This is a genomic window from Pseudomonas sp. S2_C03, from assembly GCF_054668405.1.
Genome location: NZ_CP162766.1, coordinates 1610627 through 1725969, shown reverse-complemented (window position 1 = coordinate 1725969; position 115343 = coordinate 1610627). Strand labels below are relative to the sequence as shown.

103 protein-coding genes, 1 tRNA gene and 2 pseudogenes (2 of these 106 running past the window's edge) are annotated in these 115343 nt (G+C 60.6%); 70 read left to right on the top strand and 36 right to left on the bottom strand.

The window, feature by feature from the left end:
* The 3 genes from AB4N64_RS07865 to AB4N64_RS07855 form a co-directional block, all read right to left on the bottom strand.
* Window positions 1-1551, bottom strand: the 5' portion of a protein-coding gene (locus AB4N64_RS07865) for a GMC family oxidoreductase (protein ID WP_460123825.1). Its footprint begins 180 nt before the window's first position; only the first 1551 of its 1731 coding nucleotides appear in the window; its start codon is at window positions 1549-1551; its stop codon lies beyond the left edge, outside the window.
* 7 nt (window positions 1552-1558) lie between these two features.
* Window positions 1559-2608 carry an ABC transporter substrate-binding protein gene (locus AB4N64_RS07860; protein ID WP_460123822.1) on the bottom strand — a complete coding sequence of 350 codons (1050 nt, stop codon included), beginning with the start codon at window positions 2606-2608 and terminating at the stop codon, window positions 1559-1561.
* Window positions 2609-2818: 210 nt separating this feature from the next.
* Window positions 2819-3730, bottom strand: a complete 912-nt coding sequence (locus AB4N64_RS07855) for a LysR substrate-binding domain-containing protein (RefSeq protein WP_460123819.1) — start codon at window positions 3728-3730, stop codon at window positions 2819-2821.
* A gap of 109 nt (window positions 3731-3839) precedes the next feature.
* On the opposite strand from AB4N64_RS07855, the gene AB4N64_RS07850 reads away from it, so the two are divergent.
* The 5 genes and pseudogenes from AB4N64_RS07850 to AB4N64_RS07830 all read left to right on the top strand — a co-directional run.
* On the top strand, window positions 3840-4919 hold the full coding sequence (locus AB4N64_RS07850; protein WP_460123816.1) for a tartrate dehydrogenase: 1080 nt from the start codon (window positions 3840-3842) through the stop codon (window positions 4917-4919).
* A gap of 108 nt (window positions 4920-5027) precedes the next feature.
* Window positions 5028-5954, top strand: a complete 927-nt coding sequence (locus tag AB4N64_RS07845; RefSeq protein WP_460123813.1) for a 2-hydroxyacid dehydrogenase — start codon at window positions 5028-5030, stop codon at window positions 5952-5954.
* A 109-nt stretch (window positions 5955-6063) separates the two neighbouring features.
* Window positions 6064-6312, top strand: coding sequence for a hypothetical protein (locus tag AB4N64_RS07840; protein WP_460123810.1), 249 nt, complete (start codon window positions 6064-6066; stop codon window positions 6310-6312).
* 183 nt (window positions 6313-6495) lie between these two features.
* On the top strand, window positions 6496-7305 hold the full coding sequence (locus tag AB4N64_RS07835) for a DUF1206 domain-containing protein (RefSeq protein ID WP_460123807.1): 810 nt from the start codon (window positions 6496-6498) through the stop codon (window positions 7303-7305).
* Window positions 7306-7342: 37 nt separating this feature from the next.
* A pseudogene (locus tag AB4N64_RS07830) lies at window positions 7343-7678 on the top strand (NAD-dependent dehydratase); the annotation flags it as partial.
* 91 nt (window positions 7679-7769) lie between these two features.
* Here the strand turns inward: AB4N64_RS07830 and AB4N64_RS07825 are convergent.
* A complete protein-coding gene (locus AB4N64_RS07825) occupies window positions 7770-8558 on the bottom strand; it encodes an IclR family transcriptional regulator (RefSeq protein WP_460123804.1) in 789 nt (262 codons plus the stop codon).
* A gap of 316 nt (window positions 8559-8874) precedes the next feature.
* On the opposite strand from AB4N64_RS07825, the gene AB4N64_RS07820 reads away from it, so the two are divergent.
* From AB4N64_RS07820 to AB4N64_RS07785, 8 genes are all read left to right on the top strand, one after another.
* Complete coding sequence (locus AB4N64_RS07820; protein WP_460123801.1) at window positions 8875-10245, top strand: aminotransferase; 1371 nt, start codon at window positions 8875-8877, stop codon at window positions 10243-10245.
* Between the two features lie 35 nt (window positions 10246-10280).
* Window positions 10281-11396, top strand: coding sequence for an ABC transporter ATP-binding protein (locus AB4N64_RS07815; RefSeq protein ID WP_460126663.1), 1116 nt, complete (start codon window positions 10281-10283; stop codon window positions 11394-11396).
* Window positions 11397-11490: 94 nt separating this feature from the next.
* Entirely contained in the window at window positions 11491-12534 is a 1044-nt protein-coding gene (locus tag AB4N64_RS07810; RefSeq protein ID WP_460123798.1) for an ABC transporter substrate-binding protein, read from the top strand.
* 14 nt (window positions 12535-12548) lie between these two features.
* Window positions 12549-13766, top strand: a complete 1218-nt coding sequence (locus AB4N64_RS07805) for an ABC transporter permease (RefSeq protein ID WP_460123795.1) — start codon at window positions 12549-12551, stop codon at window positions 13764-13766.
* On the top strand, window positions 13766-14563 hold the full coding sequence (locus AB4N64_RS07800) for an ABC transporter permease (protein WP_460126660.1): 798 nt from the start codon (window positions 13766-13768) through the stop codon (window positions 14561-14563). The genes AB4N64_RS07805 and AB4N64_RS07800 overlap by 1 nt, the downstream gene beginning before the upstream one ends.
* 208 nt (window positions 14564-14771) lie before the next feature.
* A complete protein-coding gene (locus AB4N64_RS07795; protein ID WP_460123792.1) occupies window positions 14772-16103 on the top strand; it encodes an MFS transporter in 1332 nt (443 codons plus the stop codon).
* Window positions 16104-16128: 25 nt separating this feature from the next.
* Window positions 16129-17223, top strand: a complete 1095-nt coding sequence (locus AB4N64_RS07790; protein WP_460123789.1) for a class II histone deacetylase — start codon at window positions 16129-16131, stop codon at window positions 17221-17223.
* Between the two features lie 155 nt (window positions 17224-17378).
* Window positions 17379-18605, top strand: coding sequence for an OprD family porin (locus tag AB4N64_RS07785; RefSeq protein ID WP_460123786.1), 1227 nt, complete (start codon window positions 17379-17381; stop codon window positions 18603-18605).
* A gap of 49 nt (window positions 18606-18654) precedes the next feature.
* Here AB4N64_RS07785 and AB4N64_RS07780 read toward each other — a convergent pair whose 3' ends face one another.
* The 4 genes from AB4N64_RS07780 to AB4N64_RS07765 form a co-directional block, all read right to left on the bottom strand.
* Complete coding sequence (locus tag AB4N64_RS07780) at window positions 18655-19455, bottom strand: IclR family transcriptional regulator (RefSeq protein WP_460123783.1); 801 nt, start codon at window positions 19453-19455, stop codon at window positions 18655-18657.
* A 75-nt stretch (window positions 19456-19530) separates the two neighbouring features.
* Window positions 19531-20871 (bottom strand): MFS transporter, encoded by a 1341-nt coding sequence (locus AB4N64_RS07775; RefSeq protein WP_460123780.1) that lies wholly within the window; start codon window positions 20869-20871, stop codon window positions 19531-19533.
* A gap of 47 nt (window positions 20872-20918) precedes the next feature.
* The gene (locus AB4N64_RS07770) at window positions 20919-22508 is read right to left on the bottom strand and encodes a GMC family oxidoreductase (protein WP_460123777.1); all 1590 of its coding nucleotides are present in this window, start codon (window positions 22506-22508) and stop codon (window positions 20919-20921) included.
* A 28-nt stretch (window positions 22509-22536) separates the two neighbouring features.
* The gene (locus AB4N64_RS07765) at window positions 22537-23967 is read right to left on the bottom strand and encodes an NAD-dependent succinate-semialdehyde dehydrogenase (protein WP_460123774.1); all 1431 of its coding nucleotides are present in this window, start codon (window positions 23965-23967) and stop codon (window positions 22537-22539) included.
* A gap of 181 nt (window positions 23968-24148) precedes the next feature.
* Between AB4N64_RS07765 and AB4N64_RS07760 the strand changes: the two genes are divergently transcribed.
* The 9 genes from AB4N64_RS07760 to AB4N64_RS07720 all read left to right on the top strand — a co-directional run bounded on the left by AB4N64_RS07760 (window position 24149) and on the right by AB4N64_RS07720 (window position 34025).
* Window positions 24149-24544: a cupin domain-containing protein gene (locus AB4N64_RS07760; protein ID WP_460123771.1), complete on the top strand. Its 396-nt coding sequence runs from the start codon at window positions 24149-24151 to the stop codon at window positions 24542-24544.
* Window positions 24541-25299 (top strand): HpcH/HpaI aldolase family protein, encoded by a 759-nt coding sequence (locus AB4N64_RS07755; protein ID WP_460123768.1) that lies wholly within the window; start codon window positions 24541-24543, stop codon window positions 25297-25299. The genes AB4N64_RS07760 and AB4N64_RS07755 overlap by 4 nt, the downstream gene beginning before the upstream one ends.
* Window positions 25300-25326: 27 nt before the next feature.
* The gene (locus AB4N64_RS07750) at window positions 25327-26259 is read left to right on the top strand and encodes a DUF6282 family protein (protein WP_460123765.1); all 933 of its coding nucleotides are present in this window, start codon (window positions 25327-25329) and stop codon (window positions 26257-26259) included.
* Window positions 26260-26269: 10 nt separating this feature from the next.
* The gene (locus AB4N64_RS07745) at window positions 26270-27331 is read left to right on the top strand and encodes a beta/alpha barrel domain-containing protein (RefSeq protein ID WP_460123762.1); all 1062 of its coding nucleotides are present in this window, start codon (window positions 26270-26272) and stop codon (window positions 27329-27331) included.
* 413 nt (window positions 27332-27744) lie between these two features.
* The gene (locus tag AB4N64_RS07740) at window positions 27745-29154 is read left to right on the top strand and encodes a PAAR domain-containing protein (protein ID WP_460123759.1); all 1410 of its coding nucleotides are present in this window, start codon (window positions 27745-27747) and stop codon (window positions 29152-29154) included.
* A gap of 524 nt (window positions 29155-29678) precedes the next feature.
* Complete coding sequence (locus AB4N64_RS07735; RefSeq protein ID WP_460123756.1) at window positions 29679-30305, top strand: hypothetical protein; 627 nt, start codon at window positions 29679-29681, stop codon at window positions 30303-30305.
* A 399-nt stretch (window positions 30306-30704) separates the two neighbouring features.
* Window positions 30705-30911 (top strand): hypothetical protein, encoded by a 207-nt coding sequence (locus tag AB4N64_RS07730; protein WP_460123754.1) that lies wholly within the window; start codon window positions 30705-30707, stop codon window positions 30909-30911.
* Between the two features lie 343 nt (window positions 30912-31254).
* Window positions 31255-32670: a sodium:solute symporter family protein gene (locus tag AB4N64_RS07725; RefSeq protein ID WP_460123751.1), complete on the top strand. Its 1416-nt coding sequence runs from the start codon at window positions 31255-31257 to the stop codon at window positions 32668-32670.
* Window positions 32667-34025 (top strand): amidohydrolase, encoded by a 1359-nt coding sequence (locus tag AB4N64_RS07720; protein WP_460123748.1) that lies wholly within the window; start codon window positions 32667-32669, stop codon window positions 34023-34025. Before AB4N64_RS07725 ends, AB4N64_RS07720 begins: the two co-directional genes overlap by 4 nt.
* Window positions 34026-34193: 168 nt before the next feature.
* Here AB4N64_RS07720 and AB4N64_RS07715 read toward each other — a convergent pair whose 3' ends face one another.
* Window positions 34194-34745: a cytochrome b gene (locus AB4N64_RS07715; protein ID WP_460123745.1), complete on the bottom strand. Its 552-nt coding sequence runs from the start codon at window positions 34743-34745 to the stop codon at window positions 34194-34196.
* A 199-nt stretch (window positions 34746-34944) separates the two neighbouring features.
* On the opposite strand from AB4N64_RS07715, the gene AB4N64_RS07710 reads away from it, so the two are divergent.
* The 8 genes from AB4N64_RS07710 to AB4N64_RS07675 all read left to right on the top strand — a co-directional run bounded on the left by AB4N64_RS07710 (window position 34945) and on the right by AB4N64_RS07675 (window position 43472).
* The gene (locus AB4N64_RS07710) at window positions 34945-35622 is read left to right on the top strand and encodes a thermostable hemolysin (RefSeq protein WP_460123742.1); all 678 of its coding nucleotides are present in this window, start codon (window positions 34945-34947) and stop codon (window positions 35620-35622) included.
* Window positions 35612-37093 carry an AMP-binding protein gene (locus AB4N64_RS07705; protein ID WP_460123739.1) on the top strand — a complete coding sequence of 494 codons (1482 nt, stop codon included), beginning with the start codon at window positions 35612-35614 and terminating at the stop codon, window positions 37091-37093. The genes AB4N64_RS07710 and AB4N64_RS07705 overlap by 11 nt, the downstream gene beginning before the upstream one ends.
* On the top strand, window positions 37090-37764 hold the full coding sequence (locus AB4N64_RS07700) for a TenA family transcriptional regulator (protein ID WP_460123736.1): 675 nt from the start codon (window positions 37090-37092) through the stop codon (window positions 37762-37764). Before AB4N64_RS07705 ends, AB4N64_RS07700 begins: the two co-directional genes overlap by 4 nt.
* Entirely contained in the window at window positions 37751-38560 is an 810-nt protein-coding gene (locus AB4N64_RS07695) for an SDR family oxidoreductase (RefSeq protein WP_460123733.1), read from the top strand. Before AB4N64_RS07700 ends, AB4N64_RS07695 begins: the two co-directional genes overlap by 14 nt.
* Window positions 38557-39201, top strand: coding sequence for a tetratricopeptide repeat protein (locus tag AB4N64_RS07690; protein WP_460123730.1), 645 nt, complete (start codon window positions 38557-38559; stop codon window positions 39199-39201). The genes AB4N64_RS07695 and AB4N64_RS07690 overlap by 4 nt, the downstream gene beginning before the upstream one ends.
* Before the next feature lie 11 nt (window positions 39202-39212).
* Window positions 39213-39875, top strand: coding sequence for a response regulator (locus AB4N64_RS07685; RefSeq protein WP_460123727.1), 663 nt, complete (start codon window positions 39213-39215; stop codon window positions 39873-39875).
* Complete coding sequence (locus AB4N64_RS07680; RefSeq protein ID WP_460123724.1) at window positions 39872-41239, top strand: ATP-binding protein; 1368 nt, start codon at window positions 39872-39874, stop codon at window positions 41237-41239. The genes AB4N64_RS07685 and AB4N64_RS07680 overlap by 4 nt, the downstream gene beginning before the upstream one ends.
* Before the next feature lie 265 nt (window positions 41240-41504).
* On the top strand, window positions 41505-43472 hold the full coding sequence (locus AB4N64_RS07675) for an LTA synthase family protein (RefSeq protein WP_460123721.1): 1968 nt from the start codon (window positions 41505-41507) through the stop codon (window positions 43470-43472).
* A gap of 125 nt (window positions 43473-43597) precedes the next feature.
* Here the strand turns inward: AB4N64_RS07675 and AB4N64_RS07670 are convergent, their stop codons facing one another.
* The 9 genes from AB4N64_RS07670 to AB4N64_RS07630 form a co-directional block, all read right to left on the bottom strand.
* Window positions 43598-44953, bottom strand: coding sequence for an ATP-binding protein (locus tag AB4N64_RS07670; protein WP_460123718.1), 1356 nt, complete (start codon window positions 44951-44953; stop codon window positions 43598-43600).
* Entirely contained in the window at window positions 44929-45594 is a 666-nt protein-coding gene (locus AB4N64_RS07665; protein WP_460123716.1) for a response regulator, read from the bottom strand. The genes AB4N64_RS07670 and AB4N64_RS07665 overlap by 25 nt, the downstream gene beginning before the upstream one ends.
* Before the next feature lie 96 nt (window positions 45595-45690).
* Window positions 45691-46131, bottom strand: a complete 441-nt coding sequence (locus tag AB4N64_RS07660) for a hypothetical protein (protein WP_460123713.1) — start codon at window positions 46129-46131, stop codon at window positions 45691-45693.
* Window positions 46132-46158: 27 nt separating this feature from the next.
* Complete coding sequence (locus AB4N64_RS07655) at window positions 46159-46923, bottom strand: COG4705 family protein (protein WP_460123710.1); 765 nt, start codon at window positions 46921-46923, stop codon at window positions 46159-46161.
* Window positions 46924-47285: 362 nt separating this feature from the next.
* Window positions 47286-47361 (bottom strand) — tRNA-Gly (locus AB4N64_RS07650).
* A 63-nt stretch (window positions 47362-47424) separates the two neighbouring features.
* Window positions 47425-47985 carry a CDP-diacylglycerol--glycerol-3-phosphate 3-phosphatidyltransferase gene (gene pgsA, locus AB4N64_RS07645; RefSeq protein WP_460123708.1) on the bottom strand — a complete coding sequence of 187 codons (561 nt, stop codon included), beginning with the start codon at window positions 47983-47985 and terminating at the stop codon, window positions 47425-47427.
* A 32-nt stretch (window positions 47986-48017) separates the two neighbouring features.
* A complete protein-coding gene (uvrC, locus tag AB4N64_RS07640; protein ID WP_460123705.1) occupies window positions 48018-49841 on the bottom strand; it encodes an excinuclease ABC subunit UvrC in 1824 nt (607 codons plus the stop codon).
* 2 nt (window positions 49842-49843) lie between these two features.
* The gene (gene gacA, locus AB4N64_RS07635) at window positions 49844-50485 is read right to left on the bottom strand and encodes a response regulator transcription factor GacA (protein WP_008015884.1); all 642 of its coding nucleotides are present in this window, start codon (window positions 50483-50485) and stop codon (window positions 49844-49846) included.
* A 125-nt stretch (window positions 50486-50610) separates the two neighbouring features.
* Complete coding sequence (locus tag AB4N64_RS07630) at window positions 50611-51075, bottom strand: GNAT family N-acetyltransferase (RefSeq protein ID WP_460123701.1); 465 nt, start codon at window positions 51073-51075, stop codon at window positions 50611-50613.
* Window positions 51076-51690: 615 nt separating this feature from the next.
* Here AB4N64_RS07630 and AB4N64_RS07625 point away from each other — a divergent pair.
* From AB4N64_RS07625 to AB4N64_RS07560, 14 genes are all read left to right on the top strand, one after another.
* A complete protein-coding gene (locus tag AB4N64_RS07625) occupies window positions 51691-52764 on the top strand; it encodes a 3-deoxy-7-phosphoheptulonate synthase (RefSeq protein ID WP_460123698.1) in 1074 nt (357 codons plus the stop codon).
* Window positions 52765-52990: 226 nt separating this feature from the next.
* Window positions 52991-53872 (top strand): lipase family alpha/beta hydrolase, encoded by an 882-nt coding sequence (locus AB4N64_RS07620; protein ID WP_460123695.1) that lies wholly within the window; start codon window positions 52991-52993, stop codon window positions 53870-53872.
* A gap of 82 nt (window positions 53873-53954) precedes the next feature.
* Window positions 53955-54236 carry a peptidylprolyl isomerase gene (locus tag AB4N64_RS07615; RefSeq protein WP_019410039.1) on the top strand — a complete coding sequence of 94 codons (282 nt, stop codon included), beginning with the start codon at window positions 53955-53957 and terminating at the stop codon, window positions 54234-54236.
* A gap of 135 nt (window positions 54237-54371) precedes the next feature.
* A complete protein-coding gene (locus tag AB4N64_RS07610) occupies window positions 54372-56240 on the top strand; it encodes an extracellular solute-binding protein (RefSeq protein WP_460123691.1) in 1869 nt (622 codons plus the stop codon).
* Complete coding sequence (locus tag AB4N64_RS07605; protein ID WP_460123688.1) at window positions 56240-57301, top strand: microcin C ABC transporter permease YejB; 1062 nt, start codon at window positions 56240-56242, stop codon at window positions 57299-57301. The genes AB4N64_RS07610 and AB4N64_RS07605 overlap by 1 nt, the downstream gene beginning before the upstream one ends.
* Entirely contained in the window at window positions 57301-58323 is a 1023-nt protein-coding gene (locus AB4N64_RS07600) for an ABC transporter permease (RefSeq protein ID WP_460123685.1), read from the top strand. The genes AB4N64_RS07605 and AB4N64_RS07600 overlap by 1 nt, the downstream gene beginning before the upstream one ends.
* A 33-nt stretch (window positions 58324-58356) precedes the next feature.
* Complete coding sequence (locus AB4N64_RS07595) at window positions 58357-59928, top strand: ABC transporter ATP-binding protein (protein ID WP_460123682.1); 1572 nt, start codon at window positions 58357-58359, stop codon at window positions 59926-59928.
* A gap of 124 nt (window positions 59929-60052) precedes the next feature.
* Complete coding sequence (locus tag AB4N64_RS07590; RefSeq protein WP_460123679.1) at window positions 60053-61459, top strand: sigma-54 interaction domain-containing protein; 1407 nt, start codon at window positions 60053-60055, stop codon at window positions 61457-61459.
* A gap of 284 nt (window positions 61460-61743) precedes the next feature.
* Complete coding sequence (locus tag AB4N64_RS07585; RefSeq protein ID WP_460123676.1) at window positions 61744-63135, top strand: GntP family permease; 1392 nt, start codon at window positions 61744-61746, stop codon at window positions 63133-63135.
* A 7-nt stretch (window positions 63136-63142) separates the two neighbouring features.
* On the top strand, window positions 63143-63916 hold the full coding sequence (hbdH, locus tag AB4N64_RS07580) for a 3-hydroxybutyrate dehydrogenase (RefSeq protein WP_460123674.1): 774 nt from the start codon (window positions 63143-63145) through the stop codon (window positions 63914-63916).
* 156 nt (window positions 63917-64072) lie between these two features.
* The gene (locus AB4N64_RS07575) at window positions 64073-66028 is read left to right on the top strand and encodes an acetoacetate--CoA ligase (RefSeq protein ID WP_460123671.1); all 1956 of its coding nucleotides are present in this window, start codon (window positions 64073-64075) and stop codon (window positions 66026-66028) included.
* Between the two features lie 97 nt (window positions 66029-66125).
* Entirely contained in the window at window positions 66126-67181 is a 1056-nt protein-coding gene (locus AB4N64_RS07570) for a tetratricopeptide repeat protein (protein ID WP_460123669.1), read from the top strand.
* Between the two features lie 111 nt (window positions 67182-67292).
* Window positions 67293-68795: an ATPase domain-containing protein gene (locus tag AB4N64_RS07565; protein ID WP_460123666.1), complete on the top strand. Its 1503-nt coding sequence runs from the start codon at window positions 67293-67295 to the stop codon at window positions 68793-68795.
* Window positions 68795-70462, top strand: a complete 1668-nt coding sequence (locus AB4N64_RS07560; protein WP_460123663.1) for an ATP-binding protein — start codon at window positions 68795-68797, stop codon at window positions 70460-70462. The genes AB4N64_RS07565 and AB4N64_RS07560 overlap by 1 nt, the downstream gene beginning before the upstream one ends.
* A 117-nt stretch (window positions 70463-70579) precedes the next feature.
* On the opposite strand, the gene AB4N64_RS07555 is transcribed toward AB4N64_RS07560, so the two are convergent.
* The 5 genes from AB4N64_RS07555 to AB4N64_RS07535 form a co-directional block, all read right to left on the bottom strand.
* Window positions 70580-70957, bottom strand: a complete 378-nt coding sequence (locus tag AB4N64_RS07555) for a response regulator (protein WP_460123661.1) — start codon at window positions 70955-70957, stop codon at window positions 70580-70582.
* Between the two features lie 77 nt (window positions 70958-71034).
* Window positions 71035-72216 (bottom strand): hybrid sensor histidine kinase/response regulator, encoded by a 1182-nt coding sequence (locus tag AB4N64_RS07550; protein ID WP_460123658.1) that lies wholly within the window; start codon window positions 72214-72216, stop codon window positions 71035-71037.
* Window positions 72210-72803 (bottom strand): chemotaxis protein CheB, encoded by a 594-nt coding sequence (locus AB4N64_RS07545; protein ID WP_460123655.1) that lies wholly within the window; start codon window positions 72801-72803, stop codon window positions 72210-72212. Before AB4N64_RS07545 ends, AB4N64_RS07550 begins: the two co-directional genes overlap by 7 nt.
* Window positions 72800-73615, bottom strand: coding sequence for a CheR family methyltransferase (locus AB4N64_RS07540; RefSeq protein ID WP_460126657.1), 816 nt, complete (start codon window positions 73613-73615; stop codon window positions 72800-72802). The genes AB4N64_RS07545 and AB4N64_RS07540 overlap by 4 nt, the downstream gene beginning before the upstream one ends.
* Window positions 73616-73632: 17 nt before the next feature.
* Window positions 73633-77124 (bottom strand): response regulator, encoded by a 3492-nt coding sequence (locus AB4N64_RS07535; protein WP_460123652.1) that lies wholly within the window; start codon window positions 77122-77124, stop codon window positions 73633-73635.
* 269 nt (window positions 77125-77393) lie between these two features.
* Here AB4N64_RS07535 and AB4N64_RS07530 point away from each other — a divergent pair, with 269 nt between their 5' ends.
* The 11 genes from AB4N64_RS07530 to AB4N64_RS07480 all read left to right on the top strand — a co-directional run bounded on the left by AB4N64_RS07530 (window position 77394) and on the right by AB4N64_RS07480 (window position 89774).
* Window positions 77394-77759: a response regulator gene (locus AB4N64_RS07530; protein WP_460123650.1), complete on the top strand. Its 366-nt coding sequence runs from the start codon at window positions 77394-77396 to the stop codon at window positions 77757-77759.
* A gap of 89 nt (window positions 77760-77848) precedes the next feature.
* Window positions 77849-79144, top strand: a complete 1296-nt coding sequence (locus tag AB4N64_RS07525; protein WP_460123647.1) for a glycosyltransferase — start codon at window positions 77849-77851, stop codon at window positions 79142-79144.
* A gap of 86 nt (window positions 79145-79230) precedes the next feature.
* The gene (locus AB4N64_RS07520) at window positions 79231-80073 is read left to right on the top strand and encodes a phospholipase (RefSeq protein ID WP_460123644.1); all 843 of its coding nucleotides are present in this window, start codon (window positions 79231-79233) and stop codon (window positions 80071-80073) included.
* 68 nt (window positions 80074-80141) lie between these two features.
* Complete coding sequence (locus AB4N64_RS07515; RefSeq protein WP_460123641.1) at window positions 80142-81047, top strand: helix-turn-helix domain-containing protein; 906 nt, start codon at window positions 80142-80144, stop codon at window positions 81045-81047.
* Window positions 81048-81250: 203 nt separating this feature from the next.
* Entirely contained in the window at window positions 81251-82561 is a 1311-nt protein-coding gene (locus AB4N64_RS07510) for an ABC transporter substrate-binding protein (RefSeq protein WP_460123638.1), read from the top strand.
* Between the two features lie 150 nt (window positions 82562-82711).
* Window positions 82712-83638, top strand: a complete 927-nt coding sequence (locus AB4N64_RS07505) for a carbohydrate ABC transporter permease (protein WP_460123635.1) — start codon at window positions 82712-82714, stop codon at window positions 83636-83638.
* A gap of 10 nt (window positions 83639-83648) precedes the next feature.
* Window positions 83649-84479, top strand: a complete 831-nt coding sequence (locus tag AB4N64_RS07500; protein WP_460123632.1) for a carbohydrate ABC transporter permease — start codon at window positions 83649-83651, stop codon at window positions 84477-84479.
* Between the two features lie 148 nt (window positions 84480-84627).
* Window positions 84628-85731: an ABC transporter ATP-binding protein gene (locus tag AB4N64_RS07495; RefSeq protein WP_460123629.1), complete on the top strand. Its 1104-nt coding sequence runs from the start codon at window positions 84628-84630 to the stop codon at window positions 85729-85731.
* Between the two features lie 16 nt (window positions 85732-85747).
* On the top strand, window positions 85748-87220 hold the full coding sequence (locus tag AB4N64_RS07490; protein WP_460123626.1) for a mannitol dehydrogenase family protein: 1473 nt from the start codon (window positions 85748-85750) through the stop codon (window positions 87218-87220).
* Between the two features lie 102 nt (window positions 87221-87322).
* Window positions 87323-88819: a xylulokinase gene (gene xylB / locus AB4N64_RS07485; protein ID WP_460123623.1), complete on the top strand. Its 1497-nt coding sequence runs from the start codon at window positions 87323-87325 to the stop codon at window positions 88817-88819.
* A gap of 13 nt (window positions 88820-88832) precedes the next feature.
* A complete protein-coding gene (locus AB4N64_RS07480; RefSeq protein ID WP_460123621.1) occupies window positions 88833-89774 on the top strand; it encodes a carbohydrate kinase family protein in 942 nt (313 codons plus the stop codon).
* A gap of 517 nt (window positions 89775-90291) precedes the next feature.
* On the opposite strand, the gene AB4N64_RS07475 is transcribed toward AB4N64_RS07480, so the two are convergent.
* The 3 genes from AB4N64_RS07475 to AB4N64_RS07465 all read right to left on the bottom strand — a co-directional run bounded on the left by AB4N64_RS07475 (window position 90292) and on the right by AB4N64_RS07465 (window position 92775).
* Window positions 90292-90948 carry a hypothetical protein gene (locus AB4N64_RS07475; RefSeq protein WP_460123618.1) on the bottom strand — a complete coding sequence of 219 codons (657 nt, stop codon included), beginning with the start codon at window positions 90946-90948 and terminating at the stop codon, window positions 90292-90294.
* A gap of 34 nt (window positions 90949-90982) precedes the next feature.
* Window positions 90983-92284, bottom strand: coding sequence for an OprD family porin (locus tag AB4N64_RS07470; protein ID WP_460123615.1), 1302 nt, complete (start codon window positions 92282-92284; stop codon window positions 90983-90985).
* Between the two features lie 194 nt (window positions 92285-92478).
* Window positions 92479-92775, bottom strand: a complete 297-nt coding sequence (locus AB4N64_RS07465; protein ID WP_460123612.1) for a hypothetical protein — start codon at window positions 92773-92775, stop codon at window positions 92479-92481.
* A gap of 507 nt (window positions 92776-93282) precedes the next feature.
* On the opposite strand from AB4N64_RS07465, the gene AB4N64_RS07460 reads away from it, so the two are divergent.
* On the top strand, window positions 93283-93552 hold the full coding sequence (locus AB4N64_RS07460; RefSeq protein WP_460123609.1) for a DUF2790 domain-containing protein: 270 nt from the start codon (window positions 93283-93285) through the stop codon (window positions 93550-93552).
* 62 nt (window positions 93553-93614) lie between these two features.
* On the opposite strand, the gene AB4N64_RS07455 is transcribed toward AB4N64_RS07460, so the two are convergent.
* The 4 genes and pseudogenes from AB4N64_RS07455 to AB4N64_RS07440 all read right to left on the bottom strand — a co-directional run bounded on the left by AB4N64_RS07455 (window position 93615) and on the right by AB4N64_RS07440 (window position 96918).
* The gene (locus tag AB4N64_RS07455) at window positions 93615-93884 is read right to left on the bottom strand and encodes a DUF1652 domain-containing protein (RefSeq protein WP_460123606.1); all 270 of its coding nucleotides are present in this window, start codon (window positions 93882-93884) and stop codon (window positions 93615-93617) included.
* A 281-nt stretch (window positions 93885-94165) separates the two neighbouring features.
* Window positions 94166-95161, bottom strand: a pseudogene (gene ilvA, locus AB4N64_RS07450) (threonine ammonia-lyase, biosynthetic); the annotation flags it as partial.
* A gap of 272 nt (window positions 95162-95433) precedes the next feature.
* The gene (locus tag AB4N64_RS07445) at window positions 95434-96585 is read right to left on the bottom strand and encodes a PQQ-dependent sugar dehydrogenase (protein WP_460123603.1); all 1152 of its coding nucleotides are present in this window, start codon (window positions 96583-96585) and stop codon (window positions 95434-95436) included.
* Between the two features lie 18 nt (window positions 96586-96603).
* Window positions 96604-96918 carry a hypothetical protein gene (locus tag AB4N64_RS07440; protein WP_460123600.1) on the bottom strand — a complete coding sequence of 105 codons (315 nt, stop codon included), beginning with the start codon at window positions 96916-96918 and terminating at the stop codon, window positions 96604-96606.
* 185 nt (window positions 96919-97103) lie between these two features.
* Here AB4N64_RS07440 and ku point away from each other — a divergent pair, with 185 nt between their 5' ends.
* Window positions 97104-97949 carry a non-homologous end joining protein Ku gene (gene ku, locus AB4N64_RS07435; RefSeq protein WP_460123597.1) on the top strand — a complete coding sequence of 282 codons (846 nt, stop codon included), beginning with the start codon at window positions 97104-97106 and terminating at the stop codon, window positions 97947-97949.
* 80 nt (window positions 97950-98029) lie between these two features.
* Here the strand turns inward: ku and lpxO are convergent, their stop codons facing one another.
* Window positions 98030-98929 (bottom strand): lipid A hydroxylase LpxO, encoded by a 900-nt coding sequence (lpxO, locus tag AB4N64_RS07430; protein WP_460123594.1) that lies wholly within the window; start codon window positions 98927-98929, stop codon window positions 98030-98032.
* A 309-nt stretch (window positions 98930-99238) separates the two neighbouring features.
* Here lpxO and AB4N64_RS07425 point away from each other — a divergent pair, with 309 nt between their 5' ends.
* Entirely contained in the window at window positions 99239-100825 is a 1587-nt protein-coding gene (locus AB4N64_RS07425; RefSeq protein ID WP_460123591.1) for an ABC-F family ATPase, read from the top strand.
* A gap of 279 nt (window positions 100826-101104) precedes the next feature.
* Entirely contained in the window at window positions 101105-102289 is a 1185-nt protein-coding gene (locus tag AB4N64_RS07420; protein WP_460123589.1) for an MFS transporter, read from the top strand.
* Between the two features lie 3 nt (window positions 102290-102292).
* On the opposite strand, the gene AB4N64_RS07415 is transcribed toward AB4N64_RS07420, so the two are convergent.
* Window positions 102293-103330 carry an alpha/beta hydrolase family protein gene (locus AB4N64_RS07415; RefSeq protein WP_460123586.1) on the bottom strand — a complete coding sequence of 346 codons (1038 nt, stop codon included), beginning with the start codon at window positions 103328-103330 and terminating at the stop codon, window positions 102293-102295.
* Between the two features lie 167 nt (window positions 103331-103497).
* Window positions 103498-104109: an FMN-dependent NADH-azoreductase gene (locus tag AB4N64_RS07410; RefSeq protein WP_460123583.1), complete on the bottom strand. Its 612-nt coding sequence runs from the start codon at window positions 104107-104109 to the stop codon at window positions 103498-103500.
* A gap of 129 nt (window positions 104110-104238) precedes the next feature.
* Between AB4N64_RS07410 and AB4N64_RS07405 the strand changes: the two genes are divergently transcribed.
* Window positions 104239-105147 carry a LysR substrate-binding domain-containing protein gene (locus tag AB4N64_RS07405; protein WP_460123580.1) on the top strand — a complete coding sequence of 303 codons (909 nt, stop codon included), beginning with the start codon at window positions 104239-104241 and terminating at the stop codon, window positions 105145-105147.
* Window positions 105144-105503: an MmcQ/YjbR family DNA-binding protein gene (locus AB4N64_RS07400; protein ID WP_460123577.1), complete on the top strand. Its 360-nt coding sequence runs from the start codon at window positions 105144-105146 to the stop codon at window positions 105501-105503. Before AB4N64_RS07405 ends, AB4N64_RS07400 begins: the two co-directional genes overlap by 4 nt.
* Here the strand turns inward: AB4N64_RS07400 and AB4N64_RS07395 are convergent.
* From AB4N64_RS07395 to AB4N64_RS07385, 3 genes are all read right to left on the bottom strand, one after another.
* Complete coding sequence (locus AB4N64_RS07395; RefSeq protein WP_460123574.1) at window positions 105500-106384, bottom strand: hypothetical protein; 885 nt, start codon at window positions 106382-106384, stop codon at window positions 105500-105502. The genes AB4N64_RS07400 and AB4N64_RS07395 overlap by 4 nt on opposite strands.
* Before the next feature lie 147 nt (window positions 106385-106531).
* Window positions 106532-106966, bottom strand: coding sequence for a DUF1294 domain-containing protein (locus AB4N64_RS07390; protein ID WP_460123571.1), 435 nt, complete (start codon window positions 106964-106966; stop codon window positions 106532-106534).
* The gene (locus tag AB4N64_RS07385) at window positions 106966-107793 is read right to left on the bottom strand and encodes an undecaprenyl-diphosphate phosphatase (RefSeq protein ID WP_460123568.1); all 828 of its coding nucleotides are present in this window, start codon (window positions 107791-107793) and stop codon (window positions 106966-106968) included. The genes AB4N64_RS07390 and AB4N64_RS07385 overlap by 1 nt, the downstream gene beginning before the upstream one ends.
* A 289-nt stretch (window positions 107794-108082) precedes the next feature.
* Between AB4N64_RS07385 and AB4N64_RS07380 the strand changes: the two genes are divergently transcribed.
* The 9 genes from AB4N64_RS07380 to AB4N64_RS07340 all read left to right on the top strand — a co-directional run.
* Window positions 108083-109717: a methyl-accepting chemotaxis protein gene (locus AB4N64_RS07380; RefSeq protein WP_460123565.1), complete on the top strand. Its 1635-nt coding sequence runs from the start codon at window positions 108083-108085 to the stop codon at window positions 109715-109717.
* Between the two features lie 120 nt (window positions 109718-109837).
* Window positions 109838-110401 (top strand): nicotinamide riboside transporter PnuC, encoded by a 564-nt coding sequence (pnuC, locus tag AB4N64_RS07375; protein ID WP_460123562.1) that lies wholly within the window; start codon window positions 109838-109840, stop codon window positions 110399-110401.
* Window positions 110398-110922 carry an AAA family ATPase gene (locus AB4N64_RS07370; protein WP_460123559.1) on the top strand — a complete coding sequence of 175 codons (525 nt, stop codon included), beginning with the start codon at window positions 110398-110400 and terminating at the stop codon, window positions 110920-110922. Before pnuC ends, AB4N64_RS07370 begins: the two co-directional genes overlap by 4 nt.
* Before the next feature lie 330 nt (window positions 110923-111252).
* Window positions 111253-111693, top strand: a complete 441-nt coding sequence (locus AB4N64_RS07365) for a hypothetical protein (RefSeq protein WP_460123556.1) — start codon at window positions 111253-111255, stop codon at window positions 111691-111693.
* 1 nt (window position 111694) lies between these two features.
* Window positions 111695-112267, top strand: coding sequence for an adhesin (locus AB4N64_RS07360; protein ID WP_460123553.1), 573 nt, complete (start codon window positions 111695-111697; stop codon window positions 112265-112267).
* A 50-nt stretch (window positions 112268-112317) separates the two neighbouring features.
* A complete protein-coding gene (locus AB4N64_RS07355; protein ID WP_460123550.1) occupies window positions 112318-113610 on the top strand; it encodes a heme utilization protein in 1293 nt (430 codons plus the stop codon).
* Between the two features lie 62 nt (window positions 113611-113672).
* Window positions 113673-114353: a C39 family peptidase gene (locus tag AB4N64_RS07350; protein ID WP_460123547.1), complete on the top strand. Its 681-nt coding sequence runs from the start codon at window positions 113673-113675 to the stop codon at window positions 114351-114353.
* Between the two features lie 33 nt (window positions 114354-114386).
* Entirely contained in the window at window positions 114387-115127 is a 741-nt protein-coding gene (locus tag AB4N64_RS07345) for a hypothetical protein (protein WP_460123544.1), read from the top strand.
* A gap of 47 nt (window positions 115128-115174) precedes the next feature.
* Window positions 115175-115343, top strand: partial view of a coiled-coil domain-containing protein gene (locus AB4N64_RS07340; protein ID WP_460123541.1) — the 5' portion only. Its footprint extends 1109 nt past the window's final position; only the first 169 of its 1278 coding nucleotides appear in the window; the start codon lies at window positions 115175-115177; its stop codon lies off the right edge, out of view.

Here is a 115343-nt window from a genome sequence, read left to right as displayed (position 1 = left end):
GGTCGTCACGGCTTGCGGGTCGTCGGCGCGCCCCATGCGGCAGGTGCCGGAAGGGTGCCAGGTGCCACCGACATTGCGCTGCACAAAATCGGTCAGCGCCTGGTCATCGGCCAGCAGTTTCTTCAAGGTAATGCCTTGCGTCACCAGGCCATGAATCAGCAAGCCCCGCAGTGGCCCGGCGATGTCCAGCAACAGGCTCAATGCGCCCCGTTGCAAGGCATTGAACATGCCGGGCATCGCCACCTTGGCCACGCGCGGCGAGTAGCTGGAAGGGAACACCACGCTGCATTCACGTTGCAGGTCCTGTGCCGACAGCGTCTGGGCGCCAAAGCGAAGCGCCTGCTTCAGACGCTCCAGATCACGCGCGTCATTGAGCATGTCGAAACGCACCTGGGGTTCTTCGTGGGGGTCACTGGAGGCCAGGCGCAAACGCCCCCTGGAATACGATTTGTTGACCCAGAAAAACATCGTGCCCAAACGGTAGCCAATCGAATGCCAGCCTGATCGCGACAGGATTGCGCCGTGCATGTCGCACGGCACCGTGTCGGCCAGCCCTGAAGAAAACCGCACAATGGCTTGTTCATGGTGCTCTTCGGGAAACGCCGTGCGCCCTTCGCGCTTGAGCAGCGCCGACACCGCAATCGATGGGTGCTCCATGAGGTTGCCCCCCACGCCTGGTCGGTCTGCCACCAGCGTAATGCCCTGCGTCACCAGGTCATCCGCCGGACCAATGCCACTGCGCAACAACACCGCTGGGCTATGAATGGCCCCCGCGCAGACAATGACCTCGAGGGCCTGCAACGACTCAGCTGCGTCGCCAACGATAATCCGTGCCCCCGTCGCTCGTCCGGACTTGATCAGCACCCGATCGACTACGCATTGGGTGCGGATGGTAAGGTTCTTGCGCCGGCGCACCTCGTCGGTCAGGTAACAGACCGACGTGGGGATACGCTCGCCTTGTTCGCTGACACCTATGGCGCCGACGAACACGCCCTCCTCCCACGCGCCGTTCTGGTCGGCCTTGTGCTCAAGGCCGCGCCCACCCAGCACCCGCATCACGCCTTTGACGAAGGGCGAAAGGCGCTCGGCCGGCGTGCGCCGAATCCTCAGGGGACCGTCGCTGCCATGCAGCGCCCTGTCTTGCGGCGCAGCAAAATCGGTATCGTTTTCCAGCTTGCGAAAATACGGCAGGCACGTTTCCCAGCTCCAACCCTGCGCGCCAAGCGCCTGCCATTCGTCATAGTCGGCAGGTGCACCACGGTTGGTCATCAGCGCATTGATCGCCGAGCCCCCACCCAGGATACGTGCCTGCTCGTAACGCCGCGCGGCATTGGCCCGGTTGCCCATCAGCGCCGTCAAGCGCTGCCAGATATTGCTCACATCCAGATAGGCGCGCCCCGGGTAGCGGGCACGAATCTCGGGCGGCATGCTCTGCCCCGAGATATCACGCCCGGCCTCGATCAGGCACACCTGTTTGTCTGGATCTTCCGAGAGCCGGGCGGCGAGCACACAGCCCGCCGAGCCGCCACCCAGGATCAGGTAATCGATCATCCGGACCTCACTGAACGAATTTGAGCCAGCGATCCTTGGCGGCAATACCCGCAGCCGATGCCCACCACTCTTCCGACATCAGCGCCTGCTTCGCTGCGTTGTCCGGAGCACTTGGCAGCTCCTTGGCGCGCTCGGCGGTGATTTTTCCGGTGTCGAACGCCGCCGGGTTACCCGGGCCGTAGTCGATGTAAAGCGGCAGGTTGGCTTGCAGGTCTGGCGATAAAGCTTCGTTGACGAACTTGACGGCCGCTGCGTAATTGGGCGCGTTTTTCAGGATGCACAACTGGGTGTTTTGCAGCAGGCCGTCGTTGTAGGTGAACGCCACGTCCGGGTTGCTTTTTTGCACGGCGCTGGCGCGACCGTTCCAGATCATCAGCATGTCGACCTCGCCGTCGGCGAGCAATTGCGCCGACTGGCCACCGGAAGTCCACCACACGGCAATATTGGGCTTGATCTGTTCAAGACGCTTGTACGCGCGATCGACATCCAGCGGGTAGAGTTTGTCGCGCGGCACGCCGTCGGAGAGCAACGCCGCCTCCAGGGTGCTCATCGGATCGTTACGCAGGGCACGCACACCTGGGAAGTTCTTCACGTCCCAGAACTCGGCCCAGGTCTGCGGCACTTTTTTCAGATTCTTTTTGTTGTAGCCAATGACCGACGAATAGAACTCGTAGGCCACCGAGTAGGGGGTGCGATAAGCGTCCGGCATTTTTTGCACGTTGGGCATCTTGCTCAGGTCCAGGGGTTCGATCAGTCCCTCGTTACCGCCACGCACGCAGTTGGAGGGCGGCGTGTCGATCACGTCCCACACCGGTTTTTTCGCTTCACCTTGGGCCTTGACCATGGGCCAGGCGTCGGGTGCACTGTCCTGCTTGATGGTCATGTTGAGTATTTTGGCGGCCGGGTCGAGGATGGCTTTGGTTTGCGCCTCCTGGTACGTGCCGCCCTGGGAGACGAAGGTGATCTGGTCGGCCATGGCCGGCATGGCGCACGCCACCGAAAGGCTCAACAGGGAAATGACGGAACCGAACGCTTGAGCAACAGACAAGGTTTTCATGGCAAATCATCCTGGACGTAGATTAATTCGGCAGCGCTAAAAACCTCGACTGAACACCCTGCACCTCAGGTGCTTTGCTCAGGTTTGATTTTATTGTTCGACCGAGCGGGACAATTTCACGTTACAAGAGCATGACACCCCCCGGCAATGCACGAATAGTCAGGACCTGCATAACTTCAGATCATGGTAGGTCATCCACCCACTGCACGTTCACTTGGGCGCCGCAAACGGCAAGCGCCGGGCCAGCTCCTGCGCCAGATACCGGGCGAATACCGAGATTCGTTGTGGAATGTGCCGGCGATGCTGATACACAGCATAGACATCCGCCCTGGGCGCCTGATAATCCTCCAGCACAGCCTTGAGGCGCCCGCTTTGCAAGTGCTCCTCAACGTTCCAGCGTGAACGCAGGATCAATCCATGCCCGTCGAGGGCCAGACGCAAAGCCACCTCGCCATCGTTGCTCGACAGGGTGCCGCTGACCTTGTGGGCGTAATCCCGGCCATCCTTGCGGAACCGCCAGATGGCGTAGTCACTGCCGAACTGGCGTAGCACGATGCAGTTATGCTGTTCCAGGTCGGCCACTGAAGTCAGTTCAGGCATAGCCTCAAGGTATTGAGGTGAGGCACAGAGGATGCGCGGATTCTCCAGCAGGCGTACCGCGATCAGACGCGAATCAGGTGGTTCGCCCATGCAGACGCTGATGTCGAATTGATCATCGAGCAGGCTCGACGGCTGGCTGGACAGTTCCAGGGAAAGTTCCAGTTGCGGGTGCAGGCGGGCGAAGCTGGACACCAACGGCGCCAAGTGTTGGCGACCGAAACCCAGGGTGCCGTTGATTCGCAGCAGCCCCTGCAACGTCGGCTGCCGGCTGTCGAGCGCACTTTCCAGTTCTTCCAGCTGCCGCAGGATCGGTCGCCCTCCTTCCAGGTACAACGTACCTTCCGGCGTCAGCGACAACCGGCGCGTGGTGCGCGCCAGCAACTGCACGCCCAGCCGCGCCTCAAGCTGGCTCAGGCGCTTGCTCACCGCCGGCAATGACAGGCCCAGGTGCCGCGCCACTTCAGTGAGGCTGCCGCGTGTGGCCACCTGTTGGAAGAAACTCAAGTCATCGATCATCGTCACCGTTTCTTTCCTAAAAGCTAATAATGGCTTTCGCGCAAGGCTAATTATTAATACAGGCAGACTGCATAGACTGGCAACCGATCCCCCCTCATTCCCAGGAGTCGAAGCCATGAGCAAAGCCCAGTACAAGATTGCAGTAATCCCCGGCGACGGTATCGGCAAGGAAGTCATGCCCGAAGGCGTGCGCGTGCTCGACGCCGTCGCCGCCAAACACAACCTGGCGCTGCAATGGGATTGGTTCGATTTCGCCAGCGCCGATTACTACCTCGCCCACGGCAAGATGATGCCCGCCGACTGGTTCGACATTCTCAAGGGCTACGACGCGATCTACTTCGGCGCCGTGGGCTGGCCGGACGTAGTGCCCGACCACATTTCCCTGTGGGACTCGCTGTTGCAGTTTCGCCGCGAGTTCGACCAGTACGTCAACCTGCGCCCCTGCCGCCTGATGCCCGGCGTCAAGGCGCCACTGGCCAATCGCATGCCCGGTGACATCGACTTCTGGGTGGTGCGGGAAAACACCGAGGGCGAATACTCCAGCGTTGGCGGCAAGATGTTCCCCGGCACCGACCGCGAGATCGTCCTGCAGGAAACCGTGATGACACGTGTCGGCGTCGACCGCATCCTCAAGTTCGCCTACGACCTGGCCCAGAGCCGTCCGAAGAAGCACCTCACCTCGGCCACCAAATCCAACGGCATCGCGATCACCATGCCGTACTGGGACGAGCGCGTCGCCGACATGGGCAACAAGTATCCCGAGGTGAAAGTCGACAAGTACCACATCGACATCCTCACCGCGAACTTCGTCCTGCACCCGGACTGGTTCGACGTGGTGGTGGCGAGCAACCTGTTCGGCGACATCCTCTCCGACTTGGGCCCCGCCTGCACGGGCACCATCGGTATCGCGCCGTCCGCCAACATCAACCCGGAGCGCAACTTCCCCAGCCTGTTCGAACCGGTGCACGGTTCGGCGCCGGACATCGCCGGCAAAGGCATCGCCAACCCGATCGGGCAGATCTGGTGCGGCGCGATGATGCTCGAACACCTCGGCCACCCGGAGGCTGGCGCTGCCGTACTGACCGCCATCGAGACAGTCCTGGCGATGGGCCCGCAGGATGCACCGCTGACGGCCGACATTGGCGGCACCGGCAACACCGAGTCACTGGGCAAGGCCATCGCGGCTGCGGTCTGACCCGCCAAATAACGTGCAATCTTCCGTTCACGGCCCGTGATTCGGAAGATTGTTGCGTGGAATTTTGGCACCGTGAGAACACCTACCCAGCGCATTGCGAGACACACCATGGCCCTGCTCTTCAAAGTTGACGATGACCGTGGCGCGGCCTGGAAATCCTTGTTCGCAGACCACGCGCCCGACATCGAGGTACGCCTGTGGCCGGACATTGGCGACCCCTCACAGGTACGCTATTTCGCCGCCTGGCAACCGCCACAGAAACTGCATGAGCGCTTTCCCAACCTCGAAGTGATTTTCGCCACTTCCGCAGGCGTCGATCAGTTCGAACTCGGCGAACTGCCAGGGCCTATCAAGGTGGTGCGCATGCTCGACCCCGGCATCGCACAAGGTATCGTCGAGTACGCCTGCTTCGCCGTGTTGAGCCTGCACAGGCAGATCCCCTTGTACCTGCAACAACAGCGGGCCAAGCAGTGGCAGGACCACCTGCTGACCCCAGCTGCGCAGCGGCGCGTCGGCGTCATGGGCCTGGGCAACCTCGGTATTGCCGTGCTGGACAGCCTGCGGCCGTTCGGCTTCGAACTGCATGGCTGGGCGCGCTCGCAAAAAAACCTCGATGGCGTGCACTGCCATGCGGGCAACGACCAGCTCGCCCAATTTCTCGGCCAGTGCGACATCTTGATCTGCCTGTTGCCACTGACCGACGACACCCGGGGGATCCTCAATGCAACGACGTTGGCCGCCCTGCCAAGCGGCGCCAGCCTGATCAACCTCGGTCGGGGCGGTCACCTGATCGAAGATGATTTGCTCGTGGCACTGGATAGCGGCCAGGTGAGCCACGCCCTACTCGACGTGCTCGATGCCGAACCGCCATCACCCGATCACCCCTTCTGGCGACACCCGCAGATTTGGCTGACCCCCCACGTCGGCGCGATGACTGCGCCGCATAGTGCATTCGAGGGGTTGCTGGCCAATATCCGTCGCCAGCAAAGGGGCGAGCCCATGCAAGGACTGATTCAGCGTGATCACGGGTATTGAGGCCGCGCGGGCGCATAAATAGTTTGAACCGCGCCGGAAGGCGCTCGCCTAACGATCAGCCTCTGGAAAATTCCACAGGCATTGCGCCAATACCGGCACACTCCGAGAGGTGGTCAACGTGGCTAAAGACGAGAAGAAAAGCGAAGGTAAAGCTTCGAAAGCCAGCAAGGATTTGAAGGACAAGAAAGCATCGCCGGCGAAGAAATCAGCGGCAGCCTCAGCGCTTTCAAAATCCTCCGACAAGAAGGATAAGAAAAAAGACGCCGAACCCAAAAAAACTGCAAAAAAAGCTGACAGCAAGCCTGACAAGGCGAAGAAATCAGACAAGTCCGACAAGCCGGCAAAAAAGAAAAAATGACCTCTGCTGTTTGCCAGGGCTCCACGCCCTGGCTCTCTCCGACAACTGCCGGCTTGTGGTCCTTGGCCAAAAGGCCGGCTGCCCGCGCCTGCTCGCCCATGGCGTGATCCAACGAATGATCCAATAGAACCCCTTCCAGCCAAGCGGGTCTTCTGCTGTATCAACCATTGGAAAGCTGACTTCATGTCCACACAAAAAAGCCTCGTCATGCTTGCACGAGTCGGATACGCGGCTCGGGGCGCTCTTTACCTCATCATTGGAGTATTCGCACTGCTCGCCGCGCTCGATGCCACCCGACCAAAAGACAGCAAGAAGAGCCTCGAAGCGTTGTTAAGCCAACCCTTTGGCTATGTTTTGGTTGGGCTGGTGGTGGCAGGTTTGTTTGCATTTGCCTTATGGCGAGTCATACAAGCGGTTCGCGACGTGGATGGCCACGGCACCCAAATGAAGGGATGGGTTATCCGCTCCGGCCTCTTGGCCGGTGGCCTGGTCAATGGAGCGTTGGCGTGTTTTGCCTTGGGTCTGCTCGTCAGCGGGATCAAGCGCTCGGGGGATTCGGGAGGTGGCCAGACCAAGGACCTGCTGGCACATGCATTGTCCTGGGACCATTCAAACCTGCTGATCTACCTCATCGCGCTCGTCCCTCTGGGCGTAGGCATCGCCCACATCATCAAGGGCTGGAAAGCGTCTTTCGAGAAGTATTTCGAGGCAGACGAAGAGGTTATGCAGTACGTGCGGCCTGTTTCACGAATCGGTCTTATCGCCCGTGGCGTTGTCTTTATCGAGATAGCCCTGTTGCTGGCGTTGAGTGGCTCCAACTACAAGGCGGTCGACCCGCCGGGCATGAAGGAAGCACTCAATGCGTTGCAGAATCTACCTGCTGGTGAGTGGGTGCTGCTGTTGATGGCCGTCGGGCTGATCGCCTTTTCGGTCTACAGCTTCGCCGAGGGCGCATGGCGCAAGATCAACGTGGAACGCGTGAGCACAGCATGAGACGACGCTGACATTTCGCGCAATGAACTCGGAAAAGATTTGCAAACACACCGGTCGCCCGTTCGTGTTCCCCGGTTCCAGGGTGCAATGGGACAGCCTGACCGACATGACCGACGCGGGGCAACTGGCCAAACAGCAGCTATGGGCCGCAACGACGCCCAGCGCGGCCAACCAGGCGTTTAACGTCACCGATGGCGATGTGTTCCGCTGGAAGTGGAGCAGGATTGCCGATTATTTTGGCCTGGCTGCCGCGCCCTTCCCTGCCATCGACTCACCCCTTGAAACACAGATGGCCAACGACCACGCCGTCTGGCGACAGATAGCGTCTGAGCACAACCTTGCAGAACCTGGCCCCGCTGATCTGGACCGGGTTTCAAAAACGGGCATGTAGTGCCCTCTCATACAGGCACCGGCCAGCCCAGCCCATACGGTTGACCTGCCGCCGGGGTGGCTTGGGCGAAATCTCAATCGGTCAAGAATTCCCCCTTGAACCCCAAATTCCATGAAGCCCGCAACGCCGCCATTTTCAACGCGCGCACCTGGCCGGGGTCAATCTCCCGACCGATATGCTGCACCGTCGCCACCAGCGCGAGTGTGCCGAGCAGTTCGCCGTCGATGCCCAAAACCGGCGCTGCCAAGGCAGAGACACCCAGCGTCTCCTCCTCTATCGCGGATGCCCAGCCCTGGCTGCGCGTCTCACTGACCTGGCGCTGCAACACCTTGGGATCGGTGACGGTGTACGACGTGATGGCCTCCAGGCCCGCCGCCATGGCCTGTTCGATATTCAACTGCCTTGAGAACGCCAGCGCGACCTTGCCCTGGGCGTTGCAATGCAGCTGCAATTCGGTGCCGGTCCGCACGCCGATCTCCAGCGATGACTTGCCCAGTTGTGTATCGACCACCACCAGTCGGCGCCCTTGCAGCGCCGACAGCACCACCGTCAGGCCCAATTCTTCACGCAGGTCACGAATGGCGTCGGTGGACGCGCTTAGCAAATCGATGCCGTTGGCCGCGATGCGCCCCAGCACAAACGCCTGGATGCCCAGGCGATAACGCGAGGTCTGCGGGTTCTGCGTCAGGTAGCCCCGCTCGACCAGGGTTTTGAGGTGGCGGAACACCGATCCCTTGGTGGTGTTCAACTGGCTCGCCAGTTCGCTGACGCCCATCTCGCCGTCGGCCCCGGCCACGCGTTCGAGCACATCGAACGCCAGTTGGACCGACCTGACACCCCCCTTCCCGGTTTCTTCACTCATTGTTGTTGTCTCCTTTTCGTGCTCGCCGTTCGCATAGGCGAAACAACGCAATTCCGTGAATATCGCTCAGGCTGGTGTCGCTGACAAGCGGCAGTCATCCAACCGAGCACACACCCGATCAAACCTTTAATACCGAACCTATTGATTCAAAAAGGAAAAAGGCGAAGAAAGGAAAATCACCCCTCATGACGGTCTTTTCTGCGAAACAGTTTTTCTATCAGCGAAACAGAAAACATTTGACGGACATCCAGTTAGATCGTAAAAATGAAACCACGTCCCGCATACGCTTACGAATTTAACAAGAGGAACTACGCCCATGAATGCCCAAGGCTCGGCTCTGGCCCAGCGTGATATCGCTTACCACCTTCACCCCCAGACCAACCTGCGCCTGCACGAGCAGGTTGGCCCATTGGTGATCGAACGTGGCGAAGGCATCTACGTGTTCGACGAAAACGGCCAGCGTTACATCGAGGGCATGTCCGGACTCTGGTGCGCCACCTTGGGCTTCAGCCAACCGCGCCTGGCCGATGCCGCCCACGCGCAGATGCTCAAGTTGCCCTATCAGCAGACCTTCGCCCACCGCAGCCATGGCCCGGCCGCCAACCTCGCCGCCGAGCTGGTCGCCCATGCTCCCAAAGGACTGAACAAGGTGGTGTTCCAGAGCTCCGGCTCCGAGGCGGTCGATACCGCGATCAAGTTCGTGCGCTACTACCACACCGCCATCGGCAAGCCGGGCAAACATCGGCTGATCGCGCGCCAGCGCAGCTACCACGGCACCACCCTCGCCGCCGCCAGCCTCACCGGTTTGCCGAACATGCACAAAGGCTGGGGCGAACCGCTGGCCGATGTGATCCACGTGCGCTGCCCGCATCTCTACCGCCAAGGTTTGCCCGGTGAGACCGAAGAAGCGTTCGCCACTCGCCTGGCCGAGGAGCTTGAGCAAACCATCCTGCAAGCGGGCCCTGAGACCATCGGCGCGTTCTTCGCCGAACCGATCATGGGCACGGGCGGCGTGATCGTGCCGCCGGCCGGGTATTTCGCCAAGGTCCAGGCGGTGCTGCGCAAGTACGACATCCTGATGATCGCCGACGAAGTCATCTGCGGTTTTGGCCGAACCGGTCATTACTGGGGATGTGACGCGATGGGCATCGAGCCCGACATGCTGACCTGCGCCAAAGGCCTGTCGGCGGCGTTCCAGCCGATCTCCGCTTTGCTGGTCAGCGACCGGATCTACCAGGTCATCGCCGACCAGAGCCAGGCTCTCGGCGGCCTCGGCCATGGCTACACCTACGGCGGCCATCCGGTGGCAGCGGCCGTGGCGCTGGAAACCCTGCGCCTGTACGACGAGCTGGACATCGTCGCCCATGTACGCGAAGTGGCCCCGGCGTTTCAGGCTGGCCTGCGTGCACTGGCCAATCATCCATTGGTGGGTGAAGTGCGCGGCATCGGCCTGATGGCCGCCATGGAATTCGTCGCCGACAAGCACAGTCGGGAACCCTTCGCGGCCGAGCTGAAGATCGCCCAACAGGTCAGCAACGTGCTGCAACGCAACGGCATCCTGCTGCGCGCCCTGGGCGACACCCTGGTGATGGCGCCGCCGCTGATCGTCAATGCCGACCAGATTCAGACTATTCTCAAGGCAGTGGCCCAGGCATTGGATGAAGTCCTTGCAGGTGTGCGGCCATGATCGCCCAGTCCTTGCGCCCACAGCCCGAGGTCGCCATGCCGCTATCGCAGGACCCTGCCGCCGCGCCGGCCAGCGCCGCCACCGTGGTGCGTTTCGACGGGGTGTACAAAACCTACGACGAGCGCAGCTGGGTGGTCGACAACCTTGACCTGGACATTCGCCAGGGCGAGTTCCTGTCGCTGCTCGGACCCAGCGGTTCGGGCAAGACCACCACGCTGATGATGCTCGCCGGCTTCGACGCCCCGGACCGCGGGCGCATCCTCATGGATGGCCAGGACATCAGCGCCCTGCCCGCCTACAAGCGCGACATGGGCGTGGTGTTCCAGAGCTACGCGCTGTTCCCGCACATGAGCGTGGCGCAGAACGTGGCGTTCCCTTTGAACCTGCGCAAGGTGCCGGCCGCCGAGGCTCGCGCGCGGGTCAGCGAAGCGCTGGCCCTGGCGCGCCTGGAAGGTTTCGAGGACCGGCGCCCCGGGCAGTTGTCGGGCGGGCAGCAGCAACGGGTCGCGCTGGCCCGGGCGTTGGTCTATCGCCCGCGCATCCTGCTGATGGACGAACCGCTCGGCGCACTCGACAAGGCGCTGCGCGAACACATGCAGCTGGAACTCAAGGCCATCCACAAACAACTGGGCATCACCTTCGTCTACGTCACCCATGACCAGGACGAAGCCATGACCCTGTCCGACCGGGTGGCGGTGTTCAACGAAGGCAAGATCGCCCAGATCGACGCGCCGCACTTGCTCTACACACAGCCTTCGACTCGCTTCGTGGCCAATTTTCTGGGCGAGACCAACCTGCTCGAAGGCACGGTGATCGCCCGCACGGCCAGCCACGCCAAGGTGCGCCTGGAAGAAGATGGCAGCGTGCATGAGGCGTGCTGCGCCGATGCCAGTCTCGTCCCCGGCGATCGCGCGGCACTGGCGATTCGTCCGGAGAACCTGCGCCTGGCCGCACCCGGTGAACCGGCGCTCAGCGTGCAGGTGATCGACAGCATTTTCCACGGTGCCCACAGCCGCCTGCGTCTGCGCATGGTCGGGGGTGCGCAGCTGTCGATGTCCTGCAACCCGGTCAATCTCGGTCGCGCGGCCCCGCAACCCGGCGAAAGCCTGGCCCTGGCCGTGCCGACGGAACAGGCCATGGTGCTGCGCTGATTTTTTTTGCACGACAACACAACAACAAAAAACGCTTCGGCTCGACCTGCATCACTGCCAACCAATTCCAATTCCAAAGGCTGGGAGTCACACCATGTTCAATCGTAACCGCGTCAGCATCCTCACCCTCTGCGGGCTCGCCCTGCTCGCCAGCGGCGCCCAGGCCCGCGACCTCACCGTGGCCTCCTGGGGCGGCGCCTATCAGGACGTGCAACGGGAAATTTTCTTCAAACCGTACACTCAGGCCAGCGGCAATAAAGTCGTCGACGACAGTTGGGAAGGCGGCATCGGCCTGCTGCGCACCCGCGCCGAAAGCGACGACGGCGGCTGGGATCTGGTGCAGGTCGAGAGCGAAGACCTGGAACTGGGCTGTGGAGAAGGCCTGTTCCTGCCGCTGGACGTGGCGCGCATCGGCGGCAAGGCCAGCTACATCCCCAGCGCCACCAGCACCTGCGGCATTGGCAATGCGGTCTACAACTTCGTCATCGGTTACGACACCAGCAAACTCAAGCGCGCGCCCACCGGCTGGAGCGATTTCTTCGACACCGCCACCTTCCCCGGCAAACGCGCCCTGCGCCAGGGCCCCAAGGGCAACCTGGAAATCGCCCTGATGGCCGACGGTGTGGCCCCGGCCGACGTCTACAAGACCCTCGGCACGCCCGGCGGTGTCGAGCGCGCCTTTCACAAGCTCGACAGCATCAAGGGCCAGTTGCTGTTCTGGAAGGCCGGTGGCCAGCCCATGCAACTTCTGGCCTCTGGTGAGGTGGCGATGACCACCTCCTACAACGGCCGGGTGACCAATGCCATCCGCCAGGACCACAAACCGTTCGGGCTGGTGTGGAACCAGTCACTGCAAACCATGGACAGCTGGGCCATCCTCGCCAACTCGCCGAACGTCGACAAGGCCTACGGCCTGCTCAAAGTGATGGGTGACGGCGAGAACCAAAAGCGCTGGCCGGCCCTGCAGCCGACCGGCATCACCTCGCTCAAGGGCATCGCCGACACCGACCCGGCAGCCTTGGCCGATTCGCCCAGTGCGCCCCAGAACAGCGCCAACGTGCTGGTGCTGGACGACCACTTCTGGGTCGACCGCGTCGATGAACTGAATGCCAAATGGACCGCCTGGGCGGCCAAGTGAGCCAGGGGAATCACATGAGTGCTCTCGCCTTAGACAACGCCATCCCGGTGGTGGCGCGCAAGAACCGCGTCGCGCTGTGGCAGGCCTATGGCCTGCTGGCACCGTTGGTGCTGTTCCTGCTGCTGACCTTCGTCGGCCCTATCGGCACGCTGTTGTGGCGAGCCGTGGCCGACCCGGAATTGACCCAGGCGTTGCCCGCGACGGCCCAGGCGGTGGCGAAATGGGACGGCACCTCGGCGCCGGATGAACGCCTGTTCGCGCCACTGGTGCAGGACCTGCGCCAGGTGCAACCTCGGGAACTGGCGGCAGCCGCGCGACGCCTGGCCTATGAGGCGCCGGCGTTGCGCGCCCTGCTGACCACGGCCCGGCGCGAAGCGGCGCAACTGGACGGCACGGCGGCCTCGTTGCAGGCGCTCGATCCACGCTGGCTGGACAACGCGACGTGGCAGACCTTCAAACGCGCAACAGGTCCGGTGGGCAGTTATCACCTGCTATCGGCAGTGGACCTCAAGCACGACTACCGTGATGGTTGGGTCGCCAAGGAAGAAGCCGGGCTGTACCGGGCGATCCTGGGTCGCACCTTCGGTATTGCGGCGATCACCACGCTGGTGTGTGTGCTGCTGGCGTTTCCACTGTGCGCCTTCCTCGACAAGCGCACGCCGCGTACCCGCAATGCCTTGCTGCTGTTGATCCTGCTGCCGTTCTGGACCTCGATCCTGGTACGCACCACCGCCTGGATGGTGCTGTTGCAGGACGAAGGCCTGGTCAACGCGTGGCTGCTGCGTCTTGGCCTGGTCGACAGCCCCTTGCACCTGCTCTACAACCGCTTCGGGGTGATCCTGGCACTGGTCCACGTGATGCTGCCATTCATGGTCTTTCCGCTGCTGGCCGCCATGGCCGGCTGTAATCGCCTGCTGGTGCAGGCGGCCTATTCCATGGGCGCTCGGCCATTGCGGGTGTTTTTCCAGGTCTACCTGCCGCAGGTGTTGCCCGGCCTGGCAGCTGGCGCACTGATGGTGTTCATCGTCACCTTGGGCTTCTACATCACCCCCGCGCTGCTCGGCGGGCCGGCCGACCAGATGATCAGCTTCTACATCGCCCAATTCACCACCGGCACCCTCAACTGGGGACTGGCCTCGGCCCTTGGCTTGATATTGCTGGTGGCCACCACCCTGCTTTATCTGGTCCAGGCGCACCTGGCCCGGCGCGGCCATGAAGGAGCCAAACGATGATCCGCAACCCCAACCGCGGGCCACTGGCCTGGTTCGGTAACCTCAGCCTGTCGCTCAGTGGAGTGCTAGTGCTGGCATTCCTGCTGCTGCCAATTCTGGTGGTCTTGCCGCTGTCGTTCAGCGACAACCGCTACATGTCGCTGCCGCTGGGCAGCTTCACCCTGCACTGGTACGAGCAGTTCTTCGGCTCCAGCCAATGGCTGGGCGCGCTGGCCAACAGCTTTGCCATCGCCCTCACCAGCACCGCCCTGGCAGTGTTGCTCGGCGGCCTCGCGGCGCTCGGCCTGCGTCATCCTTCCATGCCTGGCAAGCGCGTGATTGAAGTGCTACTGATCGCGCCGATGATCGTGCCGGCGGTGATCGTCGGCGTCGGCATGTACTTCGTGTTCTCCAGTGCCGGCCTGACCCGCAGCTACTTGGGGCTGGTGCTGGCGCACACGACACTGGCGGTGCCCTTCGTCATCGTCAACGTCGGCGCCGCGCTGGGCGGTCTCAACCAGCGGCTGTTGTGGGCGGCAGCCAGTATGGGCGCGACACCCTGGGTCACATTGCGCCAGGTGACCTTGCCGTTGATTTCGCCGGGCCTGGTCTCGGGCGCCCTGTTCGCCTTCGCCACTTCGCTGGATGAAGTGGTGGTGACGCTGTTCCTGGCCGGGCCCGATCAACGCACGCTACCGAGGGAAATGTTCACCACCGCCCGCGAGGCCTTGAGTCCGGTGCTGCTGGCCGCCGCGACCATCATGGTGCTGTTCGCCACTGTACTGCTGTTGCTGTCGCGATCCCTATCCCGCCGCTAAACCCTGGGGCAACGCAAGCCGTTGCCCCATTCATCCCGCCACCCCTTGACAGCCACTCGGAGGGCTTCTTACTATCGCAACCACTCAGAGAAACAACGTTTCGCAGATAAAAACAAAATAGCGAAGACCCGTTTTACCGCTCGCTGCCCAGAAAAGCATTGCCGCCTGCGTTATGCGCAGACGGCCCGATAATTCCAGAGAGCCTCTGATGAATCTCATTTCTCGCACTACCTTTGTCAGCGATCAGGATTGCTCGCTGTACAACCGCATCGCCTGGCGCATCTTGCCGTTCCTTTTCGTGCTCTATGTCGTGGCCTTCCTTGACCGCGTCAACGTCGGCTTCGCCAAATTGCAGATGGCCGCCGACGTGGGCCTGAGCGACATGGCCTTCGGCTTCGGCGCCGGGGTGTTCTTCCTCGGCTACTGTCTGTTCGAGATCCCCAGCAACATGATGCTGCAGCGCGTCGGCGCACGTTTGTGGATCGCGCGGATCATGGTGGTCTGGGGCATCATCTCCACTTCGATGATGTTCGTCTCCAGCCCCACGTCGTTCTACATCCTGCGTTTTCTGCTGGGGGTGGCCGAGGCCGGCTTCTATCCTGGCATCGTGCTGTACCTGACCTACTGGCTGCCGTCGTACGCGCAATCGCAGGGTTTGGCCTGCCTGAGCCTGGGCGTGGGGTTCGCCGGTGTGATCGGCGGGCCGCTGTCGGGCTGGATCATGCAGACCTTCGCCGGCATGCACGGCCTGGCCGGCTGGCAATGGCTGTTTTTGCTCGAAGGCCTGCCGGCGGTGGTCCTCGGCATCGTGGTGTTCTTCTACCTCGATGACCGTCCGGGCAAGGTTCGCTGGCTCAGCGCCGCGCAGAACGCCAAGGTGGTGGCCGACCTCGACCGCCAGCGCAAGGAGCACGAGCAGGCCGGCGCCACCCACACCTTGCGCAGTGCCTTTCGCCATCGCGCGTTGTGGTGCCTGGTGTTCGTCAACTTTGCTCTGTTGTGCGGCACCTACGGCGTGTCGTTCTGGCTGCCGCAGATCATCCGCAACCTGGGTGAACAGACGCTGTTGCAGACCGGCCTGCTGTCGGCCATACCGTTTGCCGTAGGCTCGGTGTGCATGCTGATCGTCGGCAAGCATTCGGACCGCACCCGCGAACGCCGCTGGCACGCCTCCCTGTCGATCCTCGCCGCGTGCCTGGGCCTGGCCATGAGCGCGACGTTCCACAATCAGCCGGTGTTGTGTCTGTTCAGCCTGTGCGTGGCGATGGCCGGCAGCCTGTCGGCATTCAACGTGCTGTGGGCCATCCCCGGCACGCTGCTGACCGGCGCCGCCACCGGCGTCGGCATCGCCCTGATGACCACCGTCGGCAACCTCGGCGGCTACGCCAGCCCGTTCATGATGGGTTGGATCAAGCAGGCCAGCGGGCATTTGGAGTACGGCCTGTTCGTCCTCGCCGCCCTGAACCTGGTCGCTGCACTGGTGATGGCCCGGGTCCGTTCCCAGGCCGCGCCCGTCGTCGCCATTGGCACCGCAGGCTGAGCCTGCCCAGATGCAAGGAATACACATGAGCAACAGCGGATTTTTTCACGATGAACACTGCTTTTGGCACAGCGGAGGCCTGTTCGCCCTGACCTTGCCCGTGGGCGGCTGGGTCGAGCCGCCATCGGGCGCCGCCCACGCCGAATCACCGGAGTCCAAGCGCCGCCTGAAGAACCTGGTGGAGGTCTCGGGCCTGGGCAAGTCACTGGTGCAGCACGGCGGTGAGCCGGTGTCCATGGCGCAGATGCTCAAGGTGCATACACCCGAGTACTTGCAACGTTTTCGCCAGTTGTGCGCCGACGGCGGCGGCCTGCTCGACCCGGGCGCACCGGTCGGCCCGGCCACCTACGAGGTCGCCCGGGTCTCGGCCGGGCTGGTCAGCGCGGCGGTCAACCAGGTGCTGCAAGGCGAACTGGACAACGCCTACGTGCTGAGCCGTCCTCCCGGCCACCACGCCCTGCTCGACCAGGCCATGGGTTTTTGCTATTTGAACAACATCGCCATCGCCATCGAGAACGCCCGCGAGCGCTTCGGCATCGAGCGCGTGGCGGTGCTCGACTGGGACGTGCACCACGGCAATGGCACCCAGACCATCTACTACGAGCGCGACGATGTGCTGACGCTGTCGATCCACCAACAGCGCGCCTATCCCCGCGGCTACACCGGCGAGCACGACACCGGCAGCGGCGCCGGGGCCGGTCTGAACGTCAACGTACCTCTCCCGCCGGGCAGCGGCCACGAGGCGTATCTGTATGCCATGCAGCGCATCGTGTTGCCAGCGCTGGAGCGTTATCGCCCGCAACTGATCATCGTCGCTTGCGGTTATGACGCCAGCGGCGTCGACCCGCTGGGGCGCATGCTTTTGCACAGCGACAGTTACCGCGAACTGACCCGCTTGACCCGTGAGGCGGCCGAACGCCTGTGCGACGGCAAACTGGTGCTGGTGCATGAAGGCGGTTACGCCGAAGCCTATGTGCCGTTCTGCGGGTTGGCGGCCATCGAGGCGCTTAGTGGTCTGCGTACCGAGGTGCAGGACCCGTTGCTGGCGATGCTCGAATCGCAGCAGCCCGACGCGCAAACCGTCGCCTTCCAGAAAACCCTGATCGACCAACTGGTGTAGTCACCCTATCCAACACTTCGGAGATAACGCCTAGCGAATAAATCCAACCCTCCATTCGTCCGCCAACACACTTATTGATATATCGAACTTGAACCACGGCCGTCATCGCCTTGATGTCGGCCGTGCGCTCACGCACACGCCTGGAAAATAACTACATGAATGCTAAGAAGAGCACATTGGCACTGGCTGTTACTTGCGCACTTTCCTTCAATGCAATAGCCGACACGGGTGGTTTTGTAGAAGATGCGCACTTCTCGATAAAAGCGCGCAACTTCTACATGAATCGCAACTTTCTCGACGACCGCACTTCGCAGAACTATTCCGAAGAATGGGCCCAGGGTTTTATCGGTATTTTCGAGTCCGGCTATACGCCAGGCACCGTTGGCTTCGGGGTGGACGCCATCGGCCTGCTCGGCTTGAAACTGGACACCGGCGGCGGGCGCAAAGGCGGCGGCACCCTGCTGCTGGAGGAAGACAGCGACGGCGCCAAGAGCAGCTATTCCAAGGGCGGCGCTGCGGTGAAGGCGCGGTTCTCCAAGACAGTCGTCAAGTTTGGCGAGCAACTGATGAACCTGCCGGTGCTGGCCACCAGCGATAACCGACTGTTGCCTGAAACCACCCAGGGCTGGCTGGTCACGAGCAAGGAAATACCCGACCTGACGTTGCACGCGGGCCACTTCACGGCTTTGCGCAGCCGCGACCAAAGTGAACACGACAGCGGCGGCATGACCTCGGTGGACTTGTTCGGCGGCAACTATAACTTCAATAAACAATTGAACGTTCGCGCCTATCATTCCGATGTTGAGGATTACTGGCGCAAGTATTACCTGGGCACCACGTTGGCGTTACCGATCAGCGAGGGTTTAGCAGCCACGTTTGATTTCAACGGGTATGACACCAAAAGTGAAGGCCGGCAATTGGGCGGCATTCTCGATAACCGCATCTGGAGTTTGTCGGCTGCCTTGGCGGCTGGGCCGCACACGTTCACGGTCGCCCATCAGCGCGTGACCGGCACCGGCAACTACACCTACGGCGTGGACGGTAACAGCACCGTTTTTTTGGCCAACTCCGTGCAGTACTCTGACTTCAACTACGAGAACGAACGTTCGTGGCAGGCCCGTTACGACTTCAACTTTGCTGGCGTCGGCATACCGGGTCTGAGCTTCATGGGCCGCTACCTGCGCGGCACCGATTTCCACACCGCGCAAACCGACAATGGTCGCGCCTGGGAACGCGACCTTGAGCTCAAATACGTGGTGCAATCCGGCTCGGCCAAGGACCTGTCCTTTCGTATCCGCCAAGCCAGTTTCCGCAGCCCCGATCGTGGGCTGAACTTCAATGAAGTGCGGGTGATTACCGAGTACCCGATCAACATCTTCTAAGCGTTGCCCCCGCAGGAGCCAGATCTGGCTCCTGCAACCGCCAGCGCTTTTAGAGGCGCTGGTAGGTCCCCGCGTGCAAGCGTTCGCTAATCTCCGCCGCCGCCGACTGCAACTCGCGCAACATCGCCGCCGGTGGTGGTGACGGGATGGCTGCGCTCGGCCCGACGATACCGATGGTGCCGACGATCTGGTCATTGTCGCGAAAGATCGGGCAGCACACGGCATTGATTCCCATCGTCACCTCACCGTCCGCATCGTCATACAGTCGCTCGCGAATCAACGCCAGGCGCTGGGCCAGGGCTTCGGGTTCGTGCAGGGTCAGGGGCGTCAGTTGCGGCATCTTGCGGCGCATCACCCGCTGCTGACTGGCGGTGTCGGCGAACGCCAACACGGTGCGGCCCTGGGCCGAGCAATACGGCAGCACGCGGTTGCCCGGTTTCACCGAGATGCACACATTGGCCTTGGATTCGACACAGGACACCACCAGCGCGGTGTCATGGGTAGCGACCGCCAGCAAGGCCGTTTGGCCAGTGGCATCGCGGATGCGGGTCAGGTAAGGGTCGGCGATGGCGCGCAGGTCGAACTGCTCGCCGGCAGCTTCGCCGTAGGCCACCAGGCGTGAACCGAGCATGTATTTCTCGGTGGTCGGATCCTGTTCGAGGATCCCCAACTGGCGCATCGAGGCCAAGTGCCGGTAGGTGCGCGGCTTGGCCGTCTGCAGTTGTTGAGCCAGCTCGGTGACCCCGAGCGGGCGCCGCGCAGCGGTCAGTTCGTCAAGCAGGCGGAAGACCATCTCCACCGACTCGAGCAAGGCCGGACCACTGGCGGGCTTTTCATCATCCTGGTTCAAGCGTTCACCTCGCATGGGGCTTTTGAGAAAGCCCGATTGTATCGCTTGGCGAAACGCTTGTGTTGGTCTACGACATCAAATACTGGCAGGTTCTGCCGAAACGGCTGCGCGATCCTGCTGCGGCATCTTCACCGAGTACATCGTGTAGGCACCGATCAGGGTCATCACCGCCAGCACGTACAAGCCGTATTCAAGATGTCCGCTTCCCTGCTTCACCCAACCCATCATGAACGGGCTGGCGTAGCCGCCGAGGTTGCCGATGGTGGCGATCAGCGCGATGCCGGCCGCAGCTGCCGTGCCGGTCAACAGCACGCCGGGCAATGCCCAGAGCACGCAGAACCCGGCCAGACCGCCGGACATCGCCAGGCTCAGGCCGGCCAGCGACAGCACCGGTTGATCGTGGAAGAACGCCGCCATTGCCAGGCCTGCGGCCGACGCCAGATTGCACAGCGTGCCATGCCAGCGCCGCTCGCGGGTGCGGTCCGAATGCCGGCTGACCACCAGCATCACCACCGAGGCAATCGCGAACGGAATCGCCGCGATCAACCCGGTGTGAGTGAGGCTCTTGATGCCCAGGCCCTGGACGATCTGCGGCAGCCAGAAGCTCACCCCGTAAGTGCCGCACAACAGGGCAAAGTTCACGTAAATCAGTCGCCACAGGTCTTTGTTGACGAACGCCGCACGGAAATTGTGCCCCGCCCCCGCATGTTCCTGGGCCTGACGTTGCGCAGCCAGTTGGCGTACCACCCGTTGGTTTTGCTCCGGGCTCAGCCAGTGGACGTTGCCCGGACGGTCATCGAGGTAGAAGAACACCACGATACCCAGCAACACCGCTGGCGTGCCCTCGATCAGGAACAGCCATTGCCAGCCCGCCAAGCCATGCACACCCGCGAAGGTCTGCATGATCCAGCCCGACAGCGGGCTGCCCAGCACCCCGGCCATGGCGATCCCCAGGTTGAACCAGGCCATGGCCTGGGACCGGGCATAGGATGGGAACCAATAGGTCATGTACAACACGACCCCCGGGTAAAACCCGGCCTCGGCCATGCCCAGCAAAAAGCGCATGACATAGAACTGGTTGGGCGTCTGCACGAACATCATCGACACCGAGAGGATGCCCCACATCACCATGATGCGGGTGATCCAGAATCGCGCGCCAACCCGTTGCAGCATCATGTTGCTGGGGATCTCGCACAGGCAGTAGCCGATGAAAAACACGCCGGCACCGAAGCCGAACGCCATGTCGCTAAGACCGATATCGGCCGACATCTGCAACTTGGCGAAACCGACGTTGACCCGGTCGAGGAAGGCAATGATGTAGAGCACAAACAGGAACGGCAGCAACCGCCAGGCGATGCGGTTGTACAGCACACTGTCCTGCTCGTTGTCGAACGTGTTGCGGGCTATGAGCTTCATCGCAGTACTCTTTTTTTGTAATTGTTGTTTTGGTGAAGCGAGCCTGATCAGGCCTGGGCCGACAGGATGAAATCGGCGCAGCGCTCGCCGATCATGATGCAAGGTGCGTTGGTATTGCCACTGACGATCGTCGGCATGATCGACGCATCGGCCACCCGCAGCCCCTGCACGCCACGCACGCGCAAAGTCGGGTCGACCACGGCGGCAGCGTCCGAGCCCATCCGGCAGGTGCCGGCGGGATGGAACACGGTTTTGGCGACGGTGCGCACGTAGTCCTCGAACACCGCGTCGGGCACGTCGTCGTTTTCCGGGAGCATGAGCATGCGCTCCACTACGCTGGCCAGCGCGGGTGCACGGAGGATCTTGCGGGCCAGTTTCACCCCGGCCACCATCGTGCGCATGTCCTCGGGGTCGCTCAGGTAGTTGGCGTTCAGTGCCACGTCCGCCAGCGGGTCGGCGCTTTTCAGGCGCAGCCGGCCACGGGATCGCGGGCGCAGCGCGCAGGGGTTGACGGAGATGCCATGGCCGGCCGGCGGCATGCGGTCGATATCGCCGACCAGCGCCGGCACCACGTGAAATTGCACGTCCGGGCGACCGCAGCCAGTGGCATCGACGAACGCGCCGCTTTCCACCACGTTGGAACTGAGCAGGCCCGTGCGCGTGGCCAGGTATTTCAAGCCATGGCCAACGGCGCGCAAGCCACGGTCATGCCCGAGCAGGCTCGAGGGCTGGCGGGTCTGGGCGTAGACCGATGCGCTGAGATGGTCCTGGAAGTTCTCACCGACTTCGGGAGCGTCCACCCGCACGTCGATGCCCATCGCCTGCAAATGCTCACGGGGTCCGATCCCGGACAGCATCAGCAGTTTTGGCGAAGCGATGGCTCCGGCACTGACGATCACTTCGCCACGGGCACGGAAACTCAACTCACGGCCGGCCTCATCCTGCGCCTGCACGCCCACTACCCGCGAACCGTCGAACTGCAACCGGGTGACATGAACACCCGTCATCACCTTGAGGTTGGGGTTCTTGCGCATCGGCCGCAGGTACGACGCCGCCGAACTGGCGCGACGGCCGTCGGCGGTGGTGGTCTGGTAGAAACCGGCACCTTCCTGCTTGACCCCGTTGAAGTCATCGTTGGCCGGCACGCCTGCTTCTACCGCTGCCTCGACAAAAGCCCGGCTGAGGAAATGCTTGTGCCGTGGATCGCTGACCTTCAGCGGCCCCTGTTGTCCGTGCAACTGACCGCCCAGGCGGGCGTTGGCTTCGCAGCGGCGAAACACCGGCAGCACGTCCGCCCACCCCCAGCCCTGGCAACCGGCGTTTTTCCAATCTTCATAATCCTCGGCCTGACCGCGAATGTAGATCATCGCGTTGACCGAGCTGCCGCCGCCCAAGGTGCGGCCCTGGGGAATGAACACTTCGCGCTGGTTGACGAAGGGCTCGGGCTCGGTGCGGTACATCCAGGTGCGGCGAGTGCCGTGTACGCGGATGAACGTACCGGGAATATGCACATAGGGGTGATTGTCGGCCGGGCCGGCTTCAAGCAGCAGCACCTGCTTGCCAGCCTGGGCCAGCCGCGCGCTGAGCGCACAGCCGGCCGATCCGGCTCCGATCACGATGTAATCGAAGATTTCCATTATTGTTGTTCTCTTAAGCGAAGAAAGATCAGCCGACCTGGCTCACGAATTTGGTGGTGAAGTAGGCGTCCAGTCCCTCGCTGCCACCTTCACTGCCATAGCCGCTGTCCTTGACGCCACCAAACGGCGTCTCTGGCGCAGCGAGGCCGAAGTGGTTGATCGAGACCATGCCCGACTGCAACTCGTCAGCCAGCAGCGTGGCGCGCTGCACCGAGCGGGTGAAGGCAAATGCCGCGAGGCCAAATGGCAGGCCGTTGGCCTTGCTGATCACTTCTTCCAGGGTGTCAAAGGCCACGATCGACGCGATTGGCGCGAACGGTTCTTCGCTCATGATCCGCGCGTTTTCCGGTACTTCGGTCAACACCGTGGCCGGGTAGTAGAAGCCGGCCCCCTCGCCGCCCTGTCCACCCAGACGCAGTTGCGCGCCGACAGCCAGGGCATCGTCTACGTATTCCTGTGCTGCCGACACGCGACGCGGGTTGGCCAATGGGCCGAGCTGAGTGCTGGCGTCGTGGCCATCACCGAGCTTGAGGTTGGCGCTGACGCGGCAGAAGGTTTCGACGAAGCGCTCATAAACACTTGCCTGCACATAAAAGCGGGTGGGCGATGCGCAGATCTGCCCGCCGTTGCGGAATTTGAGGTTGGCCCCCAGGGTGGCGACCGCATCGACGTCCACGTCGTCGCAGACGATAAACGGCGCGTGTCCGCCCAGCTCCAGGGTGCAGCGTTTGAGGTACTGCCCCGCCAGGGCACCAAGGGCGCGGCCCACCGGCACGGAACCGGTAAAGGACACCTTGCGGATGATCTCGGAGCGGATCAACTGGTCGGACACTTCAGCCGGCACGCCGAACACCAGGTTCAACACGCCCGCCGGCACGCCGGCATCCTGGAAGGCACGGCACAGTTCGATGCACGAGGATGGGGTTTCTTCCGGGCCCTTGGCGATGATCGAGCAACCGGCGGCCAGGGCCCCGGCAATCTTGCGCACCAGTTGGCTGACCGGGAAGTTCCACGGGCTGAACGCCGCGACCGGGCCAATCGGCTCGCGCAACACCAACTGACGCACGCCGCTGGCACGCGGTGGAATCACCCGGCCGTAGGCGCGACGGCCTTCTTCGGCGTACCAGTCGATGTGGTCACCGGCCCCGAAGGCTTCCATGCGCGCCTCGGCCAGCGGCTTGCCCTGTTCGAGGGTGATCAGGGCGGCAATTTCGTCGGCGCGTTCACGCACCAGGTCGGCAGCGCGGCGCAGCACTTTGGAGCGCTCGTAGGCCGACGTCTTGCGCCACACCTCAAAACCACGCGCGGCAGCCGCCAGCGCGCGATCCAGATCGGTGGAACTCGCCAGGCTCAATTGGGCGATGACCTCGCCGGAGGCAGGATTGAACACATCGGCGCGGCGTGGGTGATTGCCGGCAGACCATTGCCCGTCGATCAAAAGGGATTGTATGACTCGCATGGATGGCATTTCCTTCACTTTGTTTCTTTCGTAGAAACGTTGTTTTTTTGTACGACACAATCCTAGGGTTGCTGACGGACCGCTGTCAAGGTCGAAAAAGTCTCTTGACCGGGGCCTGACAGCCGGCGTAGGTTTATCTCACAACGAAACATCATTCTTATAAAAGAAACGGAGAAACCCGATGAGTCTCGCCCATGCCCTGCTTCACAACTGGAATGAGCTGCCCCGCGAAACCGTGCGCAAAGGCGTCGAGCGTGTTGCCTTTCGCGGCGACGACACCTTGTGCGTGATGAACTGGCTGACCCCGGGCATGGACGTGTTCCCGCACAGCCACACCTTCGAGCAACTGGTCATCATCGTGCAGGGCCGGGTGCGCTTTCACCTGGACGACGAGGTGGTTGAAGGCGGCCCCGGCAGCATGATTCGCATCCCGCCGCACGTGGTGCATTACGCCGAACCCCTGGGTGATGAAGTGGTGATGAACCTCGACGTGTTCTCGCCGATTCGCGACGACTACCGCCACCTGATCGAGTATCAGGATGCCGAATTCGCCCCGGCCAAAGGCCAGCCGGCATGAGCTTCGCCAACCGGCTGCGCCAGGGCGAGCGTCTGCTCAGCGCCTTTATCAAGACGCCCAGCCACGCGGTGATCGAGATTGCCGGCGACACTGGGTTGGATGCAGTGGTGCTCGACGCCGAACACGCGCCGTTCGATGCCGCCGCGCTGGACATCAGCCTGCTGGCCTGCCGCGCCGCCCGCACCGGCGGCCTGGTGCGCGTGCCGGACAAGCTTCCCGCGACCTTGCAGCAAGCCCTGGACCTGGGTGCCGACGGCCTGGTGCTGCCACACATCATCAGCGCCGACCAGGCCAATTCGGTGCTCCAGGCCCTGTACTACCGCGATGGCTCTCGCGGTTTTTCCAACTCGCCCCGGGCCGGGGGTTACGGCCGCGCCAACCTGGCCGAGCACCTGGTGGCCGAGGACGGTCGCCATGCGGTGATCGCGCAGATCGAAGACCGCGAAGCGCTGGAGCACCTCGACCAGTTGGCCCGCCTTGAGCGCATCGACTGCCTGCTGGTCGGCCGCGCAGACCTCAGTGTGTCCTTGGGCGCCGAGCGCCTGGACGACGCGCGGGTCGAGGACGCCGTCAGCCGGGTACTCGACGCGGCTCAGGAGGCGGGCAAACCCACCGGCATGTTCGTCGCCAACCTCGAAGACCTTGAACGCTTCGCCGCCTGCGGCGTGAGCTTTTTCATTCTCGGCTCCGACCAGGCCCTGCTGCGCGCCGGCTGGAGCCAGCAAGTCCGTCAATTCCACGGGTCGGCCCGCTGACCCGCACCACAACAAGAGAGACCTTCCATGAATGCAATCATCGACACCCCGATCAGCGCAGAACGCCAGGCGCATATCGACGACCTGCTCAAGGGCGCCATCGATCTGCACTGCCACAGCGGCCCCTCGGTCATGCCGCGCTATTGCGACCACGTCGAAGCCATGCGCGAAGCGTCCGAAGCAGGGCTCAAGGCGGTGCTGCTCAAGGACCACTACTACAGTTGCACACCGGTCACCCACATCCTGAACAAGCACTTCAGCGAACTGAATGTGCACATGCTCTCCGGCGTGCCGCTGAACAACGCCGTCGGCGGGCTGAACGTGCACGCCGTGGAACACGGCCTGACCCTTGGCGCCAAACTGGTGTGGATGCCGACCTTCTCCTCGGCCAACCACATCGCCCATCACCACCAGGATAAAAAGTTCGTCGAGAAATTCCCGCAGACCACCCAGCGCATGCTGCAACCAATCCCACTGACCGTGCTGGACGACAACGACCAACTCAAAGACGAGGTCAAGGCCATCCTTGACCTGATCGCCGCCCAGGATGTGGTGCTCTCCGCCGGTCACCTGAACATCCGCGAGATCTGGCCACTGTTCGAGGAAGCGCGCCTGCGCGGGGTCAAGCGCCTGCTGGTCAACCATCCGACCTATGTAGTGGACGCGACCCTGGACGACATGCGCCAACTGGCCCGCGACGGCGTGTTCATGGAGCACTCGATGTGCATGTGGGTACCAGGCTCCAAGTTCAAGTTCTACGACGACACCTTCCTGCGGGAGGTGATCGAGGCCGGCACGGTCGACCTGACCATCCTCGGCTCCGACCTGGGCCAGCAAGGCAACCCGGGCATCGCCGATGGCTTTCGCAACGTGATCGGCCAGTTGATCGACTTGGAGTTCAGCGACGCGGACATCCGCAAGATGACCTCAGGCAACGCTGCCCGCTTGATGAATCTGTGAGGGCATTGGCATGACGCGACTGACGACCACCATCGGCCGGCTGACCCTGAAAAACCCGGTCATCTGCGGGGCCGGTGAACAGACCATGACCGCCGACGCCATCCGAGCCGCCCTGGCCAGCGGCGCCGGTGCGGTGGTGGCTAAATCCACCAACGAATCCCCTGCCGCCAAGGAGCAACTGGACAAGACCGACTACGTGCTGCTCGATGCCCAGTGGAACCGCCTGCCCTGGAACTTCCAGCCGCCGGCCGAGGCCAGCCTGTTCGGCCGCTCGGGCCTGGTCCAGCGCGACTTCGAGCAGTGGCTGCAAGAACTGGCGATGCTTGACCGCGAAGCCCGCCTGCAGGATGCCTACGTCATTCCAAGCCTGATCCTCAGCGATCTGGAACAATGCGCCGCATTCGCCCAACGGATCGAGCAGGCCGGCCTGCGCGTCTTGGAACTGAACATCGGCGCGCCCCACGGCGAAGAAGCCGCCAAGGGCGCCATCGTTCTCGAACGCGGCGCCGCCCGCATCGAAGCCATCGTGCGCCGCCTGCGCGAAGCCACCACCCTGCCCCTGTGGATCAAGCTCACCGGGCAAAGTGAAGACGTCGTCGGCCTCGCCCAGGCCGCACGCCGTGGCGGCGCCGACAGCGTGGTGATGATGGGCCGCTTCATGGGCTTTATACCCGACCTGGAAACCGGCCTGCCCCTGCTCGGCACCAGCGCCGCTATCGGCGGCGGCTGGGCCCTGCCACTGACTGCCCGCTGGGTGATGCAGACACGCAAGGCCATGGGTGACGACTACCCGTTGATCGCCACCAACGGCGCACGCAGCGGGCTGGACGTGGCCCGCTTCCTGCTGGCCGGGGCCTGCGCCACGGAAATGACCTCGGCGGTGTTCACCGGTGGTTACGGGGTGTTGAGCGAGGCCATCGAGGAGCTGGAGGCGTACGTGGCCAAACGCGAATCGACAGTCAGTGAGTTGCTGGGCAGCGCGGCGGACAAGGTGCAGACCTATCAGCAGCAGCCGAGCCGCGAGGGCTGGTGGGAGCAGTTCGCCCCAAAGTGCCAAGGGTCTCGCGCCTGAGGCGGTTGGGGCGGGAGATCACTGAGAGTTGGCGGTTGTTGGCGCCTTGAAGATCAGTCGGCTGGATGAGTTGCAGGTCAATTCGTTTGCTTAGCTTGGCACCGAACATGTGGAATCAAAAAAGGACCTGAGGGTCCTTTTTTGATCGAGCCAAACAGCTAAAGGCCAATACCGTGCTCCACCGGCATTAAACAGCCGCCTTCTGTAGGACTTTTGGTCGCCGCCACCGCGAACTTTCCTGTTCTTTCCTCAAGCCGCAGATTTCGTGCTGCATTGGCTTAAGCTCCCGCCGCACTATTCCCCCAGCAGCTTGATCAAGGCTCGCTGGGGGCTCTGTTTGAGATCCGAAAACGGAGAGTCGACTGACGGTCGCAAGCGTTCCGGACGCGACCGAATGCAAGGGAGAAAACACGTTGAACGAAGGCTATTTCATCGGTAAAGGCGACAAGACCACCTGCGGCGGCGTGGTCATGGATGGAAACTCTCGAATCAATATGCACGGCCTGTTGCAGTCCTTTGAGGGTGATCGGGTCTCCTGTGGAGTGGATGGGCAGACCTACGGAATCGTCGGCGGCATTCCTTTTATGAGCAGTAACGGTCGGCGGATGGCCGGCACCCTGCACAGCGCCAGCAATTGCCCCTGCAAAGCCCAGTTGGTGCCCTCTTTAACCGCGGCAAGCTACCGAACAGAGGGCCGTGCAGCGCAACCACACAGCCGGGCCACCCAATCGGTCTCGCCCATTGCGGTTCGGCACACGGCAGCACCGCCACAATCCACATTCGCAGCAGCCACCCGCTCGACCCCGGCAACATTCGGTGGCCCAGCAGGCCAGAAACCCGGCTTCTACATCGTGCCCAAAAGCACCACCCGCCAGGCGCTTGAGGCCACGCTATTCCCCTCGCCCGACGCAGCCGTCATGAACAAATTCAGGACACTCAACCCAGGTCGTGAGGATGTCAAAGCCGGCTCGATGATCGTGCTCAGCGACCCCAACAACTTCCAGTGCACCCGTGAAGAAGCGTGGCTGATGGAAGCCGCCGCCAAGACACAGGACGCCCTCAAAACGCTGAGTGCCGATGAAGCGGACTTCATGGCTCGTCACTATGCAGAAATCTCCACGTTCCTGTCGCACGGCTCGACTGGTGTTGGCCTGGCCACTGCCTCATTTGCCAGCCACCTGAAAAACGTCGAGTTTCTGTTAAAGGACATGGAGAGCCTGCACCACAGATCATTCCAAACCCACGGCCATCTGCGGTCACCGGAGTTTTTCGCCGAACGCCAGCGCCTACTGAAGATGCTGGACAACAGCCTGAACGGCCTGACCAAAATCAGCACCGGCTTCCCGGACCACCCGAACCTCAAAAGTGCACTGGGCATCTCCACCAAAAGCCTGGTGCATCAATGGGCCAAGGCTGGGGTAGCGGGACAGATACCAGGTTACGCGACACATCTTGAGGGCGTAGCGAAGGCGTCCAGGTATGTTCAATACGGCGGGTGGATTGGTACGGCGATTGGGGGTGGGGCTTCGTATATGAAGGTTCAGGATGTGTGCACGGCGGGAGATGCGCAGGCTTGTGAGCGGGTGAAGTTTACGGAGGCCGGGAGTTTTTTGGGTGGGGTTGTAGGGAGCGCAGCAGTTGGCGGTGTTCTAGGAGGTGGTAATGCAACAATCCTCTGCATTGCACTTGGCGTGCCCACGGGCGGTGTAGCTACCGTTGCTTGCGGGCTCGCTGCTGTGGGAATTGGAGCACTTGCGGGTGGAACAATTGTTGGTATGGGGGGAGGGTATTTAGGTGAGTTGATCTATGAGACTGTCCAATGACGACTGCCATGAGCATCGCGAGCGCCTTTTGTGGACTAATGATTCTTCTGACGTCCATTTGGATAGTATTCGCGCTCCGCATTGCTTACACAAAGATGGACTTAATTTTGGATCTTCTGAAATACAGTACGGCTGTCCGAAATCGGACTTTTTTCAGAAATCTGGGCCCATGGGGTCATATAATTCTAATAGGGTCGATTGCCGGAATCGTCACGTCGCCAGGTTTTTTCCTGAAACATGGCGGTGTCTGTAGTGAAGAATTGAACAACTTTCCAGCCCCCCTAAAAAAAACATTAGCCATCCTATACAAGGCAAATATATTGCTAGTTTTTACCTTAATATTGTCAGTGGTGATTGCAAAAACCATCCAAATACTTGGGCTATAACTCACCATACAATAACAAATTACTTTCTCGCGTCACTCATGGCAATCACAATGCTACAGACAGTGCTTTTTTGACTCAAAAGCAACTGGCGTAGCCATCAACTGATTTTCTTACTAACTTAAGTATATGGAACGCCTTTTGAATAACTTGGGGAACCTGCACCACAGATCATTCCAGACCCACGGCGATCTGCGATCGCCAGAGTTCTTCGCCGAACGCCAGCGCCCGCTGAAGATGCTGGGCAACAGCCTGAACGGCCTGACCAAAATCAGCACTGGCTTCCCGGACCACCCTAACCTCAAAAATGCACTGGGCATCTCCACCAAAAGCCTGGTGCATCAATGGGCCAAGGCAGGGGTAGCAGGACAGATACCAGGTTACGCGACACATCTTGAGGGCGTGGCCAAAGCGTCCAGGTACGTTCAATACGGCGGATGGATTGGTACGGCGGTTGGCGGTGGGGCTTCGTATATGAAGGTTCAGGATGTGTGCTCTGCGGGGAAAACCGAGGCTTGTGAGCGGGTGAAGTTTACGGAGACTGGGGGTTTTATCGGTGGTGTCGTTGGAGGAGCAGCAGCAGCGGGCTCAAACATAAGCATTGCAGTATCCGGGACTATTTTCGTGGGGTTAGGAGTACCAACTGGAGGCGTTGCAATGGTGCTATGTGGATTGATGCTGGTTGCAGCAACTTCTTATGGCGCAAGCACAGTTCTAGGTGCGGCGGGCAAGAAAACAGGGGACATAATCTACAAGGCTCGAAAATGAGTCTTAGCACCTTGATACGATTTTTCTCTCTGTAGGGTTAATTTCATTTGGTGGATCCTTTATCTGGATTGGCCTTGCTCTTCACTTGGCTTATACCCGCTTGGATGAAATGCTTTTGCATCTAAAAAACTGCTCGATAATTACGAACTTCTCCTTCTTCAGGCACACAGGCCCCCAAGGAAAACTAGTTTTAGTTGGTGGAATATCGAGCATAGTTACTTTCCCTTGGCTCTACCATCGATATGGATCTGTCAGTATCGAGGACGTGGATGCTTTTCCAGAAAAACTAAAACGTAAACTTGTATTGATGCAATGGACACAACTCGGGCTATCTCTATCACTTATTTCGCTTTATGCAGTCGGCAAATTGACAGGTGAAATTGACTAATCAAGGAACACTTGAGCTCGCCGGAGTTCTTCGTCGAACGCCAGCGCCTGCTGAAGATGCTGAACAACAGCCTGAACGGCCTGACCAAAATCAGCACCGACTTCCCGGACCACACTAACCTCAAAAATGCACTGGGCATCTCCACCAAAAGCTTGGTGCATCAATGGGCCAAGGCAGGGGTAGCAGGACAGATACCCGGGGTACGCGGCTCATCTTGAGGGCGTAGCGAATGCGTCCAGGTATGTTCAATACTGCGGATTGATTGGTACGGGGGTTGGCGCTTCGTACATGACAGTTCAGGATGTGTCCATGACAAAACGCTACCGGCTTAGCGTACGCCCTACCTTGCAGGCTCAGAACATCGCAGATGCCACCCGAGCTCTCGACTCAATACCTTCAGAGCATCAAACAATACTTGTTCGATATTAGACACGTTCAGTCTTACAGGGGACCCTGATCACCATTACAACAATACTTAATGGGTATGATCATGCCAGCCACCTGCCGCAGCTCCGCCAGCGTTTTCCCATCCATCTTCGACACCGTGATGGGATAACGAACATGCACACTTCCTCCTCCTGGGTTGTCCTGTCCATCACCGGTATCTACATGCTCAGCCTCGCGCTGATCAGCTTCAGCGTGCGCCGCCATTCGCGCAGTGCGAACAACTACACCACTGGCGGCGGGCATTTTCCCGCCATCCTGATTGGCTTTCTGATGTTGTCGGAATTCATTGGCACGGCCGTCAGCATTGGTACCGCGCAGACCGGTTTCAAGACCGGCATTTCGGCAGCCTGGAACCTGTTTGCCCTGGCACTGGGGTTCGTGTTGTTCGCCTGGTTGCTGGCGCGCAAGTACAAGGATCTGGGTGACAACACCATCTCCGGCGTGCTGTCGCGCAACTACGGGCAACGGACCCGCTTCGCCACCTCGATCATCACCATATTCGCCCTGGAAATCGTCGCGGTTTCGATTTACGCCAGCGGCGGCGCGGTCCTGGCGAGTGTGATGCAGGTGGACCGCACGCTGGCGATCATCATTGTCGGGGTAGTGTCGGTTTTGTACGTGAGCATCGGCGGCATGCGCTCGGTGATCTATACCAACTTTGTGCACGCCAGCCTTAAATACCTCGGCGTCGGCCTGGCGCTGTGGTTCGGTTTGAAACAGGTGGGAGGCATCAGCACGCTGCAAGCCCAGTTACCCGCCAGCATGTTCGACTGGACCGCCATTGGCTGGGGCCAAATTATCGCCTGGATGATCGCCGGTATTGGCTCGATTTTCTCCACCCAATACGTGATTCAAGCGGTCAACACCGTCAGCGACGCGGGCAAGGCGCAACGCGCCTGCTTCTATTGCGCGGTGTTCATGGTTCCGTTCGGGATCGGCGCAGCCTTGATCGGCATGTGCAGCGCCGCCTTGTTTCCTCAGGTGGATTCGTTGCAAGCCTTCCCGCGCCTGATTGCCAGCATGGATCAACTGACCGCGGGCCTGGTAGTCGCAGGTTTGGCCGGGTCGCTATTCGGCACCATTTCTGCGGTGAGCATGGGTTCGGCCACGCTGTTGCTGCGCGACTTTTACGAGCCGTGGTTCAACCCTGAAAAGAACGATGCCAAGTCCCTGCGTTTTGTTCGCATCGCCACCATCGCCGTGGGCCTGTTACCCATCGCGCTGGCACTGACTTCAGACAAGGTGCTGATGATCGCTTTCCTGGGCAAGGCCTTGCGCGCTTCGCTGGCCGTGCTGGTGCTGATGGTGTTCTACGCGCCGAGGTTCGGCACCGCGACGGCCGCGTTCCTGAGCATCATCGCCTCGCTGGTTGCGACCGTTGGCTGGTTCCTGGCCGGCAACCCATGGGGCATCGACAACGCCTACATCGCCCTCTTCACGCCGCTGGTGATCATGACCATCGGCCACGTGACCCGTCGCGGCCCCGGCCAGGAATCGCTGGGACAGGCAGCGACCGAAGGGATGAAATGATAACGCTCAAACCCTCAAAATGGCTGGCCGCCCTGCTACTGGGCCTGGCCGGTAGCGCCCAGGCGCAATCACCCAGCGCCCTCGAAGAGCAGGCTTACAGCCGTGCGGCAGAAGTGGAAGCCAAACTGATCGAATGGCGCCGCGACATTCATCAACATCCAGAACTGGGCAGCCAGGAGACACGCACCGCCAAGCTGGTGGCCGACCACCTGCGCAAACTCGGCCTCGAGGTGCATACCGGCATCGCACACACCGGCGTGGTCGGCATTCTCACTGGCGGCAAGTCCGGGCCAGTGGTCGCACTGCGCGCCGACATGGATGCCCTACCGGTCAAGGAGCCCGAAGGTTTGCCGTTCGCGTCCAGGGCCCGCGGCAACTATCAAGGCAAGGAAGTGGACGTCATGCATGCCTGCGGCCACGATGCGCACACCGCGATGCTGATGGCCACTGCCGAAGTGCTGGCGGGCATGCGCAATACCCTGCCGGGCAAAGTGATGTTCATCTTCCAGCCTGCCGAAGAAGGCTCAAGCCTGCCCTCCTCCGGCCCAAACGAGCTTTGGGGCGCGCAACGGATGCTGCAGGAAGGTTTGTTTGACACACTCAAACCCGATGCAATCTTCGCGGTACACGTGATGCCAGGTCGATCAGGGGAACTCAGTTGGCGCACAGGCGCGACCACCGCCAGCAGCGATGATCTGAAAATCACCGTCACCGGCAAACAGGGCCATGGCGGCATGCCCTGGAACACAGTCGATCCCATCGTGACGGCGGCCCAAGTCATCACAGGCCTGCAAACCGTCGTCAGCCGACGTACCAATCTGACGCAATCGCCAGCGGTGGTCACCGTGGGCACGATCCAGGGCGGCAGCGCGGCCAACATCATTCCGGAAAAGGTGCAGATGACCGGCACCATTCGGACTTATGACGAGAAGGTCCGGGCGCAGATTGGGCGTGATGTAAAGCTGACGGCAGAGAAGATCGCTGAAAGTGCGGATGCCAAGGCTGAGGTGTCGGTGATTGCGGGGTATGGCACCACTGTGAACGACGAAAAGCTCGCGGCGCAGATGGCTCCCGTGCTTGCGCGGGCTGCTTCGGGGAAGGTTGCCACCAGTCCGCTGGTGGGCGCTGCCGAGGACTTCTCCTTTTTTGCCAGAGAAGCGCCGGGACTGTTTATCTTTCTTGGAGTGACGCCTGAGGGGCATGACCCGGCGACTGCGGCGCCGAACCATAATCCGAACTTTTTCGTGGATGAAAAGGCCCTGGTGGTTGGGGCTCGGGTACTGTCAGGGTTGACTGTCGAATTTTTGCAGACGTCGGCGGCCGAACCAGGCGCCGGTATTATCTCAAACCGGTAAACCCCGGTCCGTGGAGAGGTTCAAGCGTTCGCCTGGTCGAACGCTTGCCCTTTGACGAGCTCTACCCGTTCATCTCCAAGTTCGACGTTGGAGTCCTCCAGAACACACTCGCTCCGGCGGCGCCGCCCGATGGATCGACACGGAACCGTCAATATGGCTTCTGAACAGTCAGAATCGGTTTCGCTCCAACAGCATGCGCGTCAGCGTGTTGTCACGCACCCAAAAGTGATGGAACAGGCCTGCCGCTGCATGCAGACCGATCAGCCAGTAACCAGCGGTGCCCACCAGTTCATGCCAATACTTGAGCCGCTTGGCGAGGTCCGGGTCGACTGCCACCGGCGCTGGCAGGTGAAACCCAAAATACGGAAAAGGCTTGTCGGCAGCGGCCAGCATCAACCAAGCCAGGATCGGGGTGGCGATCATCAATCCGTACAGCGCCAGATGCACCAGATGGGAAAGGCCGGTCTGCCACGCGGGTGGTTTCGGGATGATCGGTGGACGAGGCGTCAAGCGGCCCAGTAGCCGTACCCACACCAGAAGGAAAATGCTCAAGCCAAACAGGCCGTGAAACCCCATCAACAGGCCTCGCGCTTCGCTGCCCTTGGGCATCCAGCCTTTGATTTCGACGCAAGCGTACACGCCAACAAACAGCGCCAGCATCAACCAATGAAGCATGATCGACAGTTTTCCATAACGATGTGCCGCCGTCTCGTGGTGCATAAGGTGCCTCGTCGTCAACAACTGCCGACCGATTCGGCAGTCTCAATACGGTTCCAGGGCGAACCGACGCCGCTACCCTGCCCTGGCAGTCTTAAGACAATCTGAAGATCGACAGTTCGTTAACATTTTTTCACCTTCAGACTTCGTTAAGAAACGGCTTGGATACTCCCCTCAAACCCATTGAGGGAGGCGTTGCGCCATGCCCGATACAGACTGGAACATTCCCCTGCCCTTGCACTTCGGTCGGGCAGAAACTCAGCGGATGAGTCTGTTCAACGCATTGCCCGGTGATTCACGGCGAGCGCCTTTTGAAGCCTTCATTGAGCACCAGTTTCGCAAGACTCATGGTGCCGATATCCGCCACTTCATGCCCGAGCTGTTCGGGATGCTCAACAGCGCCGGCCAGTTGTGCGCAGTCGCTGGCGTACGACGAGCCCATCGTGAGGCGCTGTTCCTGGAGCGTTATCTGGACGAGCGAATCGAGCCACTGATCAGCGCGGCAGCCGCTCGCGGAGTGGAACGCAGCGAAATCGTCGAAGTCGGCAACCTTTGCGCCAGTGACACGGGCAGCGCACGCCTGAGCATCATCGCCCTGACTTACCTGCTGGGTATGGGCGGCCCGGAATGGGTGACGTTCACTGGCAACATCGGGTTGGTGAACAGCTTCCATCGCCTGGGTCTCAAACCGGTGACACTGTGCGCCGCCGACCCCAAACGCCTCGGCGAGGACCGCCACGACTGGGGAAGCTACTACGAAAGCAAACCCTGGGTGCACGTCGGGAACATTCGCGCCGGGTTCCTGCATTTGCGCGATATCGGACTGTTTAACCGGCTCGGATTGCCGACGCCGATCGAAGGAGCCTTCCATGTCGCTTGAACTGCAACGGTTCCATGAAACCCTGCGCGGCCACGCCGGGCGCAACGACAGCAGCGTGGCGCTGTGGGGCGATACGCTCAAGATCGACTACCCGACGCTGTACGCCGAGTTGCTGTACCGCCAGGAGCGCCTGCGCGATGAGAAGGTGCAGGTCGTTGCGTTGGCGCTGGACAACGGCGTCGAAGCCATGCTCTGGGACCTGGCAATACTGTTCGAAGGGCTGACGTGCGTATGCCTGCCGCCTTTTTTCAGCGCGGCGCAACGTGCCCACTGCCTGGAGCAGAGCCAGGCCGAACGCGTCATCGCCGAGCCGCAACTGGACGCCGAAATGCTCACAGCCGGCTATGAAAAACGCGGCGAATTCTGGTGCCGCGCTTTTGCCGGTCCCAACAGAATGCCAGTGGGCACCGCCAAACTGACCTTCACCTCCGGCACCACGGGCACGCCCAAAGGTGTGTGCCTGAGCGCCGACAGCCTGCTACGGGTCGCGCGGGAGTTGGAGCAAGCCAGCCTTGCCAACGCGCCACGACACCATGTGGCACTGCTGCCCCTGGCGATTCTGCTGGAAAACCTGGGCTGCTACGCAGCGCTATATGCCGGTGCAACGCTGAGCTTGCCGAGCCAGGAAACCCTCGGCATTCAGGGCGCCAGTGGCGTCAATGTGCCGCGTATGCTCGGCTACCTGGCCAGCCGTCAACCTGAGAGCCTGATCCTGGTGCCGCAACTGCTGTTACTGCTGGTCAGCGCTGCGGAACAACACGCTTTCAATCCGCGCACCCTGCGCTTTGCTGCCGTGGGTGGCGCACGGGTGGCGGAGGAGCTGCTGCACCGCGCTCAACGGGTGGGGCTTGCGGTGTACGAAGGCTACGGGTTGTCCGAATGTGCCTCGGTGGTTTGCCTCAACCGTCCCGGTGCGCAGCGCCCCGGTAGCGTCGGCAAGCCCCTGCCCCATGTAGCGCTGCGATTGGCGCAGGACGGTGAAGTCATGATCAAGGGTTCGAGATTGCTCGGCTATCTCGGCGAACCTGCGATCACTGACCCGTGGTGGCCGAGCGGCGATCTGGGCGAATTCGATACGGACGGTTTCCTCTACCTCAAGGGACGCAAGAAACACCAGTTCGTCACCAGCTACGGGCGCAACGTCAACCCCGAATGGGTCGAGGCCGAACTGACTCAGCGCCGGCACATTGCCCAAGCTTTCGTCTATGGCGAAGCCCTGCCCCACAACCATGCGCTGCTCTGGCCGCACCGCCCGGATTGCACCGATGCCGAGCTGCAAGCCGCCGTCGATGAAGCCAATGACGTTTTGCCCGATTACGCCCATGTGCATCACTGGACGCGTCTGTCTCAACCTTTCAGTGCCGCCAACGGCCTGCTCACCCCCAACGGCCGTCCACGCCGCGACGCCATCGTCACGGTGTATCACCACCTGTTGACTGAATCCGTCGTATCCGAGGAATCCGCATCATGAGTTTTTTCGACACCCTGCAAGAAGCCACGCAAAAGGAACGCCATGAGCTGTTCAACCTGCCGATCATCGTCGATGCCCTTCAAGGCCAGGTCAGCCTGGAGAGCTATCGGGCGTTCCTGGCACAGGCTTATTACCATGTGCGCCACACCGTGCCCCTGATGATGGCGTGCGGCGCAGCCCTGCCGACGCGCCTGGAGTGGTTGCGTAAAGCGGTCTGCGAATACATCGAAGATGAGTACGGCCATGAACAGTGGGTGCTCGACGACATCGCTGCCTGTGGTGGGGATCGTGACGCCGTGCGCGACGGCCAGCCATCGCCAGCGATAGAGCTGATGATCAGCTTCCTCTACGACCTGATCGCCCGCGGTAATCCGGTGGGCTTGTTCGGCATGGTCAACGTGCTGGAGGGCACCAGCGTCGCCCTGGCTACGCACGCCGCCGCCAGCATTCGCGAGCACCTGGCACTGCCCATCTCGGCCTTCAGCTACCTCAGCTCCCACGGTTCGCTCGACATCGAGCACATGCAGACCTACCGCCACCTGATGAACCAACTCGAAGACCCGCAGGATCAAGCGGCGGTGATTCATGCCTCGAAAATGGTTTACCGGCTCTATACCGAGATGTTCCGCGGCCTGCCCCGCCACGCGGAGGCACAAGATGCAGCTGCATGAGGCCCGCGTGGTGTTGACCGGTGCCAGTGGCGGTATTGGTGTGGCGATCACCGGCGCTCTGTGCGCCGCCGGTGCGCGCGTGCTCGCCGTGGCACGGCATCAGCAGGCGTTGTTGCCACTGCTCAAGCGCTACCCGCAGAACCTGAGTTGGATCGCGGCCGATCTCACTTCGTCCGATGATCAGCGCCAAGTGTTGACGGCTGCCGAGGGCATCGGCGGTATCAACCTGCTGATCAACGCCGCCGGCGTCAATCACTTTGCCATGCTCGAACAACTGGACGACAGCGACATCAACGACATGCTGGCGGTGAACATCAGCGCCCCCATCTGCCTGACCCGACTGCTGTTGCCACTGCTCAAGCGGGCTGACAACGCCATGGTGGTCAATGTCGGCTCCACCTATGGCTCCATCGGCTACCCAGGTTATGCCAGTTATTGCGCCACGAAGTTTGCCCTGCGCGGGTTTTCCGAGGCTTTGCGCCGAGAACTGGCCGATACCCGCGTCAACGTGTTGTACGTCGCGCCCCGCGCCACCCGTACGTCGATGAACAGTGCCGCCGCGCAAGCCTTGAACGATGCGCTGAAGGCCAGCGTCGACGATCCGCAAACCGTGGCAGCGGCAGTCACTCATGCGATTGCCGGTGATCGTCGAGACCTGTACCTGGGCTGGCCGGAGCGGTTTTTCGTGCGCCTCAACAGCCTGCTACCCAATCTGGTGGATCGGGGCTTGCGCAAGCAGTTGCCGCTGATCCGTCGCCTGAGTGAAAAAAACGAGAACGAGACGCCAAAATCATGAAGAAAATGTTCGCATGCCTGCTGCTCGGCGCCCTCAGTCAAAGCGCTCTGGCACTGGACGCCGCCGATCAACAACGCCTGAACAGCATTCAGCAGGGTTGGGCGCGCATTCAGTACGAGACCCCGGAAAACCAACGCGCTGCTGCCTTTGAGCAACTGGCAGCCCAAGCCTCCAACTTTACAACCGAGCGTCCGGCCGTGGCCGAGGCCTGGATCTGGAAAGGCATCGTCACCAGCAGTTGGGCCGGCGCCCAGGGCGGACTCGGTGCCTTGGGCAAAGCCAAGGACGCCAAGGCCGACCTGGAAAAGTCGCTGACCCTGGACCCAAAAGCGTTGCAAGGTTCGGCCTATACGAGCCTCGGCGCGCTGTACGATCGGGTGCCCGGCTGGCCGATCGGCTTCGGCGACAGCGACAAAGCCGAGCAATTGCTCAGGCAAGCCCTGCACTTCAATCCCGACGGCATCGACAGCCTGTACTTCTGGGGCGATCATCTCTACCGTCAGAAACGCTACGCTGAAGCCAGGGCCGCGCTGCTCAAAGCCCTTCAGGCAGCGCCTCGGCCGGGCCGGGAAAGCGCTGACGCCGGGCGCCGCAAAGAAATCGCCGCTTTGCTGGTGGACGTGAACAAGAAACTCGACTGACAGGAGCCCATGTGCGTTTACTACTGATCGAGGACGATGTCGCGCTCGGTGAAGGCATTCACCAGGCGCTGGGGCGCGAGGGTTACACCGTCGACTGGCTCAAGGATGGCGCCAGCGCATTGCATTCGTTGCTCAGCGAAAGCTTTGACCTGGCGGTGCTCGACCTTGGGCTACCGCGCATGGATGGCCTTGAAGTGCTGCGTCGCCTGCGCAACAGCGGCTCCAACCTTCCGGTGCTGATCCTGACCGCCCGCGATGCCACGGAAGACCGAATCGCCGGGCTCGATGCCGGCGCCGACGATTACCTGATCAAGCCCTTCGACCTGGCCGAGCTCAAGGCGCGCTTGCGGGCCTTGTTACGGCGCAGTGCCGGTCGCGCCCAGGCGTTGATCGAGCACGCGGGCATCAGCCTGAACCCTGGCACCCAACAAGTCAGCTACAGGGGCCAGCCCGTGGCACTGACACCCAAGGAATATCAGTTGTTGCATGAGTTGCTGTCGCCGCCCGGCCGGGTGATGACCCGCGACCAACTGATGCAGTTGCTCTATGGCTGGAGCGAAGAAGCCGAAAGCAACACGCTCGAAGTGCACATCCACCACCTTCGCAAGAAATTCTCCACCGACCTGATCCGCACCATTCGGGGCGTGGGTTATTTGGTGGAGGAGCGCCAATGACCTCGATCCGCCGCCGTACACTGACGCTGATCATCGGTCTGTTGCTTGCCGGCTTGACGGTACTCAGCTTCTTTAACGTGCACGACAGCAATCACGAGATCGCCGAGGTCTACGACGCACAACTGGCCCAGAACGCGCGGTTGCTGCAAGGCGTGATGCGCATGCCGCTGGCCGGTCAGCAACACGCCGACCTGTACCGTGCCTTCAACACTGCTCTGGGTGAAGCGGAGCCGCGAGGCGACGGCCACCCTTACGAACGCAAAATTGCCTTTCAGGTGTGGAACTCCGAAGGTGAAGTGTTGGTACACACTGCCAGCGCGCCTTCGTTCAGATCACCACCCACCTTGCCAGGCTTCAGCGACGTAGTGGACCTGAACAACCGTCATTGGCGCGCCTTCATTCTCGAAGATCAAAACAACGGCATGCGCATCTGGGTCGGAGAGCGCGATGACGTGCGGGCGGATCTGGTTGACCGCATCGTCCGCCACACCTTGGGCCCCAACGTGATTGGCAGCCTGCTGTTGGCGGCCATGGTCTGGCTTGCCATCGGCTGGGGGCTCAAGCCGTTGGCGAACATGGCCGCGACCTTACGCGCAAGACACAGTGGCTCGCTTGAACCGTTGCAGTTGACGCCGCTGCCCAGCGAGCTGGAACCGATGCAAGCCGCACTCAATCGCATGCTCGCTCAAATCCAGGAAGTGCTCGGACGCGAGCGTCGCTTCATCGCCGACGCCGCCCATGAGATGCGTACACCGCTTGCGGTGTTGCGAGTCCACGCCCAAAACCTTCAGGAAGCCGGCTCTGAACAGGAGCGCCGTGAATCGCTGGCGTTCCTGATTGCCGGCGTCGACCGCACGACCCGATTGGTCAACCAACTGTTGACCATGGCCCGCCTTGAGCCCGGCGCTGGAGGTTCCCCGCCCCAACGGGTCGACGTAGCCGAGACAGTGCGCAACAGCTTGGCTCAAATGACCCCGTGGTTACTGAGCAAACACCTGGAACTGGCGTTTGAAGAAAGCGGCCGGCCGGCCTACGCGCTGGTCAGCCCCACTGCGCTCGAAATTGCCCTTGGCAACCTGATGACCAACGCCGCCAATTTCTCGCCAGACAATGGCGTGATCACTGTGAGGTTGAGCCGGACTGAGGGCTTCTGCCATTTGATTGTCGAAGACCAGGGTCCCGGGATCGAAGAAGCGGACCGGGCACGATTGTTCGAACGTTTTTACAGCCGTGGCAATGCGCAAGGGGCAGGACTGGGTTTGACCATCGTCAACACCATCGCGACGCAGTTGGGAGGGAGCATCACGCTGGTCAACCGCCAGGAAGGTGGCTTGCGGGCAACGTTGTCCATCCCGGCCAGTTAACCGGCGATCACGATCGACTTGAGTGGTATGCGCAGAAAGGAAAAAACCCGAACGACCTGTGTGAAAACACGCTGACAGCCTTCCGAATGGCAACAGGATCAAGTCGTCTTGACGATTTTTTTCTATTCTATCGGATAGATTCATTTTCTCGCCATCGTAACTCCGTGCATTCGAAAAGGAATGTCCTATGGATTAGGACTCGCAGATACGCAGATCCACCAGCAACAAATTTTCGATCTGGAAGGAATATAACAAGGAGTTTTCAATGCGCTTTTTCACTTCAGCCCCCCTGCGCTTCGTTCTAACGGTTACCGGCCTATGGTTGGTGGTTTTTACCCTTACCCGGTTGGTGTTACTGGCCACTCACCTTTCAGAGGCGGGCAATGCCTATGCTTCGATTTTCGGTATAGGCGCACTGTACGATCTGAGCTTTCTGCTGTTCGCCGCGCTGCCGATGAGCTTCTATGTGTTGCTGTGTCCTCCCGCTTTGTGGCGTAGCCGTGGGCACTACTGGTTTTTGCAAGGCCTCTTGATACTCAGCGTTTTCGTGATGTTATTCACCGCAGTGGCTGAATGGCTGTTCTGGGACGAATTCGGCGTACGCTTCAACTTTATTGCCGTGGATTATCTGGTGTACTCCGACGAGGTGTTGAATAACATTCTGGAGTCTTACCCTATCGGTAAGTTGCTTAGCGGGTTGGCGGTGATCGCCGTTGTAATCTGCATTATTTTGTACAGACCATTAAAGCGTGTGATCAGTGCGCCGTTGCCGACCTGGCGCGTGCGCTTGCTGAGTGTTGCGGCGTTGTTCGCCTTGACTGCAATTGTCGTGTGCTTCGTTGACCAGGACACTCCCCGGGGAGAAGGCGGAAACACCTATCAGCATGAATTGGCCAGCAATGGCCCCTACCAGTTCTTTGCCGCGTTTCGCAATAACGAGTTGGACTACGAACAGTTCTACGCCACGTTGCCGAATGATGTAGTCGGCAGAATGATCCATCAGGAAATGGCGGAAAGCGACGTGCGGTTCATCGGAAAGGATTCCCTTGATGTACGTCGAGTCGTCACGCAGAAAGAAAAGACCAAGCGACATAATATTATTTTGGTGACCATCGAAAGCTTCAGCGCGAAGTACATGGGCAGCAATGGGAACCCTGACAACCTGACGCCCAATCTCGATCAATTACGTAAGGAAAGTCTTTACTTCAACAACTTCTACGCCACTGGCACCAGAACCGACCGTGGCCTGGAAGCGATTACGTTGTCTGTTCCTCCAACGCCGGGACGCTCTATCGTAAAACGGGTAGGCCGTGAAAGTGGCTTCGCCAGCCTGGGCCAACAGCTCAATCATGTCGGTTACGACAGCGTTTTTGTATACGGTGGGCGTGGCTACTTCGACAACATGAATGCGTTCTTCGGGGGGAATGGTTACAAGGTGGTCGATCAAAGCAGTGTCGATGAAGCAGATATCCATTTCAAAAACGCCTGGGGCATGGCGGATGAAGATCTTTACCAATTGACGCTGAAGCTGGCAGACGAGAACTTTTCGCTCAACAAACCGTTCCTGTTGCAACTGATGACCACCTCCAATCACCGTCCCTACACTTACCCAGATGGCAGGATTGATATTGCATCCGGTGACGGTCGCGACGGTGCTGTGAAATATACTGACTATGCAATCGGAAAATTCCTGGAAGCAGCCCGAAAGAAAGCCTGGTTCGACGATACTATCTTTGTCTTTGTCGCTGACCATACGGCTGGTAGCGCTGGCAAGGAAGATCTTCCAATTCGTAATTATCAAATTCCATTGTTCATCTACGCCCCTAAGCTCATTCCTGCGCGTGAAGAGGGTCAATTGGCGAGTCAGATAGACTTGGCTCCGACACTGCTAGGGTTGTTGAACCTTAATTACGAATCGACATTTTTCGGTCGTAACTTGCTTCAAGCGTCCGCATTGCCCCCCCGTGTCTTGGTCGGTAATTACCAGCACCTTGGTCTGTTCGATGGGAAAGATCTGGCTATTCTTAGCCCCCGATCCTTGTTGCGACGCCACGACGACGCATTGGGCGCGAGCCATGAGGTGACGGTTCAAGTCAACGACCCTCTAATCGCACGAGCGATTACCTACTACCAGGCTGCGAGCTATGACTTCACCCATCGCTTGTTGAACTGGGGCGGCAGCAAAGACACTGCCGGCAATGACATCCCTCTGATCGCTCCCGCTCGCGACTGACTCGGACAATGGTTCCAAGCCTGCATTCAGCAGGCTTGGAACTGCTTGGATAATGCGTGAGGCTCACGTCCAGGGTTGATGGCAGAAATTGTCAGGGATCGCAGGTGCCATGCACCTGAAGCAAATCAGCTCCGACGAACGTCCAGCGAGACACAAACACGTAATCCACCCTGTTTGACCTCATCTGCAAAGCTCAATCCGACACGTGCGCCGATACGGTCGGCTATCGCCGCAACGATGGACAGCCCCAGTCCGGAGCCGGCTTCACCTGTGCCCAAATTGCGGTAAAACGGTTCGAATACCAGCGCTCGCTCTTCGGCGCTAATGCCGGGGCCGGAGTCCTTGATCTCGATGAGTACGCCAGAATCGGTCGGTTCGACACTCAAGTCGACCCGCCCGCCCGTCGAGGTATAGCGAATGGCATTGTCCACCAGGTTCTTGACCAGAATGAACAGGTCCAGCTCGTTGATAACAACCCGCCTATCCTCGACGCTTTCCACTCCGATATCGATGCCCTTATCCTCGGCCAATGGCAGCAAATCCTCCAGCACACGACGAAACACGGCGTGTACCGAAACCGCCGTCTCGATTCGTTGCGCGACTGATTGCGCGGCGGCCAGCGCCAACAGCTGCTCGATGAGCATGCGGCTTCGCTCGATGCCCTGAGCCAAGGGCACAAACCTCTGTCGCGCCGCCTCTGACATCGGCATGGACGACAACCGCTCCGCTTGCAATGACAGCGCCGTCATCGGCGAACGCAATTCATGGGCGGCATCGGCGATAAACCGCCGTTGCGTTTCCATGGTCGACGCGACGCGCTTGAGCAATCGGTTGATCGCCACGACAAAAGGACGGATTTCGCTCGGCAGGTGCTGCTCATCGACAGAATGAAGCGCCTGATGGTCGCGTTGATCGATTTCTGCTGATAGCGTTGCAATGGGACGGAACAGTTTGCGCACCAGATCCCCCACCACCAACAGCAACACTGGAAACAGAATGAGAAACGGCAGCAGACTGTGCCAGGCGCTTTCCCGCGCTTCCTTATCGCGCACGTCGGCCTCTTGCGCGACCACGATGCGTTCGCCCGTAGAAAGGGTTCTGACCAGCGCACGAAAGTTTTCGCCGGCGATGTTCAGTGTCGACAACCCATCCGCCAGAGTCACGGGAAATGGCAACGGGATGCTGACATCGTCATTGCCGACTGCTTTGGCGCTATCGGCCAGGTACTGCACGATGATCCTTGATTCCTCGTCGTCATCAACGAGCCTTTCAGCACCGGGATAGCGCAGGGTCATGTGCTGTCGATCGAACAGCACTGCCACCTGGCGCAAGCTTTCGTCCTGCATCTCGTGAACTTCGTCGAGCGCCGACATGAACGCGAACACACCGGCCAGCAAGGCGACGAGGAGAATGGCCAGTGACAGCGCGACGGACAGCTGCGATTGCACCGAGTCGCTTAAACGCCTTTTGAAACCATCCATCCCATCCCCCTGACGTTCCTGATGACATGGCTCCCAAGTTTTCGTCGCAGCGCATGGATCAAAAATTCCACCGCGTTACTTTCCACTTCGTTGCCCCAGCCGTAAATCCGGTCTTCCAGCTCACTGCGCGAGAGAATGGCACCCGGGCGGATCAACAGCGCCTGCAAAAGCGCAAACTCGCGACTGGAGAGTTGGACTTCGCTGACGTCGGCAGTGGAGGCTCGCTTGGAGACAAGGTTCAAGGAGACTTCGCCGTTGTCCAGCAATGATTGCGCGTTACCACCGCGACGGCGCAGTACAGCGCGCATGCGTGCCAGCAACTCAGCGATAGCAAAGGGCTTGAGCATGAAGTCATCAGCACCGGCATCAAGGCCACGCAGACGATCATCCAAACCATCCCGGGCGGTGATAATCAACAGCGGCACAGGGTTGTTGCGTGCGCGAATGGCATCCAGCACATCGAGCCCATCCTTGCCCGGCAGGCCAAGGTCGAGGAGGACCAGGTCATAGGTCTGTGTGTCCAGCGCCGCCAACGCGGTGAGGCCGTTTTTCACCCAGTCGGTGGCGTAACTCGCATCGTTGAGCGCATTTTCGATGGCATCCCCAATCATCAGGTCATCTTCGACCAGCAGAATCCGCATGCACCGCTCCGACAAAAAAGGCGCGACGGTGATCCCCGTCGCGCCTGTATTGAAGCACTTGAACCGGCATTTGTCCGCACCCGGCTCCGACCCGACTTACTGCTGCGGGCTTTTCATCGCATCGAAAGCCTTGAGCAAGTCATCCATGGCCGACTTGCAGTCAGCTTGCTTCGGCGTGCCGGCGCGCAAGGCGTCGAGTGCGTGGTCAATGGCTTTGTCCAGCACATGCCAGTCAGACGCAGCCCGGGGTTTGATGCCCGCTTCGGCAGAGTCCCAGGAGGTTTCCAGGTCCTTGATACGTGTCTTGGCAGCGGGGAGATCGTTTTTTTCCACCAGCGTGCTCACGTCAGCGGCAATCCTGCGGAACTCGCTCAGGTCGCCGAGTTTCGAGCCGGACTGCGCTGGCGCACTCATCGAGCTGGTCGGCGTGCCGGCAGCGGGTTTATCGGCGGGCTTCGAACAACCCGCCAGACTGCCGAGCAATACCAGTGACGAGATGATGGCGACATGACGGATAGTCGTTTGAAAGGAGCGCATGTGGATTCCTTGATAGATGTTTGAAGGTTATTGAACGGCGGTTTTACGGTTGCCAACGCCGATCTGTGCAACTGCCACCAACAGCACGATGACGGTCAGGAAGATCGCACTGGTCCACGCTGCACCCATGCCCAGACCACCGTAGGTCTTGGCTTGAGTCAGCAAATCTCCGAGGGAGGCGCCGAATGGACGAGTGAGGATGTAGGCGATCCAGAACGTCAGCACCACGTTGGCGCCCAGACGCCACGCCAGCAGCGTCGCCGCAATCAACGCGCCGAAAATCACCGCACCCAAGGTGAATCCCAGCCCCAGCGCCTCCGTGGCCAGATCACCGGCGGCGGTGCCCAGGGCAAAGGTGCAGAGCACAGTTGACCAGTAGAAAAGTTCGCGTCGCGGCGTGTTGATCTCGCGAATTGAAAGGTTGTTCTCCCACTTGAACCAAATCAGGAAGTTCAATGAGAGCAGGACTGAGAACACTCCGGTACTGACATACAGACTGATATCGAGCATGTCGGTCATGATGTCGGTGATCTGCGTGCCAACTATGCTCACCAGTACCACGGTCAACCAGTAGATCCACGGTGAATAGACCGTTTTGCGCATTTGCAGCAATAGCGCGCCAGCCAGCAGCAGCGCCATGCCAATGCTGGTCCAGCCGGCGCCGAGCCCTGCGTCTACGGCAAGGAAGTCGGCGCCGGTTTCACCTACGGTGGTCGATAGAATCTTGATTACCCAGAAGGCAAGTGTGACTTCAGGTACTTTGTTGAGCCATCCGGCTCTCGCGGGATTCATGCTGGTCGCCTCTTCTGAACTGCGCTGAATGCGCTTGGAAGAAGATACGGATGGAAACTTAGCCAAGACTGAGGGTGGTGACGTGTTTGCAACGTACCTCTTGGGAAGGAGCCTGATGGCGGCCACGGTTCCGAAGATGCTCTGGATCGCAAACTCAGTCACACGTGGTCGCTCGCTCGTAATCCAATACGTCGTGCGCCGCCCCTAGGACTGAATCGCGGCCCGCGATCTCCAACCCGACGGTGGAAATGATCACTGCGCCTGCAAGAGGCTCGCAGCGAGTGATCATGGAAAGCAGAAACGCAAAAAGGACCCGAAGGTCCTTTTTGCGATCATTGCAGCCGAAACTGCAATGCTATGTTTGGAGCGGGAAACGAGACTCGAACTCGCGACCCCGACCTTGGCAAGGTCGTGCTCTACCAACTGAGCTATTCCCGCGTCTTGGTGTGGCGCATTTTATAGAATCCAGAAGCCCCGTCAACCCCTTGATTCAAAAAAGTTTTATTTCTTTTCCACATCGATCTTCAGGTGTGGCCAGGCGGCGCGCAGATATTGGACCATGGACCACAAGGTCAGACCGGCGGAGATCATCAGTAAAACGTAGCCGAGCAGCACCCAGAAGGTAAAGTGCGACGGGTTGCCCAGCAGGATCACCAACGCGAGCATTTGCGCGGCGGTTTTCCATTTGCCCAGGTTCGACACGGCGACGTGCGCACGGGCACCGATTTCGGCCATCCATTCGCGCAGAGCCGAGACGACGATTTCGCGACCGATGATGACGGCGGCCGGCAGCGTCAGCCACAGGTTGGCGTGCTCCTGCACCAGCAGCACCAGGGCCACGGCGACCATCAACTTGTCGGCCACCGGGTCGAGGAACGCGCCGAATGGCGTGCTCTGTTCCAGGCGACGCGCCAGATAGCCGTCCAGCCAGTCGGTGGCAGCGGCGAACGCGAAGACCGAGGCGGAGGCCGCGTAGCTCCATTGGTAAGGCAGGTAGAACAGTAAAATGAAGATCGGGATAAGCAGGACGCGTAGAACGGTAATCAGATTAGGGATATTCATCGGCACAACTGGCTACGAGGTGAGGGGGCATTCTACTCGCTGTGCAGATTTGCATAAATCAACTCTGCGAGCTTTTTACTGATCCCGGGGGCTTTGGCGATTTCTTCGATGCTGGCACGAGACAGCTCCTGCAATCCACCAAAATGTTTTAACAGGTCGCGCCGACGTGTCGGCCCTACCCCGGCGACGCCTTCCAGTGTAGACGTGCGGCGGGTTTTGCCACGACGTGCGCGGTGGCCGGTAATGGCGAACCGGTGGGCCTCGTCACGGATCTGCTGGATAAGATGCAGCGCCGGCGAATCGCCACGCAAGGTGAATTCATGGGCGGCGTCGTTGAGGTACAGGGTTTCGAAGCCGGCCTTGCGCGTGGCGCCCTTGGCCACGCCCAGGAGGATCAGGTCCGGCACCGCCAGTTCATTGAGCACATCGCGGGCCATCGACAGCTGGCCCTTGCCGCCGTCGACCAGGAGGATGTCCGGCAGCTTGCCCTCCCCGTCCTTGAGTTTGCTGAAGCGCCGGGTCAGCGCCTGATGCATCGCGGCGTAGTCATCGCCTGCGGTGACGCCTTCGATGTTGTAACGACGATAATCGGCCTTGATCGGGCCTTCCGGGCCGAACACCACACACGAGGCCACAGTGGCTTCGCCGCTGGAATGGCTGATGTCGTAGCACTCCAGGCGCTGCGGCGGTTCATCCAGGTTCAGCACTTCGGCCAGGGCGTCGAAACGCGCCGCGACGTGTTGACGGTTGGCCAGACGTGCACCCAATGCCTGCTCGGCGTTGGTCACCGCCAACTGCTGCCAGCGTGCCCGCGTGCCACGCACTCGGTGGCTGATAGTCAGTTCCCGACCACGCAGCTCATGAATGGCCTCGATCAGTGCAGGGAAGTCGTCGTGAACCACGTTGACGATCAACTCGCTCGGCAAGTCCCGCTCGGGACTGCTGACGAAGTACTGGCCGAGAAACGCCGCCATGACTTCGGATACGTCCTCTTCGATACCCACTTGCGGGAAGAAGTTCTTGCTGCCCAGTACCCGGCCACCGCGCACACTGATGAGGTGCACGCAGGCGCCGCCCGGATTGACGAAGGCAGCGATCACGTCGACATCGCCGGAGCCGCCTTCCATGCTCTGCTGATCCTGTACGCGGCGCAGCAGGCCAATCTGGTCACGCAGTTCGGCGGCGCGCTCGAATTCGAGGTTGATCGCCGCCTCTTCCATGCCCGCTGACAATTCATCAGTCAGCGCATTGCTGCGCCCTTCGAGGAACATCACCGAGTGGCGCACGTCTTCGGCGTACACCTCAGGTTCCACCAGTCCTACGCAGGGCGCCTTGCAGCGCTTGATCTGGTATTGCAGGCACGGCCGCGTACGGTTCTTGTAATAGCTGTCCTCGCACTGACGCACAAAAAAGGTCTTTTGCAGCAGGCTCAGGCTCTCACGGATCGCCCCGGCGCTGGGATAGGGGCCGAAGTACTTGCCCTTGGCTTTTTTCGCCCCACGATGAATGCTCAGGCGTGGAAACTGGCCATCGGACAAGAAGACGTAGGGGTAGGATTTGTCGTCGCGCAGCAGGATGTTGTAGGGCGGGCGCCATTCCTTGATCAGTGTCTGCTCAAGCAACAGGGCTTCAGTTTCGTTGGACGTAATCGTCGTTTCGACCTGGGCGATGCGCGCCACCAGTGCGGCGGTCTTGGGTGCCAGCCCGGACTTGCGGAAGTAACTCGACAGGCGATTCTTGAGGTTCTTGGCCTTGCCGACGTAGAGCAGACGCGCCTCGCTGTCGAACATGCGATAAACGCCGGGGCGTCCGCTGACCGTTGACAGGAATGCGCTTGGATCAAAGATTTCGGTCATTTTCAGAGGCTGGCATCAACCATGCCGTGACGAACCGCCAGCAGCGTCAACTCGACATCGCTGCTGATTGAAAGCTTTTCGAAAATTCGGTAACGGTAGGTGTTTACGGTTTTTGGCGACAGGCACAGCTTGTCGGAGATGATCTGGACTTTCTGGCAACCAACAATCATCAGCGCGATCTGGATTTCCCGCTCGGACAAGGCGTCGAACGGCGAATCGTTGGTCGGCTGGAAGGATTTGATCGCCAGTTGCTGGGCGATCTGCGGGCTGATGTAGCGCTGCCCGGCAAATACGAGGCGGATGGCCTGGACCATTTCCGGCAGCCCCGCACCCTTGGTCAGGTAACCGGCGGCTCCGGCCTGCAACAGACGGGTGGGGAACGGGTCTTCCTCGCACACGGTGACGGCCACGACCTTGATGTCGGGATGGCTGCGCAGCAGCTTTCGGGTGGCTTCAAGACCGCCGATACCGGGCATCTTCACGTCCATCAGCACCACATCGGGTTTCAACTCACGTGCCTTGAGCAGGGATTCTTCCCCGGACTCCGCCTGGCCGACCACTTGCAGGCCGTCGATGTCCGCCAGCATTCGCGTAATGCCCGTACGAACGAGATCATGGTCATCGACTACTAGCACCCTAATCAAGCAGACACCTCGTGATTCGTCTTGTTGAGTTGCCGACACCTTAGCAAAAAGCGATTGGCAGACCTAGCGGCAAGCGCCATATAAAAAGTATCAATACATCTTGAAAGGCTTGTCTTATATGTGTTTCAGGCATTCAGGGCGCGAACATCACACTGCATTCTGAGGAAACACTCGTCGGCGCCGACTACCCGCAAGCCCTTTCGCTCGTAAAGCATTCTTGCCGGATTATTCTCGAACACCGTCAAGCGCAACGCCGGGCGACGCTCCTGGCCCGCCAGCGCCAAAACCTGATCGATCGCCCAGGAACCAGCCCCCTGACCGCGAAACCCCTCGACGACATGCAACTCACGGATATACAAGGCCCTGGCGTCCCGGCTCAAGCTGAAAAATCCCAGCCGCACGCCATCGCGCACGATCAAGCGATTGTCCCGCCCCGCCCAGGCCACGTCGAAGGCTTCGTCCTGCCAAAGCAGGTCGTACTGAATGTAATAGCGCAGCATGTTCTGGCAGGTCAGGTCGCGAGCGAAGCCCAGGTCGGCGGGCGTTGCCGGGCGCCATTCAAATCCGGCGGCGAGTGTCGATGCGGTCATGGCGGGTCGCGGGGAAAGTTGATAAGTGCGAAGTGTCACACCCCGGCGATAGAAAACACCATCGGCGATTGATAGCAATTTCTGATTGAATCCGCCTACCGGCCTCTAGTAAGCTCAGGCCATTCATCGGAGACACACCATGTTCAACGCCTTCTCACAGCGTACTACCGCCAGCGCCCCGCGCTCGGTTGCGGCTGCCTGGGCGAACAGTGCTTGTGCTCCGGCAAGCTTTTATTTTGGGTATTGGTTTAGCCACTGGCGCGCCTGATACCCAAACGGCGCCCACTTCAACGGGTCGCCACCAGAGATTTCTCAACCCCCGGTCGGCCTCCCGACCGGGGGTTTTGTTTTTTCAGCGCCTGAATTTTTGAAGCAGCACTTTTGCACTTACCAGACATTTTGAGGATTCACGACATGAACTACGCCACCTATTACCGTTACGACACCTTTACCGCCTGGCGATTTAGCAGCCTCCGCTCGGGACAGCCTGCCGCCTCCGATCGGTCACCCAATGGTGGCAAGCACACACTCGCAGCCAATCCGGCCAATTGTCGAACACCCCTGTAGGGCCGAGCGCGCGGGAACGAACCCGCCGCTTGCCCAGGAAGCCTGAACATGAACTCGTCCGTCTCTGCTTTGCCGCTGTCCACCCTGAGCCCTGCCAACGAAGCGCTGACCCTGCGCCTGCCCAGCTCATTGCAACTCAAACAGCAGTTGCCCCTGAGCAATGACCTCACCCGCCAGGTCGCCACCCACCGCGACGCCGTACGCGCCATTCTCAACGGTGAAGACTCCCGTTTACTGGTCATCGTGGGACCCTGCTCGATTCACGATCCGCAATCGGCTCTGGAATACGCCGGTAACCTCGCCCGCCTCGCCGACGACGTCAGCGATCAAATGCTTCTGGTCATGCGCGCCTACGTTGAAAAACCGCGCACAACGGTCGGCTGGAAAGGCCTGGCCTACGACCCGCATCTGGACGGCAGCGACGACATGGCCGGCGGCCTCACCCTGTCGCGCGAACTGATGCGTGAAATGCTGCGCCTGGGTCTGCCGGTAGCGACCGAACTGCTGCAACCGATGGCCGCCGGCTACTTCGACGACCTGCTGAGCTGGGTCGCCATCGGGGCTCGCACTACCGAATCGCAGATCCATCGCGAAATGGCCAGCGGCCTGAACATGCCGGTCGGCTTCAAGAACGGCACCGATGGCGGCGTCGGCGTGGCCAGCGATGCGATGCGCTCCGCCGCCCACCCGCACCGTCATTTCGGCGTCGACACCCAGGGCCACCCTGCAATCATCCAGACACCCGGCAATCCCGATACGCACCTGGTTCTGCGCGGCGGCCATCGCGGCCCCAACTACGACCGCGCCAACGTCGCCCAGATCAACAGCGACCTGAGCAAGTTGAAGATCCCGGCGCGAATCATGGTCGACTGCAGCCACGCCAACAGCGGCAAGGACCCACTGCGTCAACCGGCCGTGTTTAACGATGTGCTGGAACAGCGCCTGCAAGGTGACCGGTCACTGATCGGGATGATGATCGAGAGCCACCTGTTCGAGGGCTGCCAGCCGTTGTCGGCGTCGCTCAAATACGGCGTGTCGATCACCGATGGCTGCCTCGGCTGGAGCGGCACGGAAGAACTGTTGCGCAACGCGGCGCAGCGGTTGCGCACGGCACGCGGCTGACAGGCTAATGGCATGGCGGGGGTAGGTCATTGCAGGACTCTGCTCTACCCCCGCCGAAAAGACGTCCAGACAATCCGAAACAGGCTTCCCGAGGCCTCGAATATTCGCCTCCCACCTATTCCGTTTTCACCCTTTTACAGCGGCTTTTTCATACATCGCCCCGATGTCCGTGTGCTTTAGAGTGACGCCCTCGCACACCCACGAACTTCCGCGAAAAGGTACGAACATGCAACGGAATGCAAGCACTCTCCACCCCATCCTGCTGGTTCACGGCTTGTTCGGTTTCGACCGGATCGGCCCTTTCGGACTGTTCCACGACATCAGGCAAGCCTTGCGCAGCGCCGGCGCCAGGGTATTCATTCCACACTTGTCTGCCACTCACACCCACGAGGCACGTGGTGACCAGCTCCTGTCACAGGTCGAGCGTGTGCTCGAGGGCACCGGAGCCCAAAAGGTCAACTTGATTGGCCACAGTCAAGGCGCACTGGCGGCACGATATGCCGCTGCGGTGGCACCGCAGGTCGTCGCATCCGTGACATCGGTCAGCGGACCGAACCACGGTTCGGAGCTGGCCGATTTCCTGCGCAAGGCGCTGACCCCAGGGCGCCTGCCGGAACGCGCAGCCGAAGCGGTGGCGACCCTGTTCGCCGACTTCCTCTCGTTGTTGAGCGGTAACCCGCAGATACCGCAGAACGCTATCGCCGCACTCAATGCACTGACGACCGATGGCGTCCGCGACTTCAATCAAAAATATCCCCAGGGGCTGCCAAAAACCTGGGGTGGCAAGGGTCGCGAGGTGGTCAATGGCGTTCGCTACTACTCGTGGAGTGGCACCCTGCAAGGTGGTGTTGCACAGGAAGAGGCTAATGCAGGCGACTCCTTGCACGGATTCTGCCGGGTCTTTTCACGCTACTTCACCACCGAGGCCGAGCAAAACGACGGCCTGGTCGGGCGCTTCAGCTCCCACCTGGGCAACGTGATCCGCTCCGACTATCCGCTGGATCACCTGGATGTCATCAATCAAGCCGTCGGGCAAGTGCGTCAGGGCGTCGATCCGGTCGAGCTCTTCGTGCGACATGCCGAGCGCCTGCGAAAGGTCGGCCTTTAAGCATCGCCCTGGAACTTTGAGAAGAAATGGGCCACTGAATCCGGTAGGCTCGACACTTTACTGAACAGAGGAGTATTTCCCCATGGCTAAAGCCACTGCCCGTCACATCCTGGTTGCCAGCGAAGACAAGTGCAACGAACTCAAGGCGCAAATCGAGGGCGGCGCCGACTTCGCCGAAATCGCCAAGGCCAACTCCACCTGCCCGTCCAGCCGCCAGGGCGGTGACCTGGGCTCGTTCGGTCCAGGCCAGATGGTCAAGGAATTCGATACCGTGGTCTTCAGCGCACCGATCAACGTGGTGCAAGGCCCGGTGAAAACCCAGTTCGGTTACCACCTGCTGGAAGTGACCAGTCGTCAGGACTGATCTCGCTACAGCGCTTGACGCACAACGGCCCGCCTCTGGTGGGCCGTTGTGTTTCGCATGTGCGATACGACTGGCGAGGCACGCGCCGCTAGCGTACAACTTGCGGTTACCGATCACCCAGCTCTAAGGCTGACAATGCGACTGGCTTTCCCTACCTTTTTATTCACCGCCGCGACCCTGCTGTTGGGCGCCGCTGGTGTGAGCGCAGCGCCGCAACACGCCCTGACCGTCTACGGCGAACCCGCGAAATACCCCGCCGGCTTCAGCCATTTCGAGTACACCAATGCGCGCGCCCCCAAGGGCGGGACCATGCGTCGCTCGGCCGTCGAAATCGGCCATTTCGACCATGTGTTGCCTTACATAGACAAAGGCATCGGCGTCACCCAGATCGACGGTTTGCTTTACTCCCCGCTCGCCCAGCGCTCACAGGATGAGCCCTACACCGTCTATGGCCTGGTGGCGCAGAAGATGGAGCGCTCGGACGATGGCTTGTCCTTGCGTTTCTATCTGAATCCCAAGGCGCGGTTTGCCGATGGCAAGCCAATCACCGCCGAAGACGTGCGCTACACCTTCGACCTGTTGATGACTCAAGGCAGCCTGCGCTATCGCACGCAATTCGCCGACGTCAGCGGCGTGGTCGTCGAGTCACCGCTCAAGGTCCGCTTTGACTTCAAGAGCAACGAAAACCGCACCCTGCCCCTGGACCTCGCCACCCTGCCGGTGTTTCCCGAGCACTGGTGGAAAACCCGCGACTTCGCCGGTGGCGGCGGTTACGAGCCGCCACTGGGCAGTGGCCCGTACAAGGTGAGCAAGGTCGATTCCGGGCGCAGCATCACCTTCGAGCGCAACCCCGACTGGTGGGGAAAGGACTTGCCGGTCAGCCGTGGCCTGTACAACTTTGACCATTTCAGCATTGAGTACTTCGGCGACACCGACGTTGCACGCCAAGTCCTGCGCGGTGGCGCCTACGATTACAACCGCGAGTTTTCCGCCACCGGCTATTCCATCGGTTACGACAGCCCCGCCCTCAGCGACGGTCGCCTGCAAAAGGCCCACCTGGCGCAAAGTGCCCCACAATCGGCGCAAGGCTTTGTGTTCAACTTGCAAAATCCTCTCTTCCAGGACCGTCGTGTGCGCCAGGCCCTGGTGTTGCTTTGGGATTTCGAGTGGAGCAACCGGCAGATGATGCGAAACGTCTACATCCGCCAGCAGAGTTTCTTCTCCAATACCGATCTCGCCGCCCGGGCACTGCCGGACGCTGCCGAGCTTGCGATCCTCGAACCCCTGCGCGGCCAGATTCCCGACGAAGTGTTCACTCAAGTCTTCGAGGCGCCCAAGACCGATGGCAGTGGCGTGATCCGCGACAAGCAACTGCAAGCCTTGGCCCTCCTGGAGCAGGCCGGCTGGAAACCCGACGGCGATCAACTGGTGAATGCCGAGGGCAAGCCGCTGAGCTTTACGTTCCTGGTCAGCCAGAACGGCATGGACCGCCTGTTGTTGCCCTACAAGCGCACGCTGAAGCAGATCGGCATCGACCTGAACATCCGCCGTATCGACTCGTCGCAATACGTCAACCGGCTCATGTCCCGCGATTACGACATGATCGTCACCGGCTACCCTGTCACCACGTCTCCGGGCAACGAATTGAACAACTACTTCGGTTCGGCTTCCGCCAACGACCCGGGCTCCAACAACTACATGGTGCTCAAGAACCCGGCCGTGGACACCCTCGTCGCTGGACTCGTACGTGCCAGCACCCAGGCCGACATGCTGCGCTATGCCCACGCACTGGACCGCGTGCTGCAATGGAATTACTACTGGATTCCCAACTATTACCCGCCGGGCAGTTCCACCGTGTGGTGGAACCGCTTCGGCATTCCCAGCGTGCAAGCGGCGAATGACGAAGCCATCGAGAGCTGGTGGGAAGTGAGCACCACACCGTTGACCAACCAGCAGATGACCGCCGAACTGATCAAGCGCGGCCAACCCGGAGGGCCGCACTGATGTGGGTTTATATTCTGCGGCGCCTGCTGCTGATCATTCCGACGCTGGTGATCATCCTTCTGGTCAACTTCGTCATCGTCCAGGCAGCGCCGGGCGGCCCGGTCGAACAGGCCATCGCGCACTTGCAGGGCATCGGCGGCGCCAGTGTCGGCGGCGGTTCCAGCGACATGGCCAGCGGCAGCTCGCGAGCCAGTCGCGGCCTCGATCCGCAACTGATCAAGGAAATCGAAAAACAGTACGGCTTCGACAAACCCGCCGCGGAACGTCTGTGGCTGATGCTCAAGAGCTACGCACAACTGGATTTCGGCAAGAGCTTCTTCCGTGGCGCGACGGTGACCGACCTGATCCTGCAAAAAATGCCGGTGACCATCTCCCTTGGGCTCTGGGCCACGCTGATTACCTACCTGGTGTCCATTCCGCTGGGCATCCGCAAGGCCGTGCACCATGGCAGTCATTTCGACATCTGGAGCAGTACCGCGATCATCATCGGCTACGCCATGCCGGCGTTTTTGTTCGCGATGTTCCTGATAGTCGTGTTTGCCGGCGGCACCTCGCTGAACTGGTTCCCGGTGCGCGGGCTGGTCTCGGACAACTTCGAATCGCTGTCCACCGTGGGCAAGATTGCCGACTACTTCTGGCATCTGGTGCTGCCAGTGACGGCCCTGGTGATAGGCGGCTTTGCCACCTTGACCATCCTCACTAAAAACTCGTTCCTCAATGAAATCACCCGCCAGTACGTGGTCACTGCCCGCGCCAAGGGCATGAGCGAACGTCGCGTGCTCTACGGCCATGTATTCCGCAACGCCATGCTGTTGGTGGTGTCGGGCATTCCACAGGCGTTCATCAGCGTGTTTTTCGCCGGCTCCCTGCTGATCGAGGTGATCTTCTCCCTCGATGGCCTGGGGCGCATGAGTTACGAAGCGGCGGTGTCCAGGGATTACCCGGTGGTCTTCGGATCGCTGTTCATCTTCACCCTGTTCGGCCTGCTGATAAAACTGGTCGGGGACCTCTGCTACACCCTGGTCGACCCACGCATCGACTTCGCCGCGAGGAATGCCTGATGTTCAAGCTTTCGCCGTTGGCCCGTCGGCGCTTCGACCGTTTCAAGAAAAACCGCCGTGGCTGGTGGTCGCTGTGGTTGTTCGTCGGCCTGTTCCTGCTGACCCTGGGGGGCGAGCTGATCGCCAACGACAAACCGCTGGTGGTCAGTTACCACAACGCCTTGTACTTCCCGGTGTTCAAGCGCTACACCGAACAGGAGTTCGGCGGGCAACTGCCGTTCCAGGCCGATTACCGCAGCGATTACGTGCAGCAACTGATTAAAAAGGACGGCGGCTGGCTGCTGTTCCCACCCATCCCATTCAGCGACGACACTCCCAACTACGACCTGAACAAACCCGCACCCAGCCCGCCGTCGAGCGTCAACTGGCTGGGCACCGACGACCAGGCCCGTGATGTCATGGCGCGGGTGATCTTCGGTGCGCGAGTGTCTATCCTGTTCGCGCTGATGCTGACCTTTGTCAGCGCCCTCATCGGCATCGCCGCCGGCGCGCTGCAAGGCTACTACGGCGGCTGGGTCGACCTGATCGGCCAGCGCTTGCTGGAAGTCTGGTCGGGTTTGCCGGTGCTGTACCTGCTGATCATCCTCTCGGGGTTCGTCGAGCCGAACTTCTGGTGGTTGCTGGGGATCATGGCGCTGTTTTCCTGGCTGGCGCTGGTGGACGTGGTGCGCGCCGAGTTCCTGCGCGGGCGCAACCTGGAATACGTCAAGGCAGCCCGCGCGCTGGGCCTCACCGACCGCAAGGTGATCGTGCGGCACATCCTGCCCAATGCGATGAACGCGACATTGAGTTATCTGCCGTTTATTCTCACCGGGGCTATCTCGACGCTCACCGCCCTGGACTTCCTCGGTTTCGGCATGCCGGCTGGCAGTGCCTCGCTGGGCGAGTTGATCGGCCAGGGCAAGCAGAACCTGCAAGCACCGTGGCTGGGGCTGACGGCGTTTTTCACCTTGGCGCTGATTCTTTCCCTGTTGGTGTTCATCGGCGAGGCATTGCGTGATGCGTTTGATCCACGATCTTGAGCCACGGTCCAAGTCACCCAGCGAGCGTTCGATATGAGTAACCTGATCGAAATCCGCAACCTCAGCGTGGCCTTCAGCGGCCAGACCGTGGTACGCGACCTTTGCCTGGACATCCGCCCCGGTGAATGCCTGGCGCTGGTCGGCGAGTCAGGCTCCGGCAAATCAGTGACCGCGCACTCGATCCTGCAATTGCTGCCCGAAACCGACACCCAGTCCACCGGCAGCATTCGCTATCGCGGCAAGGAACTGCTCGGTGCCTCGTCGAAGGTATTGCGCGAACTGCGGGGCAACCGCATCGCGATGATCTTCCAGGAGCCGATGACCTCGCTCAATCCGCTGCACAGCATCGAAAAGCAGATCGGCGAAACCCTGATGCTGCACAAGGGCCTGACCGGCAAGGTCGCACAGGCTCGTATCCTCGAATTGCTGCAGCTGGTGGGCATCCAGAAACCCAAGGAGCGGCTCAAGGCCTATCCGCACCAATTGTCCGGTGGCCAGCGCCAGCGGGTCATGATCGCCATGGCCCTGGCCTGCGAGCCCGAACTGCTGATCGCCGACGAGCCGACCACCGCCCTCGACGTCACGGTGCAGCGCAAGATCCTGATCCTGCTCAAATCCCTGCAACAGCGGCTCGGCATGTCGCTGCTGCTGATCAGCCACGACCTTAACCTGGTGCGCAGCATTGCCCAGCGCGTGTGCGTGATGAAGGCCGGGGAAATTGTCGAACAGGCGCCTTGCGAGCAATTGTTCGCCGAGCCGAAACACCCCTACAGTTGCGTGCTGCTCAATGCGGAGCCGGAAGGCGAAGCCCTGCCCCGGGACGAGCGCGAGAAGGTACTGGAGGTGGACGACCTGCAAGTCAGGTTCGCCCTCGGCGGCGGGCTGTTCCGCCGCAAGACCTACCTGCATGCGGTGGACGGTATCAGCCTGAATGTGCAGCGCGGCAAGACCCTGGGGATTGTGGGCGAATCCGGTTCCGGCAAATCGACCCTGGGCCAGGCGATCCTGCGCCTGCTCGACTCCGAAGGCAGCATTCGCTTCCAGGGCCAAGCGCTGGATGGCCTGACGCAAAAACAGCTACGGCCCTGGCGCAAGAAAATGCAGGTGGTGTTCCAGGACCCGTTTGGCAGCCTCAGTCCGCGCATGTCGGTGGCACAGATCATCAGCGAAGGCCTGGAAGTGCACAGTCACTCCAGTGCAAAAGACTGCGACGCTCAGGTCATCCAGGCGCTGCGCGAGGTGGGCCTCGACCCGGAGAGTCGCCATCGCTACCCCCACGAGTTCTCCGGCGGTCAGCGCCAGCGCATCGCCATTGCCCGGGCGCTGGTGTTGAAACCGGCGTTGATCCTGCTGGATGAACCGACCTCGGCCCTGGACCGCACCGTGCAAAAACAAGTGGTGGCCCTGCTCCGACAGCTTCAGGAAAAACACGGCCTGACCTACCTGTTCATCAGCCACGACCTGGCGGTGGTCCGCGCCCTGGCCCATGACATGATCGTGATCAAGGACGGCAAAGTGGTCGAGAGCGGCGCCAGTCACGAGGTGTTCGAATCGCCGCAGCACCCGTACACCAAAGAGCTGTTGGCGGCGGCGCATCAGTTGTGACCGCGTCGCCTGCATCGCGGGCAAGCCCGCTCCTACAGGGGCTCCGTGTAGGAGCGGGCTTGTCGAATCGTCGCACCGCCGCGATGAGGACCCAACAGGCAACACACAATCAGGATCCACCCCCATGAACCCCACCGACAGCCTGAAGGACTACCAACGCGTCCGCCTCCTCGCAATCCGCTCGCTGTTCGAAATCATCGAGCAATCCAGCGAAGGCACGGTGATCGTCGACCGCGACGCCAACATCGTCTGGATGAACGAGCGCTATGCCCGGCGCTTTGGCCTGGAGTCGGCCGAGTTCGCCATCGGCAAGGCCTGCGAAAGTGTGATCCCCGGCAGCCTGCTGCGCGAGGTGGTGCGCACGGGTCGGCCGATCCTGCTGGACATGCAGGACACGCCCAAGGAACCGCTGGTGGTCATGCGCCTGCCGATCCACGACGATGCCGGCGTGGTGATCGGCGCCATCGGCTTCGCCCTCTTCGACGAACTGCGCACCCTCTCACCCATGCTCAAGCGCTACATGAGCATGCAGGAAGAACTCGCCTCCACCCGCTCGCTGCTGCGGGCGCGGCAGACCAAATACAACTTCGCCCACTTCATCGGCACCAGCGCCGCCAGCCTGGAAGTCAAACGACGCGCCCGACGCAGCGCCAGTGCCGATTCCCCGGTGTTGCTGCTGGGGGAAACCGGCAGCGGCAAGGAATTGCTGGCACAGGCGATCCACGGCGCCTCGCCACGGGCACACAAACCGTTCGTCAGCATCAACAGCGCGGCGATCCCCGAAGCCCTCCTGGAAGCCGAATTTTTCGGCACCGCCCCCGGCGCCTTCACCGGCGCCGATCGCAAGGCCCGCGCCGGCAAGTTGCAGATTGCCCAGGGCGGCACCCTGTTCCTCGACGAAATCGGCGACATGCCCCTCCCGCTGCAAAGCAAACTGCTGCGAGTGCTACAGGAAAAGGAGTTTGAACCGGTCGGCTCCAACGAAGTGATCCAGAGCGATGTGCGGGTCATCGCCGCGACCTCTACTGACCTTGAAGCGGCGATCAAGCGCGGCGAGTTCCGTGCTGACTTGTATTACCGGCTCAATGTGCTGCCGATCCAGGTGCCGCCGCTGCGCGATCGCCTCGACGACCTGCCCGCCCTGAGCGAGGCGATCCTCGAAGAGCTGCGCAGCCAGCACGAATTGAACCCCGAGGCCCTGGAACTGCTGGGGCAGCACGCCTGGCCTGGGAATATTCGCGAACTGCGCAATGTGCTCGAACGGGCAGCGTTGCTCAGTGATGACTTGCAGCTCAACGCGCAGGATATTCGTGGGGCCATTGGTACGTTTGCCCCGGTGCAGCGTGCGGCGCCCGCAGTGGTTGAAGCGTTGGGCCATGAGACGTTCAGCCAGGCGCGAGAGCGGTTTGACAGGCAATTGATCGAGTCTGCCCTGGCGCAATGCGGGGGCAAGGTGGTCGAGGCGGCAGCGCGGCTGGGGCTGGGGCGGTCGACCCTGTATAAGAAGATGGTGGCTTTGGGGATGGCTTAGTCTCAATAACGAGACATTGATCTCCGTTGTTAGACAGATCCAATCGCGGGCAAGCCCGCTCCTACAGTTCATGGGTTCCCCGCAAACTCTGTAGGAGCGGGCTTGCCCGCGATGAGGCCTTCCGAACCAAAAAATGTCTCAAATCAGAGACAGAAATCTCTTCAGAAGCCAAACAAAACAAATATTCCCTTATATTTCAACATCTTACACACCTGGCACAAATCTAGCTAAAGCCCTTCGCCAACGCCTCACCCCACAAAAATAACAATCCCAGGAGACACACCATGAGTGTGATCATTGCCTTGGCAGCCCTTGCGCTGCTGATGCTTGCTGCCTATCGCGGCTACAGCGTTATCCTCTTTGCGCCCATCGCCGCCCTCGGCGCCGTGCTGCTCACCGACCCTTCCGCCGTCGCGCCCGCCTTTACCGGGGTGTTCATGGAGAAAATGGTCGGTTTCATCAAACTGTACTTCCCCGTGTTCCTGCTCGGTGCCGTGTTCGGCAAGCTGATCGAGCTGTCGGGTTTCTCTCGCTCCATCGTGGCCGCCGCCATTCGCCTGCTCGGCACCCGTCAGGCGATGCTGGTGATCGTGCTGGTGTGCGCCCTGCTGACTTACGGCGGCGTTTCGCTGTTCGTGGTGGTGTTTGCGGTCTATCCGTTCGCGGCCGAGATGTTCCGCCAGAGCAACATCCCCAAGCGCCTGATCCCGGCCACCATCGCCTTGGGTGCGTTCTCGTTCACCATGGACGCCCTGCCCGGCACCCCGCAGATCCAGAACATCATCCCCAGCACCTTCTTCAACACCACCGCCTGGGCAGCGCCGTGGCTGGGGTTGATCGGCACGATTTTCGTGTTCTGTGTCGGCATGCTGTTTTTGCAACGCCAGCGCAACAAGGCCCAGCGCGCGGGTGAAGGTTATGGCACCGAACTGCGCAACGAGCCGGAAACCGCCGCCGACATCAAACTGCCCAACCCGTGGATCGCCCTCTCGCCGCTCCTGGCGGTGGGCGTCATGAACCTGCTGTTCACCCAGTGGATCCCGCAGTGGTACGGCAAGACCCACAGCCTGGCACTGCCGGGCATGGCCGCACCGGTGACCACCGAAATCGCCAAGCTTACGGCGATCTGGGCGGTGCAGGCGGCATTGCTGGTCGGCATTCTCATGGTGCTGGCGTTTGGTTTCCAGGCGATTCGCAGCAAACTGGCCGAAGGCAGCAAGAGCGCGGTCAGCGGTGCGTTGCTGGCGGCGATGAACACCGCCTCGGAATATGGCTTTGGTGCGGTGATCGCGTCCCTGCCCGGCTTTCTGGTGCTGGCCGACTGGCTCAAGAGCATTCCCAACCCGCTGGTCAATGAAGCGATTACCGTGACCCTGCTGGCCGGTATCACCGGCTCTGCCTCCGGCGGCATGAGCATTGCGCTCGCGGCCATGGCCAACGATTTCATCGCCGCGGCGCATGCGGCCAACATTCCGCTGGAAGTGCTGCACCGGGTGGCCGCGATGGCCAGCGGCGGCATGGACACGCTGCCGCACAACGGCGCGGTGATCACCCTGCTGGCAGTGACTGGCCTGACCCACCGCGAAGCTTACAAAGACATTTTCTGTATTACGCTGATCAAGACCCTGGCGGTCTTTGTGGTGATCGGTGTTTTCTACGCCACTGGCATTGTGTGAGGTAATCATGACCACTCTAACCGGCAAAACCGCACTGGTTACCGGCTCCACCAGCGGCATCGGCCTGGGCATTGCGCTCAGTTTGGCCAAGGCCGGCGCCAACCTGATCCTCAACGGCTTCGGCGACGCCTCGCAGGTCATCGCTGAGGTCTCTCGGTACGGCGGCAAGGTGGGCCATCACCCGGCCGACGTCAGCGATCCGGCGCAAATTGCCGACATGATCGCCTACGCCGAGCGCGAGTTCGGCGGCGTCGACATCCTGGTCAACAACGCGGGCATCCAGCACGTGGCGCCGGTTGAGGATTTCCCCGTGGAGCGCTGGGATTCGATCATCGCCATCAACCTGTCCTCGGTGTTCCACAGTACCCGCCTGAGCCTGCCCGGCATGCGGCAGAAGAACTGGGGCCGGGTCATCAACATCGCCTCGGTGCACGGCCAGGTCGGTTCGGTGGGCAAGGCCGCGTACGTGGCCGCCAAGCACGGGGTGATCGGCTTGACCAAGGTGGTTGGCCTGGAAACCGCCACCACCAATGTCACCTGCAACGCGATCTGCCCAGGGTGGGTACTGACGCCGCTGGTGCAGAAGCAGATCGACGACCGCATCGCCGCCGGCACTGACCCGCAGCAGGCACAGCATGACCTGCTGGCGGAAAAGCAGCCGTCCCTGGAATTCGTCACCCCGCCGCAACTGGGCGAACTGGTGTTGTTTTTGTGCAGCGAAGCCGGCAGCCAGGTGCGGGGTGCGGCGTGGAATATCGATGGTGGGTGGTTGGCGCAGTAAAAAGACCACCATCTGACCTGTAGGAGCGAGCTTGCTCCGGGCGGCGTTCCGACGATTGCGGTGTGTCAACTACATCAATATTGACTGACACGACTTCATCGCGAGCAAGCTCGCTCCCAGGTAATGCCGTGCATACCTATAACAAGGGGCAACCCCATGTCCGAAATACTCTGGCAACCCAACCCCGAGCGCATTGGCAAGAGCCGCATGGAGGCCTTTCGCCGGTTCGTCCAGCAGCGCCACACCCTGCACCTCGACGATTACGCCGCCCTGCACCAATGGTCCATCGACCACCGCAGCGACTTCTGGCAGGCCATCGTCGACTTCTTCGACATCCGCTTTCACACCCAGCCAGACGCCGTGCTGATCGAGCGCGAGCAGATGCCCAGCGCCCAATGGTTTCCCGGCGCCACCCTGAATTTTGCCGAGCACCTGCTGCGCCGCCGTGACGACGCCGTGGCGGTGATCGCCATCGGTGAAAACGGCCAGCGCGAACAGTTGACGTGGGCAGAACTGGCCGAACATGTCGCCGGCCTGCAAAACAGCCTGAAAGCCGCCGGCGTCGGCCTCGGCGACCGCGTGGCCGCGTGCATGCCCAACACCTGGCAAACCCTGGCCGCCATGCTCGCCACCACCAGCCTGGGCGCGATCTGGTCGTGTTCATCTCCGGATTTCGGCACCCAGGGCGTGATTGACCGTTTCGGCCAGATCGAGCCGAAAGTGCTGATCACCTGCGCCGGCTACCGCTACGCCGGCAAGGACATCGACCAGCGCGCCAAGGTCAACGAAATCCTCGAACGCCTGCCGAGCCTGCAACAACTGGTCGTCGTGCCCTACGCGCTGGCCGACACGCACATCAGCGACTACCACACCCATGCGGACGTCGAGCTGTGGGATGACTTTTACGAAGCCGGTGGCGAGCCGGACTTCGTCGCCGTGCCCTTCGACCATCCGCTGTACATTCTCTATTCCAGCGGCACCACCGGCGTGCCCAAATGCATCATTCACAGCACGGGTGGCGTGCTGCTGCAGCACGTCAAGGAACACGGCCTGCATTGCGACCTGGGGGCCGGTGATCGTCTGTTCTACTACACCACCTGCGGCTGGATGATGTGGAATTGGCTGGTCTCGGCCCTGGCCGTGGACAGCGCTATTGTGCTGTACGACGGCTCGCCGTTCGAGCCCGGCCCCGAGCGCTTGCTCGACCTGATCGACGACGAGCGCATCAGCGTTTTCGGCACCAGCCCGAAATTCCTCGCGACCCTGGAAAGCGCAGGCGTAAAACCTCGGCAGAGCCATGACCTGGGCAGCCTGAAAACCCTGCTCTGTACCGGCTCCGCGCTGTCGCCGCAAAGTTACGACTACGTTTACCGCGAACTCAAGACCGATCTGTGCCTGGCCTCGATGTCTGGTGGCACCGACATCATTTCCTGCTTCGTCAACGGCAATCCGTGGCTGCCGGTGCGGCGTGGCGAAATACAGGGCAAGAGCCTGGGCATGGCGGTCGAGGTGTGGAACGACGACGGCCAGGCAGTGGTTGGCGAAAAAGGCGAACTGGTCTGCACCCGGCACTTTCCAGCGATGCCGGTCGGCCTGTGGGACGACGCCAGCGGCGACAACCTGCGCGCGTCCTATTTCAGCCAGTTCCCCGGTGTCTGGGCCCAGGGCGATTACGCCGAAGAGCTGGCCCACGGCGCGATGATGATTCATGGCCGCTCGGACGCGGTGCTCAACCCCGGCGGTGTACGCATCGGCACCGCCGAGATCTACCGGCAGGTGGAGAAAGTCCCTCAGGTGCTCGACAGCGTCGCCATCGGCCAGCAATGGCAAGACGACGTGCGGGTGGTGCTGTTCGTGCGATTGCAGGAAGGCATCGAACTGACCGAGGCCCTGCAACAGCAGATTCGCCAGGTGATTCGCGCCAACACCACACCGCGCCATGTGCCGGCGAAGATCCTGGTCGTCACCGACATTCCGCGCACCATCAGCGGTAAAGTGGTCGAGTTGGCGGTGCGCAATGTGGTGCATGGGCGCCCGGTGAAAAACACCGATGCCCTGGCCAATCCCCAGGCGCTGGAGCAATTTCGCGACAGGCCGGAGCTGCTTGATTGACCATTACGGCGATATTTCCGGGCCGCCAGGTTTGACTCACGGCCCGGCCTGACCGAAGCTGGCGACCTGTAACAGTTTGTCAGCCCCGGATTCCTGCATGCCCCAGTCCCGTCGCTACCTGATCATCGGCCTCTGCGCACTGCTCGCCATCGGCATTGCCTGGCTGTTTCTGCGCAGCACCACCCCAGTGGTGCCCGAGGCGATCCGGCGTGGCTACAGTGAAGCGCTAACCCAGGCGCGAAATGGCCAACCGGGCGCGGCGCGGGTGCTTTATCAGCAATTGGGCAGGCCCGACCTCTCTCCTAAACGCCGAGTCTGGCTGCATGCCGAACTGCCCAACTATCCCAGCTCCGTCGCCTTGAAGCTGGCGGACGCCGACCTTCAACATCCCGCGCCCGAAGTGCGCATTGCCGCCATCAACAGCATCAGTGCCCTGGTGCCCAATGGGCAGCGCAGTTTGCTGCTGGGCCCGATGCTCGACGACAGCGAGCAAAGTGTTCGCCTGGCCGCCGTGAACGCGTTGCTCGGGCTGTCGCCAGACGAATTGGGTTTGTACTTCGGCCCCTTGGAACAAGCCATCGACGCCTGGGAGCAGGTGCTGATGCAGGCCCCCGACAGTGCCGACAATCAGTATCAGTTGGCGCGGCTGCACCTGCACAACGGCGAATACAAGGCGGCGCAACAGGCGCTGGACAACACCTTGCGCCTGGCCCCGGACAACCTGCCCGCGCTGGTGATGCAAATCGAGGTGCTCGACAAACAAGGCCAGGGCGAAGCCGCCCGGCTGCTGCTGGCCAAGCAGCTCAAAGCACAGCCTGATTCCGCTTACCTTCAACACGCCTTGGGCATGTGGCTATTGCATCACGGCCAGAGCGAGTTCGCCCTGCTCGGCCTGTCCAAGGCCGTGGAGCTGGAACCGGACAACAAGCACTACCGCTACGACCTGGCAACGACGCTGCATGACGAGCAGGAACTGGAAGCGGCGCAAAAGCAATTGCAGGAGATCGTCCAGCGTCACCCGGCCGACCGCAAAGCGCGCGTACTGTTGATCAACTACTGGAAGGAAAGCGGGCAACTGCAGAACGTGCAGATCCTCCAGGCACAACTGGAACAGCTCAATCCGGACGACCCGGCACTGCAACAGGGTCTATAAAAAGACAAGAACCGTGGAACGCTCATCGCGACCAATGGTCAAGTGAAAAGGCAGTCCAACCAGGCCGTTGCGGCCTGTTGCCTCACTACCCGAGCCACCAGAGGGCATTCTTTGTCTACATCTAACGAGTTGATCAATGCAAAAGCGGCTACCGGTATCGAGGGTCTCGATGACATCCTCGCCGGTGGCTTGTCCCGTGGTCATGTATTTCTGCTGGAGGGTGAACCCGGTACCGGCAAAACCACTGTCGCATTGCAATTCCTGCTGGCCGGCGCGCAAGCCGGTGAGCGCTCGTTGTACATCACCCTGTCCGAAACCGAGCGCGAACTGCGCCAGGGCGCCGCTTCACACGGCTGGGAGCTGGATGAGAACATCCATGTCTTCGAACTGACCCCGCCGGAAAGCCTGCTCGATACCGAATCCCAGCAGAGCCTGCTGTACTCCTCGGATCTGGAGCTGGGTGAAACCACCAGGCAGATTTTCGACGCGGTCGAACGCTTCAAGCCGACCCGCGTGGTACTCGACAGCCTCTCGGAAATTCGCTTGCTGGCGCAGAGCTCGTTGCGCTACCGCCGGCAGATCCTGGCGATCAAGCATTACTTCGTGCGTTACGACGCCACGTTGCTGCTGCTGGACGATCTGACCACCGAGTCCCTGGACAAAACCGTGCACAGCGTTGCACACGGGGTGATTCGCCTGGAAGAACTGACCCCGAACTATGGCGCCGAGCGGCGACGGGTGCGTGTGGTCAAGTACCGTGGTCAAAAGTACCGCGGCGGCTTTCACGACTTCACGATCCTGGAGGATGGCGTACACGTCTTCCCACGCCTGGTCGCGGCTGAACATCGCGGCAGATTTGTTCGCACACAACTCAAGAGCGGTATCAACGAAATGGATGCCTTGCTCGGCGGCGGCATCGAGACAGGGTCCAGCACCCTGATCCTCGGGCCCGCAGGCACCGGCAAATCGCTGATCTCGATGGTCTTTGCCGCATCCGCCGTGGCCCGCGGCGAGAAAGCCGCGCTGTTCATCTTCGATGAAGAACTGGGCCTGCTGTTCGAGCGTATGAGAAGCCTGAATATCGACCTCGAAGCCATGCAAGCCACAGGCAACTTGATGATCGAGCAAGTTGACGCCGCCGAACTCTCTCCCGGCGAGTTGTCTCATCGCGTGCGCCGCTGCGTCGACGACCACCAGATCAAAACCGTGGTCATCGACAGCCTCAATGGTTATCAAGCGGCGATGCCGGAAGAGAATGCGCTGGTGCTGCACATGCACGAGTTGCTGCTGTACCTCAATCGCAGGGGCACGGCGACCTTCATGACTGTCGCCCAGCATGGCCTTGTCGGCGACATGATGGCCCCCGTCGATATCACCTATCTCGCGGACACTGTGATCCTGCTGCGCTACTTCGAAGCGGCGGGCAAGGTGCGCCGCGCCATTTCCGTGATCAAAAAGCGCACGGGCAGCCATGAGTCCACGATCCGTGAATACCGCATCAGCTCACGAGGCATGACCATTGGCGAGCCGCTGGACGCGTTCCAAGGCGTACTGCGTGGCGTACCGACCTACCTGGGTGCCAAGCAGCCACTGCTCACCGACGAGGCGTCGTAATGGTTCAGCAAGCAACGTCCGAGCGGGCGATCATCCTCGCCCCGCTCGGACGTGACAGCCAGATTGCCCTGATGATGCTCAACGAGGCGGGTTACGCGGGTGTCGTGACTCGCGACCTCGTCGGCCTGTGCGCAGAACTGGAGCATGGCGCCGGTCTGCTGTTGATTTCGTCCGAGGCATTGCTCGGCGCTGACATGGCGCCACTGATCGATCTGATCGATCAGCAACCGGCCTGGTCTGACCTGCCCATCGTGCTGATGACTCACCGGGGCGGGCCGGAACAGGGGCCCGCCTCGCGATTGGGCGTGCAACTGGGCAATGTCACATTTCTCGAGCGGCCCTTTCACCCCGCCACCCTGATCAGCCTGGTGACCACCGCCTTGCGCGGGCGCAGGCGACAATACGAAGCCAGGGACCGGTTGATCGACCTGAGCCAAAGCGAAATGCGCCTGCAGAACATCCTCGAAACCCTGGAACTGCAAGTCGAGGAGCGCACCGCAGAACTTCGCCACAACGAAGAAGCACTGCGCCAGTCGCAAAAAATGGAAGCGGTCGGTCAACTGACCGGCGGCATTGCCCACGACTTCAACAACATGCTGACCGGCATCATTGGCAGCCTGGAGTTGCTGCGCCGACGCCTGTCCCGGGGGCGTCTCGATGACCTCGATGGCCTGATCGACCTGGGCGTGACCTCGGCCAATCGCGCGGCGGCCCTGACTCATCGGTTGCTGGCCTTTTCCCGGCGCCAGTCGCTGGACTCCAAACCGCTGCAAATGAACGCACTCGTCACCTCCATGGGCGAACTGCTGCAACGCAGCATCGACGAAAGCATTCAACTGGAGATGCACTTGGACCCAGCGTTGTGGGTGGCCGAGGCCGACCGCAACCAACTGGAAAGCGCCCTGCTCAACCTGGTGATCAACGCCCGGGACGCCATGCCCGACGGCGGCAAACTGGTGGTGCGCACCGCCAACCGGCAACTGGGGCGCGATTTCACCGATGCCCACAGCAACCTCGAGCCCGGCGACTATGTCGTGCTCAGCGTCACCGACAACGGCTGCGGCATGCCACAGAGCACGATCAACCGCGCCTTCGATCCGTTTTTTACCACCAAGCCGATTGGCCAGGGCACTGGCTTGGGCCTGTCGATGATCTACGGCTTCAGCAAGCAGTCAGGCGGACACGTGGCCATTGACAGTCAAGAAGGCGAAGGCACGACAGTCAGTTTGTACCTGCCGCGCTTTGGCGGCGACCTGCCGCTGGAGCACCCGACAGACATCGCCCACCCCTTGTTTGCACAGAAAGGCGAGACCGTACTGATCGTCGAAGACGACCCGGCCGTGCGGGTGCTGGTGAGTACGGTATTGAGTGACCTGGGCTATGGGTTCGTGGAGGCGGCTGACGCCGATAGCGCCCTGCCGATCCTCGATTCTGCGCAGCGCATCGACCTGATGATCAGCGACGTCGGCCTGCCCGGCATGAATGGCCGGCAACTGGCGGAGATCGGTCGACAATACCGACCGGACCTCAAGGTGCTGTTTATCACCGGCTACGCCGAACACGCAGCGGTGCGCGGTGGTTTTCTCGACCCGGGCATGCAGATGATCACCAAACCCTTCACCTTCGACCTGCTGACGGCGAAGGTGCGGGAGATGATCCGGGTCTGAAACCAATCCCCCTGCTTGCGATGGTAGACCGGCCACCGCGGGCATTCAGGCTACCCGCGAAAGCGATGTGTCAGACACCGCTCATTGGCATGACACACCGCAGTCGCAGGTAAATCCCTACTCCAACATGTCCTGCATCAGTTCCTGCAGCTCATCCAGGTCAAATGGTTTGGCCAGAATGGGCGCCTTGCGCGTGATCGGGCTGTCGGTCTCGCGGATTTCCTGCGGGTAACCGCTGATGAAAATCACCTTCAGTTCCGGCCGCAGCTTGACCGCCGGCTCGGCGATCTGCACACCGGAGATCCCGCCCGGCAGGCGAAAATCGGTGATCATCATGTCCAGGTGCGGTTTGCTCGCCAGGATCGCGAATGCCTCCTCGCCGTTTTCGGCCTGCAGCACCCGATAACCCTCCCCCGACAGATAAGCCGACAGCACCATCAGAATCGAGGGGTCATCTTCGACGATCAGTACCACGTCTTGTGCATCTTCACTCATGGGAAGCCTTTGTTCGGTCAATAGCTGCTGATACGACCGTGAGGTCGATCAGAGGTTGCGTTCGTCCGGCTGTTTTCCTACAGCGGCAGACAAACGCGAAACAGGGCGCCTTCGCCAATCCGGCTGTCGACGGTTATGGTGCCGCCATGGGCGGTCACGATCTGTTCTGAAATAAACAACCCCAGGCCCAGCCCGGCGACCGCGTGCTTGGCGGTCACCCGTTCGAACTGCTGGAAAATGCGCTTCTGGTTTTCCTCACCAATGCCGATGCCAAAATCGCGCACTTCCACCCGTGCCTGATCCTGCTCACTGTACACCTTCACGTCGATCGGGCCCTTGGCACCGTAACGCAAGGCGTTGGTCAGCAGGTTGGAAATCACCTGCTCGATACGAAATTCGTCCCAATTACCCACCACTGGCTGCTCAGCGTCCAGGGAAACCGTGCATTCGGCGGCATCGATCTGCGGCATGAAATTCTGTAACAAGTTGCGAACCAGCACCGAAAGGTCGAAGCGTGACGGTCGTATCGACAGCTTGCCAGTACGTATCCGTGACACATCCAGCATGTCTTCGATCAGGCGGATCAGGCTCTTGATTTGCCGTTCGTCGCGATCAACCATCGCGTGCATCTTGTCCAGGGTAAACGCCGCAGCGTTATCCCGGGCCAGGTGCATCTTGCGTAGCTGGGTTTCCAGGATCAGGCCGTTGAGTGGCGTGCGCACTTCGTGGGCAACAATCGACATGAAGTCATCGCGCATGCGGACCGCCTGCTGTAATTCCAACTGCGTGCTCTGCAACTCCTTAAGCAGCGCTTCCTGTTCGCGGCGGCTCTGCTCCAAGGCTTCGACCTGTCGCTGCATGGCCTTGCTCTGGCGGTAGAGCTCGACGAAGACATTGACCTTGCTCTTGACCGCGTGGATATCCAACGGCTTGTGAAGGAAGTCCACCGCCCCGCTTTCGTAGCCCTTGAACGCGTAGTTCAGCTCGCGGCCTGCGGCACTGACGAACACAATCGGGATGTGCTTGGTTTTCTCCGTGCCACGCATCAACTCGGCCAGTTCGAAGCCGTTCATGCCGGGCATCTGTACGTCGAGGATGGCCATCGCGAATTCGTGTTGCAGCAATAACGACAGGGCCTCGTCAGCAGACAGCGCCTTGTACACCACGCGATCTTCGCGCTTGATCAGCGCTTCGAGCGCCAACAGGTTTTCCGGCAGATCGTCGACGATCAGCAGCTTGGTTTGGATATTACTTAACATGCGATTCGTTCCAGCTCGGCAAGCAGACGGCCAATGCCGTGGATGGGGAGAATGTGATCAGGCTGGTGAGTGTCCAGCGCGGCCAGGGGCATGGTCGCGACCTGCGCCTCGGTCGGGTCTTGAACGATGGTCAGGCCACCCTGTCGCTGGACCTGCGCCAAGCCCTTGGCGCCATCGCGGTTGGCACCCGTCAGCAGCACCGCCGCCAGGGACGGGCCGTAGGCATCCGCCGCCGACTCGAATAAAAAGTCGATGGCCGGGCGCGAGTAATGCACACGGTCTTCCAGGCTCAGGGAGAAGCTGCGGTCCTGTTCTATCGACAAATGATAGCCGGGCGTCGCGAAATACAGGGTGCCCGCCTCGACGGGACTCTTGTCACCCGCCTCTTCGACACGCATCGCCACGCGGCGGGCGAACACCTCGGCCAACTGGCTGCGGCGCTCGTCCGGCAGGTGCAGGACAACGATGATCGGCAGTGTGAAGCCTTGACGCAAAGGGCCGAGAAGCCCCATCAACGCTTCCACACCACCGGCCGACGCGCCGATCACGATGGCCTCTACCCGAGGTAAATCCGCAGCCTGGCTCATGATTTACGGTAGATCCGTTCTTGTTTCACCAACGGCTCGAATTGGTTGCCGAAGCTGGAAAAGTCCGGGGTTTCCTTGCTGCCCAACACCAGGAATCCCCGATGGCACAAGGATTCATGGAACAGCCCGAAGGCCCGATCCTGTAGTTTTTTATTGAAATAAATCAGTACGTTACGGCATGAAATTAACTGGGTTTCCGAGAACACGCTGTCCGTCGCCAGGCTGTGGTCGGCGAAGGTCACGTTCTCACACAGACTCTTGTCGAAAATCGCGTAGCCATAGGCGGCGGTGTAATAGTCAGCAAACGAGCGCTGGCCACCGGCCTTCTGGTAGTTATGCGTGTAGGCGCGGACATTTTCCATGGAGAAAATCCCCTGTTTGGCCTTCTCCAGCGAGCGCGGATTGATGTCGGTGGCATAGATGATAGTGCGCTCCAGCAAACCTTCCTCGCGCAGCAGGATGGCCATCGAATACACCTCTTCGCCGGTGCTGCACCCCGCGATCCAGATCTTGATCGAGGGGTAGGTCCTGAGCAGCGGCACCACTTCCCGGCGAATGGCCAGGAAGTGCGAAGGGTCGCGGAACATCTCGCTGACCGGGATCGTCAGCAGTTGCAGCAACTGCATGAAAGCCGTGGGATCGTGCAGCACCTTCTCTTGCAGCGCCGAAATGGTCGCGCATTCGAACTGGTTCAGCGCATGCAACACCCGACGCTTGATCGACGCCCCGGAATAGTCACGAAAATCGTAGCTGTATTTGAGGTAAATCGCCTCGATCAACAGCCGCAGCTCGATTTCGCTGTTGTGCTCCATTGAATACGTACGTTCCACTAAATGCGTTCCATCTTCGGTAACCACACGCGAATCAGAGAGAAGAGGCGGTCCAGGTCAATGGGCTTGGCGAGGTAATCGTTGGCGCCCGCCTGCAGGCAGCGCTCCTGATCGTCCTTCATGGCCTTGGCGGTCACTGCGATGATCGGCAGCTTGCGCCAGCGCGGATCCTGGCGGATCAGGCTGGTGGCCTCGAACCCGTCCATCTCCGGCATCATCACGTCCATCAACACCAGATCGATGTCCTCGACTTCGTTGAGTTTCTCGATCGCTTCGCGACCGTTGCGGCCAATGACCACCACGGCGCCCTTGTGCTCCAGCGCGCTGGTCAGGGCGAAGATGTTGCGAACATCGTCGTCCACCAGCAGCACCTTGCGACCCTCGAAGACCTTGTCGCGGCTGCGCGCGGTCTTGAGCATCGTCTGGCGCTCATGGGACAACTTGGATTCGACTTTGTGCAGAAAGAGTGTGACCTCGTCCAGCAGGCGCTCCGGGGAGCGCGCGCCCTTGATGATGATCGAGCGTGAATATTTGCGCAGCTCGGCCTCTTCGTCACGGGTCAGGTTGCGCCCGGTGTAGACGATGACCGGCGGGAAGGAACAGATTTCCTCGGTGGACATGCGCTTGAGCAGGTCATTGCCGAGCATGTCCGGTAACTTCAGGTCGATGATCATGCAGTCGTAAATGTGCGTGCGCAGCAGATCCAGCGCGTCCTGGGCCAGGCCCACGGCGGTGATCTCGATGTCATCATCGCCGATCAATCGGGCGATGCTGTCGCGTTGCAGATCGTCGTCCTCCACCAGCAGCACGCGCTTGACCTTCTGGGTCAGCTTGGCTTCGAGGCGGCCAAACACGTCCTTGAGCTCTTCGCGGGTGGTGGGCTTGACCGCATACCCGATGGCGCCCATGTGCATGGCGGCCTCGACGCGGTCCTCGACCGAAATCACGTGCACCGGAATATGCCGCGTCTCGGCGTTTTCCTTCAGGCGCTGCAACACCGTCAAGCCGGAATGGTCCGGCAGGCGCATGTCGAGCAGGATGGCGTCGGGGATGAAATCGCTTGCCAGCTCGTAACCTTCGTCGGCGCCATGGGCGACCAGGCACTGATAGCCCAGTTCGTGCGCCAGGTCATAGAGGATGTGCGCGAAGTTCGGCTCGTCTTCCACCACCAGAATACAGCGGGTCTTGAAGGGCGCCATGGTGCGGTCGTCCTCAAAACGCGGAATCTGCACCTCGGTAACCCGTGCTGCCGGCAGGGCGGCCGGCGCGCTCGGCATGCTCGCCACCGGTGCAACCCGCAATGGCGTCGCTGGAGCATCTCCCGATTCCACATACTCCTGCGGCAGCACCAGGGTGAAGACACTGCCCTGCCCCGGCGCACTGGTGACACTGATGGAGCCGCCCAGCAGCGCCGCAAGGTCACGGGAAATCGACAGGCCCAGCCCCGTACCGCCATAACGGCGATTGGTGGTGCCATCGGCCTGACGGAACGCCTCGAAAATGCTCTCCTGCTGATCGGCAGCAATGCCGATCCCGGAATCGCGCACGACAAACGCGATGCCGTCGTGGGGCTGACTGGCAACCGTCAGGCTGACCGAGCCCTGCTCGGTGAACTTCACCGCGTTGGACAACAGGTTCTTGATCACTTGCTCCAGGCGCTGGCGGTCGGTGAAGATCGTCGTCGGCGAGCCCGGCTGGACGTCGATCCGGAACTCCAGTCGCTTGTCTGCCGCCATCGGCTCGAACATGCTGCGCAAACCGTCCACCAGGCGCGCGACGCTGGTGGTTTCCGGGCGCACTTCCAACTTGCCGGCCTCGACCTTGGAAATGTCGAGAATGTCATTGATCAAGTTGAGCAGATCATTGCCGGCCGAATAGATCGACTCCGCGAACTTGACCTGTTCGGCGCTAAGGTTTTCCTGGGGGTTTTCCGCCAGCAGCTTGGCCAGGATCAACGAACTGTTGAGCGGCGTGCGCAGTTCGTGGGACATGTTGGCGAGGAATTCGGACTTGTACTTGCTCGAACGCTGTAGTTCTTCGGCACGCTCTTCCAATTGCGCCTGCGCCTGGTTGAGTTCACTGTTCTTCAGGTCCATGGCGTCGCGCTGGTCGGCCAGGGTCTGCGCCTGTTCGGCGAGCTGTTCGTTGGTCTGCTCAAGCTCAACCTGCTGGGTTTCCAGGTGAGCCTGGGATTCCTTGAGCACCCGCGACTGTTCTTCCAGCTCTTCGTTGGCGGTCTTGAGTTCTTCCTGCTGGACTTGCAACTCTTCATTGAGCTGCTGGGTTTCAGCCAGCACTTCCTGCAAGCGCTGGCGATAGCGCGCCGCCTCGATGGACGTGCCGATATTGCCGGCGATCAGTTCAAGCAATTCAACGTCGCGGTCGTCCAGCGGGCGCAGGAAGCCGAGCTCGATCACGCCGTTGACGCGTTTATCATCGCTGGTCGGCACCACCAACACGCTGTGCGGCAGGCCTTCGCCAAGGCCCGAGCTGACTTTGAAATAATCCTGCGGCACCGAGTCCAGACGAATCAAACGCGCCTGTTGCGCCACCTGGCCGACAATGCCTTCGTCGCTGTAAATGTGCTGTTCCAGGGCTTCCTGCTCACGGGAAAAACCGTACGTCGCGATGCGTTTGAGCCCGCCGTGTTCTTCACGCACGTAAAGCGCCGCGACGGCTGTGCCCAGGTATTGCGCACAGAACTGCAGAATGTTGCGACCCAGTAGATTGAGCGACAACTGCCCCAGCACCTGCTCGGCCAGTTCGGTCTGGCCATTGCGCAGCCACGCCTGTTTTTCCAGGCGCTGGGCGCTGGCGTGCTGTGCCGCCAGGTTGGCCGCATAATTTTGCGACAGATTGAGCAGATCGCGCCGACCGATGTACGCCAGCAAGGCGCTGATGGCGAAGATGAACACCAGATAGAGGCTGATGCTCCAGATCGTCGTGCGGCGCACATCGGCATTGCGCGAGGCGCGCAATTGCTGCTCGGTGGCCACGACGTCCTCGAACTGTTTGCGCACCTCGTCGGTCAGGCGTTTGCCGCGACCCGCCTTGACCGCACTGCGATAATCCCCGGAGGAGCGTTGCAGGTCGATCAGGTTCTGGGCGTACGCCCCCCACTCCTTCTGCAGCGCCTGGATCTGGTGCAGGCGATCGGTCTGTACCGGGTTGTCCGCGGTCAGTTCCAATAGCGTATCAATGGTCACCGCCAGTCTTGGTTTGGCCGTTTCGTAGGGTTCGAGGAATTTCTCGTCGCCACCCAGCAGAAAGCCGCGCATGCCGGTTTCCTGGTCAACGGTAAGTTTCACCGCTTCATTGGCGTTATTGATCACTCGGTCGGTGTGCTCCACCCACTGAATCACTGACAACAGATAGGTGATCAAGACTACGAAAAATATCGCGCTGAGCGCGCCGACGCCCAAGGGCAGGCTGATATTACGGCTCAGCAGTTTACGAAAGCGTTGTTCATCAACCGAAGACGCTGTGGTCATGGGTGGGCCTTGTCGTCTGTTGGAATATTGGAAAACGGGGATTTTGCCCCAAATGCGCCACATGGATCCATTTTTCTGACGTTTTTGTGCGCAAAATCCTACATTGCACTGCGCCCGCCGGGCAGAGCGCGTTATCCTTGTCCGCGCATGCGCAGCTATTCTTTTTCCAGGTCCATTGGGAACTAGTAGGGCTTCGTGACTTACTCATGCAAGAGTCCGGCACTTCTTATCGACTGGACACAGTACCTTCAACCTCTGAGAGCCCCTTTATGTCCGCCGAACAATCCACCATCCTGGTCGTCGAAGACGACGACATCGTGCGCATGCTGATCGTAGATGTCCTGGAAGAGCTGGAGTTCAAGGTTTTGGAGGCCGACGGCGGCGAGCAGGCCCTGGCGTTTCTCAACGACAGCTCCCAGGACATCCACCTGATGATGACCGACTTCGGCTTGCCCGGCATGGATGGCCGGGAACTGGCCACTCAGGCACGCATGGCGCGTCCCCTGCTGCCGGTGCTTTTCGCCAGCGGCTACGCCGAGAACATCGATGCGCCCGCCGACATGCATGTCATCGGCAAGCCGTTCTCCATCGACCAACTGCGCGACAAGGTCAAAGGCATTCTTAATCAGGGCTGATGGAGACCTGTGCCCGCCGGGAACCACCTCAGTCATTATTTAATGTCGCCCCGGCTCTCCCCCCTCCCGCGCTTCAAGGAATTTCCCGCATGAATCAGCCCCGCGCCACCAGAATCCTGGTCATTGGCTATGTCTGGCCCGAACCCAAGTCTTCGGCGGCGGGCGGCTATGTCATGCAACTGCTCGGGACGTTCCTGCAACAAGGCTGGGACGTGACGTTCAGCAGCCCCGCAGGCGCGGGCGAGCATCAGGAAGACCTGACCGTGCTGGGCATCCGCGAAGTGCCGATCGAATTGAACAACAGCAGTTTTGATGCCTTCGTCAGCGACCTGGCGCCGGACATCGTGCTGTTCGAGCAATTCATGATGGAAGAGCAGTTCGGCTGGCGCGTGGAAAAACACTGCCCCGAGGCGCTACGCGTATTGGCCACCCAGGACCTGCAAAGCCTTCGCCACGCCCGGCATCAACGGCTCAAGGACCGTCTGAAGGCCAGTGACGATGACAACGACTTCAGCGCCTTGTTTGCCCCGGCGTTGCGCGAAGAATTCGAACTGATGGCCGATACGGACCTGGCCAAGCGGGAAATAGCGGCGCTGTACCGTTGCGACTTGAACCTGATGATCTCCGAAGTGGAAATCGAGCTGCTGGTCGAGCAGTTCAAGGTGCCGCGCAGCCTCCTGCACGGGTGCCCGTTGATGGTCGAACCACCGAGCGCCGCGCCAGCCCCATTTGAAGCGCGGGCAAACTTCCTGAGCATCGGCAACTTTCGCCATGCGCCCAACTGGGATGCGGTGCTGTGGCTCAAAAACACCGTTTGGCCGCTGATCCGCCAGCAGTTGCCCACGGCGCAACTGCATATTTATGGCGCCTACACGCCGCCCAAGGCCACGGCGCTGCATAACGCGGCCCAGGGTTTCCACGTGATGAACTGGGCCGAAGATGCCTTGCAGGTGATGAGCGCCGCGCGGGTGTTGCTGGCCCCGCTGCGCTTTGGTGCGGGCATCAAGGGCAAGAACCTCGACGCGATGCTCTGCGGCACGCCTAACGTCACCACGCCGATCGGCGCCGAAGGCATGCACGGCGAGGCCGACTGGCCCGGGGCGATTACCCGAACGGCCCGCGAGTTCGCCGATCAGGCCGTGAAGTTGTACACCGACCAGGCCCTTTGGCAGAGGGCCCAGGCACAGGGATTGTCACTGTTGACCGAGCGTTACCGGCAGTCCGTCCACGGTCCGGCCTTGATCCAAAGGCTGTCCGAGTGCCGGCAACACCTGGCAGACATTCGCCGGGACAATTTCACCGGCAGCATGCTGCGTCATCACCAGCACAAGAGCACCCAGTACATGGCGCAGTGGATCGAGGCGAAGAACCGCAACGTTCAGTAGCAAGGTCGGGATTGGTTTTCTGTTTTTCTGTCCTTATACCTGACACTCACAGATAAACCCCATTCAGCCACAAGGAATGTACGCTGATGAACAAACGCACCTGGATGAGCACCATCCTCGAGGTCGATACCCTCAAACTCACCGACATCGTCTGGCCCTGTGCCCACAATGCCGGCATGGACAAGAAGGCCCCCAACTACGATGTGATCGTCGGCACCTGGACCACGTGCCAGAACGATTCGTTCGCCTTCCAACTGGCGAACGGCATCCGCGCATTCGATTTGCGCCTGGGCTACCGGGAGGACGACGGTCAACCGGTCTTTTACTTTCATCACCGCGGTTTTGAATCCCATCGGCGGCTGGACGAACTGATCGATGCCGTGCTGGCATTCATCGATCGCCATGAGCATGAGTTCATCGTCCTGGACTTCCACGAACTGGGCGACGACCAACCGTTCGACTCGCGCAAACTCGGCGAAACACTGATGAGTCGGCTCGGCTCGCGTTGCGTGCTCGCCATGGACGCCTGGAAAACCATTGGGCAGCTCAAGGCCGACAGTTCGCTTCGACGGATCGTCATGTCGGCGCCACCATTACCCGGTGTCAACGGCTCGCATTTCTGGCCGCGAATCCCGCATAAATGGTTGGACAGCTTATTCACCAGTACCGATGAACTCAGGCGCCACATCGGCACGACCCTGCAAAACCTATCGAATGAAACCTTCCTGTGGTCGCTCTCGGCCACCGGTTATTCGCTGCTGCGCGGGCCTCTGCCGCTGAAGGATGAAATCAACGACTGGTTTAATACCGCTGGCGACTGGGTGACCCGTTGCAGCCTGATCAATGTCGACTTTTTCGACGAATCGAAGATCGTCCAATACTGCTGGAGCGCCAGCAGCATGAAGGCCGTCGCCCGGCAAGACAGCTGAACCAGGCTGGCATTAAGCGGCACGAAAGAGGCATGATCGGTAGGCGAAAATAAAAAAAGCGCCTCGACATGACCCGAACCGCCCGAGTGACCGACCCTTCCTACGAACTGATGGACGACCACAACGGTTTGTCCATCATTTATCGCCAGCATGGCTTCCCCTGCCCGCTGGTGCGCTGGCATTTCCACAAGGAGTACGAACTGCACCTGATCGTTGCCAGCTCCGGCAAGGTGTTCATTGGCGACTACATCGGCAACTTCCACCCTCAAACGCTGTTTCTCACCGGCCCCAACCTGCCTCATAACTGGATCAGCCAGGTGGCCGAAGATGAGGTGGTGCCCAAGCGCGACATGCTGGTCAACTTCACCGACGAACTGTTCGAGAGCGGCCACCAGGTGTTTGCCGAACTCAAGACCCTCGCACCGTTGCTGGAGCGCGCGCAGTACGGCATCGAGTTTCGCGCCAAGCACACCATCCGCCAGGCCATGACCTTGATGCAGCGCATTGCCGATACTCAGGGCGTGACCCGCCTGGGGCATTTTTTCATCCTGCTGGAGCTGCTCGCCAGCTGCGACGATTACCAGTTACTGTCCGGAGCGACCACGCCGCAACTGGCGGACGAGCACAACGTCGACCGCACCAACCGCGCGGTGGACTACATATTCGCCCACTACGCCCGCGAGCTCCCGTTGGAGGAAGTCGCCGAGCACCTGGGCATGAAGCCGACCTACTTCAGCCGCGTGTTCAAACAAGCCACCGGCCGCAACTTCATCGAATTCGTCAATCGGCTGCGCATCAGCAAGTCCTGCGAGTTGCTGGCCGATGGTGATAAGCCAGTGACGGATGTGTGCTTTGAGTCGGGGTTCAACAACATTTCCAACTTCAATCGGCGCTTCCAGCAGCTCAAGGGCATGACCCCATCGCACTATCGGCGGTTGGTGGTGCAGCGCCTGACCGAGCAGAATCTGGGCTGACTCAAGGTTCTCTGTGGGAGCGGGCTTGCCCGCTCCCACAGTGGCCAGCTATCCAGTGCAAAAAAGTATCAGTCAACGTGCGATGAACGATTTGTCTCATCGCCCGTTGAAGGCTGTAATCAGCGCACCTCTTCCATCGATGGAAGACACAAAAACAATAACTGTCCTTCTGCGACCCGCCGGGTGCAGAAAAGGAGTGCACGATGCAACCTTCTGTAAAAGCTCTGCTCGCCCTCACCTGCATGACCCTCAGCAGCGTCAGCCTCGGCGCCCAGACGCTGACCATCGCCACCGTCAACAACAGCGACATGATCCGCATGCAAAAGCTCTCGAAGACCTTCGAGGCCGAGCACCCGGACATCAAGCTCAATTGGGTGGTGCTGGAAGAAAACGTCCTGCGCCAGCGCCTGACCACCGACATCGCCACCCAGGGCGGTCAGTTCGACGTGTTGACCATCGGCATGTACGAAGCGGCACTGTGGGGCGCCAAGGGTTGGTTGGAACCGATGAAGGATCTGCCCGCTTCCTACGACCTGGACGACGTGTTCCCTTCCGTGCGCGAAGGCCTTTCAGTGAAGGGTTCGCTGTATGCACTGCCTTTCTACGCCGAGAGCTCGATCACCTATTACCGCACCGATCTGTTCAAGGACGCCGGCCTCACCATGCCCGAGCGGCCGACCTGGACCCAGATCGCCGAATTCGCCGGCAAACTCACCCACAAGGACAAGGAACAGTACGGCATCTGCCTGCGCGGCAAGGCCGGCTGGGGCGAGAACATGGCGCTGATCACCACGGTCGCCAATGCTTATGGAGCACGCTGGTTCGATGAAAAATGGCAGCCGGAATTCAACGGTCCCGAGTGGAAGAACGCGCTGAACTTCTACGTCGACACCATGAAAAAATCCGGCCCGCCGGGTGCGTCGAGCAACGGCTTCAACGAAAACCTCGCGTTGTTCAACAGCGGCAAGTGCGCGATCTGGGTCGACGCCAGCGTCGCCGGCTCGTTCGTCACCGACAAGACCCAGAGCAAGGTCAGCGACCACGTCGGTTTCACCTACGCGCCGCACGAAACCACTGATAAAGGCTCGGCGTGGTTGTACTCCTGGGCCCTGGCAATCCCTACCAGCTCCAAGGCCAAGGACGCCGCCAAAACCTTCAGCGCCTGGGCGACCTCCAAAGAGTACGGCGCGCTGGTGGCGAAAACCGACGGCATCGCCAACGTCCCACCGGGCACCCGCGCCTCGACCTACAGCGACGACTACATGAACGCAGCGCCGTTCGCCAAGGTTACGCTGGAATCGCTCAAGGCCGCAGACCCTGCCCAACCCGGTGCACGCCCGGTGCCTTACATCGGCATCCAGTTGGTGACCATCCCCGAGTTCCAGGCAGTGGGCACCCAGGTGGGCAAGCTGTTCTCGGCAGCGTTGATCGGCCAGAGCACGGTCGACCAGGCCTTGGCCGCGGCCCAGCAAACCACCGAGCGCGAGATGAAGCGCGCGGGTTATCCCAAGTAGCCGCCACACCTCTACCCACCCTGTGGGAGCGGGCTTGCCCGCGATGAGGGTGTGTCAGCCAACAAAGATGTCTCTGACACACCGCCATCGCGGGCAAGCCCGCTCCCACAGTTGGATCTCCTCAGGTCTGTATGACTAGGTGCTAACACCATGAACACCTCAACCGCCAAAGCCCAAATGGACATCCCCCAGCCGGTGCGCAAAAACCGGCTGGCCAACCCCGGCTGGTTTCTGGTCAGCCCCTCGGTGGCGTTGTTGCTGCTGTGGATGATCGTGCCGCTGGGCATGACCGTGTATTTCTCGATGATCCGCTACAACCTGCTCTACCCCGGCGAAAACGAGTTCGTGGGCATCGAGAACTTCACCTACTTCCTCACCGACTCGGGGTTCATGCCCGGCGCCACCAACACCCTGTTGCTGGTGGGCAGCGTGCTGCTGATCAGCGTGGTGCTGGGGGTACTGATCAGCGCCCTGCTCGAAGCCACCGATTTCCTCGGGCGAGGCATTGTGCGGGTGATGCTGATCTCGCCGTTTTTCATCATGCCCACCGTCGGCGCCCTGATCTGGAAAAACCTGATTTTCCACCCGGTGTCGGGGATCCTCGCCTACGTCTGGAAGCTGTTCGGCGCCCAGCCGGTGGACTGGCTGGCGCACTACCCGCTGCTGTCGATCATCATCATTGTCTCGTGGCAATGGCTACCGTTCGCGATCCTGATCCTGATGACCGCCATGCAGTCCCTCGACCAGGAACAGAAAGAAGCCGCACGCCTGGACGGTGCCGGGCCCATCGCGATTTTCTGGCACCTGACCCTGCCGCACCTGGCGCGTCCGATTGCGGTGGTGGTGATGATCGAGACCATCTTCCTGCTGTCGGTGTTCGCCGAGATCTTCACCACCACCAACGGCGGTCCCGGCTATGCCTCGACCAACCTCGCCTACCTGATCTACAACCAGGCGCTGGTGCAGTTCGACGTCGGCATGGCGTCGGCTGGCGGCCTGATCGCCGTGGTCATCGCCAACATCGCGGCCATCGTGCTGGTGCGCATGATCGGCAAAAACCTGACAGACAAAGCCTGAGGCCCGCGCCATGACCCTTCAACAATCCCGTCGCCTGCAAAGCCTGCTGCTGGGCACCCTGGCCTGGGCCATCGCGATCCTGATTTTCTTCCCGATCTTCTGGATGGTGCTGACCAGCTTCAAGACCGAAATCGACGCGTTCGCCACGCCGCCGCAATTCATCTTCACGCCGACGCTGGAGAACTACCTGCACATCAACGAACGCAGCGATTACTTCAGCTTCGCCTGGAACTCGGTGGTGATTTCCTTCAGCGCCACCGCCCTGTGCCTGCTGATCGCGGTGCCGGCGGCCTACTCCATGGCGTTCTACGAAACCCAGCGCACCAAAGGCACGCTGCTGTGGATGCTCTCCACCAAGATGCTGCCGCCGGTGGGCGTACTGATGCCCATTTACCTGCTGGCCAAGAGTTTTGGCCTGCTGGATACGCGCATCGCGCTGATCATCATCTACACGCTGATCAACCTGCCGATCGTGGTCTGGATGGTGTACACCTACTTCAAGGACATCCCCAAGGACATCCTCGAAGCCGCTCGCCTGGACGGCGCCACCCTGGCTCAGGAAATGCTGCGGGTGCTGCTGCCGATCGCCAAGGGCGGCCTGGCCTCCACCGTGCTGCTGTCGCTGATCCTGTGCTGGAACGAGGCCTTCTGGTCGCTGAACCTGACTTCGTCGAAAGCCGCCCCCCTGACCGCCCTGATCGCCTCCTACTCAAGCCCGGAGGGTTTGTTCTGGGCCAAGTTGTCCGCCGTCTCGACCCTGGCTTGCGCGCCGATCCTGATTTTTGGCTGGATCAGTCAGAAGCAATTGGTGCGAGGGCTTTCCTTTGGTGCAGTCAAGTGAATCAACCCCATCCCCTGTAGGAGCGAGCACGCTCGCGATGGTCGCCAACGATGACGCTGGCAGCCTGACACCCCACGGTGTCCTGAAGTCCATCGCGAGCATGCTCGCTCCTACAGAAAAGTCATAATGCATGAGGAGGCCCAACCCCATGGCCAACCTGAAAATCAAAAACCTGCAAAAAGGTTTCGAAGGCTTTTCCATCATCAAGGGCATTGACCTTGAGGTGAACGACAAGGAGTTCGTGGTCTTCGTCGGCCCTTCGGGCTGTGGCAAGTCCACCCTGCTGCGCCTGATCGCCGGCCTGGAAGAGGTCAGCGGCGGCACCATCGAACTCGATGGCCGCAACATCACCGAAGTCAGCCCGGCCAAGCGCGACCTGGCCATGGTGTTCCAGACCTACGCCCTGTACCCGCACATGAGCGTGCGCAAAAACATGTCGTTCGCCCTGGACCTGGCCGGCGTGCCCAAGGCCGAAGTCGAGAAGAAAGTCGCCGAAGCGGCGCGCATCCTCGAACTGGGGCCGATGCTGGAGCGCAAGCCCAAGCAACTGTCGGGCGGTCAGCGCCAGCGCGTGGCGATCGGCCGGGCCATCGTGCGCAACCCGAAGATCTTCCTGTTCGACGAACCGCTGTCCAACCTCGACGCCGCCCTGCGCGTGCAGATGCGCCTCGAGCTGCTGCGCCTGCACAAGGACCTGCAAGCCACCATGATCTACGTGACCCATGACCAGGTGGAAGCCATGACCATGGCCGACAAGGTCGTGGTGCTCAACGGTGGCAGGATCGAGCAGGTGGGCTCGCCGCTGGACCTCTATCACCACCCGGCCAACCTGTTCGTCGCAGGTTTTCTGGGCACGCCGAAAATGGGTTTCCTCAAGGGCAGGGTCACGCGCATCGACAGCCAGGGTTGCGAAGTTGCACTGGCAGCCGGCACCCACGTCAGCCTGCCGCTGAGCGGCGCCCATCTGAGTGTTGGCGACGAGGTGACCCTGGGCATTCGTCCGGAGCACCTGGAACTGGCCAAACCTGGCGATTGCACCCTGCACGTCACCGCCGACGTCAGCGAACGCCTGGGCAGCGACACCTTCTGCCACGTGCGCACCGCGTCCGGTGAAGCGTTGACCCTGCGCGTACGCGGCGACCTGGCCAGCCGCTACGGCGAAACCCTGCGCCTGCACCTGGACGCCGAGCACTGCCATTTATTCGATGCCAACGGCGTGGCGCTGGCCCGTCCACTGCGCGTCGCCGCCTGATTCCCGAGAATTTGCGATGAAACTCAATACCCAGAACCTGCACAACCTCGCACCTGAAGTGGTCCTGCCGGCGTACAGCCTGAGCGACGTTCGCCAAGGCATCGCCCACATCGGCGTCGGCGGTTTCCATCGTGCCCATCAGGCCTATTACACCGACGCCTTGATGAACACAGGCGTTGACCTGGACTGGGCGATCTGCGGCGTCGGCCTGCGTACCGAAGACCGCCGCGCCCGCGATGACCTCAAGGAACAGGATTACCTGTTCACCCTGTTTGAGCTCGGCGACAGCGACGACACCGAAGTTCGGGTGATCGGCGCGATCCGCGACATGTTGCTGGCTGAAGACGGCGCGCAGGCGCTGATCGACAAACTGGCCAGCCCCGAGATCCGCATCGTCTCGCTGACCATCACCGAAGGCGGCTACTGCATCGACGACAGCAACGGCGAATTCATGGCTCACCTGCCGCAGATCCAGCACGACCTGGCGCACCCGAACGCGCCGACCACCGTGTTCGGCTTCCTCTGCGCCGCCCTGGCCAAACGCCGCGCCAACGGCATCCCGGCGTTCACCCTGATGTCCTGCGATAACCTGCCGCACAACGGCGCCGTTACCCGTAAGGCGCTGCTCGCCTTTGCAGCATTGAGCGATGCCGATCTGCGCGACTGGATTGCCGAGCACGTGAGCTTCCCCAACGCCATGGTCGACCGCATCACACCGATGACCAGCACCGCCCACCGCCTGCAACTGGCTGACAAACACGGCGTTGACGATGCCTGGCCGGTGGTCTGCGAACCCTTCGTGCAGTGGGTGCTGGAAGACAAGTTCGTCAACGGACGCCCCGCCTGGGAACAGGTCGGCGTGCAGTTCACCGATGATGTAACGCCCTACGAAGAAATGAAGATCAAGCTGCTCAACGGCAGCCATCTGGCACTGACCTACCTGGGCTTCCTGAAGGGTTACCGCTTCGTTCACGAGACCATGAACGACCCGCTCTTCGTGCGCTACATGCGCGCATACATGGACCTGGACGTCACCCCACAACTGTCGCCAGTGCCGGGCATCGACCTGGAGGATTACAAGAACACGCTGGTCGAGCGCTTTTCCAATCAGGCGATTGCCGATCAGTTGGAGCGGGTATGCTCGGACGGCTCGTCGAAGTTTCCCAAGTTCACCGTGCCGACCATCAATCGATTGATAGCCGATGGCCGGGAGACCCAACGCGCGGCGCTGGTGGTGGCGGCTTGGGCGTTGTATCTGAAAGGGGTCGATGAGCATGGCGCGACCTACACGATCCCGGACCCACGGGCGGCGTTTTGTCAGGCGCTGGTGGCTGATGATACGTTGATGACCCAGCGGTTGCTGGCGGTCGAAGAAATTTTTGGCACCGCGATCCCGCGTTCGGCAGAGTTTGTGGCGGCGTTCGAGTGGTGCTGCAACAGTTTGCGGGAGGTGGGGGTTTCGGCGACGCTGGAGCGGGTATTGGCTTGAATGCGGCGGTGACTGTGCCGCCGTCATCGCTGTAGGAGCGAGCTTGCTCGCGATAGCGCCAGTAGAGACATCCCATAACTTGAACCTTGACAGGACCCACCCATGCCCACCCAACACCTCTACCTCGGCATCGACTGCGGCACCCAGGGCACCAAGGCCATCATCCTCGACGCCGCCAGTGGCCAGGTCCTGGGTGAAGGCGCTGCCCCGCACACCTTGATCACCGCTGCCAACGGCCGCCGCGAGCAGGACACCGCGCAGTGGATCGACGCCTTCAAGTCAGCCACCCGCCAGGCGCTGGCCGCCGCCAATGTCGACGGCAGGACCATCCAGGGCGTTGGCGTGTCCGGCCAGCAACACGGCCTGGTACTGCTCGACGACCAGGGTCAGGTCCTGCGCCCGGCCAAGCTGTGGTGCGACACCGAGACCACCCCGGAGAACGACCGCCTGCTGGCCTACCTGGGCGGCGAGCAAGGCTCGCTGGAGCGATTGGGCGTGGTCATCGCGCCGGGCTACACGGTGTCCAAGTTGCTATGGACCAAGCAGCACCATCCCGACGTGTTCGCGCGCATCGCCCACATCCTGCTGCCCCACGACTACCTCAATTTTTGGCTCACCGGGCGCAGTTGCGCCGAATATGGCGATGCCTCGGGCACCGGTTATTTCAACGTGCGCACCCGCCAATGGGACGTTGAGCTGTTGCGCGACATCGACCCGGACGGACGCCTGGAGGCGGCGCTGCCCGAGCTGATCGAAGCCCACCAACCGGTCGGCCCGCTGCTGCCGGAGATCGCCGAACAGCTCGGCCTCAACCCGTGGGCAGTGGTGTCCAGCGGTGGCGGCGACAATATGATGGGCGCCATCGGCACGGGTAACATCCAACCGGGCATCATCACCATGAGCCTGGGTTCGTCCGGCACCGTTTACGCCTACGCGGATCAGCCGCAGGTCAGCCCGGACGCCGCCGTGGCGACGTTCTGCTCGTCCAGCGGCGGCTGGCTGCCGTTGATCTGCACCATGAACCTGACCAACGCCACTGGGACGATTCGCGAACTGCTCGACCTCGACATCGCCCAGTTCAACGCCCTGGTGGCGCAAGCGCCCATCGGCGCCGAGGGCGTGAGCATGCTGCCGTTCCTCAACGGCGAACGCGTGCCCGCCCTGCCCCACGCCACCGGCAGCCTTCAAGGCTTGTCCATGACCAACCTGACCCGGGCCAACCTGTGCCGCGCGGTGGTCGAAGGCACCACCTTCGGTTTGCGTTACGGGTTGGACCTTTTGCGTGACAATGGCTTGCAAAGCCACAGCATCCGCTTGATTGGCGGCGGCTCGAAAAGCCCGGTGTGGCGGCAGATCGTCGCCGACATCATGAACACACCCGTGATCGGCACCGTCCACGGCGAAGCTGCTGCCCTGGGCGCGGCCATCCAGGCCGCGTGGTGCACGTCGCGGGCAAACGGTCGGGAAGACAGCCTGGCGCAACTGTGCGAGCGTTGCGTGACACTCGACCCGGCCAGCGAAACCTTGCCGATTGCCGCCAACGTCGCGGCCAGCCAGCAGGCCTATGAACGCTATCGACAGCATGTCGCAACCCTTTGAAGAGTGAACAACCATGTATCTGGTGTGTGGCGAAGCGCTGTTTGATTTCTTCAGTGAAGAGGACGCCAGTGGCCTGGCGTCCAACGTAAATTTCAAGGCCATTGCTGGCGGTTCGCCCTTCAACGTCGCGGTTGGCTTGCGCCGGCTGGGCGTGGACTCGGCATTGTTCGCCGGGCTGTCCACGGACTATCTCGGCCGACGGCTGTTCAAGGTGTTACAGACCGAAGGCGTGCGCACCGATTACCTGCTGGAGTTCGCCGCGCCGACCACCCTGGCCATGGTGGCCGTCGGCGCCAATGGCTCGCCACAATACAGCTTCCGTGGCGAAGGCTGTGCGGACCGGCAGTTGCAGGTCGAACACCTGCCGGACCTCGGCCCTGAAGTGCGCGGCTTGCACGTCGGCTCTTACTCGTTGGTCGTACAGCCGATTGCCGACACCCTGTTGGCGCTGGTGCAACGCGAACGCGGCAAACGCCTGATCAGCCTCGACCCGAACGTGCGGCTCAATCCGCAGCCGGATATCGAACTGTGGCGCTCACGGGTGGCGACGCTGGTGCAACTGGCGGATTTGATCAAAGTCAGCGATGAGGATTTGCACCTGCTTTACCCCGAACAGGACCCGACACAGGTGATCGAGGGCTGGTTGCAGCATCGTTGCCAGGTGGTGTTCCTGACACGCGGCGGTGAGGGGGCGACAGTGTTCAGTCGCCAGCACGGCGCATGGTCCGTGCCGGCCACCCCCGTGAAAATCGCTGACACCGTGGGCGCAGGCGACACCTTCCAGGCGGCATTGATCACATGGCTGACCGAACAGCGTTTGGATTCGGTGCAAGGTGTACAGCAACTGGCGCGTGAGCAGATCGACGCGATGCTCAAGTTTGCCGTGCAGGCCGCAGCGCTGACCTGCAGCAAGACCGGGCCGGACTTGCCGTTTCGGCGGCAGTTGGGGCAATGATCGTTCCTACAGGCTCTAGTGTCATGCACACATCCGTGCCCCGCCACCGCCCCACAGGGTTTGGTGCCATGCACACATCTGCATTCCAACAACGACTACTGTAGGAGCGAGCATGCTCGCGATGGTGGCGTGTCAGGCACCAAAAATGTTGGATGTGCCGACCTCATCGCGAGCATGCTCGCTCCTACAGGTTTTTGGTGCCATGCACATATCTGCATTCCAACAACGACTACTGTAGGAGCGAGCATGCTCGCGATGGTGGCCCAGACACCGCGGGCATTCAGACAGCCCACGTCATCGTTAACGACCATCGCGAGCATGCTCGCTCCTACAGGGTTTTGGTGCCATGCACACATCTGCATTCCAACAACGACTACTGTAGGAGCGAGCATGCTCGCGATGGTGGCCCAGACACCGCGGGCATTCAGACAGCCCACGTCATCGTTAACGACCATCGCGAGCATGCTCGCTCCTACAGGGTTTTGGTGCCATGCACACATCTGCATTCCAACAAAGACTACTGTAGGAGCGGGCTTGCCCGCGATGGCGGCGTGTCAGGCACTAAAAATGTTGGATGTGCCGGCCTCATCGCGAGCAAGCTCGCTCCCACAGGGTTTTGGTGCCATGCACATATCTGCATTCCAACAACGACTACTGTAAGAGCGAGCATGCTCGCGATGGTGGCCCAGACACCGCGGGCATTCAGACAGCCCACGTCATCGTTAACGACCATCGCGAGCATGCTCGCTCCTACAGGGTTTTGGTGCCATGCACCCATCTGCATTCCAACAACGACTACTGTAGGAGCGAGCATGCTCGCGATGGTGGCCCAGACACCGCGGGCATTCAGACAGCCCACGTCATCGTTAACGACCATCGCGAGCATGCTCGCTCCTACAGGGTTTTGGTGCCATGCACCCATCTGCATTCCAACAACGACTACTGTAGGAGCGAGCATGCTCGCGATGGTGGCCCAGACACCGCGGGCATTCAGACAGCCCACGTCATCGTTAACGACCATCGCGAGCATGCTCGCTCCTACAGGGTTTTGGTGCCATGCACACATCTGCATTCCAACAACGACTACTGTAGGAGCGAGCATGCTCGCGATGGTGGCCCAGACACCGCGGGCATTCAGACAGCCCACGTCATCGTTAACGACCATCGCGAGCATGCTCGCTCCTACAGGGTGCGGCGGCCTTTCGGTCCTACAAAACCGAAAAGTTGTAGCTGATGATCAACCGGGTCTCATCCACATCCCGGGCAAACTTCTCGTAGCTAGTGCGATAGGTGGCATTACGCAATCGCAGGCTCACATCCTTGAATGTGCCACTCTGCACCACGTATTTCAGCTCGCTGTCGCGTTCCCATTCCTTGCCTTCCTGGTCGCTGCCCAGCACCTTGATGTGATCACCGTTTACATATCGGGTCAGGAAGCTCAAACCATTGAGGCCAATGGCCTTGAAGTCATAGTCATAACGCAGCTGCCACGAACGCTCCTGGGCGGCAGCGAAGTCGTTGACCTGCACATAGTTGACCAGGTACGGGTTGGTGCCATCCAGGTACGGCATCGAATTGTCGCCGTTCATGCGCTGCCAACCGGCGCTGAAGGTGTGCCCACTGATGGCGTAGGCCAGCATGCCGCTCAAGGCTCGGTTGTCGATGGAACCCGCGCGCTCGGCGCCGCTGTCGGCACTCTTGAGCAGGCGCACATCAGCCTTGAGCACGCCCTCACCCAACGGCTGACTGGCCACCACACCCACAAAATGCTGGCGGTAGATGTCTTCCAGTTCCGCGTAGTGATACTGGGCCGTCAGTTGGTCATTGATCTTGTAGTCAAAACCATACATATCGAAATGATCGGCAGTAACGTTGCACGCGTAGCGCTTGTTCTTGCAGTGCACGCGGATGTCCTGGGCATCGGTGGAATCCCGGGCGGTGTACTTGTCCAGGCGCGCCGCCATGAACGTCAGGTCCTTGATCTCCCTGGAGGTCAGTTGCGCACCGTTGAACATCGTCGGCAGCAGGCGGCCGTCGTTGTACTTGAGCAGCGGCACATCCGGCAACAGCGCGCCGTACTTCAACACGCTCTGGGACACCCGCACCTTGGCGGTCAGACCGAGCTTGGCGTACTGGTCCTCGGACCCACGTGGGTTGTGCCCGGTGGACGGCAGCAAGCCACTGTTGCTGCTGTCAGCGCTGGAATCGAGCTTGATGCCCAGCATGCCCAGCGCATCGATACCAACGCCCACCGAGCCTTCGGTGTAACCCGATTGCAGGTTGAAAATGAAACCCTGTGCCGACTCTTCGCGCTTGGACGCCCCCTGCTCCGTGGACGTGTGCCCATCCCGAAAATCACGATTGAAATACACCGTGCGTGATTCGATTTTCGCCGTGGTGTCGTCGATGAAACCGCTGGCGCGCACCTGGCCGGTAAAACTCGCGCACAGGGCCAGGACGCCGAAGCCAAATGCCTGGCGCGCGGTAATCATTTGAAAAGGGGGACGCATGAAAAAGCTCCAACTGTGCAGCGTTTGCGCAAGGCGCAGGCCAATAAATAGCTTCATCCCGGACAGGAACTGACCAGGAGAAAAAGACACGCGGGGTGAGGTGCAATGATGGCAGTTGGCTGTTACGGGGTGTAGGCGACTTTAGTCGGACCACGGCGCTCGGAGCTTCCTGCGCCGTGGAACTCGGGTGAAGTTCAGGCGGCAGGCTTCCAGCGCAACAAGCGCTGTTGCGCAACCCGCAACAGGTCGCAGCCATCCTGGGTCAGCAGGTACAGGGCATGGGTGAGGTGCGGAATGTCCTGGCCGTCACCGTTTCTGAACGAGTGGATGTGCAGGGTTTCCAGCAGGTCGCTGGACGCACGGATACGTTGCAGGGCGGCTTCTAGGATGTCTTGTGGGTCGGCCTGGGTGTCGATCACCAGGGGTGAGGTTTCGGTGACGGCGCTTTTGATGGCGCGGTAGCGGTCGCTTAAAGCATTGATCGTCGGCATGCGGATGTACTCGAAAATGTCATTTCATGGACCTCCAGCACCGTGACCAAACGATAGGAGGCGGACTGTGCGCAGGCTTGGTCAACCGACATCCACACAAAACGGTTCGCCCGAAGGCGCCCCGCGCACAGCCGCCATTACGACGCAGACAGGTAAACAAACTGTCTGCGGCCGAATGATGCCACACAAGTGTGAAAATTCAGGTGACCAAACCTGTTCGCTGATTTTGCAGCGAGTCCAAACAGTAGCCGTCCCTGCCCAGCCTGCGGAAGCAGACAAGGCATCCACCTTTGTAGGACCCGGCTTCGGTTTTCCAGGAATCCTGGCGCAGCGAAAAGCCTGACAAAACCCTCCCACACGACAGGCGGCATTCAGCCGGTTTAACCATCGCTTAACGCTGCGGTCCAACACTTCACTGGACCGCACGCCCTCAGGTTCCTCTGACGCCCAGTGCGGCAGCCTCGACGCCCTTGTCGAGTTGACTTGCGACTGCACGGGAGATCCCTCATGAACACCCCCACCCTGCTGGTTACCCTCACCCTCGCCTGCTCGGCGTTCACCGGCCTGGCCCAGGCGAACGACAGCACGACTGCGCAAGCGGTGCCCTACGAATACGGCATGCCGCTGCATGTGGCGAAAGTGGTGTCGCTCAGCGAGCCGGACACTCTGGAATGCAAGGTCGTCACGGCGGACATGAAGTACATCGATGCGGCGGGCAAACCCGCAGAGATCACGTACCGCAAGCTCTCGCAAGCGTGTACGGAACAAGGCAACTGATCGGCGAGAAAACGACGACGGGTCTGGTCGCATGGCCAGACCCGGGAAGGATTGAACGCAGGTTACACAGATTGGTATTTCGACAGCGGCGGCTGGGTATCCATTGGCTGCAAGATGCCTGAACGCAGGCCGGCAATCAGGTTATTGATTTCCCGGCAACTGTTGAGAGAAGAGGCGTCAATGCCGCTCACATACAGGTCCACCTGATCGGTTTGCCCGTCGGCAAAAACTTTTACCGACATCAGCATGTTGGGGGACAGCGTGCATTGGCAGCGTTTGGGAAGAAAGCTGCTTTCAATGATGTTGCGAAGTTCCAAGGCAGACAGAAACATGGCGACTCTCTCCTGAGTGTGCAAAAGCCAGATAGGGTTAAGACCGGCTCTATAAAGTCTGGCCGGTTTTTCCATACAGCTATTGCATGAAACATGCCCTGGCCTCCCCTGTATGGCTCAGCAACAAATCAATGGGTTAGAAGGCCTGAACTTAAAGGCCATCATGCAATTTGCCGGAATGCCGGATTTCACGCGTGCAAATTGCAACCCTGGAGAGCGTCATGTGGGAGCGAGCAGGCTCGTTCCCACAGGTGCTCGGATAGGAGAGGAAGTCAGACCTCCATCGCCGCGCGCTCCGCCACATGTCGCAAGCTGTCGAAGTTGATGTTGGCGCCTGAGTCGATGGCGATCAGGGTCTCTCCCTTGACACCACGGCGGGCCACGTATTTCTTGATCCCGGCCACGGCCAGCGCGCCGGAGGGCTCGGTGATCGAGCGGGTGTCGTCGTAGATGTTCTTGATGGCCGCGCACAGTTCGTCGTTGCTGACGGTCAACACTTCATCGACGCAGAACTGGCAAACCTCAAAGCCATAGGCACCGATCTGTGCCACGGCCACCCCGTCGGCGAAAGTGCCGACATTGGGCAACACCGTCCGCTCACCCGCCTCCATCGCGGCTTGCAGGCACGCCGAATGCTCCGATTCCACGCCGATGATGCGCACCTGCGGCCTCAAGTATTTGACGTACGCCGCGATACCCGCGATCAAGCCGCCACCGCCCACCGGAACGAAGATCGCGTCCAGGTCCCCCTGGTGCTGGCGCAGGATCTCCATGGCCACGGTTCCCTGGCCGGCAATCACGTCCGGGTCATCGAACGGCGAGACGAAGGTTCGTCCCGTGCGCTCCGCCAACTCCAGCGCGTGGGCCAGGGAAAACGGAAAACTCTCCCCGTGCAACACCGCCTCGGCCCCGCGACTGCGTACGCCGAGCACCTTCAGTTCCGGGGTGGCACACGGCATGACGATGGTTGCATCGATCCCCAACTCCCGCGCCGCCAGCGCCACACCCTGGGCATGATTGCCGGCCGATGCGGTGATCACACCTCGTGCCTTTTGCTCATCGCTCAGTTGCACCAGCTTGTTGTAGGCACCACGGATCTTGAAGGAAAACGTCGGTTGCAAGTCTTCGCGCTTGAGCAGAATCCGATTGCCCAGCGCCTCGGACAACGCCGGTGCGTCCTGCAACGGCGTACGCATCGCCAACTCGTACACCGGCGCGGCGAGGATCTTTTTTACATAGTGCTCAAGCAGGGTTTGCTGGGCGCGCGTGGTGTGCATGGTCGTCTCCTGACATGTTCAAAACCCCGGAGACAGAAAATGAAAACCCGCCTCTAGGGCGGGTTGGGTGCTGCAGTCGTGAGCTAGCCCGCCAAATGAGGAATGGCGGTAATAATGCTTGGCTGGCAGCGCAGTACGGTGGAAGTCATGGGGTGAAACTAGCTCGATACATCCGTTGGTGTCAACCCACCCCTGTAGGAGCGAGCTTGCTCGCGATAGCGGATGCCTGACATACCGCCATCGCGAGCAAGCTCGCTCCTACAGGGGGCCTATCATTTCAGGCCCACACGGTACAACACCCCGTCGCTGTCATCCGTCAGTACATACAGGTAACCATCCGGCCCCTGGCGCACGTCGCGAATGCGCTGGTTCAGCTCGCCCATCAAGCGCTCTTCGTGCACCACCCGATCGCCGTCGAACTGCAACCGAATCAGCTCCTGGGTCGCCAGTGCGCCGATGAACACGTTGTGCTGCCAGGGCTTGAAACGGTCGGCGTCGTAGAAGGCCATGCCGCTCAGGCCCGGGGATTTCTCCCAGACGTGGTGTGGCGCGAGGGTGCCTTCGGCCTTCTTGCCCTTGGCTTCGGGGATCGCCAGCCCGGAATAGTTGATGCCATGGGTCGCCAGCGGCCAACCGTAGTTCTTGCCGCGCTCGATGATATTGAGCTCATCACCGCCCTTGGGGCCGTGTTCGTTTTCCCAGAGCACGCCCGTCCAGGGGTTGAGCGCCATGCCTTGCGGGTTGCGCTGGCCATAGGACCAGATTTCCGGGCGCACACCGGACTGCCCGACAAAGGGGTTGTCGTCCGGCACCCTGCCGTCCGGATAGATGCGCACGATCTTGCCCTGCAGCTTGTCGAGGTCCTGGGCGGTAGGCCGGTCGTTGTTTTCACCCAGGGCGATGAACAGATAGCCGTCGCGGTCGAAGACCAGGCGCGAGCCGAAGTGGTTACCGGTGGACAGCTTGGGCTCCTGGCGAAAGATCACCTTGAAGTTGTTCAACGTCTTCAAATCTTCCGACAACTGCCCGCGCCCGACGGCGGTCCCGGCCGTGCCGCCCTCACCCCCGCCTTCGGCGTAGGACAGGTACACCGTGCGGTCCTGCTTGAAGTCGGGCGAGAGCACCACATCGAGCAAACCGCCCTGGCTGCGGGACCAGACGTCCGGCACGCCGCTGATGGGCGCCGAGAGCTTGCCATCGGCGCTCACCACTCGCAGGTTGCCGGGCTTCTCCGTCACCAGCATGCCGTTCTGGTCCGGCAGGAACGCCAGGGCCCAGGGGTGATCCAGGCCCTTGGCGATCGGCGTGACCTCAAGGGTGCCCTGCTCGCTTTTCAGTTCCTGAGACGTCGCTGCAAGCGCGGGTAAAGCCGCGCCGAGCAAGGCGCTGGCACAGAAGGTTGCCAGGAAGGTTTTACGCAACATGCACGATTCCTTTTGTGGTTAACGGGTGTTCGCATCGCGAGACGGCGGGTTGGGTATGAACTTGGGCGGGCTGGCGGGCGCGGTGCGATCCTGGGGGTAGCGGTTGCCGATGCCGCCATTGTCCAGCGTCGGTGGTCGCGGCACCGGCACGGTGTTGGGCCCACGAATCGTCGGCGCGCTCGGTTGCGTGCCTTGCATGCTGTTGGGGTTGGCCCGGCGAATCGGGCTGTTGTAAGGATTGCTGGTGGCACCCGTGGGGCTTTGGGCCTGGGCAACGTTGCTCAGCGCACCACTCAATGCCATCGCGAACAGGCCAAGCACTATCCGGTTCATGAGCTGCCTCTCTACGTGATAAAGCCTTCGATAGCACGCTACGCCCAGGGTTCGCATTTGTTAACCAAAACCTCCCGAACAAGATGTAACACGAAGTTGAGACCCCGGCCGCACCGGCCTGCACGTCACTGAAACTTTTGCGCAGCGGTGCGGGTCACCTGATCATCAGACGCGAGGAGACGACCATGGCACGGGCAATCTGGAAAGGCGCAATCAGTTTCGGACTGGTCCACATCCCGGTGGCGCTGGTCTCGGCGACGTCTTCCCAGGGCGTGGATTTCGACTGGCTCGACAGCCGCAGCATGGACCCGGTGGGCTACAAGCGCGTCAACAAGACGACCGGCAAGGAAGTGACCAAGGAGCACATCGTCAAGGGTGTGCAATACGAAAAGGGTCGCTACGTGGTGCTCAGCGAGGAAGAAATCAAATCGGCACACCCGATGTCGACGCAGACCATCGACATCTTTTCTTTCGTCGACAGCGACCAGATTCCATTGCAGAACATCGATACGCCCTACTACCTCGCCCCTGACAAACGCGGCGGCAAAGTCTACGCCCTGCTACGCGAAACCCTGAGCAAAACCAAAAAAGTCGCCCTCGCCCACGTGGTACTGCATACCCGCCAGCACCTGGCGGCGCTGATGCCCATCGAGTCGGCCATGGTGCTGGTGATGCTGCGCTGGCCCGAAGAGGTGCGCAGCCTCGATACGCTCGAATTGGGCAGTGACGTGACCAAGCCCACGCTGGCCAAGGGTGAGTTGGACATGGCCAAGCGTTTGGTACAGGACATGAGCGGTGACTGGAGCCCCGAAGATTACCGCGACAGTTTCCAGGACAAGATCATGGCGCTGGTGGAGAAAAAGGCCCACGAAGGCAAGATCGAGGATGTCGAGACTGCGACAGGCGAGGAAGAGCGCAAGACGGCGGATGTGATCGACTTGACCGAGTTGCTCAAGCGTAGTTTGGGGGGCAAGGCGGCCAAACCGGCGGCGAAAGCGAAGCCGGCAGCCAAGAAGGCCAGTAAGCGGTGAGTTTCAGGACCTCTTCGCGGCAAGCCCGCTCCTGTAGGAGCGGGCTTGCCGCGATAGGGCCATCAGATACTCAGCAACACTCAGATCAGAACAAACACCGCCAACAACCCCGCAAAAATCGCCCACTTCTCCAGGTAATACAGCTTGCGATTACGCTTCTTGAGCGCCTTGCCCCGCAGCCGCACCTTGTAGATCCGCGCAAATAACCGATTGAGCGCACCGGTGCGATCACCCACATCATTGGGCGCACCCGCCGCCGACATCACATTTCGACTGAACCAGGCATTGAACGCTGTCGCCCAGCGGTATTTCATTGGTCGCTCGATGTCGCAGAACAGGATGATACGGTTCTGGTCAGTGGTGTTTTCTGCGTAGTGAATGTAGGTCTCGTCGAACATCACCGCTTCGCCATCACGCCAGTGATAGCTCTCGCCATCGACGTTGATGTAGCAGCCGGCATCGTTCGGTGTCTCCAGGCCCAGGTGATAACGGTAGGAACCGGCGTACGGGTCGCGGTGGCGCACCAGCTTGGAGCCCGGCGGCAACTCGGCGAACATCGCCGCCTTGATCGAGCCGATTCCCTGAACCAGTTCAGTGGTGCGCGGGCAGAGTTTCATCGCCGACGGGTGACTATCGCCGTACCACTTGAGGTAGAAGCGTTTCCAGCCGGTCTTGAAGAACGAGTTGAAGCCCACGTCGTCGTACTGGTTGGACCGCTTGATCTCGCCCGCGCGCAACAGGTTTTGACCTTCAGCGCGAATTTCCTCCCAGTGGGCCTGCAACGGGCTCAGGTCCGGGAACTCGGCTGGATCGAGGAAGGGTTTGTTGGGTTTTTTCGAGAACAGATAAAGGAAGCAATTGATCGGCGCCAGGAAAGACGAGTGATCACTCAATTGGCGTCCGAGCTTGTGGCGCACGCGCCCACGCAGGTGGACGTAGGCAATCGAGACAACATAAACAGCGGCAATGATAAGTTTCACGGAATCGTCACACATCAAAAGTGAACAGACTGCCTCTGCGCCTGAGGGCGCCAGTCGATGCCGCATTTTAGCCACTATTTGTAACCAATAGTTAACCTACAAATGCGAAATTCTCGCTATTAGTACTGCCAGCCCGACTCTTGGCCCGAACGCCCTATCGTTCAGAGCGCCAGACCAGTACAATCGCCGCCAAACTTCGCGCCCTCTTTGGTTGATGACGGGAATTGACCCCGGCTTCAGCGCACTTCGACTCGGGCCAAGCGCGGTATCGCCGCACCCCTGGCCACTGAATGCTTCGCAGGAAAAACCTTGATTTCTACAGCTAATATCACCATGCAGTTCGGCGCCAAGCCGCTTTTCGAAAACGTTTCGGTCAAGTTCGGCGCGGGCAACCGCTATGGCCTGATCGGTGCGAATGGCTGCGGCAAGTCGACCTTCATGAAAATCCTCGGCGGTGACCTCGACCCGTCCGCAGGCCAGGTCATGCTCGAGCCGAATGTGCGCTTGGGTAAATTGCGCCAGGATCAATTCGCCTACGAGCAATTCAGCGTGATCGACACCGTGATCATGGGTCACGAAGAGCTGTGGAAGGTCAAGGCCGAGCGCGACCGCATCTACTCGCTGCCGGAAATGAGCGAAGAAGACGGCATGGCCGTGGCCGAGCTGGAGACCGAGTTCGCTGAAATGGACGGCTACACCGCCGAATCCCGTGCGGGCGAGCTGTTGCTGGGCCTGGGCATTGGCATCGAACAGCACTTCGGTCCGATGAGCGAAGTCTCGCCGGGCTGGAAACTGCGCGTGTTGCTGGCTCAGGCACTGTTTTCCGATCCGGAAGTGCTGTTGCTCGACGAACCGACCAACCACCTGGACATCAACACCATCCGCTGGCTGGAAAACGTGCTGACCCAGCGCTCGAGCCTGATGATCATCATCTCTCACGACCGTCACTTCCTGAACAGCGTCTGCACGCACATGGCCGACCTGGATTACGGCGAGCTGCGTCTGTTCCCGGGCAACTACGACGAGTACATGACCGTGGCGACCCAGTCCCGCGAGCAATTGCTGTCGGACAACGCCAAGAAGAAAGCGCAGATTTCCGAGCTGCAATCGTTCGTCAGTCGCTTCTCGGCCAACGCCTCGAAAGCCAAACAGGCCACTTCTCGCGCCAAGCAGATCGACAAGATCCAGTTGGCCGAGGTCAAGCCTTCCAGCCGCGTCAGCCCGTTCATCCGCTTTGAACAAACCAAGAAACTGCACCGCCAGGCGGTCATCGTCGAGCACATGGCTAAAGGCTTCGACGGCAAGGAACTGTTCAAGAACTTCAGCTTCACCGTTGAAGCAGGCGAGCGCGTAGCGATCATCGGCCCGAACGGTATCGGCAAGACCACCCTGCTGCGCACCCTGATGGGTGAGTTGACGCCAGACGCCGGTTCCGTGAAGTGGACCGAAAGCGCGGAACTTGGTTACTACGCCCAGGACCACGCCCACGATTTTGAAGAGGACATGAGCCTGTTCGACTGGATGGGTCAGTGGACCCAGGGCGAGCAGGTCATTCGCGGCACTTTGGGCCGCATGCTGTTTTCCAACGACGAGATTCTCAAGTCGGTCAAAGTCATTTCCGGTGGTGAGCAAGGCCGCATGCTGTTCGGCAAGCTGATCCTGCAAAAGCCGAACGTGCTGGTCATGGACGAACCGACCAACCACTTGGACATGGAATCCATCGAGGCGCTGAACCTCGCGCTGGAAAACTACCCGGGCACGCTGATCTTCGTCAGCCATGACCGTGAGTTCGTATCGTCCCTGGCCACGCGCATCATCGAGCTGAGCCCGAATGGCGTGACCGACTTCAGCGGCACCTATGATGATTACCTGCGTAGTCAGGGTGTGGTGTTCTAAAAGCAGCGATTAGCTGCAAGCTACGAGCTGCAAGTTGAAAGCCCTGTCCATGTGACGGGGCTTTTTGCATCTCCCTGGGGGATGCTTTTCCCTGTGGGAGCGGGCTTGCTCGCGAAGGCAGTGGGTCAGGCGAAATTTATTTGGCAGATCCACCGCTATCGCGGGCAAGCCCGCTCCCACAGGGGAATCAATTGCAGGAAATATAGTTAGCCTGCTTTCATTTATTTCCCGCCCGCGCCATGATGCAGTTCTCCCACCGCCGCCCGCGAAAGAGCCCTCATGTCTGCGCAGCAACTGCCACCGCAAAGCTCCATGGCGATCACCCTGCAGATCGTCTCTATCGTTTTCTATACCTTTATCGCCTTCCTTTGCATCGGCCTGCCGATTGCGGTGTTGCCCGGTTATGTCCATGAGCAACTGGGCTTCAGCGCGGTGGTTGCCGGGCTGACCATCGGTTCACAATACCTCGCAACCTTGCTCAGCCGCCCCATGGCCGGGCGCATGTCGGACACAGTGGGGACCAAGCGCGCGATTATTTACGGCTTGAGCGGGATTGTATTGAGTGGTGTCCTGACATTGTTGTCGACGCTGTTGCAGAGTTTTCCCCTGACCAGCCTGCTGATCCTGATCGCCGGCCGCCTGCTGCTGGGGATCGCCCAAGGCCTGATTGGGGTCGGCACCATCAGTTGGTGCATGGGCCAGGTCGGCGCCGAACACACGGCACGTTCGATCTCGTGGAACGGCATCGCGTCCTATGGTGCCATCGCCATCGGCGCGCCGCTGGGTGTGGTGATGGTGGCGCAATATGGATTCGCCAGCCTCGGCATCGCGCTGACGCTCTTGGCCGTGCTCGCGCTGCTGCTGATCCGCAACAAACCCTCGGTGCCGGTGGTGCGCGGCGAACGCCTGCCTTTCTGGGCGGTGTTCGGGCGTATTGCGCCATTCGGTGCGAGCCTGAGCCTGGCGTCGATCGGCTACGGCACCCTGACCACCTTCATTACCTTGTATTACGTCAGCCGTGGCTGGACCGGTGCCGCGTACTGCCTGACCGTGTTCGGCATCTGCTTCATCCTGGCGCGCCTGCTGTTCATTTCCAGCATCAGCCGTTTTGGTGGTTTCACCTCGGCCATTGCCTGCATGACCATTGAAACCGTGGGCCTGGTGCTGCTGTGGCTGGCGCCTTCCACGGGTTTTGCCCTGCTCGGCGCAGCCCTGGCCGGGTTTGGCTTATCGCTGGTGTACCCGGCGCTGGGTGTGGAGGCGATCAAACAGGTGCCGAACTCCAGTCGGGGCGCCGGCCTGAGTGCTTATGCGGTGTTCTTCGACCTCGCGCTGGCAATTGCGGGACCGCTGATGGGCGCGGTGGCATTGAACCTGGGCTACTCGTGGATTTTCTTCAGTGCGGCGATGTTGTCCATCACCGGCCTGGCCTTGACCCTGCTGCTCAAGCGCCGCGCCGCGTAAGGCTTACTGATCGGCAGTCTGCATGCCGGCGCGGGTCGGCCTGCCCAGGGTACGGGAGAAAAACCGCCCCGCCTCCGAGATCATGTTGCGGTGAATGTCCTCGCGGTCAACGCCATCGGCATCGGTGCACAGCGCCGGCATGGCTTTGATTTGCTCTTCGTTGCACGGCGCCATGAACACGAAGTGCCCTGCCCCGGCCAGCAACTTGAAGTCCGGCGCAGTCGGCAGCTTACGCGCCAGCGCCGCAGCATTTTTGTCGAACGCCACCAGTTTGTCGCCGTCACCGCTGTACAGCAGCACAGGCACATGCACGTCGGCCAGGGTGTGTCGGCCGAACTTGAGGCTGAGCGGCGCCATCAACAGCAATGCGTGAACCCGGGGATCAGCAACCGGTTGCAGGTCATCCCGATCAACGATCAACTCGCCCTGGGTATTGCAGGCATCGTGATCGTCCGGGCGCTCCTGGCAGTAGCGGCGCAGGCGATCCAGGTCCGGAGTGGCCCCGGACAGGATCAACGCCGTCTCGCCGCCTGCCGAGTAACCGATCACACCGACCTGTTCGGCGTTGACGAACGGCGCGAGCATGCGATCACCCAGGGTGGCGGTAATGGCTTCGGAAATCTGGATCGGGCGACCATAGAGGTTGCTCATGGTGCCGAGCCGACTGTGGTCCTTGGAGTTGTCGCCGGGATGAATCACCGCCACTACCACAAAGCCCTTGCGGGCCAGCGATGTCGCCAGGTCATGCAGGGCCAGCGGCGTGCCGGTGTTGCCGTGGGAGAGCATCAGCATGGGAAAACGGCCGATGGCCACGCGAGTGTCTTCGCCTGCCTCCACCGTGTAGCCCTCAAGCTTGCTAACGTGCTCGCGATCACTGGACGGATAAAATGCGATGGCCCGCATCGGCTGCAAGTCCAGCGGGTCGAGAAAGCTCATCTCATGAAAGCCGACGCTCCAGTGAGGGTGCGGCGCAGGCGCGGCGTGCACTGAGTTCAGGCTGCTGAGCAGGCAAATCAGTAACATTGCACAAAGACGCACCATGGGATGCCCCACCTTTTCTGAATTTGGCCACACGCGTTCGGGTATTGCATAACCCGGGCCAGCGCGAAGTATCCAGAAACAAAAAACTCCGTACCTGATACTTGCGCAATCAGAATACAGAGTTTCTTGAGGTGTTGCCCGAGCAGAATGACAGCTTTACGCAAGCCTTACGCAGCGGCGAACAATTGCTCGCTGATCTGTGCGTGAGCGTCGCTCATGGCCTTGGTGCGCACTTCGTCACCGTAGGCCAGGCCATGGGCACGAACGAATTCGATGTCGGTGATGCCAAGGAAACCGAACATGACCTTCAAGTACTCTTCATGGGCCACACCGGTGGCTTGGCCGAGGTGCAAACCGCCGGAGGTCGAGACGATCACGACTTTTTTGTTACCGCACAGGCCTTCAGGGCCGGCTTCGGTGTAGCGAAAGGTCTGGCCGGCAACGGCGATGCGGTCGATCCAGGCTTTCAACTGAGTCGGGATGGTGAAGTTGTACATCGGCGCGGCGACCACCACCGCGTCGGCAGCGAGGAATTCGGCCAGGGTCTGCGCGCTCAGGTCGGCTTCGTGCTGTTGCGCGGCGTCACGCAGTTCGGCCGGGGTGCCGGCGGCAACCAGGGTATTGGCCGAGAAGTGGCTGATGGCGTCGCTGGCCAGGTCGCGGTAAGTCACCACGGCGCTCGGCTCGGCGGTTTGCCAGGCCTTGACCACTTCACCGCTCAGCTGACGGGAAGCCGAGTTGTCACCCAGGATGCTCGAATCGATATGCAGCAGTTTCATGTGGAATCTCCAATTGAGGACCGCTACAGGGCGATCTGATGGAGAGAATCCTACAAGCGAAACCAATGGATGATTAGCTGGCAACAATGCGATAGTTTGTCCTACTGATAGAACAATCGAGTGATAGACATGCAAGACCTCAACGACCTCTTCTATTTTGCCAAGGTGGTTGAAGCGGGGGGATTCGCCGCGGCGGGCCGACTGCTGGGCATTCCAAAATCGCGGCTCTCGCGCAGGATTGCCGAATTGGAAGAGCGCCTGGGCGCGCGTCTGCTGCAACGCACCACCCGCCAACTCAAGCTGACGGCCGTGGGCGAACGCTACCTGCGTCACTGCCAGGCGATGCTGCTGGAAGCCGAAATGGCCGATGAAGCCGTGGCGAGTATGTCCAGCGTACCGCGCGGTCGGCTGCGGGTGTCCAGCCCCGTGGGCCTGGCCCATGAAATGCTGCCGTCGGTGATCAGCCAATTCCTCCACAAGTACCCGCAGGTGCAACTGGAAGTGATGCTGGTCAACCGCCGTGTGGATCTGGTGACCGAAGGGGTCGACGTTGCCCTGCGGGTTCGCGAGCCGGGCGATGAAGATCCGTTGCTCGTGACCCGCCGCCTGCGGCAGGCGCAGATGCTGATGGTGGCCAGCGCGGACTTTCTCCAGGGTCGCCAGATCGATCATCCTGAAGACCTGAAGGGATTGCCTGTACTCGGTGCGCTTGAGGCCGACCGCCTGGTGCACATCCGCATGCTCGATCAACAGGGTAAAAGTTACGAAATCGCGCTGGAGGCGCGCCTGGGCATCGACGATTTCATTGTGCGCAAGGCCTGCACGCTCGCTGGCCAGGGCTTCACGATGCTACCGATGATGTACTGCGAGACAGAACTGCAAAGTGGCGCACTGGTGCAGCTCTTGCCCGACTGGTCGCTGCCTGGCGGTTGGCTGCAAGCCGTGTACCCGCACCGACGTGGGGTGATGCCCGCCGTGCGGGCCTGGCTCGACCATTTGATCGAGTCCTTCGATGCCTGTGGAGACCGCTTGATATGAAGCCTGGACGTATGAACGAAGAAGACGCCGCACGATTCTGCCTCGCCCTGCCGGGCGCACGGGAGGACTACAAGTGGGGCGGCGTGCGGGTGTTCTCCGTTGCCGGCAACAAGATGTTCGCCCTGCAAAACCTGCGCGGCGAATCCCTGGCCTTCAAAGTCGACAAGGACCTGTTTCTCGGCCATTGCGACCGCCCCGGCATTCATCCCGCGCCTTATCTGGCACGAGCGCAATGGATCATCATGCAGACGCCCTACCCGCTCGGCGCCGGGGAGTTGCAAGCGCTGCTGCAACGCTCCCATCAACTGGTGGTGAGCAAGCTGCCCAAGCGCACTCAGGTCGGGTTGTTGATTTAGTACCGCCGAAGGTCAATAAACCCCTGCTTGTGCAGTTTAGCCAGTGCAATGAAAATCAACGTGCAATAGTTGTCGGCATTGTTCATGTCACTGGCTTTGAGATTAGCCATTGAATACACATCGAAGTCCTTGGCTTCTTGGTCAGCGGTAAAGTGATAGGCAAGGTCATCAGCCTCCACCCACAGATGAGACAGTTCATGCAGCACGATATACAAATAAAATTCGTGGGAAAAACCTGAAACTTTAGGTGTATAGGCTGAATTGGCAATCATGCAGGCTTCATTAATAAGCATGCATAAATCGACACCCATGAACCACAGGAAAGCCAGACCGTATAGATCATCCGAGTTCTTGCCCTCCCCATCAGTCAGCGGCACGAACACTCGATTGCAAGTATTAAAGTCCGTATAAATGACCTCGGAAACGAGCTCCGGATTTTTGATCAACGAATACATGAGTTCAAGCCTTTCGCGCAGGTAGTCGCGGCTCTCGAACAAGGTGTCAATGGCGGTGATCAACTCTGAATCGGGTAAAGGGCTTACGGTATCGACAGGCTCCAATGCCTGCAGGATCGATTCGATACCGGCAACGACCGCAACATTGACGAATTCGTTGATCATCGAAACCACGTAATTCTCGAGGACAAGACCGGGGGTAATCGCAGATTGGACTTGTTCGAAGTGCAGGACAAACTGCCGCATACGATCTTCAACGACGACCAGATTATCAAGGATGGTTTCGTCGGCGATAAGACTTGAATTCGTACCATCGAGCAGTTTTGATCGCCGCCTGACATACGCGACTTTTTCGGCGGGAGAACTGCCGAGAAATCGGGCCAACTTATACATGGCACATTCGGTAGTCACGGTTTCAAGTCTCATCGCCAACCTCCAGACATTTAAGGTTGGCGAAAACTAGCACGGCGAAAACCGGTGTCATAACACGCAGTTGTAACCCTATTTGCCAGCAATAACCGTTAACAACATGTTTGCAAGCGAGGCTCGAACACTGACTATGCTTGAGCCCGATCAACGCATGAACGGGCCGACCCAATGCGTCTGCAAGAACAACTGATCGATCCAGAACACCTGGTGAAGCAGCACAATCACCCAAAACAGAATTTGAAACGAAACCTTGCGCGTTTTGTGTCGCAATACCTGCTGGGCGAGCAAGGCGCCAGGCCAGCCGCCGGCAAGTCCCACCGCATGCAGTATGTTTTCAGGGGTGCGCCTGCCCTCAGTGCGGGCCTTGTGCTTGTCGCGCCAGTAAAGGAAAAACGCAAGCACGCTGACGAGCCCATAGGCCGCCAGCGGTATGAACGAAACGCCTTGCACCCAGAAAGAGACAGAGCCAATGAGCGGCAGCGCGCACACCACCGCGAGCACCAGCAGTTTCAGCCGCAGATTTTGCACCGGGCCACCCGACGGGCGTTCGGGCGGACGGCGTGCGCGGCTGCCATTCATTACTTGGCCGCCGTCCAGTCGACCCAGCCAAACTGCCAGGTGGCCAGGATCAGCAGGCCAAACGCGATGCGGTACCAGGCAAACACGGCGTAACTGTGGCTGGCAATGAACTTGAGCAGGCCACGCACGGCGATCATCGCGAAGATGAACGCGGTGACGAAGCCCAGGGCGAACACCGGCAGGTCCGCCGGTTCGAACAGATGTCGGTACTTGAACCCCGAATACACCGCCGCCGCCACCATGGTGGGCATGGCCAGGAAAAAGGAGAACTCGGTGGCGGTCTTGCGCGACAGGCCGAACAGCAACCCACCGATGATGGTGGCGCCGGATCGCGAGGTTCCTGGAATCATCGCCAGACACTGGGCGAAGCCGACCTTCAGGGCGTCTTTCCAGGTGATTTCGTCGACCGTTTCAGCGTGCACGGCGTGGTCGCGCTTCTCCGCCCACAACATGATGACCCCGCCCACTACCAATGCCGCCGCGACGGTGATCGGGTTGAACAGGTAATGGTGGATCAGGTCGGAAAAGATCACCCCCAGCACCACGGCCGGCATGAAAGCGACCAGCAGGTTCAGCGTAAAGCGCTGGGCGCCGGGTTGCGTCGGCAGTCCCGTTACCACATCCAGAATCTTGCGGCGAAATTCCCACACCACCGCCAGGATCGCACCCAACTGAATGATGATGTTGAAGGCAATAGCCCGCTCGCCTCCGAAGTTCAACAGGTCGGCCACGATGATCTGGTGTCCGGTACTGGAAATCGGCAAAAACTCCGTCAGCCCTTCCACAACCCCAAGTATCAATGCCTGCAAGGCGGTCCAAAGATCCATCAATCCCCCAAGAAGCGATGCACGACGGCATGCCCCGATCGTATTTATTGCAAAACGTTGATTATGATCAGCGCGACGCAAGGTCGGCGCGCACAGAATCACGACGGAGTCGTAAAAAATCCGTGAAAAATCAACTTCAATTCAGGTTTTTGCGTTCAGGGCCGAAATCCTATCAGACAAGCCCCAATAACGCTGCCACGTTATTGGACTTGGGTCGGATATGCCCGTTCGACGAAGTGTGATGGGATTCTGCCGAATAAAAAAACAATAACACCGGAGTGACAGTGCTATGAACAGCTTGCGCAGTATGTCGATCAGCCGTCGTTTGTGGCTCATCTTGGTCGTAGCCGTCATGATGCTCTTGACGTTGGGTGTGTTGATGCTCAAGCAGATCCACGACGATCTCTATCACGCCAAGGCACAGAAAACCCAACACGTGGTGCAGACGGCCAGCGGCATTCTGACCTATTACCACGGCCTGGAGACCGCCGGCACCCTGACCCGCGAAGCGGCACAGAAGCAGGCATTGAGCGCCGTGCGCGGCCTGCGTTATGACGAGAATGAGTACTTCTGGATCAACGACCTGACGCCGGTGATGATCATGCACCCGGTCAACCAGAAGCTTGACGGCCAGAACCTCTCGGCCATTCGTGATCCGGACGGGTTCGCGGTGTTCAATGAAATGGTAGCCCTGGCCAAGGCCAAGGGCGGTGGTGCGATCGACTATCGCTGGCCAAAACCCGGCGCCAGCGATGCCGTGGAAAAAACCTCTTACGTCAAACTGTTTGAACCCTGGGGCTGGGTGATCGGCTCGGGCGTGTACATCGATGACCTGCAGGCAGAGTTCAAGGCCCAGGTGTGGAAAGCCTCCAGCGTCGGCCTGGTGATCGCCTTGATCATGGCATTGCTGGTGATCCTGATCGCCCGCAGCATTGTGCGTCCCTTGCAGGAAACCGTGAACGCAATGGCCAATATCGCCAGCGGCGAGAGCGATCTGACTCGTAGCCTCGATACCCATGGCCACGATGAAGTCACGCAACTGGCCCACCATTTCAACGCATTCACCGCCAAACTGCGTGGCGTGATCAGCCAGTTGCAGGTCTCGGCTGGCGCGCTCGGCCAATCGTCCAACGAGCTGGGCAACGATGCCGCCCAGGCGCAGCAGCGCAGCCAGCAACAATCCCAGCAGATGGAGCTGGTGGCCACAGCCATCAACGAAGTGACGTACGGCGTGCAGGATGTCGCCAAGAACGCCGAGCATGCGGCGAGCGAAATGCGCGATGCCGAGTCCCAGGCGCAGCAGGGTCAGGTGAACATCGACAGCAGCCTGGAACAGATCGACAAACTGTCCTCCACCATCGACCAGGCCGTGGAGGTCATCCGTACGCTGGCCACCGAAAGCACCCAGATCGGCAGCGTGCTGGAAGTGATCCGTTCGATTGCCGAACAAACCAACCTGCTGGCGCTCAACGCCGCCATCGAGGCCGCGCGAGCCGGTGAGCAGGGACGCGGGTTCGCCGTAGTGGCCGATGAAGTGCGCCTGCTGGCGCAGCGCACGCAAAAATCCACCGCCGAGATCCAGTCGATGATCGAGCGCCTGCAAAGCCATTCCGAGGCGGCGGTCAAGGTCATTGGCGACAGCAGCCGCGCGTCCCAGTTGACCATCGAACAGGCAGGCCTGGCGGGCGCCAGCCTCAACGCCATCGGCCAGGCTTTGCGCAACCTCAACGGCTTGAATACCTCCATTGCCAGCGCCACCCTGCAACAGGCGCATGTGGTCGAGGACATCAACCAGAACGTCACCCAGGCTGCAGGCTTGTCCCACAGCACGGCGCTGGCGGCGGAACAGTCGAGCGTGGCCAGTGTTCGCCTCAAGGACTTGAGCGAACAGTTGAACACCCTGCTCAGACAGTTCCGCGTCTAAACAGTCCCGTCGCAGCGGCCCGCTCTGCGCCGCTGCGACGAGACTGCGCGCTGGCCGGTTCTACTCGGGGGCGCCTGCCGGTACAATCCGCCCCCTCCTCTTTCTCCCCGAGGTTGTTCCATGTCCGGGCTTGAACTGTTCGCCGCCGCCCTCGGCGTGATCGCCGTGTGGCTGACGGTCAGGCAGAACCCGTGGTGCTGGCCCATCGGCCTGGTCATGGTGCTGGTCTACAGCTGGGTCTTCTTCGAGGTGAAGCTGTACTCGGACATGCTGCTTCAAGTGATCTACGCCGGGTTGCAGCTGTATGGCTGGTGGCAATGGACACGGGCGGGCCAGGACCATCGAGGCCGTGATGTCACCCGCCTGGGCACACAAGCCCTGGCCGGGGGCCTGGCGCTCGGCGCTATCGGCAGCCTGCTGTTGGGCGCAGCCATGGCACATTGGACAGACGCCGCCCAGCCATGGCTTGACGCCGCCCTCACCGCCTTCAGCCTGGTGGCACAGGTCTGGATGGCGCAAAAGCGCCTGCAATGCTGGCCCCTGTGGATCGTGCTGGATTGTGTTTTCGTGGGCCTGTTCATCTACAAGGGCATGGTCCTGACTGCTGCGCTATATGGCCTCTTTACCCTCCTGGCCGTTCAAGGCTGGCGCACCTGGCGTAGCGATCCGGTGCTGAATCCATGAAGGTATTAGTGCTCACTGGCCCGGAATCGAGCGGAAAGAGTTGGCTTTCGGGTGAGATTCACGCCAACTTTGGCGGCATATTGGTCGAAGAGTACGTTCGAACCTTTATGGAAAGAAATACCCGGGAAACCTGCTACGATGACATTGCATCAATAGCACATGGCCAGCTTGCCTGGGAGGACGAAGCACGGGGCCAACGGCCGCCCCTGCTGATTCTCGATACGCACTTGTTGAGCAACATTCTGTGGAGTCGCACCTTGTTTGGCGACTGCCCGGAATGGATCGAGCAAGCCTTGCTGGCGCGGCACTATGACCTGCACTTGCTGCTGAGCCCGGAAAACGTGGAGTGGCATGACGACGGGTTACGGTGCCAGCCGCAATTGACAGAGCGCCAGGCATTTTTCCGGTCGTGCCACCAATGGCTGGACCGGCACCGGCAGCCCTTCCAGGTGTTGCAGGGTGATTGGAGCCAGCGGAAAAACGCTGCATTCGACGCTGTCAGGGACTTGCTCAAGACCTGACCGGCCAAGCCCATCCCAAGAAAAATGTCCATTCCTGAAACACTCGGCAGCGCCACAACCCTTGGAATAGAGAGGTTTCGGCGCTTAAGCCCGAATTTGTTGCATCACTGATACAACCTGCCTCCAACCGCTCTAGTCCGCAATACCGCGCGTATTGACGGGACCTGGACGCGTCTTTGTCTCATCGATGTAACAAATTTTTCCAGCCCTCTCGAACAACTAAATACAACCCTCTGTTTTATAAAGAAAAACAAAATACGGCACAGCTTCTGCTCTCCTCCTCGCATCGCTATTCGGGCCAGCGTTCCAACTACAGAAGGAATTGCCACCGTGGAGAAAGTTGCCGGGACTATTTTCAGCGTTCTGCTCGCTGGATGCGCACTGACATCGCTGGTCAGCCTGCCTGTCCAGGCAGACAACGGCATCATCATTATCAAACGTGACGTGCAGCCTCGCATGGCGACCCGAGCGCCCGTGGCACCCGACCCCAATCCCACGACGGCCAACGCCAACCCTTCCCAGTATGTCCTGCACCAGACCAACGAATTAAGTGACGGTGATTTTGCCGGCGTCGCCAGCGGCGCAGGCATCAGCCAAATGATGAACAACATCGGCAACAACAATCTCGGCGGCAACATCAGCACGCAGAACCAACTGGCCAACCAGGCCGGCGGTCGTGGCACCGGCGCGGGCAACGGCATCGCCAACATGGTCAATTCCAGCGTCCAGCAAGGCATGGGCGCGCTGAAAATCATCACGGGAGACCGTTGAGATGAATCGCACGCTGCTGATGATCGCCATGCTCTGCAGTACATCGACTTTCGCCGGGTCACCAGTGGTGGACACCGCCACTATCGACAACTCGGGTGCCAGTTATTCGGGCAACGTCGGGGTCAACCAGGCCGCCGGCGACCAGCAGCAACAAGCCAATGCCCGGGCTTTCGCCATTGGTCATGATGCCAATGCCACCACGCAGATCCGTCAACGGATCAACACGGTCTACAGCCCCGCAGTCGACGCCAGGGCCAGCATCCAGGGCAACTCTTTCAGCAACGGCAACGGTGCACTGGGCGTGAACCAGAGCGCAGGTGCCGGTACTCAACAAGCCAATGCACTGCGCATCAGCATCGGTGCGCAACCACAAAGTCTCGACGACAGCGTCCTCATGCAACAGAACGTGGCGCTGATCAACAACTCCGGTCCAACTGTCCCTGCATCAGGCTATCGCCAGGTCACCACCAGTGATCAGGCTTTCACCGGTAGCCGTGGGGTGATTCAGTTGAACCAGAGCGCAGGGGTGGGAAACCGAATGGCCAACACCTTCAGCGTACGGATCGCGGACTGATCCGAACAGGTAAAAACAACACTTAACCTAAATAAGTACGGAGAATCACCATGAAACCTTCGATGGCACTCAAGCCTCTGGTTTTCGCAATTGCTGCGCTCATGGCTGTTGCTGTACAAGCTGAACAGGGCGATCGTCGTGGCCACGGTAATGGCCACAACCATACTCCTCCTCCTACGAAAATCCTTGTCTCTGCCACGGCGACGGCGAATGACCGGCAAAGCAGTACCAACAACCGCATCCTCAACGAAGGCACCCAAAACAATGCCGAGATGAGCAGTTCGGCAAGTGGTGCCAGCGGTAACGTGGGTGTCAACGTGGCGGCCGGTAACGGCAACCAACAAGACAACGCGGCTGCCATCGCCAACGCATCCTCGGACTCGAGCCTGGACAACAGCTTCGTATTCGGCAATGCAACGGCTACTGCCCGAGTCAACCAGTACAGCAACAACAACCGCGTCGACAACTACTCCACCACCAACTCCGGGGTGATGAGCGGTTCGGGTAACGGCGGCAGCGGCAACATGGGCATCAACATTGCCGGTGGCGACCTCAACCAACAGAAAAACACTATGGCCATCGCCAACTCCAATTCGCCATTGGGTAGTGCATCGGCCACTGCTTCTGCCGAACAGAGCGGACCTGGCCTGGTTGTGAATAACAGAGCCAATGCCGACCTCGCCGTGGCAACGGTTTCGTTGACCACCACCCTCAGCGGCTCCAAGTCCTTCAACAAAGATGTCAGCGGCAGCGTTGAGAAAAACGCGTCGAGCAACTGGGCAGCCAGTGGCTCCAACGCCTTTGACGCCAGCGGCTCGAAAACCCATGACTCCAGCGGCTCGCAAAGCGCTGATTCCGCCTCCACCAGCGCAGCGTCCATCACTGCCAACCTGACTGCAGGGATTGAAGGATCGCGCTCCGTGACCTGGAACAACGGCAACGGTGATCGCACTCGCAGCGCCAGCGGTAACGCGAACGTGTCGGCTAACCTCGATGCATCCGTCAACACCGAAACCAGTAACACCAGCAACTCTTCGTACGATAACTCGCACGAAACCTCGTTCACCAAGTCGTTCACCTCTTCGTACGACAAATCGGGCGAGACTTCGTCCTCTTCGTCGAAAGATTTTGCGAAGAGCTACAGCGAAAGCAGCGCGTTTGAGCTGAGCAACACCGTGTCCTATCAAGTACTCACTCAAGTGGGCTGGCTTAACCCTGTCACCAACACCGCAACCCTGAGCGGTTCGGTGAATGGCGGCAGCGGCAACCTGGGCGTGAACGTGGCGGCTGGCGTGGGCAACCAACAAAGCAACTCGTTGGCCATCTCCAACCAATCGTTCTAACTGCTGTGACTGGAGGCCCCCGTACGGGGGCCTTTCTCAACGCAACCAGAAGGCGCGACACCATGCGCATTATCGCCTTGGCTGTTTTGCTGTGCGTGACGGGTGTGATCGAGGCGGCTCAAATGCCGCTTTCTGTCTTACCGGGCGGTGCGGTGGTCTACAAGCCGATCCAGAGTATCCGCGAGCGCAAGTTTGTTGACCTGGTGCAACAGAAAACCGACTTCAGTTGTGGCGCAGCCGCACTGGCCACCATTTTGCGCCAGGCTTATTGGCTGGACGTGAGTGAAGATCAGATCATCGAAGGCATGCTGGCCCACGCCGACCAGAACCTGGTGCGCACCCAGGGCTTTTCCATGCTCGACATGAAGAAATACGTGGAAAGCCTCGGCATGCGAGCCCGCGGTTATCGCGTGGCACCGGAGACGCTCAACGACATCAAGATACCCGTCGTGGTGTTGATGGATGTTCGTGGCTACAAGCACTTCGTGGTGTTGCAAAGAGTCAACCGGGGCTGGGTCTACGTCGGAGACCCGGTACTGGGCCACAAACGTTACAAAGTGGATGACTTTGTCAAAGGCTGGAACGGCATCATTTTCGCCGTCATCGGCCAGGGTTATGACAAGGACAACGCACTGCTTGACCCGCCTGTGCCTTTGACCGCCAAGAATCGCATCAATGAATTCGCACCGGTCAAGGACGCAGAGCTCATGGATTTCGGCTTCATTCGAAGTGACTTCTTCTAAGAATAAAGGGGCACGACGCTCCGGGAGCATTCAATGAAAACTCCAACCTGGCTAGCTGTGGTTTGCATGGCCGCTAGCCTGCCGATCCACGCAGAAATATTCAAACCCATCGAACTGAAGGATTCAGAATTGGCCAGCCTTCGCGGCCGCTACGTCATGCCGGGACGGATCGTCAGTTTCGGCATTGTCATGACCAGCGTCTGGCAAAACGCCAACGGCTCGACCATCGGTGCCACCACAACGATGCAAGTGCAACAAAACACCATCAAGCCTCAGTTCTACGTGTCGATGATCAACGACACCGGGACTGGCAACTCAAGTGCGCAAGGCACCGGCAGCGTGACAGGCGGTGGTGGACTGAACAGCACCAACGGCGTCACCCAGGTGGTGCGCGCCGCCGGCGACAACAACACCGCCTACAACGATGTGGGCATCAATGTCACACGGGGTAACCAGGCGACGACGACACAACCACAGGGCGAGGTATTGGCTTCTGGCTCGACACTGTATGGCAGCAACGAAGCGGGAGCGATGAGCGTCTCAGCGACCGGTAATGGAGTGCAACTCAACATCGCAGCCAACCACAACCAGGGCAGCACCATGCAGCGCCTGGCCCAGGGTGGGCTGATGCAGAACACGACGTTGCTGGGTGCTGGCAACCAGGTCCGCAACATCACGTCGCTCAACGTCGTGCTACGGGATAACGTGCCATCAGGCGCGGCGCTGACCGGCAATCTGGACCAGCTCAAAGGCCTTCGCACTATCGGTTTTTGATCTACGCTCAGTCTCATCAGATGCAGTCAGAAGGGACGGCTAAACCCATGCACCGATCTTCAACGTTAAAAGTTGTCGTTTGTCTGAGCAGCCTGGCTCCGGCCACCCTGTTATATGCCGCCCCGGACCCCCAGGTGGAAATCCTAAAACAAGAACTCATGGAGCTGAAGCAACGTTACGAAGCACAACAGAACGCGCTGATGGTCCTTGAGCAGC

Bases quoted from the DNA above. Each gene is read 5' to 3' on its own strand.
- AB4N64_RS07860 (WP_460123822.1), bottom strand. From the start codon at position 2,608: ATGAAAACCTTGTCTGTTGCTCAAGCGTTCGGTTCCGTCATTTCCCTG.
- AB4N64_RS07850 (WP_460123816.1), top strand. From the start codon at position 3,840: ATGAGCAAAGCCCAGTACAAGATTGCAGTAATCCCCGGCGACGGTATC.
- AB4N64_RS07845 (WP_460123813.1), top strand. From the start codon at position 5,028: ATGGCCCTGCTCTTCAAAGTTGACGATGACCGTGGCGCGGCCTGGAAA.
- AB4N64_RS07835 (WP_460123807.1), top strand. From the start codon at position 6,496: ATGTCCACACAAAAAAGCCTCGTCATGCTTGCACGAGTCGGATACGCG.
- AB4N64_RS07825 (WP_460123804.1), bottom strand. From the start codon at position 8,558: ATGAGTGAAGAAACCGGGAAGGGGGGTGTCAGGTCGGTCCAACTGGCG.
- AB4N64_RS07820 (WP_460123801.1), top strand. From the start codon at position 8,875: ATGAATGCCCAAGGCTCGGCTCTGGCCCAGCGTGATATCGCTTACCAC.
- AB4N64_RS07815 (WP_460126663.1), top strand. From the start codon at position 10,281: ATGCCGCTATCGCAGGACCCTGCCGCCGCGCCGGCCAGCGCCGCCACC.
- AB4N64_RS07810 (WP_460123798.1), top strand. From the start codon at position 11,491: ATGTTCAATCGTAACCGCGTCAGCATCCTCACCCTCTGCGGGCTCGCC.
- AB4N64_RS07805 (WP_460123795.1), top strand. From the start codon at position 12,549: ATGAGTGCTCTCGCCTTAGACAACGCCATCCCGGTGGTGGCGCGCAAG.
- AB4N64_RS07795 (WP_460123792.1), top strand. From the start codon at position 14,772: ATGAATCTCATTTCTCGCACTACCTTTGTCAGCGATCAGGATTGCTCG.
- AB4N64_RS07790 (WP_460123789.1), top strand. From the start codon at position 16,129: ATGAGCAACAGCGGATTTTTTCACGATGAACACTGCTTTTGGCACAGC.
- AB4N64_RS07785 (WP_460123786.1), top strand. From the start codon at position 17,379: ATGAATGCTAAGAAGAGCACATTGGCACTGGCTGTTACTTGCGCACTT.
- AB4N64_RS07775 (WP_460123780.1), bottom strand. From the start codon at position 20,871: ATGAAGCTCATAGCCCGCAACACGTTCGACAACGAGCAGGACAGTGTG.
- AB4N64_RS07770 (WP_460123777.1), bottom strand. From the start codon at position 22,508: ATGGAAATCTTCGATTACATCGTGATCGGAGCCGGATCGGCCGGCTGT.
- AB4N64_RS07765 (WP_460123774.1), bottom strand. From the start codon at position 23,967: ATGCGAGTCATACAATCCCTTTTGATCGACGGGCAATGGTCTGCCGGC.
- AB4N64_RS07760 (WP_460123771.1), top strand. From the start codon at position 24,149: ATGAGTCTCGCCCATGCCCTGCTTCACAACTGGAATGAGCTGCCCCGC.
- AB4N64_RS07755 (WP_460123768.1), top strand. From the start codon at position 24,541: ATGAGCTTCGCCAACCGGCTGCGCCAGGGCGAGCGTCTGCTCAGCGCC.
- AB4N64_RS07750 (WP_460123765.1), top strand. From the start codon at position 25,327: ATGAATGCAATCATCGACACCCCGATCAGCGCAGAACGCCAGGCGCAT.
- AB4N64_RS07745 (WP_460123762.1), top strand. From the start codon at position 26,270: ATGACGCGACTGACGACCACCATCGGCCGGCTGACCCTGAAAAACCCG.
- AB4N64_RS07725 (WP_460123751.1), top strand. From the start codon at position 31,255: ATGCACACTTCCTCCTCCTGGGTTGTCCTGTCCATCACCGGTATCTAC.
- AB4N64_RS07720 (WP_460123748.1), top strand. From the start codon at position 32,667: ATGATAACGCTCAAACCCTCAAAATGGCTGGCCGCCCTGCTACTGGGC.
- AB4N64_RS07715 (WP_460123745.1), bottom strand. From the start codon at position 34,745: ATGCACCACGAGACGGCGGCACATCGTTATGGAAAACTGTCGATCATG.
- AB4N64_RS07710 (WP_460123742.1), top strand. From the start codon at position 34,945: ATGCCCGATACAGACTGGAACATTCCCCTGCCCTTGCACTTCGGTCGG.
- AB4N64_RS07705 (WP_460123739.1), top strand. From the start codon at position 35,612: ATGTCGCTTGAACTGCAACGGTTCCATGAAACCCTGCGCGGCCACGCC.
- AB4N64_RS07700 (WP_460123736.1), top strand. From the start codon at position 37,090: ATGAGTTTTTTCGACACCCTGCAAGAAGCCACGCAAAAGGAACGCCAT.
- AB4N64_RS07695 (WP_460123733.1), top strand. From the start codon at position 37,751: ATGCAGCTGCATGAGGCCCGCGTGGTGTTGACCGGTGCCAGTGGCGGT.
- AB4N64_RS07690 (WP_460123730.1), top strand. From the start codon at position 38,557: ATGAAGAAAATGTTCGCATGCCTGCTGCTCGGCGCCCTCAGTCAAAGC.
- AB4N64_RS07680 (WP_460123724.1), top strand. From the start codon at position 39,872: ATGACCTCGATCCGCCGCCGTACACTGACGCTGATCATCGGTCTGTTG.
- AB4N64_RS07675 (WP_460123721.1), top strand. From the start codon at position 41,505: ATGCGCTTTTTCACTTCAGCCCCCCTGCGCTTCGTTCTAACGGTTACC.
- AB4N64_RS07670 (WP_460123718.1), bottom strand. From the start codon at position 44,953: ATGGATGGTTTCAAAAGGCGTTTAAGCGACTCGGTGCAATCGCAGCTG.
- AB4N64_RS07665 (WP_460123716.1), bottom strand. From the start codon at position 45,594: ATGCGGATTCTGCTGGTCGAAGATGACCTGATGATTGGGGATGCCATC.
- AB4N64_RS07660 (WP_460123713.1), bottom strand. From the start codon at position 46,131: ATGCGCTCCTTTCAAACGACTATCCGTCATGTCGCCATCATCTCGTCA.
- AB4N64_RS07655 (WP_460123710.1), bottom strand. From the start codon at position 46,923: ATGAATCCCGCGAGAGCCGGATGGCTCAACAAAGTACCTGAAGTCACA.
- pgsA (WP_460123708.1), bottom strand. From the start codon at position 47,985: ATGAATATCCCTAATCTGATTACCGTTCTACGCGTCCTGCTTATCCCG.
- uvrC (WP_460123705.1), bottom strand. From the start codon at position 49,841: ATGACCGAAATCTTTGATCCAAGCGCATTCCTGTCAACGGTCAGCGGA.
- AB4N64_RS07630 (WP_460123701.1), bottom strand. From the start codon at position 51,075: ATGACCGCATCGACACTCGCCGCCGGATTTGAATGGCGCCCGGCAACG.
- AB4N64_RS07625 (WP_460123698.1), top strand. From the start codon at position 51,691: ATGAACTCGTCCGTCTCTGCTTTGCCGCTGTCCACCCTGAGCCCTGCC.
- AB4N64_RS07620 (WP_460123695.1), top strand. From the start codon at position 52,991: ATGCAACGGAATGCAAGCACTCTCCACCCCATCCTGCTGGTTCACGGC.
- AB4N64_RS07615 (WP_019410039.1), top strand. From the start codon at position 53,955: ATGGCTAAAGCCACTGCCCGTCACATCCTGGTTGCCAGCGAAGACAAG.
- AB4N64_RS07610 (WP_460123691.1), top strand. From the start codon at position 54,372: ATGCGACTGGCTTTCCCTACCTTTTTATTCACCGCCGCGACCCTGCTG.
- AB4N64_RS07605 (WP_460123688.1), top strand. From the start codon at position 56,240: ATGTGGGTTTATATTCTGCGGCGCCTGCTGCTGATCATTCCGACGCTG.
- AB4N64_RS07600 (WP_460123685.1), top strand. From the start codon at position 57,301: ATGTTCAAGCTTTCGCCGTTGGCCCGTCGGCGCTTCGACCGTTTCAAG.
- AB4N64_RS07595 (WP_460123682.1), top strand. From the start codon at position 58,357: ATGAGTAACCTGATCGAAATCCGCAACCTCAGCGTGGCCTTCAGCGGC.
- AB4N64_RS07590 (WP_460123679.1), top strand. From the start codon at position 60,053: ATGAACCCCACCGACAGCCTGAAGGACTACCAACGCGTCCGCCTCCTC.
- AB4N64_RS07585 (WP_460123676.1), top strand. From the start codon at position 61,744: ATGAGTGTGATCATTGCCTTGGCAGCCCTTGCGCTGCTGATGCTTGCT.
- hbdH (WP_460123674.1), top strand. From the start codon at position 63,143: ATGACCACTCTAACCGGCAAAACCGCACTGGTTACCGGCTCCACCAGC.
- AB4N64_RS07575 (WP_460123671.1), top strand. From the start codon at position 64,073: ATGTCCGAAATACTCTGGCAACCCAACCCCGAGCGCATTGGCAAGAGC.
- AB4N64_RS07570 (WP_460123669.1), top strand. From the start codon at position 66,126: ATGCCCCAGTCCCGTCGCTACCTGATCATCGGCCTCTGCGCACTGCTC.
- AB4N64_RS07560 (WP_460123663.1), top strand. From the start codon at position 68,795: ATGGTTCAGCAAGCAACGTCCGAGCGGGCGATCATCCTCGCCCCGCTC.
- AB4N64_RS07555 (WP_460123661.1), bottom strand. From the start codon at position 70,957: ATGAGTGAAGATGCACAAGACGTGGTACTGATCGTCGAAGATGACCCC.
- AB4N64_RS07550 (WP_460123658.1), bottom strand. From the start codon at position 72,216: ATGTTAAGTAATATCCAAACCAAGCTGCTGATCGTCGACGATCTGCCG.
- AB4N64_RS07545 (WP_460123655.1), bottom strand. From the start codon at position 72,803: ATGAGCCAGGCTGCGGATTTACCTCGGGTAGAGGCCATCGTGATCGGC.
- AB4N64_RS07540 (WP_460126657.1), bottom strand. From the start codon at position 73,615: ATGGAGCACAACAGCGAAATCGAGCTGCGGCTGTTGATCGAGGCGATT.
- AB4N64_RS07535 (WP_460123652.1), bottom strand. From the start codon at position 77,124: ATGACCACAGCGTCTTCGGTTGATGAACAACGCTTTCGTAAACTGCTG.
- AB4N64_RS07530 (WP_460123650.1), top strand. From the start codon at position 77,394: ATGTCCGCCGAACAATCCACCATCCTGGTCGTCGAAGACGACGACATC.
- AB4N64_RS07525 (WP_460123647.1), top strand. From the start codon at position 77,849: ATGAATCAGCCCCGCGCCACCAGAATCCTGGTCATTGGCTATGTCTGG.
- AB4N64_RS07520 (WP_460123644.1), top strand. From the start codon at position 79,231: ATGAACAAACGCACCTGGATGAGCACCATCCTCGAGGTCGATACCCTC.
- AB4N64_RS07515 (WP_460123641.1), top strand. From the start codon at position 80,142: ATGACCCGAACCGCCCGAGTGACCGACCCTTCCTACGAACTGATGGAC.
- AB4N64_RS07510 (WP_460123638.1), top strand. From the start codon at position 81,251: ATGCAACCTTCTGTAAAAGCTCTGCTCGCCCTCACCTGCATGACCCTC.
- AB4N64_RS07505 (WP_460123635.1), top strand. From the start codon at position 82,712: ATGAACACCTCAACCGCCAAAGCCCAAATGGACATCCCCCAGCCGGTG.
- AB4N64_RS07500 (WP_460123632.1), top strand. From the start codon at position 83,649: ATGACCCTTCAACAATCCCGTCGCCTGCAAAGCCTGCTGCTGGGCACC.
- AB4N64_RS07495 (WP_460123629.1), top strand. From the start codon at position 84,628: ATGGCCAACCTGAAAATCAAAAACCTGCAAAAAGGTTTCGAAGGCTTT.
- AB4N64_RS07490 (WP_460123626.1), top strand. From the start codon at position 85,748: ATGAAACTCAATACCCAGAACCTGCACAACCTCGCACCTGAAGTGGTC.
- xylB (WP_460123623.1), top strand. From the start codon at position 87,323: ATGCCCACCCAACACCTCTACCTCGGCATCGACTGCGGCACCCAGGGC.
- AB4N64_RS07480 (WP_460123621.1), top strand. From the start codon at position 88,833: ATGTATCTGGTGTGTGGCGAAGCGCTGTTTGATTTCTTCAGTGAAGAG.
- AB4N64_RS07475 (WP_460123618.1), bottom strand. From the start codon at position 90,948: ATGCTCGCGATGGTCGTTAACGATGACGTGGGCTGTCTGAATGCCCGC.
- AB4N64_RS07470 (WP_460123615.1), bottom strand. From the start codon at position 92,284: ATGCGTCCCCCTTTTCAAATGATTACCGCGCGCCAGGCATTTGGCTTC.
- AB4N64_RS07465 (WP_460123612.1), bottom strand. From the start codon at position 92,775: ATGCCGACGATCAATGCTTTAAGCGACCGCTACCGCGCCATCAAAAGC.
- AB4N64_RS07460 (WP_460123609.1), top strand. From the start codon at position 93,283: ATGAACACCCCCACCCTGCTGGTTACCCTCACCCTCGCCTGCTCGGCG.
- AB4N64_RS07455 (WP_460123606.1), bottom strand. From the start codon at position 93,884: ATGTTTCTGTCTGCCTTGGAACTTCGCAACATCATTGAAAGCAGCTTT.
- AB4N64_RS07445 (WP_460123603.1), bottom strand. From the start codon at position 96,585: ATGTTGCGTAAAACCTTCCTGGCAACCTTCTGTGCCAGCGCCTTGCTC.
- AB4N64_RS07440 (WP_460123600.1), bottom strand. From the start codon at position 96,918: ATGAACCGGATAGTGCTTGGCCTGTTCGCGATGGCATTGAGTGGTGCG.
- ku (WP_460123597.1), top strand. From the start codon at position 97,104: ATGGCACGGGCAATCTGGAAAGGCGCAATCAGTTTCGGACTGGTCCAC.
- AB4N64_RS07420 (WP_460123589.1), top strand. From the start codon at position 101,105: ATGTCTGCGCAGCAACTGCCACCGCAAAGCTCCATGGCGATCACCCTG.
- AB4N64_RS07415 (WP_460123586.1), bottom strand. From the start codon at position 103,330: ATGGTGCGTCTTTGTGCAATGTTACTGATTTGCCTGCTCAGCAGCCTG.
- AB4N64_RS07410 (WP_460123583.1), bottom strand. From the start codon at position 104,109: ATGAAACTGCTGCATATCGATTCGAGCATCCTGGGTGACAACTCGGCT.
- AB4N64_RS07405 (WP_460123580.1), top strand. From the start codon at position 104,239: ATGCAAGACCTCAACGACCTCTTCTATTTTGCCAAGGTGGTTGAAGCG.
- AB4N64_RS07400 (WP_460123577.1), top strand. From the start codon at position 105,144: ATGAAGCCTGGACGTATGAACGAAGAAGACGCCGCACGATTCTGCCTC.
- AB4N64_RS07395 (WP_460123574.1), bottom strand. From the start codon at position 106,384: ATGAGACTTGAAACCGTGACTACCGAATGTGCCATGTATAAGTTGGCC.
- AB4N64_RS07390 (WP_460123571.1), bottom strand. From the start codon at position 106,966: ATGAATGGCAGCCGCGCACGCCGTCCGCCCGAACGCCCGTCGGGTGGC.
- AB4N64_RS07385 (WP_460123568.1), bottom strand. From the start codon at position 107,793: ATGGATCTTTGGACCGCCTTGCAGGCATTGATACTTGGGGTTGTGGAA.
- AB4N64_RS07380 (WP_460123565.1), top strand. From the start codon at position 108,083: ATGAACAGCTTGCGCAGTATGTCGATCAGCCGTCGTTTGTGGCTCATC.
- pnuC (WP_460123562.1), top strand. From the start codon at position 109,838: ATGTCCGGGCTTGAACTGTTCGCCGCCGCCCTCGGCGTGATCGCCGTG.
- AB4N64_RS07370 (WP_460123559.1), top strand. From the start codon at position 110,398: ATGAAGGTATTAGTGCTCACTGGCCCGGAATCGAGCGGAAAGAGTTGG.
- AB4N64_RS07360 (WP_460123553.1), top strand. From the start codon at position 111,695: ATGAATCGCACGCTGCTGATGATCGCCATGCTCTGCAGTACATCGACT.
- AB4N64_RS07355 (WP_460123550.1), top strand. From the start codon at position 112,318: ATGAAACCTTCGATGGCACTCAAGCCTCTGGTTTTCGCAATTGCTGCG.
- AB4N64_RS07350 (WP_460123547.1), top strand. From the start codon at position 113,673: ATGCGCATTATCGCCTTGGCTGTTTTGCTGTGCGTGACGGGTGTGATC.
- AB4N64_RS07345 (WP_460123544.1), top strand. From the start codon at position 114,387: ATGAAAACTCCAACCTGGCTAGCTGTGGTTTGCATGGCCGCTAGCCTG.